We start from the raw sequence: 115,343 nt of genomic DNA on the forward strand, positions 1-115,343 counted from the left end.
GACGATCGACCACTCTAAATGTGTTGGCTGCGGACGTTGCTTGGGATCATGTAATTATGATGCGATTCACAATGACAACGACAGTGCCGTAGATGATTTAAGCAAAAAAATCGCTGAATATTCAAAAGCCGTATTGGATGGCAGACCTGCTTTCCACATCAATTTAGTTATTGATGTTTCACCTTACTGTGATTGTCATGGAGAAAACGACTTGCCGATCATTCCTGATGTCGGAATGTTCGCCAGCTTTGATCCGGTTGCATTAGATCAAGCCTGCGCCGATGCCTGCAACCATATGACACCGATCCAAGGAAGTCTGCTTGATGAAAATACACACGCAAATGGGTTCTGTGATCATCATGACCATTTCAAAAATACAACTCCAATCACCGATTGGAAAGTATGTTTGGAACACGCAGAAAAACTTGGTTTAGGTCATCGTGAATATGAAATTATTGAAGTAAAATAAACTAAAAAAAGTCAATGCGCTTATTTACTAAGCCCATTGACTTTTTTATTTGATAAGCGTTGGCTCTAAATACACCTGCAATGCAGTATATGCCATCGTCTTTATGGCAATCGCAAGAGTCTGATAAGCTAACGCTCCGCTGACACAGGTTAAGAAGTCTTCGTTATGAGCATAAACAGGCGGATTTGCTCCGGTATTTAACTCAATATAGCAAGTCGGACATACATGAGAAACATTGCCGATATCACTTGATCCCGATGCATTCTCATCGTTTTCCACAAAATCCCTAATCCCTAAATCTTCCAACGTTGTTTTGGCTAAAGCGATTAATCCTTGATGGTTAATCAAATCATCATAAGAATTTTCGAAATGACGATAGGTAAGTTTAGCCCCTGTCATTAATTCTGCTCCTTTTGCACAATTAATGACTTTTTGCGTTAATTCATCCAAATACGCTCTTTTTTTAGCACGGATGTAAAACTGACATTGCGCCTTATTCGGAACGGTATTGGCAGCCTGTCCGCCATTGGTAATGATTCCATGTACACGGGCATCCGGCTGCATATGCTGACGCAAAGCATTAATCCCGGCATAGGTTAACTGAACGGCATCCAAAGCATTGACCCCACGTTCCGGATAAGCTGCAGCATGAGCCGCCACTCCCTCAAAATTAAATTCAATCGAATCAATCGCCAAGGTCACTACATTCAAATTATTTTCTGCACCTAAATGCATTTGAAAGGCAGCATCGATATCATCAAAGGCCCCACGGTCAACGAGATCGCATTTTCCACCGGTTGTCTCTTCTGCTGGTGTTCCGATCAACACAATTGTTCCGTTGAAATGTTCCTTTAACTGACTCAAAACCACACATGCACCATAAGTAGACGCTGCAATCCAGTTATGTCCGCATGCATGAGCTGTCTGATCACCTGATTCGCCATATCCCGGCAATGCATCATATTCCGCTAAAAAAGCAATCTTCGGTCCTTCCCCACAATTCAGCTCCGCTCTAAAAGCAGTAGGTAAATCTAAATAAGGGTAAACTACTTCAAAGCCATGTTCTCGAATTTTATCAACTAAATATTGCGAAGATAGAAATTCTTCATTGCCTAACTCCGGATGCGCATAAATATAATCGTTAACTTCTTTAAATTCTTCTAATAACGCTTCTGTTTTTGTATATACATATTCTTTTAATTCCATCTATAAGTCTCCTAACTAAAACCAATAAAAATCGCTAAGCAAAGCAGAAGAATCTCTGCCACTAACAACAAACCAAACAGCGGTGTTACGAACTTATACCATTTGTTCACCGGCATTCCCATGATTCCGCACATCATAAAGACCGAGGTCGGCCAGAAAATATTTGAGAACCCGTCTCCGAATTGGAAAGCTAATACAGCGATTTGACGGTTTAATCCTACCATTTCCCCTACCGGCGCTAAGATCGGCATCGTAATCAATGCTTGTCCGCCACCTGAAGGAATAAAGAAATTTAAGATATTTTGTACTAACAACATTCCTAACCCACTTAAATAACCGGTGAACTGTTGTAATCCGCTTGACAGCCAATAAACGATCGTATCGATGATACACGCATTTTCCAAAATAATCGGCACTGCTCTGCTCAGTCCACAGATTAAAGCTCCGAACATCATTTCTTTAGCCGCTTCAATAAAATACTCTGCAATCTGACTAGGTGTAAAGCCGGAAATAAATCCTGCCACTAACATCATAATAAAGAATAACGCAGCAATCTCATCAATATACCAACCTAATTGAATTGTGCCATAAAGCAGCATCCCAATCGTCACTACAAATAATAAACAAGATAATTTATGACGAATCGTAAAGGTTGTATTCATCATCGTTTCTTTTGATCCGATTTCTTTAATTTCCATCTCTTCTCCATAAAGAATAGATTGAGTTGGATCCTTTTTTACTTTCTTTCCGTAACGCCATACATAGATAATGGCAATGCTCATAAATACTACAAAACATAAAATACGGAAAGCCAAACCGGAAAACAATTCAACTCCGGCAACTTCCTGAGCAATCCCAATCGTGAACGGATTGATGGTGGCAGCGGCAAAGCCAACCGCTACTGCGATATACACGATTGATCCCCCTAGGATCGCATCATAGCCTAATGCAATCGCAATTGAAATAAATATCGGCAATAATCCATAGGTTTCTTCAAATAATCCCATCGTACTTCCCAATACCCCAAAAGCAATCATACAGATCGGGATAATCAGCTCAATACGAGACCCTACTTTACGTAAGGTTGCCCCTAGTACAGCATCAAAGGTTCCGTTCTTCAACAACATATACACAAAGGCATAGGCAAAAATAATGAAGAAGATAATCTGACCTGCATCAATAAACCCTAATTGAATCGATACAAAGATATCGAACAAGCCAATACCGATCTTTGGTATGTATTGAAATGAATCTGCAACAACGACCGTGTTCCCAAAATCATCAGTCACACGAGTGAATTGCCCCGCCGGTACCACATTCGCCAAAATAGCGGCTAAGATCACCATTGCGAAAATGATAACGTAGGTATGGGGCATTTTAAATTTTTTCTTTTTTTCCATAAGTCTCTCCTCAAAATAAAAATGTCTCTATACCACTTTGCGGCATAAAGACATGTTAAAATCATCCTCAGGCGCCAAGTAGTGCTCCTTTACAGCGGCAGCTATAAAGACAGTGTCATACCTCTTAAATATGACCCCAGCAGTTATTTTGACATAACCACTTCGGCAGTAAATCCTTTCCATCTAATTCATCGGCTTTCGGCCTCCTTAGATGTACTTATAAGTACTGCACCCCTATCGACTATGTAAGTCGGAACTAACTATAGCATAAATTGTATACTTTTGTAAATAGTTTTACACCATAAACAAAAAAGCAGCTTGTTAAGCTGCTTTCGGATCGATTTCCACTAAATGCTTTTTATAGCAACGTTTATATAAGTATAAACAGATAAATAATGAGATGACTTCGGCAAAGGCAAACGATGCCCAAAGCATGGTCATTCCAAAAAGTTTATTTAAAATATAAGCTAATGGTAAAATAACTAACAGCTGACGACATACAGACATGATCAAACTGTACATCCCTTCTCCCAATGCTTGGTATAAAGAGGATAACACAATCCCTACCGCCGCTAATGGGAAAGATAAGGAAATAAAGCGCAGTGCCGGTACCCCGATTCTAAGCATTTCCGAAGAAGCATTGAACATCATCAATAATTTATCCGGAATCGCTAAGAAGATACCCATTCCGATCGTCAAGATAATCGCCGCATAAATCAAGGCATCTTTTACTGCCAGCAAGATACGATCTTTTTTCTTTGCCCCGAAGTTATAGGCACAAATTGGGATCAAGCCATTGGTCAAACCAAAGACCGGCATAAAGATGAAACTGTTTAATTTAAAATAAACACCCAATACCGAAATAGCTGCCTGACTAGAAGCCAAGATTACATTTAATCCCATCGTCATGATCGAACCGATCGACTGCATAACGATGCTAGGGGCACCCACACGATAAATTTCACCGATTAGGTATCCATTTAATTTAAAATCCTTAATCGCGATTCGTACTTCATGATTTTTCAAATGATTCAGCAATAATGATAACAACATCGCCACGATCTGACCGATTACGGTTGCCATCGCTGCTCCGGCAATACCGAATTTAGGCATTCCAAACAAACCAAAAATCATGATCGGATCTAGGATAATATTGGTAACCGCACCGACTAACTGTGTTACCATGTTGTAAATGGTAATTCCGGCAGACTGCATAATTCTTTCGGAAATCACCTGTAAAAAGATTCCGAATGAGAAGATTGTACAAATACTGATATATTGTACCCCCATATCGATCACGACAGGATTATTTGAGAAAGCCTCAAAATACATTCTTGAACCAAAAATTCCAAATAACGCAAAGACAAAGTAACTCAAGATTCCTAAAAGTAAACCATGACTTGCTGCTAGGTTTGCTTCGTCTTTTCTTTTTTGTCCTAATTTTCTTGAAATCAATGAATTTAATCCCACAGCAGTTCCGACCGCTACCGAAATCATAATCGATTGTACTGGGAAAGCAAGCGAGACTGCTGTTAAAGCATCTTCTCCTAATTGAGCAACGAAAATACTATCCACAATATTATATAATGCCTGAACAAGCATTGAGATCATAATCGGCAGAGACATTGAAATCAGTAACTTACTGACAGGCATATAGCCCATTTTATTTTCTTTTTCTTCCACTATATCACTCCTTTGTAACTATTCAATATTATCAATTCAAAAAGATATAGTCAATAGTTAATCGAAAAACATTTTTATGTGGAAAGTAATTTGAAAATAAATAGGAATAATTACTATTTATATGTTGACTTTTCGTATTTTTAGGACTATGATAAAAACAGAAAGAGATATTGGAGGTAATAAAATGAAAGATTTAAAAGGAACAAAAACAGAAGCAAACTTACAAACAGCATTTGCCGGAGAATCTCAGGCAAGAAATAAGTATACTTATTATTCAAGTAAAGCTAAAAAAGATGGTTATGTTCAAATCGCTAATATTTTTGAAGAAACAGCTAATAATGAAAAAGAACATGCGAAAATCTGGTTTAAATTACTTCATGGTGGTGCCGTTGCCGATACAATGACAAACTTGAAAGATGCTGCTGCTGGTGAAAACTATGAATGGACAGACATGTATGCTACTTTCGCTAAAGAAGCAAAAGAAGAAGGATTCGATAAAATCGCTTTCTTATTTGAAGAAGTAGGTAAAATCGAAAAAGAACATGAAGAAAGATACTTAAAATTACTTAAAAATATCGAAGAAGGTGCTGTTTTTGAAAAAGATGGTATCACAGTATGGAAATGCGGTAACTGCGGATATATCCACGTAGGAGAAAATGCTCCTGAAAAATGTCCTGTATGTGACCATCCAAAATCATATTTTGAAGTAAGATCACAAAACTATTAATCCCATGAAATCACACCTCGAGTGTGATTTTTATTTTCTAAAACAGAAAATTGGTTCTTGATGTAACCGCTTTAAAAGTGTATGATAATGGAGTAACAGTGATGACATGAGGACAATAATCATTTTTAAAAACTTAGCTTTAATCCTCTTTTTGCTCAGGAATAAGAAGAGATTATTTTTATGTTTTTTTATTATTTTTTCTTGATGTAATCGCTTTAAAAGAGTATTATGAAAACAGGATGGTGATGACATGGGAACATTTAAGTTTTCCCTCAAGATGTTGCGATTAGACTTTAAAAAGTGCTTTTTTTATGGGCTTTCGTTAGTTTTATCCACATCGATTATTTTTGTATTTTTCAACTATATTGATAATATTTATTTAGGCAACAGTCTTTCCGAAAAAAGTGGGGCGAATCAAATATTAGCACTGTTTATTATTATCATCGCATGTGCGAATGCGTGTTTTGCGAATTCATTTTTTATTTCGCGTAAAACCAATGAAATTGCGATTGCTTCTATGAGCGGGGCCAGTGTCTTTGCTGTGGCAGGCTATCTCTTGGTGCAAAATTTTGTCATTATGGGACTAAGTATTCCGATTGGGTTTGGGATTGGTTATATTTTCAATCATTTCTTTAATCTGTTTATCTACGCTTCGTTAGATGTCGTGGCAAATACGTACTATGTGTCTATGCAAGGCTTAATTATGAGTACGATCGTTATTTTGACACAGATTATCGCCTTGACATTAGTCAATTCCGGTTATGCTTATCGTACCGAGATTAAAACCTTGTTGAATGAACAAGAATCAATGACTAAAAAATCAACGAAACCGATTAAAACACCGGTGATCTTTTATTGGATTCTCTATTTGATCCCTATTGTATTATTCTTTATTGTTGATTTGGACCCGATGGTTTTTGTTGTGGTATCTTGTATCGGTGTCTTTGGTATTGTGGGATTATTGAAAATCGGTCTTTCCAAACTGATTATGTTTAGACAAAAGAGTCATCTGACAAAATCGAATTCTTTAATTGCTTATGGAAATCTGTCGTATTCATTGAAATCCACCGGTATGCTGATGACGATTATCATTCTTTCGATCATCTTATTTATTGGATTGATTATTATCAATATCAATAATCCAAAAGATTTGTTTATTGTCTTGCTTTCTTATGGCATTATTATCTTTTTAATGTCAACAAGTATTCTATATAAAATTATTTTAGAGACATCAACACGTTTAGGTTTATATCAGTCACTTTTTAAATTAGGCTATCTAAAAAAACAATTAAAAGCCATTATGAGAAAAGAGATTATGATGCTGTATGGGGTTATTCTTTTCTTCCCTACCAGCTATATTGTCATCATGTTGTCTCGCTTTGTTATTGCAGGTGAAGTCGCAATGAGTTTTGCAGCTGCCTTAGTCTTAGCCTATGTAATTCCAATCTGCATTACTGCATTAATTGCTTATTTCGTTTATAAACGCACGATTATTGCGAACATATAAGGAGGAAAAAATATGGATGAAGTATTGAAAGCAACCGGAGTCGAAAAGACTTATGGACTGCATACAAAACAGCCCTTCAAAGCTTTAAAAGGAATTGATCTGACGATCAATGAAAATGATTTTATTTGTATCATGGGACCATCAGGAAGTGGGAAATCCACCTTTATCAATGTTATCTCGACGATTGATAATCCGACCGGCGGACGTGTCGTCATCGGTGGTCAGGATGTGACTGAAATGACAGAAGAACAATTAGGTCGTTTTAAATATGAAAATCTTGGTTTTATCTTTCAGGATTTCAACTTGATTGGCAGTCTGACTATATCGGAAAACATTGCGGTACCGCTTTCCCTGTCTCATAAATCGAAACAAGAAATTATTCAAGATGTAGAGGCAGTCGCTAAAAAGTTAGGCATCGATCATCTGCTGCATAAATATCCGGAAGAATGTTCCGGTGGTCAAAGACAACGTGCCGCTATTGCCAGAGCTTTAGTCAATCAGCCAAAACTGATTGTTGCCGATGAACCAACCGGTAACTTAGACAGTGAAAACTCACATGAAATTCTCAGATTGTTTAAGCAGTTAAATGATGAAGATGGTGTTACGATTCTGATGGTAACGCATGATTCGATGATTGCCAGCTATTCAAAAAAACTCTTATTTATCAAAGATGGTGAACTGGAAACAACCATTGAAAAATTAAATAAAACCCAAAAAGAATATTATTATGAAATTGTTGATGCAAACTCAAAAGAATCACAGGAATTATTTCAATAATGGGGAAAGCTAAATTTGCTTTAAGGATGCTCAAACTGGAGTATCAAAAAACATTCTTTTATGGGTTGTCCCTCGTTTGTTCTTCCGCCGTTATTTTCTTATTCTTTAATTATATGGATAATCATATTATTGGAAATGAAATCGGTACCGGAATGGGCTTTAGTAATCTGCTTTCTCTTGCGATCATGTTGATTGCTTCAGCTACCGCCTGCTTTGCCAATGGATTTTTCCTTTCTAAAAAGAATGAAGAAATAGGAATCTATACGATGTCCGGAGCCGGAGTCGGCGGAGTCAGTATTTATCTGATTGTTCAGAACTTTGCGATTATCATCGCTGCTATTCCTTTAGGATTTTTGATTGGTTATCTGGCAAATCCGATTTTAAATCAGATTGTTTACAGCAGTCTTCATATTACCGGGAATCTTTGGCATATCTCTACTCAAGCCATTGTCATGTCTGTTATTACCTTGCTGACGCAAACCGCCGCACTGACTGTCGTGAACGCCGGATATGCTTATCGTCATGACATTCTGCAATTACTGCACTTTAATAATACGATGAAAGCAGAAGCACCGGCATCTTCCATTCGTATGCCCATTATTGTTTACTGGGTAACCGCACTTATTCCATTATATGTCTTTTTCCAAGTGCCGGTTGCAAGCAATGATACGATGGTGTTTCTTGTTGTTTCCTGTGTAGGACTTTATGGAATTTCCGGCTTATTCAAACGTGGACTGCCGCAGCTGTTTGAATTTTTGCAGCGCCATTTCAATATGAATCATAAAATCCGTTTGATTGGCTTTGGAAATCTCTCTTATTCCATTGCCAGAACGGCAACATTGATCAAAATCATTATTGTTGCAATCATCTGTATGATCTGTTTATGTATTACCTATCATGATGATCCAAGCAACAGCACATTGATTTACTTTTCTTATGGAGTGATCATTTTCTTAATGACATTTTGTATCGTGTATCGTGTAATTGTGGAAAATTCATCGAATGGACCCCTGTTTGAATCGTTATATAAACTTGGCTTTGTGCGTAAAGATTTAAAAAGAATTATGCGTTTTGAAACATTAGGACTTTATGGCATTATCCTATTTATTCCTACTCTATATATTGGAATCATTCTCTTTATCTATATCCAGCACGGATTGCTTTCGGTGGCAATTGCCGTCAATCTTGTCTTGGCTTATCTGATTCCGATTGTACTGGTGGGACTTATCACATATCAAAATTATAAAAAAGTTATTTTTAACTATATTGAAGGAGGACACTAAATGGAAACAAATTCTGTACTTACCGCTAAAGGTGTCAAAAAAATCTATGGTCAGTTTGATGATCAAAAAGTTGTAGCCTTAAAAGGAATTGATCTAAATATGGTGGAAGGAGAATTCGTTTGTATCATGGGGCCTTCCGGAAGTGGAAAATCTACTCTGTTAAATGTATTATCGACTATCGATCTTCCTTCTAAAGGATTTGTTCATATTAATGGCACTAATGTTGTCAGTATGACCGAATACGAATTAGGACAATTCCGTTATAAAAACTTAGGCTTTATTTTTCAAGAATTCCATTTGATAGAAAGTTTAACGATTCTAGATAATATTGCGGTACCGCTCTCACTTGCTAATGTCAATAAAGAGGAAATCAAAGCCCGCGTCGAAGATATCGCTAAAAAGTTAAATATTGAGATGACCTTAGAAAAACATCCGAGCGAATGTTCCGGCGGACAAAGACAGAGGGTGGCGATTGCCAGAGCCTTAGTAACGAACCCTCGTTTAATCGTCGCTGATGAGCCAACCGGAAACTTAGATAGTCAAAACTCTCATGAATTATTATCGATCTTCCGTCGTTTAAACAAAGAACAGGGTGTAACGATTTTGATGGTAACACATGATGCGACGATCGCAAGTTATTCAACAAAAATGCTTAGAATTAAAGATGGATTAATTGAAACTGAGTTAGAAGCAGATGGTATGAGTCAAAAAGAATACTTCTATAAAATTGTTGAAGCAAATTCACAGGAATCACAATTAGAATTTATGGATTAAGGTATAAATTATTCAATTTATATCTTTTTTCTTTATTCGCTTTGATGTATAATATTTTATGTATTCACTGCCGACATAGCTCCAACGGTAGAGCAATCCACTCGTAATGGATAGGCTGCTGGTTCGATTCCAGTTGTCGGCACCATAAGTTATTAAGGGATCACTTGGTGATTCTTTTTTTATAGAAAGGAGATTGAAGATGGTAGGTTTATATTTCAGTGGAACCGGAAATTCAAAGTATTGTTTAGAACGCTTCCTACAAGAATTTGAAGAAAGTGCAATGTTTTCAATCGAAGATGACAAAGCCATTGAACAAATCAAGTCCCATACCCAAATTATTATCGCTTATCCGGTTCAATATAGTAATATTCCTAAAATATTAAGAGATTTTATCATGGAACATTCAGATTTATGGAAAGGGAAAGACATTTTTATAATAGCGACAATGGGACTATTTAGTGGGGATGGTGCCGGTCTCCTTGCCCGCTTATTAAAAAAACAGGGTGCACATTGTATTGGCGGACTGCATGTGAAAATGCCCGACAGCATCGCTGATGAAAAAGCCTTGAAACGTTCATCCAAGAAAAATAAAAGTTTAATCCTTGCAGCAGAAAAGAAAGTCGTACAAGCTGCACATGACTTTCAAAATGGTCGGCCTACACAAGATGGAATTGGTTTTTTATCACATCTCGCCGGGTTATTTGGTCAGCGATTATACTTCTATACGTTGACACAACACTACTCCAGCAAACTAAAAATAAATTCGTCTCAGTGTATTGGCTGCGGGCGATGCGTCCAATTATGTCCAATGAAAAATATAGAACTGGACCATGCTAAAGCAATCGCTAAAGATCAATGTACGATGTGTTATCGCTGTATCAATCAATGCCCCATGCAAGCAATCACCCTGCTGGGAAAAAAAGTAGTCACACAATATGATATTCATCATTATTTATAAATTTCTCTTATATCCTATCCCTCTTCCTATTTATTTTAGTCAATAACTGTATACTGTCCATCACAATTACTTTACTAATCACCTTCGTTCCATTACCATTTATTACAGGTATAAAATGGAGGAATAAAGATGAAAGAGAGATTAGAGACCTATTTAAATGAATGCCGATTACAAAAGAATTTAAGCACGAAAACGATTAAAGCTTATTCAATCGATCTAAAGCAGTTCTTGACGTACAGTCAAGATCGTGAATGCTCAAGAGAATTATTAAATGATTATATTGGTTATTTATCCCGACTCTATTCAAAACCAAGAACGATCAAAAGAAAAATTGCCAGTCTAAAGGCTTTTTTTAATTATCTGGAATTAGATGATTATATAGAACATAACCCTTTTAATAAGATTCGTTTCAAATATAAAGAACCCCTGCTGCTTCCCCGTACAGTTGATCTTCAATATATGACCTTAATCTTAAAAAAGGCATACGAGGATATTCATCAAAGCCGTTCTTCATATGAAATAAAAACGACCACACGTAATGCCGCTGTGATCGAACTGCTTTTTTCTACCGGATTAAGAGTATCCGAATTATGCAATATAAAAAAAGAAGAGATTAATCTTGATCAGGGGCAGCTGTTGATCTATGGAAAAGGAGCAAAAGAAAGAAGTCTTTATATCGGAAACTATAAAGTATTACAGATATTAAAAGAATATGCCTGTTTGTTTCAAGATCAAATGGATAATTCGATCTTCTTTTTTATTAATCGGAATGGAAATCGTTTATCCGAACAATCCGTCCGATTTATTTTAAGGCATTATGAACGTGTATTAAAATTAAATTAGCATATTACCCCACACATGCTTCGTCATACTTTTGCCACCCAATTATTAGAAGAAGATGTGGATATTCGTTATATTCAGCGAATTTTAGGACACAGTTCCATTACAACCACTCAGATCTATACTCATGTAACCTCTTCTAAACAACGGGAAATCTTAATTCAGCGTAATCCTCGAAATCGCATCCCGTTATAAGAAAATATCTGGAAATACATTCGTTTCCGGATATTTTTTATTATTTAGAGATTACAAAATATGGGCACTGATACATCCCATCTACATTCCGACATAGATTTTTATACTCCTCGATAGTGGTCTTACGATTATATGGCAAATCTTCATCTTGACAATTTACCATGTAAGGCAGACTTTCGGCAAAGTAAAAATAATCTTCATCATAACCGATAATCGGTACATAGTGGGTATAGGGTTCTTCCATATTTACACGAATAAAAGAAATAACCGGCACTCCCAAGCTGATATCCTGTTTCAATTCTTCAATACTTGCATTCTTCTTAAATGTAATCGAATAGCCTTGCAGTCGAAAAAAAGTGACGATGCCTTCCGGCAATGCTCCCTGAGGTATTTTTGCCGGGAAATTCTCATACAAGCTTTTCCCATCCGCCTCTTCTCCAAAAAAACGGAGTATATAAGCCGAAGAATAAGCTGAGCACTCCAATCCGGATTGGTAGTCAAAATAATTATCCGATACATTCATAACCGCCGGTGGATATTCCCATATTTGTTTAGGTCTTAGGGTGGGTAAAAATATAATTCCCAATAGGAGAATGAACCCTATAAACATACATTTGCGGTATCGATAAAATAACTTTTTCATGGGTATCCCCCCTTCTATCTTCATCATAACATGTTTCAAAATCAGATGAAATACACGTTTAGTGGTTGACAAAAGATTTAAACGTCATATAATTTTAGTGTAAGTAATAAAATAATCTGGTAGGTGAGGCTCCTACAGGGATACGGACTGCTGCCGCGAAATGATGGAGACATCATGAGTTGGTTTGAACAGGTTATATCGTCAAGGTATAACATAATGCAGTTTCATCGCCCTGCAAAGCTAAAGCTTGAACGGTATGAAATAGAAAGATCATTTTCCATGGACCGTTTGGCTTCCATGGTTTTTTTATTGAAAGGAGATGAGCATGATGGACGAGTATCGACGTTATAAGAATTGGCAGATGTTTTCATCATGCTTATTTTAAGCATGCTTAGAACCCGTCTGCCATGTGTGCGGACGGGTTTTTATTATGCCAAAATTTAAAGGAGGTGAGGAAAATGGATTTAGATTCCAGTAGCAGCGGCACAAAATCAAAAGAGCGAGTCTCGAGAAAAATGGGGTTGAATCCACTTTTCTCACACAAAATTCAATAAATGTTCTTAATTTTGTGCCTATCTAAAAAATAGAGGAGGTACAAAAATGAAACTAACAAACACTCAATTATTTACTCAACAGGAGTTAGAAACAAATCAATTACTCCAACTGGCCAATATGCCCATCGACCAGTTATTTAATCAACTAGAAAGCTCAAAACAAGGATTAACCTTTCAACAGGTCGAAAAAAGACAAGAAAAAGAGGGTAAAAACATTATTGACCACAAAAAAAGAAATTCAATTTTTAAACAGTTATTTTTAGCGTTTGCTGATCCCTTTTCAGCCATTTTGCTTGTATTAGCGATTGTTTCTTTATTTACAGATGTTATTTTAGCGGACCCAAATGATAAAGATCCGACTACTGCGATGATTATTTCTGTTCTCGTACTGATTTCCGGGATATTACGTTTCGTTCAAGAAAACAAAAGCGGTAATGCTGCCGCTAAACTTTCGGAAATGATTCTTACCACAACCTGCATTGAACGTACGCCCATTGGAAAGAAAGAAATTTTATTAGAAGATGTCGTCGTTGGAGATATTGTTCATCTTTCTGCCGGGGATATGATTCCTGCCGATCTGCGTATCCTATCCGCAAAAGATCTTTTTATCAGTCAGTCTGCATTGACCGGGGAAAGCGAACCGGTGGAAAAGTATTGTACAAATCAAACGTATGGGGATTTATTTTCTCATCCGCATTTAGCCTTTATGGGCAGCAATGTGATCAGCGGAAGTGCTGTCGGTATGATTCTAGCGACTGGGAATCGTACCGTATTAGGTACAATCGCGAAAACACTGAATGAGAAACCGCCTAAAAGCAGCTTTGAAAAAGGGGTAAACTCCGTATCATGGGTATTCATTCGCTTCATGCTTGTGATGGTACCGATTGTTTTCTTTATCAATGGATGGACCAAAGGAGATTGGATGGATGCCGGTTTATTTGCTATTTCTGTAGCGGTTGGGTTAACTCCGGAAATGCTGCCGATGATTGTCACCACCGGATTAGCTAAAGGGGCTGTGGCCATGTCTCACAAAAAAGTAATCGTTAAAAATATGAATTCAATCCAGAATTTAGGGGCGATGGATATTTTATGTACAGATAAAACCGGTACCCTGACTCAAGATAACGTAGTATTGGAATATCATTTGGATATTATCGGTAATGAAAATGAAAGAGTATTGCGTCACGCTTTCTTAAACAGCTACTATCAAACAGGATTAAAAAATTTAATTGATTTAGCGATTATACAGTTTGCAAAAGCAAACATGGACGCTTCTTTTTGTAAAGAAGATTATCATAAAATCGATGAGATTCCTTTTGATTTTGAACGACGCCGCATGAGCGTCGTGATTGAAGATCAAAATAAAAAAACGCAGATGATCACTAAAGGAGCAGTCGAAGAGATGCTGAAGATCTGTACCTATGTCGAGTATCAAGGGGAAATCCAACCCTTAAATGATACACTTAAAACGATGATCGAGCATGTTGCGGAAGATCTCAATCAACAGGGATTGCGTGTCATTGCTTTAGCTCAAAAAACAAATCCAATGCCTGTAGGCGAATTTTCCGTCAAAGATGAAGCGGATATGGTATTGATGGGATATTTAGCGTTCTTAGATCCCCCAAAAGAAACAACAGCTGACGCCATTAGAGCTTTGCAAACTTATGGTGTTGCCACAAAGATACTGACAGGGGACAATGAAAAAGTGACGAAAAGTGTATGCAGTCAAGTCGGATTAAAAGCAGATTATCTCTTGTTAGGCAGTGACATTGATAAGATGAACGACAATCAGCTAGCAAAAGAAGCAGAAAAGACCACTGTTTTTGCGAAACTTTCACCTGCCCAAAAGGCAAGAATCGTCAGCATTTTAAAAAATAACGGTCACGTTGTAGGGTATATGGGGGATGGCATCAATGATGCTTCAGCAATGAAAGTTTCCGATGTTGGCATTTCTGTCGATACCGCAGTCGATATTGCCAAAGAAAGTGCCGATATCATTCTTTTAGAAAAAGATTTGATGGTTTTAGAAGAAGGGATCATTGAAGGAAGAAAAATTTATGCCAACATGATTAAATATATTAAAATGACCGCATCATCAAATTTTGGCAATGTCTTTTCTGTATTCATTGCCAGTGCTTTTCTTCCATTCCTGCCAATGGCCTCTGTTCAGCTTCTATTATTGAATCTGATCTACAATATCACCTGTACTGCGGTACCTTGGGATCATGTCGATGAAGATTACTTGCTTGTGCCTAGACCTTGGAATGCTTCTTCAATTGGCAGATTTATGGTATGGATCGGTCCCTCTAGCTCTATCTTTGATATCATCACGTTTATCTTGATGTATTTCTTAATTTGTCCAATGATTTGCGGTGGGATGTATCATCAGTTAAAAGACCCTGCAATACAAGTTCTGTTTGTATCGCTGTTTCAGGCAGGCTGGTTTGTTGAATCGATGTGGAGTCAAACCTTGATCATTCATATGATTCGTACCCCCAAACTTCCATTCATTCAAAGCCGTGCATCAAAACCATTAACTTTCTTTACGCTTACAGGTATTTTAGTGCTTACGATTATCCCTTATACCTTTATTGGGGATAAGATCGGACTTTCCCCTCTGCCTGCAATTTATTATATGGCACTGCTGTTGATTATTATCGGTTATGTATTACTGACCACGTTTATGAAAAAACACTATATCAGAAAGTATGGCGAACTGCTGTAATTAAAAATTCCCGCTGTCTTAATAGAATAACGGGAATTTTATTTTATTCACCTTCCTCCTGTCTTTTGAGTGCATATAATAGAAGGGGTGAAATTTATGTCGTATATATTAATCGGAATCATTCTCTTCCTGCTTTATTTCTATATTGAAACAAGAGTCCGCTATCAATTGGAATTCAAAATGATCCGCTTGATGAATCAATCTGTACAGATTTACAGCCGTGGACAATATTATGAAAAAAGAAGCTATGTCGTCATGACTATCCTTTCTGAACTTAATTGGCTGGGACATCTTTTTATCAATGAATACAAACTTAACAGGATTTATCGCAAATTATTATTGCTTTATCCTACGCAGCCTTATATTCTATAGAATTATCTATAGAATACATAACCGGCAAATAAGGCAGAAAAATAGATAAGCAATGTCACAAACAGACATTCTTTCTTATTTTTATGATAACGATACAACGTCAGCATACCTAATCCGGTACTGCAGCTTAATCCGGTAAATAAAGCACCAAAGCTAATCAACCCATTCAAATAGACTTGAGCTAAGATCATTGAGCCGGCACAATTTGGAATCAAGCCGATCAAACCGGCTATGATAGGCTGCAAAATAACATGTGTATTTAAAAACCCGGTAAGCTGATCTTCCCCGATAAACGCAATAATTAAAGAAATAATAACCTGACTGATAAAGACAAATACGGTAATTCTCAATGTATGTTCAAAAGCATGACGCCAATGGTGATGACAATGCTCCTCTTCAACTGCCTCTTCAAAGACAGGGGTTGGGAAATGGACTAGGAAATTCACAAAGATTCCCAGTATGATACCAAAGATTAACTTTAAACATAACAGCCATAAAACATCTGGGCTGAAATGAGACCCTGTCAATAAAATAATGACGGCCTCATCACTGGAAGAAACGAAGATTGCAATCAAGGTTCCTAAACTAATCAATCCGGTACTAAATAATTTGGAAGCCATGATACTGGTCCCACACTCCGGTAAAATACCAATCAAACCGCCAACGATCGGTCCTGCTTTTTTAAAGCGATGGTGCAGCCAATCTTTATCCTCAATATATTCTAAGATTAAATAGATAATAAAGATCACCGGCACAATCATGAGTGTATCTTTGATTATATCTAACATCAGTTCCATATTTACACCTCCTACTCCCATTATTTACAATAATAGTCCTATTCATTCAAAAATTCAATTATAGTGTTTTGCAAGCTGTTTTTCAAATTATAAAAAAATAGATTTTATTTTAGATTCGTCACTATACTATACCTTATAGATAGGAGGACATAAAATAATGACAAGACTTATTGTTAACGGGGATGACTTTGGTATGTGTGAAGGGGTCACCTTAGGAATTTTAAAAGCACATAAAGACGGGATTTTAAGATCAACAACGATGATGACAGGTATGCCTTTTGCCGCTCAGGCTGCACAAATGGCAAAGGATTATCCGAATTTAGGAGTCGGGCTTCATTTTAATCTCACTGCCGGCAGACCGGTTTGTGATCCTAAAGAGATTCCCAGTTTAGTAGAAGCAGATGGAAGCTTTCATTCTAACAGTTGGCATGAAGCAAATAAAAAAAGCAGTATAGATCAAGTCAACTATGAAGAAGTTTATAAGGAATACAGTGCACAATTACAGCGCTTTATAGAATTAACAGGACATATGCCGGATCACTTTGATTCACATCACGGATCAAGCGACTATCCACTCTTACATGCTCAGCTGCAAAAACTGATTGATCAGTATGATGTGCCTACTCGCTGTTCATTTGATTATATTGACTGCAATTATGAAAGACCCACCTATTTTAGTACCTTTTACGATAAATTGGCAGCTGTTGAATATTTTACTGAAGACCAAGATCATCTTTTAGAACAGGATTTGGTGGAAACCATGTGTCATCCGGCTTTTGTAGACAGCTTTCTTTTAGCGACGTCATCTTATAATGTACAGCGTACAAAAGAATTGGCAGTGTTGTGTGATCCCCGTGTTTTAGAATGGATCCAAAACAATCATATAGAGTTAATAAACTTTCAGGATTTAAAGAAAATAAAGTAAAGAACTTCTGACCTTGAAGTTCTTTTTCACTGGTTTTAAAAGATAATTTTCAGAATATTAAAAAGCATTTATTATTTAACTAATCCCACTATACTATAACTTATAGATAGGAGGACATAAAATAATGACAAGACTTATTGTTAACGGGGACGACTTTGGTATGTGTGAAGGCGTTACTTTGGGGATTTTAAAAGCACATAAGGAAGGAATATTACGTTCTACAACCATGATGGTCGGAATGCCTTTTGCCGCTCAGGCTGCACAAATGGCAAAAGATTATCCAAACTTAGGAATTGGGATTCATTTTACGCTGACAGCCGGTAAACCGGTGAGTGATCCAAAAGAGGTACCAAGTTTAGTAGAAGCTGACGGGACTTTCCATTCGCAAGCTTGGCATATTAAAAACAAACAAAAACCGATAGAGGAAGATGAATTAAATTACGAAGAAGTGTATAAAGAATATTGTGCTCAGCTAAAACGCTTTGAAGAATTAAACGGACGTTTGCCGGATCATTTCGATTCTCATCATGGTACCAGCTCTTATCCGCGTATTTATGAACAAACAAAAAAACTGATCGAAAAATATGATGTACCGGTTCGCTGTTCATTTGATTACGTAGGAGGAAACTATGAAAGACCGGAATTTTTAAACTATTTCTATGATGATCAGCTTTCTATAGAATATTTTATTGAAGATTACGATCATATCTTAGAAAAAGACCTTTGTGAAACCATGTGCCATCCGGCTTTTGTAGATGAATATCTCTATACCCATTCTTCTTATAATATCCAACGTACAAAAGAATTAGCCATCCTAACGGATAAGCGTGTATTGGATTGGGTGAAAGATAATCATATCGAATTAATTAACTTCCAAGATTTAAAAAAGATAAAATAAAGGGGACATAGAATGACTAGATTAATTATTAATGCCGATGACTTTGGAATGAGTGAAGGAGTCACTTTAGGTATTCTGAAAGCACATCGTGATGGTGTATTACGTTCAACAACTTTAATGGTAGGAATGCCTTTTGCCGCTCAGGCAGCACAAATGGCAAAAGATTATCCGGATTTACACATTGGAATCCATTTCACTTTAACTGCCGGTAAACCGGTATCTGATCCTAAAGAGATTCCTAGCTTAGTCGATCAAGACGGTTATTTCCATTCTCAAGACTGGCATTTAAAAAACAAAGAAAAACCAATGGATCAAGATGAGTTAAATTATGATGAGGTATATCATGAATTAGAAGCACAATTTAATCGTTTTATTGAATTAAATGGTCGTTTGCCGGATCATATCGATTCCCATCATTTCTCTTCCTCATATCCACGTGTTCACGAACAAGCTAAAAAATTTGCTTATCAGTATGACTTGCCTGTGCGTTATACGCATGACTATATTGAAAGCAATTATGAGAAAGTAGAGTTCTCTAATCGTTTCTATGCACAAAATGTGTCTATTGAGTATTTCACAAATGATTTTGATCAGATGCTTAAAAAAGATGCGTTTGAAATCATGTCACATCCGGCTTTTGTCGATCAGTATGTGATGACACACTCATCTTATAATGTTCAAAGATGCAAAGAATTAGATGTTTTATGTGATCCTCGCTTAAAAGAATGGATCAAAGAAAATAATGTGGAAATGATCACGTTTGGAGATTTAAAAAAATTATAAAATAAAGAGGATAAGGCTTCATTTCTTTTCCAACAAGGAGTGAGGCCTTTTATTTGCTGTATTGGGTTAATGTGTTGTATGATGAAAAAAACCTCAAGATTTATTTTGAGGTTTAAAATTATATTGAATTAAAATGGATATAACGGACTTGTAAGTTCCGTTTTTTTAATAAGTAAGAGAAGGAAAAGCAAATTCAATATTTGCTCTGATGTCATATTTTTACAATTCATACTAGTCAATTTTTATCGTAAACGCCGCTTTAGAATCCATGATAGACGGATAATACGCTAGTTTCAAACCTGTATCCCCCTCCGGTTCTTCAAACACTAAATCCCCTTCAATGGTACCGCCAGCTAACAAATCCCCGCTATTTAATGCGTTAATGTTATCCAAAGCCGTGATTTTATAGCCATCTTCTTGACCATTGGAATTCTGCATTTTCCAATATAGAGCATTGTAAGAAATTTTATCCTCTGTTTTGTTTTCAATTTTAATATGGACAATCACATATTCTTTTCCCTCTGCGGCTTCAAAATACTGTTGCCCTTTTGTTTTTTCAACCCCTGTCACTCTGTATTCGACTTTTTTATAAGTCGCTGTCTCCGACTGAGCAAATTCCGTCTTTTCTGGTGTTTTATCTTTCCCATCACCAGAACTTGAACATCCGCTCATCAACACCGCACATACTGCCAAAGCAGTCAATGCTTTCAATAATTTTTTCATATTTTCCCTCCACATTTAGAATAATTTCAATTATTCTGTCTAAGATTATTCTAGCAAATAAAATAATCATTTACAATGATATTTTATCATTTTTGATATATGGTCAAATTATAGAAATATGAGAAAATAAGGTCGAAAGGAGTGTGTAAGCTATGGAATTCGAGTTCCTTAATGAAGATAAACTTTATGATATGATTGGTAAAAATATAAAATATTATCGAAATTTATACAGCATATCAAAACAAAAAATGACACAAGAGACATTAGCCGAAAAAATTAATGTTTCCACAGCTTTGATCGGTAATCTAGAAAGCAGCCGAATTCACCAAGGTATTAGTATCTTAACTCTTTGGAAAATCAGCCAAGTCTTAGAAACTCCTATCGAAAAGTTTTTTCAAACACCTGTTATTGACCAAAATAAAGAATAATCTATAATTCTATTATATCGATTCATACCTATACTTGGTCTGCTTTCAGCAGACAAAAACCAGCGGATAAATTTATCTGCTGGTTTTTATGTAAGTGAAAAGGCTGCCATCATGATTACGAAAAGCCAAAAGACAGCAGTCAAAACCAGACCGATGACAATCATGATCTTATTTTTACACTGACTAAATAAAGCCGTTTTCCTTAACCCCATGAAATCAAAAACTAAAAGCGGAATAAAAAGGAACCAAATCGAAAAACTGACTTTTGATGCCAACTGTTCATTGCTCGTTCCATTCACGACAGTGATATGCATCGCTAAAAAAAGACTGGCAGTGTAATAGACAATCGCTGCGATCATATGAGAAATTTTTTTATGACGAAATCCGGGAATCCCATACTTTTTATGTTCATCAAGAAAGGCATCCGGATGATAATGGTGCAGTGCCTGTTTTAGCTGTTCGACCTTCTGATATCTTCTTTGCGGATCTAAAGCTGTCGCTTTTAATATAATCTTGCTTTCCTCTCCGCCATACAGTTCATCTTGCGGCAGCTGCTTTGTGAACAATACATTTAAAAGCACGCCTAAAGCATATATGTCACTGCGCGAGTCACTTTGAGAAAAACCAAACTGTTCCGGTGCAGCGTATCCAACACTTCCCATTACCTGCGTATCTTTATTCTTCATATAATCATAAACACGTGAAATATCGAAATCAAAAAGAATCGCATGCCCACGATAGTAAAAGATATTTTCCGGTTTGATATCCCGATGAATGATTGGTGGATAGAGCTGGTGAAGAAAACTTAAGGTATCACATAAATCATCCATGATACCTATAATCTGTTCCTTGTTCAACTCTTCGTTCATTAATACATTATCCAATGTCAGTCCATTGATGAACTCTTCAATCACGATCAGTTTTTCGTCTTGAACCCACAGATCCATTACCCGTACAAATCCGGGATTAGGATGTTCCTTTAAACGCTGATAGGTATCCAGATCATACTGACTTAGTTCCCTTTTAATATAACAACAATGATCAATCTCATGATAAACAAGCTCAATTTTCTTGCTTTCTGTTGCCTTAATCGTTTTAATTGTTCTATAAACGGTTAATTTATCCATCCTACTATTCTCCCTTGTTAACCTACTGTAATTATTATAAAATAAATTGGGTGAGAAAAAAATGAAATCAACAACAGATTTATTAAATATTATAAAAAACAGTAAAGATGAAGCATTAAAAGAGACAATTGAAACAATTAAAGAAATGTCCTTTAGTGAGTATTTCGATTATTTGTGCAGAATAAAAGAAGTAAGCCGAAGTGATATCATCAGGCAAACGAATTTATCCAGAACCTATGCCTATCAGATTTTCGATGGAAGTAAGAAAGCCGGACGTGATAAGATTATTCAGATTGCTTTAGCTTTAAAAGGCAGCTTGAAAGAAACAGAACGTCTGCTTAAATTATCGGGACATAGTCCTCTGTATTCTAAGATCCGCAGAGACGCTGTTTTAATTTTTGCCATCGAACACCAGTTAACCGCTATAGCGGCTAATGAATTATTAGATGATTTTCAGTTTGAATGTTTAGAATAATGGAAGGAGCTTTATGGAATATATTATAATTGGATTATTCATTTTGATCGTGGTGCTGCTGTTAGGGGTGATTTACCAGCAAACTCAGCAGAAAACAACTATGCAGCTAATAAAAAAAGAGATGATTGCCGAGTTATCAAATACGATTAAATGGTCTGTAGAACTGCAAAAGGAAATCGGTTTAACACAAAACAACAGTATAGCGCAGATGAATCAATCATTAATGATATCGTTAAGTCAGTTGGAAAAGCGTTTTCAGACCTTAGAAATGACGAATGAACAGAAGTTAGATGGGCTGCGTCTGACTATGGAAAAAAGATTAAGCTATATTCAAGAAGACAGCAATAAGAAATTAGAGGAGATTCGACATACTGTAGATGAAAAGCTCCAGACAACATTGGAAGAAAAAATGACGAAATCCTTCCAGTTAGTCAATGAACGATTGGAAGCAGTCTATAAAGGTTTGGGTGAAATGCAGACCTTGGCAAATGGGGTTGGCGACTTAAAGAAAGTATTATCCAACGTTAAAACACGAGGGATCTTAGGTGAAATTCAATTAGGCATGATCTTAGAAGAAATCCTGTCTGCAGAACAATATGAGACGAATGTCGCGACCGTCCCAAATAGTAAGAATGTTGTAGAGTATGCGATTAAACTGCCGGGTGATGAACGCAGTGTCTACTTGCCGATCGATTCAAAGTTCCCTGCTGATGCTTATCAGGCATTGCAGGAAGCCTATGAAACCGGAGATCCCAACCTTGTACAAAGTAATGCTGATATCTTAATACAACGCATCAAAAGCTTCGCTAAAGATATTAAAACGAAGTATATTGAACCTCCCTACACCACTGACTTTGCCATCATGTTCCTGCCTTTTGAAGGCTTATATGCGGAAGCTGTTAATCGTGGTTTAGTGGAAGTACTGCAAAGAGATTATCATGTGAATCTGGCGGGTCCAAGCACTATGGCGGCATTATTAAACAGCCTCCAAATGGGCTTTAGAACCATTGCCCTGCAAAAACGAAGCAGTGAAGTTTGGGAAGTGTTAGGTGCTGTTCGTACTGAATTTGATAAGTTTGCCGATATTCTCTCTTTAACCCAGCAAAGAATCGATCAGGCAAATCGTGAATTAGATAAACTAGTGGGGGTCCGTACTCGGGCGATCCAACGTAAACTGCGAAACGTTGAAAAACTTGATACCGCTTTAGCACAGGATATTATTGAAACAGAATAAAAAAAGGTGAGCTTTATCCATTGCTCATCTTTTTTATAACCATTTTTCTAATCCGTACTTCTCCCATAATCGAATAATCCATTCCAAAAGCTTCGTAGACCACTCAAAAAACAGTGGTGAAAAGGTAATCGCAGACACCAACAGCAAAAGAACGTTGAAATCGACAGCGACAAGTTCCAAAATTCCCTGTCCGATCAAGATACAAATCAAATACACCAAACGCATTGTATAAATCACAACTTTTCGATAAGTGGATAACGGGGAATATACTCTTTCTAACGCCAGCATATAGTTCCAACCGGTAATTAATACACTGGCGGTAGTCAGCATTGGACTGCTGGCTCCCATAGCACTGCCGATAGAAGTAATCAGCGTAATACAAATCACAATCGTTAAAGCGGTGGGAACCGCATTTTTAAAAACTTGTTTAAAGAAATGACCGTCTACACGATTAAAATTGGATTCTTGAGTCATCAGGAAAGTGGGAATCCCCACCGCACAGCTGCTGATGATGGATAACTGAATCGGTGCAAAGGGATAACCCTGTCCTAACAGAATCGTTTGTAAAGATAAAATAACCGAGAAAACCGTTTTAATCAAAAACATAGACGCCGCATAACTGATATTATTAATAACCCGACGCCCTTCATTTACGATAGTGGGCATAACCGCAAAATTACAATCCATCAAAACCAGATTCGCTGCATGTTTAGCCGCATCACTTCCTGATGCCATGGCGATTGAAACATCTGATTCCTTAAACGCCAGTACATCGTTGACACCATCTCCGGTCATCGCAACAGTATGTCCTAATTTCTTGATGGCCATAATCATCTGCTTTTTTTGTTTTGGCGTTACTCGTCCAAACACATTATAACGTGCGACTGCCTGTTCAATCGCATCTTCATCTTGCAAACTTGCTGCATCAATATATTTTTCGGCGTCCTTTAATCCTGCTCTTTTCGCAATCGCCGATACCGTCACCGGATCATCGCCGGAAATAATTTTAACTTTTACCCCTTGCTTTACAAAGTAATCAAGAGTATCTTTGGCTTCTTTACGAATGACATCGGACATTTGAATGATGGCAATCGGTTCCAATCCCTCGGGTATTTCCCTATCTTGATTAACATTGGGTGAATGCCCGACAACAATCAAACGATATCCTTCTTTTGCTAATTGATGGCATCTTTCCTGAAGATGTTCATAGCCATGAGGAAACAGGAACTTATTGGCTCCCATCAGATAGGTTCCTTCTCCTTTAAAAGCAGCCCCGCTGTATTTACGATCGGAAGAGAATGGAATGAGATGATCCAACTCAAGCTCGTCCACTTCTTTAAACTGTTCACGTAAAGCCATTGCCGTGACATTTTCATCCTGAATGACACGCATCAGATTTCCCATGATGAAATCGATATCTGCCTTTTTTAAGGTTTCCACTTTCTCAACCGCGATGCGCCCCTCTGTAATTGTTCCTGTTTTATCCAAACATAAAACATCTACACGCGCCAATGTTTCCATACAAGAAAGTTCCTGTACCAGTACTTTCTTTTTTGCCAGACGCATAACCCCAATCGTCATGGCGACACTTGTCAATAAGACCAACCCTTCGGGAATCATCCCCAATAAAGCGGCAACTGTCTGCAAGACAGAACTGCGGAATGTCAAATGAGTTAAAAAATATTGTTTTGCAAATAAGCCAACCCCGATCGGGATAATGATAATACTAATCAATTTTAAGATACGATCTAAGTTGCGATTTAACTCCGAACGATGTTTTTTAAATTTCTTTGCTTCGGCAGTGATCTTTTCCATATAGTTGTCTTTACCTACATGAACGACTTCACAATAAGCCTGACCGGAGGTGACAAAACTTCCCGAAAACAAAGAAGCCCCAACCCCTTTAAACTGCGGATCAGATTCTCCTGTCAATAAAGATTCATTGACCTCGATACGTCCCTCAACAATAACAGCATCCGTAGGAATCTGCAGTCCTTGTTTTAAAAACAGGATATCCCCAAGTACGATCTGATCAACGGGAATGCTGATCTTGCTGCCATTTCGGATGGCTTCGATCTGACTGACGGTAAGAATGGTCAGTTTATCCAGTGTCCGCTTTGAACGGATTTCCTGAATAATTCCCACCAATGTATTAGTCACAATGATCATAATAAACAACATGTTTTTGAAGGAACCGACAAGAATGACCAATCCCAATAAAATAATATTAATAATATTGAAAAAAGTCATCGTATTATCTAAAAAGATTTGTTGGTATGTTTTTGTAATCGTATTGCTTAAAAGATTGACTTGTCCGTTTTCAATTCTTTGCTGTACTTCTTCGTTGCTTAATCCTTGTTTTACTTTATTATGATCGGTCATTTTTTCACCTCAAATTCGTTCATATGACATTATATAACATTTCTTTCATTGACTTTATGATACAATAAATCACCATTTTAAGCAACTGATTACCCTTACCATTAGTTTTGCCTGATAAACAAAAAATAGACCATTGTAAGGTCTATTTTAACTGTAATATCTCTGTTACCTCTTCTTCTAACAGATAGCCGATATTTAACGTATCCCCGGCTTGAATGAATGGAATATTTTTCTCATCGACACTGATTTTAACTCGATATTTATTTCCATCGGTATCCTTAATATAATAGTAGCTGTCCCCATTAATCAAAGAATCTGTTATAGAGCCTATTGTAATTTCTTTAAATTTGACATTTTCTTGATCTATAACGGCATCTTTATCCCCAATATAATTTTGAGCAGCTGCTTCAATTCCTTCAGATGAATCTGTCACGACAACCTTTTGATAATCGGTCACATCTACAAAAGCATACATCTTTACCAGCCCGGCATTATCTTTTAATGAAATCAGATATGTCGGTTTGTTGTTTAGATTGATAAGCAATGGGAAACTTGCGGTATAGTTCATTTGCTGAACCTGACCTTTGGCACTTTCCATTGCCGATGTTTCCTGAGCTCCCGGTACCGGATAGAAGATTGTTTCTTTCGTTCTCATATTCGATAAGATAAACCCAATATTGGCAGCATCTTCGGTCGCTGAAGTAATTCCCGTATACAAATAGATATCATCATCTTTTGCGATATAATTGTAACCGTCTGTTGTTTTAACCACATTTTTCTGTCCGATAATCGAATTGATAAAACCATTACGATAACGTCCCCAGTCATCACTTTGTTCAATCAATAACGAAGCGGGATAAATATGATCAACCCATGTTGGTACATCCGCTACATTATAATATTGTGAGTCTCCTGTCACCGGATCTAAAATAACGGCTCCTTTGACATCTTCCAACAATTCTACCCCTTTGTATTTCAGCACAGGTACGATCCAGAAAGGTTTTCCTGTTTCATCGACTTCAAATGATTCCTCACCGAAGATAAATGTTGGATACTGAAAGCGCAATTGACGATAAAGATTTTCATTAAACATAGCAGAAGGAAGGATCTTCATCCCTTTTTCCAATTTCACTAAGTTTGATGAACCGTCTACGGAATCTACAGTAATGTATCCCATTACCCCATCACTGCGGTTCGAGAAATATTTAAAGAACCCGTTATATTCCAACGGAGTGACACGTACAACACGATTTTTATAATTAATCTGCGTATACAGATCCGACACATAAAACTGAGAAACTAACTCCGGCATTTGTCCCATGACACGATCCCCTAGTTTACTGGAAGAATCTTTATCTAACAAAGGTAAAGAGTTAAGGTCTACAACACTGACATCGGCAGTAAAGTCTCCGTCTTCACGTACTGTAATACGTTTTGAATACATAGATGCATTGATCAGCGGTGAATAAAAAATATTTAAAACGACAATCGCCAACACAATGACAACTAAAATCATTGGCTTTTTGCTGTTAAACTTCATTTTCTGCATTTGACGCGGATCAAAACTAGAAGCGAAATAGATGATCGTATAAAAGGCGATCAGCATCGCTGCATACACATAAAACAACATCGATTGTAAATTTAACGGCGGTAACATAAAGTAATATAAAACAGCCCCTGCTATAACCGTTAATACAATATTAATCAGAGTTTTCTTTTTCATAATGCCTCCTTGACAATACCATTAATATACACCAAATATGTGACAATTTCCACCGATATTACTTTAAATTTTTCAGATGAACCGCTTGGACATGGGGATCATCAAAATACATACTTTCGCCTTTTTCAATCCGCTCTAAATAGGTAATCATATATTGGATGTCCGCTCTTGTCAGATGCAGAGTATGTCCGCCATAGAACCGTTCGATTGGCAGCTGCAAATATTTCTGTAAAGTATCTTTATAAATGACTAGGTTTTGTCTTTCTAATTGTATGATCGGTTTTTCTAAATTATCTCCGGCAAACAACCATTGATGTACATGATCATAAACACTGATGCTGTCTTTACTATGTCCGGGGGTATATATTAATTCTATCTTCGCTTCTTTAAAAAAGTACCGCTCCTTAATTAAATGGCGAGGATAAATCCTCTCTGTCTTCCCTTTTAAATAGTGTTTATTTTTTAAATAGTCTTCTTTACCATGTCTCATAATGGCGTCTTTACATAAAAAATGTGCATAGATATCCTCTGCATTAAAAGCCGCATTCCCCCAAATATGGTCAAAATGATAATGGGTATTAATGACACAATACCGATAAGCAGGATACATCTTCTTAATTTCTTCCATATAATCACTGCCACAAAACGTATCGATAATAAAAAGTGTTTCCCCTCTGATAATCAGATAGACATAGGTGAGATAGGGAGTGAGTTCCTCATATTCTAAAGCATAGACATCGTTAGCGAGTTGAATTTTATTCATAGTATTCTCCTTTTCTCTATTCTATCAAATTAAGATAAAGATGTCATATTTTCTTTATGGGGCATATATTTAATATGAGGTGAAAAAATGAATAACGATTTGTCCTTTATAAAAGAAGCGATCATTGATGAATACAAAGCGATTCAAACTTATCATACTCTAATCAATGCTTCGAATATTCCTGAATTAAAACAATTATTTACACAATTGGAAAGTGATGAACAGCGTCATGTCAATTTATTGGAATCGATGTACTATGAAATAACCGGTGAAAGCTATCACCCCAATATTGCACCGATGGACCCTAACAAGCACGCTGAAGAATTGATCGATAACAGCATTCAGGCTGAGATCGATGATGTTGCCAGCTACAACAAAGCCGCCAACACGACTAAAAACAAACGTTTCAGAAAGATCTATCGGCAGATTGCCGGTGACGAAAACGTTCATGCCTTACGTTTACTTAACTTGCAGAAATAGGAACTTAAGCCTAAACAGGTTTAAGTTTTTTTGTTTTTTGCCTCAATTCTTTGGCAAAAATATAACATTTAAGAAGCTTCTTTCTATATTAAAATAAGAGTAGAAACGACCCTTTCAAATTCTGATATTTTACGGTAAATTAACCGGAAAAATGCTATAATTTGTAGCAAGGTCGTTCATCAAGGAGGAAAAAATATGGTAAGAATTATTTTAAACGCTGATGATATCGGCTACAGTGAAGCAGTAACGTTAGGTATTATTAAAAGCTATCAAGATGGCATCATACGCTCTACAACGATGATGAGCAATATGCCTGCCGCTCCCTTTGCAGCTCAATTATTAAAGGAAAATCCCGGTCTTTATTGCGGACAGCATTCCAATATTGTGATTGGAACTCCGGTCAGTGATCCTAAGGATATCCCTTCATTAGTCGATGAAGAAGGACATTTCAATGTGAAATCACGCTTAAAGCAAGGATTAAAACTGGATGTTGAGGATATTAAACGAGAAGTACGAGCACAAGCCGAACGCTTTAAGGAGCTGATGGGACATTATCCTACCCATATCGAAGGTCATGCTGTTTTTGATCCGGGATTATCTGTTGCAATCAGAGAAGTTGCTACCGAGCTCCAAGTACACTATACCGATAATATTCATTATATCGAAGATGGGAAAATGGTGCAGATTCGTGACACACACCATTCCGGTTGGGAAGTACCGGTCATGCCAAAAGTCGGTTATTATCAAGATACAGTATCTTTAGATTACTGGTTAAACGATCAAGCTGATCTATTAAGTGAAGATCTTGTCGAAATTCATTCTCATCCGGGCTACATCGACCAAGAATTATTAGATTGGTCCTTTTATAATATAACCCGTGCAAAAGAAGTGCAGATTGCCTGTAATCCTGCCTTAAAAAATTGGGCAGAAGAAAATGATGTTCATTTTATAAGTTTTAACGATATCAAGAAAAAATAAAGAAGTGGGGATGCAAAATGGATAGACGTTTTATTCAATTATTCAAAATATTAGCTAAAAAATCAGATTACATTAAATCTGAAGATTTGTGTGTACAGCTGGAAATACGACCTCGTACCTTACGTGAAGATATTCGTAAATATAAAGATACGATTGAGAAAAAAGCAGGAGCAAAGATCGAATCTAAACCCAATGCCGGTTACTATCTTCATGTCTTAAATGAAGATTTATACAATCAGTTTGTGAAATCGTTATTACAGGAAGAATCTTCGAATCAATATTTGATTCCCGTTCACCAAGAAGAAAGAATCAATTATATTATTCGTTACTTTTTAGCGCACACGAACTACGTTAAAATCGCGGATTTGGCAGATGAAATCTATGTCAGCCGCAGTACCTTAAATGCTGATATTAAAGAAGTGAAAGAACGTTTATCCTATTTTCATCTGGAACTGGCAGGGAAAGCGGGTTACGGTTTGAAGATAAAAGGAAAAGAAAAAGATATCCGTTCATGTATCTCTCAATATTTCTATCACTTTGATGATTACGATCAGCATTATATCCAAGGGATTGATGTAAGCAGTGAATATATTGATCAGGATGCCTTTGAATTTATAAAAAAAGTACTCTATGAAGCAATATTAAAACATGAGTTTAAACTCACAGATTTTGGTTTTCAGAATTTATCTATCCACATTTTAATTGCCATCAATCGTATCATGGGAAAAACTTATGTTGATGAATTTTTTCATCAAACACAGCAGTTTCAAGATCGTCCGGAAATGATCATCGCCAATGAGATTGCCGTAGAATTAAATAATTATTTTGGAATTACGATCCCTTCGAGTGAAATTCATTACATTGCGATTCACCTAATGGGAAAACAGGCATTAAAAATGAATAATGCCAATATTGTTATGGAACAAACAACAATGGATCTGATTGATGCCATTTTAGAAGAAACAAAACAGGTATTTCATATCGATTTGACTTCTGATCTGGAACTCTATTCAATGATTGCCGTTCATATTCAGCCAATGCTCAATCGTCTGCATTATGGGCTTAAGATCACCAACCCTTTAACAGAACAAATCAAAAAAGATAATCCGATAGCATTTGAAATCGCCATCTTAGCCGGAAAAGTGGTTTCTAAGCAAATCAATGCCACCGTCGATGAAAGTGAGTTAGGTTATTTAGCTTTACATTTTGCGTTAGCTTTGGAAAGACTGAACAAACCGGAACAAAAGAATATTATCATTGTCTGTGCAAGTGGTGCCGGCAGTTCTCAGATTTTACTCTATAAAGTCAAATCGAAGTTTAAAGACTATCTGAATAAAGTGCTGGTCACACAGGCTTACGAATTATCCCATATCGATCAAAGTCAATATGATTTTATTCTATCAACGATTCCGCTTCCATTTAAAACAGATATTCCTGTTATTCAAGTGCAATATTTCCTCGGCAATGAGGATATCGAAAATCTTGAAAAGATTTTAATTAAAAACAATGAAGATTATGATTTTATTCGCCGTTGTTTTAGACCGGAATATTTCTTTACTCATGTTGATGTGAAAGATAAACAGGAGGCGATTACCTTTTTATGTGAAAAGATCAAAGAACAACGTCCGCTTCCCTCAAACTTTTATCAGTTAGTCATGGAAAGAGAAGCCGTGTCCCCTACTGAATTCGGAAATAAGATTGCTTTGCCACATCCTATTAAAACGGTAATGGATGAAACATTTGTCGCTGTAGCGATCTTAGATAAGCCGATTCGTTGGGAAAAACAAATGGTCAAATTTGTATTTTTACTCTGTATTAAATCCAATTCAGATGAAGCGTTGACTGTTTTTAATGAAGTATTGTCAAGTTTAGTCTTAAATCGAGAACGTATGGCAGAACTGGAAAGACATCCTGATTATTCCACTTTACAAAACTATATTCATTCTTTAAGCAAAGAAAAGGAAGAACTGCTGACTGACAGCATCTTCCAATAACCTATGAAACTATTAGTTTGCTGTGCTTCAGGAATGTCAAGCAGTTTATTAGTTCAAAAAATGCGTGATGAAGTGAAAAAACAACAGTTAAACGGAATTAAAATCGGCTCATGTTCAAAGGATCAATTAAGAAAATATATTGATGAAGCAGATGTGGTGTTGATTGCCCCACAGCTTCACTTCTTTGAACAGCAGATTCATGATCTGGCAGTTGACCATGACACTCGTGTAATCAACATTTCAATGGATGATTATGGTGCGTTAAACGTCGAAAATATCATAAACAGTGCCCTGAATGATGGAAATCTTCATTCTGAACCCATCATTGAAGAAGAAATCGAACTCACCAAGATTGAGTCCTTGCAAGCAAAACTTTATCCCTTGGCAAAAAGGGTGGCGGCCAATCGTTCTTTAAATTCCATCAGCCGTGCTTTTATTACGACCATGCCGGTTACGGTTATCGGTTCCATGCTGACGTTGATTAAGAATCTGCCTGTTGCAGGTTATACGAATTGGCTGACCATGTCAGGATTAAGTTCCATATTAGATTTAGGCAGCAGTGCCTCTATAGATATTATCTCTTTATATACGGTCTTTTTTATCAGTTATCATTTAGTGGTATCGTATGACCTCTCCGGTCATGGCGCCGGGCTTATTTCTTTAGCTTGCTTCTTTTTGATCACAGGTCGCAGTGACAACGGGTACTCAACACGATTCTTAGGTGCTAACGGACTTTTTGCGGCAATCTTTATCGGTTTGCTGTGTGGGTATTTATATGTTTTTATCATAAAGAGAAACTGGAAAATAAAATTGCCTTCAAATATCCCTCATCAAGTTCTGAGTTCTTTTGAAGCCATCATTCCTTCCTTTATCATTATCTCTGTGTGTTTAAGCATAACCGCCTTAATGAAGCTGACTATTTATCATGATTTGCATTCTATGATTTACTCAACGATACAATCCAATTTGATGAAGTTCATGGGAAATAATCTGTTCTCCTTTATCTTCTTTCAGTTTGTGACCAATATTCTTTGGTTCTTTGGACTTCATGGCGGGAATATCGTTGGTGCTGTGACAAACCCAATTTATACCCCACTGTCCTTAGAAAATCTAGCTGCCTTTCAAGCCGGAGACCCCATGCCCAATATTATTAACGGGCAGTTCGGTAAATTATTTATTCATGGTGGAGTGGGATCGATGCTGAGTTTATCTATTCTTATGCTTTTATTTGCGAAGTCACAAAAATATAAAGCGTTTGGGAAGCTATCTTTTCCAACCTGTCTGTTTTTCATTAATGAACCTTTACTTTTCGGAGTCCCGATTGTTTTAAATCCAATCTTCCTGATTCCACTATTGATGGTTACACCGATTCTATCTGTGATGACTTATTTTGTCACCAAAATCGGTTTGATTCCCATCGCTACCGGAGCTCAAGTCCCCTGGACCACACCACCGATTTTATATGGTTTCCTGCAAGGCAGCTGGCGGTTAGCTTTATGGGAAGTCATTACCATTGTATTGGCCTCGTTTCTTTGGTATCCGTTTTTTGCCATGGCAGATAAGCAAGCTTTTGAGGAAGAAAACAATCCTTGCCACAATTAATTGGCAATAAGACAAATTTATTAATCCTTGACGCTATTCTATAATGTAAGTGTAGGAAGTGAAGCGCTTACAGGTTAAGCAAATGGGAGAAATTAAAAAAAGGAGGAATACATATGGATAAATTAATGGGTGTACTAGAAGAAAAATTAGTACCAATTGCAGCCACGCTTGGACAAAACAAATATTTAAGAGCTATCAGTGGCGGATTCATTGCAATCATGTCCGCTACCATCGTTGGATCATTATTCACATTGTTAAGTAACCTCCCTATCAAGGCTTATACAGACTGGCTTGCTTCATCAGGCTTCGGTAGTATCTTAGCACTACCTAGTCAAGCAACAATAGATTTAATCGCATTATATGCGGTATTCTTTATTGCTTATACATTAGCTAAAGAATTTGATGTAGATGGTGCCGGTGCCGGGTTATCAGCATTAGTATCATTCTTCTTAGTAACAGGACGTACAGAAGGGGCTTATGCTACTGCATATTTAGGAGCAAAGGGATTATTCTGTGCTATGTTCGTCGCTTTGGCAGCTTCAAGGCTTTACATCTTTGTGGTAAAACGTGGTTGGGTTATCAAACTTCCTGACAGCGTACCGCCAAATGTTGCCAATTCATTCTCAGCATTGATCCCTACAGGTATCGTTGTCTCTATCTTCTTAGCGATTGCGGGATTAATGACATTAACAAGTTACCATGATTTACATACTGCCGTATTTACAATCATTCAATCAAACTTAATGCGTTTTATGGGAGATAACTTATTCTCATTTATCTTCTTCCAATTTATGACCAATATTCTTTGGTTCTTCGGGCTTCATGGTGGTAATATCGTTGGATCTATCACAAACCCAATCTATACGCCTTTGGCTTTGGAAAACTTTGCAGCATATCAAGCAGGTCAAACCCCTACTCACATCATTTCAGGATCATTAGGTCGCTGCTTTATCTCTGGTGGTGTAGGATCTATGTTCTCACTTGCAATCATCATGTGTTTATGGTCAAAGAGTTCACAGTTCAAAACTTTAGGAAAATTAGCTTTACCGACAACATTCTTCTTCATCAATGAACCGTTGATCTTCGGTATCCCTGTTGTATTGAACCCACTGTTCTTTATTCCATTATTACTCATTACTCCAATCTTAGGTACATTAACTTACTTTGTAATGAAGATTGGTCTGGTACCAATTCCAAGTGGTGCTCAAATTCCTTGGACAACGCCACCTATCTTATATGGTATCTTACAAGGTAGCTGGAAAATCTCAGTTTGGGAAGCTTTCTCAATTTTGGCAGCTGGCTTAATGTGGTTCCCATTCTTCAAAGTAGCAGATAATAAAGCTTACAAAGAAGAACAAGGACTTACAACTGCTGAATAAATATAGACCTCCCCTTGACTATCTGGATAGTCATAAAAAGACACATCGTCCTGATGTGTCTTTTTGTTTCGTCTTCGCAAGTTTTAATAGTTAATGGTTTTGGTGTGTCCCCTTGGTATCACTAAAGCCGACAGCCTCATCTTAGTTCTGTTTTATTTTCATCAATTACAAGTGCAGCATTGACCTATCTATAAGCTTTGGTTAAAGCTAATAGATGCCTATCCTTTCATTGTATAGGATTGACTCCGGTTCTTTTTCATTACATCATTCAACAAAAAAGATTCCAAATGAATGGAATCTTACATATAAAGCATCATCACGAATGTTCCCATGAATACGCCTGCTCCTAGTGAGAAAATCGATAAACCTAATCCTAATTTAGATAACCTTGGGTTTAAATGTACTCGATAACGATTGAAATATTGAACGTTTAGGATTCTTGCCTTTCTGGCTGTAAAGTAGCCGGCAAAGCCAAATACCAAAACCAATACACTGTACCACCATTGGGTTTGAATTTCTAATCCGGCAGGCCACAAAACCAAGGCTGCTCCGATCAATCCAAAGATAAACGAATAGAGAACATAATTATTTTTCAACCCTTTTTCTTGAATGATTCTTTTTTCTTTCTCTAGTTGTTTCTGGCGAATTGCTTTTTGTTTTTCTTTCTGATGACTTTCTGCCTCCACCATTTGATTAAAATGATTAGGGGCTTTAGCTCCGCATTCAGGACAGAATTTAGCTTCTTTCATTTCTGTTCCGCACTTTTTACACTTCATTGGAATCTCCCCTTCCTCTACTTCTATTTTACTTGAATCTCCTTGTCTTGCCTATATATGGATATGCCAACAAATTGTGGCATAATTTAATCTTATTCTGAAATATAAATAATACAAGAAATATAAACATTTTGTCACAAATTTAGTATATAATTAAACTATATAAAAGATATGAGGTGAAGAAAATGAAACAAGATGCAATGCAATCCCCTATTTCCTTTGATCGTTCAGCTAAAATTAATAATCACAATGAAGAACTAACAGGTTTCATAGCGCATATGCTGGATATCGAATGTTTAGGAATCTGTTATTATTATAATTTCAAGCGAATGGCTGACCCTTATATTTGGGGAAAAGATCCTGTGAATCAGAAAGTTTTGCTTTCTTCTTTAGAAGATTTTCTTCATCATCTCATTTTAGATCCCTCATCTACGCCAGAACAGATTATTGATTCCATTCATGAGTATGACCCACACATTAAAGAACAGCTCTATGTGCATCTCATCACCTTTAAAAATGTACCTATTGGCGTGGTGGCCATGGGACGATCAGCAAAGGCTGCTCCCCTGTGTGATGAAGATGTTGCCATTTGCCGCAGACTATTGGATCTAAATGCCAAAGAAATCATTCACAACATAGAAAAAACAGCCTATGAGAAGTTATTCTATACAGTGATTAACGGTATATCTGATTATATCTATGTGACCGATCCTCAAACAGATGAAATTCTGTTTATGAACGAACCTATGAAAAAGATATATCATATCGATGACCCTGTTGGCAAAACCTGCTGGAAACTATTACAGAGAGGAAAAGATAAGCGCTGTGAATTCTGTCCGATCGAACATTTAAAACAGTATCCGAATCAAACCATTACTTGGGAAGAAAAGAGTACGATTAATCAGCAATATTATGAAAACAAAGATAGTTTGATTCATTGGTTGGATGGCAGGCTTGCTCATTTACAGCAGTCCACAGACATCACGGATTTTAAAAAAATTTCACAGGCAGCAAATATTGATGAATTAACGAAACTGACCAATCGTCGTGCCGGTAAAATAGAACTCCAGATTTTATTAAATCGAGCAAAAGTAAATCAAACATCACTTTGTCTGGTTTTAATGGATATCAATGGTTTAAAACAGACCAATGATTATTACGGGCATAAAGAGGGGGACAATAAGATTCGCTATATTACGGAAGCGATTCAGTCCTTTATCGATAAAGATACGTTATTCTTTCGCTTGAGTGGTGACGAATTTGTTTTGGCTTTCTATGATCAAGAGCCACTTCAAGTACGTACAGCTTTGCAAGGAGCCATTGATAAATTACGTCACTTAAAAAAGATTTTAGGCATTCCTTATGAACTTGGCTTCTGTTATGGAACAATCACTGTAAAACCGGATAATCTCTTAAATTTAGAGACCCTGTTAACGCTTGCGGATGAAAAGATGTATGAACAAAAACGTTTGGTTCATCTCCAGCAAAATGAAGCGAAATTACAAACAGATCATGTCCACACTGTCAAGATTGAGGATTTTGATTATGATAAAGATCGTCTCTACGATGCTTTAGTGGAAAGCACTGATGATTATGTCTATATCTGCAATATGAAAACCGGTTTATTCCGTTATTCTCCGAAAATGGTGAAAGAATTTGATCTGCCCGGAGAGGTTTTAAAAAATGCTGCAGCGATTTGGGGAAGTAAAGTTCATCCTTTAGATAAAGAATTATTTTTAAAAAGCAATCAGGAAATCATTGACGGAAGAGTGAGTGAGCATTGTGTTGAATATCGAGCTATTAATCGGCATCATGAGTGGGTGTGGCTGCGATGCCGAGGAAAAGTGATCTTTGATGCCCTCGGTGACCCTGACTTATTTGCTGGTATTATTTCAAATATTGGGCGAAAAGAAAAGATTGATCCTTTAACCGGACTCTATAATAAATTTGCTTTAGAGGAAGATATAAAACAATATATCCAATCCAGCTCCGATCCTCTGGCTCTGCTTCTTTTAAATTTGGATAACTTTAAGTCGGTGAATCAATTACGTGATCATGCTTTTGGTGATGATGTATTAAAGAAAGCCGCTCAGACTATTTGTGATCTTGTTCCAAAAGAAGCAACTGTCTATAAATTGGATGCGGATGAATTTGCAGTTTTATTGAAAAGCTACTCAACTTTACAGATTGAAGCTCTATATAAACAAATCAAAGCTCCTTTTTCGCGTCAGCAGCTTCATATGAATGAACGTTATTTTTGCAGTATATCGGCTGGATGTGCTATTTATCCCGAACATGCCAACGTTTATATCAATCTCTTTAAATATGCCAGTTATGCATTGGAAACAAGTAAAAAGAATGGAAAAGATCAATTAAGCTTCTTTTCCGATCAAATTGTTTTCGATCATCTTCGTAAATTGACACTGACACAAGAGCTGCGTGAAAGTGTTGAAAATAACTTTGAAGGCTTTTCTTTACAGTTCCAGCCTATCGTCTATACCGATTCTAAAAAAATACGTGGGGCGGAAGCCTTGCTTCGTTGGTCCAGTCCGGCTTATGGAATCATTTCACCATCAGAATTTGTTCCTTTACTAGAGGATACCCGGATGATCATTCAAGCAGGGCGTTGGGTCTTTGAAGAAGCCGTTGCCAAAGCCAAGGCGTTTATTAAAGCCGATCCTGATTTTATGATCAGTATCAACTTATCGTATGTTCAAGTCAGTCCGGATCCCATCATTCCTTTTATCAAGGAAACCTTAGAAAAAGAACAGCTTGATCCTCGAAATATTATCGTAGAATTCACAGAGAGTTATTTAGCTTCTGACAATATATCGAATATCTATCAGGCTTTACGTGATTTAGGGATTACGATTGCAATGGATGATTTTGGAACCGGCTATGCCTCATTAAATGTATTGAAGCAATGTCCGGCAGATATCATTAAAATTGATCAGGCTTTTGTGGAAAAGATTACATACAGCCGTTTTGATGTTACGTTGGTTCGTATGATTATTGAATTATGTCATGAAGTAAATATTGCGGTCTGTGTAGAAGGGGTAGAATCCATCCAAGAATATGAAATCATCAAAGCGTTTTCCGCAGATTATATACAGGGATTCTTATTTGGCAGACCTTGTGATGATATAGAATTGATACAATTGATAAAGCAAAACCGAGCATCTTAGGATACTCGGTTTTTATGAGGTAGAAAGATTGTTATTTTACGATGTTACCAGTGATCTTGATCACGGTTCTGCCAGGCGAAGTAAGAGTAGCGGCAGGCACGTTAAGAGATGCTGTAGTGGCATTAGGCAGAAGAATCCTTCCATTAAAGTAATCATACTGATATTGATCTTGTTGATAAATGACTTGGCTTTCATTCGTTTCTACGGTGACTTGATGAATGTTAAAGGAGATGGGAAGCCAATCCATTAACGTGATGTGCATTGCTTCTTGATTGCCGTAATTTAAGAGTTGAATTGTATAAGTGAGTGTTCTATAATCTTGTGTCCACTGTCTGTATAAAACAAGCTGACTGGCTGTTTCTTTAAGCAATGTAACACTTGGCGGCGGTTCTGTTGTATAGGTGCTGCCATCTTCGCTGTAGGCTGTTATAGAGAGAGAAGAGGTTATAGCGAAAATGCAAGGATCAATATCTGAATCTACTTTCATACAGTAAAGGATGATTCCCTTATCTTGAGATGACATATTCTTAGAGAGTGTGATATAAAGGATATTCGCTTCAGTAGTTAATGTGAGTGGTATTTCCATGCTGTTTATAAATGCTTTTAAAGTCCCCTCTAAAAAGTGAACACCGATTGGAAGAGTAACTTTCATTGTAATTGAAAGCGGATCATTTCCAATATTTTCTATTTGAATCAAATAGGTAATGTTTTCTTGAGGATGAAAAGCAGACTGCAATGATGTCATGTGAGCTTTGATGGGCTGACTGTCTTCAATAATAGTTTCAACAATGTTAGAGCGAATACTGCCAACTGATTGTTCATGATGATAAGTGACTTCTGCTTGATTATGAATGATGTTTGGCATTATTTCCCACCTCACTATAAAGTATGCATAAAAGATTTTTGGATATAATGAAAAGAACTAAGCCGCTCAGAAACTTTTAAAGTTTTCTGATACGCTTAGTTATAAGACAGGTCAATATTATTTTTAATGTATCACCGATTAAGAAAGGAAAGACACATAAGGTTAAAGCCGGCAGTAATGCCATCTGCATAGAAAACATAAACCAGATTGTCCCAAATGTATAACAAACGACAGTCCCGACGATAAGAGCAAGGACCTTTCTTTTCAGCATTTTTCCAATCACCAATGCCATGATCGGTAAAGCGGCTAAGTACCCGCCGGTAGGGGCAGCTAATGCGAAAATTCCTCCGGAAAAACCGGCAAATACAGGCAGTCCTACAGCCCCTAATAATAAATAGATTAAACATGCCAATACCGCCTGCTTTCTTTCCAGCAAACAAGCTATAATATATACAGACAGTGTCTGCATGGTAATAGGAACAACACTAATCGGTAAAACGATGGTCAGCTGTGCCCCAATTGCGATCATACAGGCTCCCAGTGAACAGTAGATCAATGATTTTACTTTTGTATTCATTTACTTCCTCCCTGTAGCCATTATACATAAATTCATCTGATCTGCAACTATTTCCTTCTCCAATATTAACAACAAACCAAGAATATGCTATCATACCAAAGTAAGGAAAGTGTGGGATAATATGGGATATTTATTTCAATTTATGATAATCAGCGGCATTACTTTTATCGGAGAACTGCTGCATTATTTTTTACCGCTTCCGATTCCTGCAAGCGTATATGGGATGGTCATTCTCTTTATATGTTTACTGATCGGAATTATTAAAGAAGAGGAAATCAAAGAAACTGCGGATTTTCTTTTATTGATCATGCCAATCATGTTTGTCGGACCAAGTGTCGGTGTTATGGAGAACTTCGGTCTCTTATCCGGAGCACTGATTCCGTTTCTTGCGATCGTTTTAGTTTCAACCTTTTTCATTATGGTCGTGACCGGAATAACGGCACAAAAAATGATGAAGGACAAGGAGAAACAGCATGAATAAGATTATGATCGACTCTGCCTATTTTGGTCTGGTGTTAAGCTTACTGGCTTACTATTTAGGCATCAAACTAAAAAATAAAACAAAATTAGCTTTCTGCAATCCGCTTTTAGTTGCTTCTGTTTTGATTATAGGATTACTTCTGCTTTTCGATATAGATTACTCCGTATTTAATCAAGGGGCTCAATATTTAACTTATTTACTGACGCCGGCAACGGTATGTCTTGCGTTACCGCTTTATCGAGAATTTAAAATCTTAAAAGATCATCTGATAATTATCTTGACAGCATTAGTCGCCGGCTGTATCACCTGTTTTGTGATGATTGGCGGCATGGCAATGCTATGGCATTTAGATCGTACTTTATGTGTCTCTCTATTGCCAAAATCCATTACTACTGCCATTGCGATTGGTTTAACCGGAGAAATCGGTGGAATCAGCGGTATTACGGTAGCTGCTGTTGTCATTACGGGAATCTTTGCCGCAGTGATTGCCCCTTTAGTGTTTAAATGGCTGCATATCGAAAATCCTATTGCACAAGGATTGGCATTAGGAGCTTCCGGACATGCGATTGGCACCAGCAAAGCCTTGGAACTAGGAGAGATTCAAACAGCGATGAGTTCTTTAGCGATTGTTGTCACCGGTATATTGACTGTGATGATCGTACCGTTGATTGCCCCCTTATTCAAATAAAAAAACTTACTGCAACAGTAAGTTCGATTTTAAGCTAAGCATTGACCTTAGCATTTTTTATTTTTTCCAGCAAATCTGCGACACCCTTTAAATCTTTGGAATAATGTTCATAATGCAAAGTATTTTCACTTCTGACTAAGATTGCCGTTATCCCGGCATGTTTGGCACCGCGTATATCTGCATTGTAATTATCTCCGATCATCACGATATCTTCAGGATCATCCAGATCATTTAAGATTTCTTGATAGAATTTAACATTTGGTTTATCATATTCCATTAATGCAGAACTGTAAATCTTTTCAAAATACTGATCCAAATTTAATTGTTCACAAAGCTGCTTTAATTCCGGTACATGATTTGAGGCTATGATATGCGTATATCCTTCCTCTGAAAGTTTCTCCAATGTTTCAACAGTATCTTCATAGACATGCCATTGACTTAAATCGAGATAACGATCTTTAAACTCTTTTGCATACGCTTTAGCATGGACTTCTCTTACACCTAAGATCACAAACACACTTTCTAAATAACTTTCAACATGTTCCCACCATGTTTTATTTCCCAGTAATTCAGTATGCGGTCTTTCAAACTCATGCCAAGGCAGACCTCGACCCATGAATGCCCTCAATGAATCATAGGCAATATTGATACGATGGCTCACTAATATATCATTCATCGTTTTCGACCATTTTCCATCACGATAAGCAAGGGTGCAGTCAAAATCCCATAGTATATACTTCTTCATCTATTTCACCTCGTTTAACACTAGTAAATTATATCATAGATGAATTGCTTTCATGCATTTTTCGCACCTGTTTTTTCGACAAAGTTAACCGACAAAGATTAACAGCAAAGCGGTCATTGTAGCAATGCTGACTAAAATACTGATCGAATTGGCTAAAGCCGGTGCCGGGTCATCATTGTCGATCATCTTAGAATAAACAGCAGAGACGGTTGAAATCGGACAGAAAAGAATCAGTGTAACCATCTGCTTTGCTAAAAGCGGAAGCGGCAAAATAAAGAACACGACAATACTTAACAGGATATTCCCAACATAACGTACTCCTAATATTTTAACAACGGCTTTGGCTTGAGAACGGCTAATCTTTATTTCAAGAATGATACCGATCATCAGCATCGCTAAAAAGCTGTTTGCGCCCCCAATCATCGAAGCGATTGTCGTTACCGGAGCAGGGATCGTTAAATTAAATAAAGATAAAATAAATAAAAGCAAGTAAACATCGAAAGGAATAGACTTAACTAATACTAAGCAAAGATTTTTTATATCCAAACGTCCGCGTCCATCCACTTCATTGCGTGCCAATGCATAAGTTCCCCCTAATCCCATAAAAGCATTACCGATATCAAACATGCACATATAAATCATTCCGGTGGCATCAAAAAAACTGGCAGCAAAAGGAATCGCAAAATTACCGATATTGTATCCTGAACAATTAATCATGCTTAATGCACGTGTTGTCGGCGATTGTCGGCGATTGACATATTTCGCCAAAAAGATATTGAAAAAGCCACAGCATAGTCCGATCAGGATTATACTGATCGTAATCATATTGATCTCCATCCCGCTAGAATTGGCAATCAAGGCTGCCGGCAGTGTAATATTCATGACAACTTTAGAAAAGAATAAGCCATCTTCCTTTTTAAAGAACCCCACTTTTTTTAAGATAAACCCTAAAATGATGATAAAAACAAATCCTGATGATTTAATTAATACATCTAACATAGTCATCCCCCTTATTAACTCATACATTATAGCAAGTTCCTTATAAAATAAAGATGAATTTTTAATATTAGGAAACTGTTCCCCAAAATGAAATTTATCAATAAAAAAAGATATGGCGAACCATATCCCTTTATTATTTATTTAATATTTTTCTTACTGAATCGACAACAGCGTTTCCATTGATTGTAGCAAAATCAATATTGTTGATGACAATAACCGGAATTTTATTTTTAACGATTCTCTCTACTTCTTCTTTTGTATAGCGAATCTGTGGTGCTAATAAAATAATGTCTGCATCGATATCTTTTGTAATCATCGTTTCAGGTAAAGCGAGCACCTGAGCATTGAAATTTTGCTCATCACATGCTTTGATCACCTTTGAAACTAAGACGTTTGTTGTAATGGAACTTGCACAACATATTACCATTTTTACCATATATAAATACTTCCTTTCCCATGTTAAATTTTTATCTAAGTCTATTATACCTTTAATAAAGCGCTTACACAACTGTTTATTTATTATTTCTGATCTTTTCCATCAGTTCAATAATTTCGATCGTATCATCGATCGTATGACGTGGACTCTCTATTAAATGATGAGTCAGACAATACTGCAGTTCAGCAATTTCTTTTGTCATATCATCGCCGTTTAAAGGGTAATGTCGTTCTAATTTGGTTCCATCATTAAGTTCAATCGTATAATCGATAATACGATTAAACATCGGTACCGTAATCTTTCCTTTTTCCCCGATAATCAAGGCGTAACGTTCTTTTGCTTCATCGATAGCTCCCTCAATATAGGCTTTTGTTCCCTTCTTTAATGTCAGTTCAGCGTGAAAATGTTCATCAATCCCATCCACTATTTTCAGCTTGGAAGTTAGGTCAACGACCTCATCTTTTAATAAATCTAAGACAAAACCGATAAGATAAGGCCCTACATCGTTTAATGCTCCGCCTTGTTCTTTATCAAACAGGAAACTGTTGGTACCTTTTAACCCTAATCCATTTGAACAGAAGTTTGCTTCAATACTTTCGACTTTTCCAATCATCGGCAAGTCTTCAATCAAATGATCCATGCCATCGTTAATCTTCGTTTTCAAAGCTTCTAAAAAACAAGTTTTTTCTTTTAAGACCGTTGCTTTGATTTCTTTCATGTCCTCACTATTTAAGACTGCCGGTTTTTCACATAAGATCGCTTTCTTTTTTTCTAAGGTTTTAATTGCCCATTCTTTATGGAATTTGTGCGGCAATGCCAAATAAACCGCATCTACCTTAGGATCATTCAGCAGGCTTTCGTAATCTTTGTACACCACAACATCAGGATGGGCTTTTAAATAAGGGTCATCCTTCCCTCCGCTGCGTGATGCTACCGCATATACATAACCATCCGCTAAATTTTCAATGCTGATAGCAAATTTATGAGCAATGCGCCCAAAGCCGATAATTCCCCAACGTATCATTTGTTCTCCTCTCCGCAATCCGCTGCAAACACAAGGTTGGCGGATGCTTTTGCCTGATCGACAACATCCATCACCATCTGGCTGTGCACTAACATTTTATTACTTGTTTGTATATCGTTTTCTTTAATTATTTTCGCAAAAGCCACAAATTCATCATACATACGATGTTTTCCTTTGGTATAACTAAATTCCTGTTTACTGCGATCATTTTTATAAAGGGTATAAGCTGAACATACATTTAGCGGAACATCCAAATGAATGCATCCTTCATCCCCTTGTATATTCGTCGTTACAGGAGAAGAACAGTCTTTTGCGCCGATACAGACACATTTGAAATCTCCGTAATCCATTGTCAATATCCCTGACGTATCAATCTTATTTTCAATGTTGGCAAGATAAGCTACATGCTTAGGTTTACCAAATAGCCCTACAACAAAATGAATATTATAGATATTCAAGTCCATCAATGCTCCGCCTGATTTTTGATAATCAAAAGCCGGCAAAATCGTGCCTTGCTTAAATGCATTGTAACGAGAAGAATATTGAGAGTAATTGCATTGAACAATCTTGATTTTCCCTAATTCGTTCATATGTTCCTTTATGGAAAGAAAATTACGGTTATATTGATTCGATATAGCTTCAAGCATAATTAATTGTTTATCTTTGGCAATTTCTGCTAATTCTTTTAATTCTTTTCCGTTGGAAGTAAACGGTTTTTCGCAGATAATATTTTTTCCCATCAATAATGCATCTTTACACATTTGATAATGCAAATGGTTAGGAGTTGCGATATAAACTGTATTCACTTCTTCATTTTTAAGCAATTCTTTATAATCTGTATAAACATAGCGAATATGATGCTGATTGCTCAATTCGTTCAACTGATCCATACTGCGTGGCGTTCCGGCGATTGCATAAAATTCATATTCCTTAATTTCCTCAATAAATCGAAAAAGGTCATGAACGATCATTCCTGATCCGATAATTCCAACTTTAATTTTATTCACACATTTTCGCCCCTTTCTCTAAGATTTCCATCTGCAGTAATGTTTCTTCATCTTTTACGATCTTTTCCTTCCCATGGATAAGCACTTCATAAAGTCCGTCATAGACTCTGCCATAATCCCCGATCTCACTGACTACTTTTTCTTCATGGTAAATCCCCTTTTCATCATAGTATGTCAAGGTTCCGTAATGTTCAGGTAGATCGATGCCAAAACCATCTTGATCGGGCATATAAAACATTTTTAAATGTTCTTCCATACGATCTTTGGTTTCTTTTACGAACATTCCTTTTTTTCCATATACCACAAAACTTGGTCTGCTTTTAATTCTAAAGTAGCTGGATTTCACGGAAACTTTCAATTGACCATAATACAGGTCTAAATCAAAATAATCATTCATTCTGCCTTTTCCTAAAAGTTGTCTGACATCATAATGAATAGTATCCGGCTTTCCAAAATAAGAAATTACTTGGTCTAATGTGTGACAGCCATGTCCATACAGATAGCTGTTGTAAAAGGTGAAATCATGTACTGCTTCGGGAATTTCCGGACGATAATAGTCAAAATGCATTTCCAATTCTAATAAATCGCCGAGTTTTCCACTCTCAATCACTTTTTGAACGGTTAGAAAGTCGGAATCATAGCGTCTGTTTTGATAGCATTGTACAACTAATCCTTTTTCTTTTGCATAAGCAAAGATATCCTGAGCTTCTTTCAAGGTCATCATGAAAGGTTTTTCTACTAAAACATTCTTGCCATGATCCAGTGCCATCTTTGCATATTGATAATGATACAGCTGTGTCGTGCATACGACAATTAATTGAATCTCAGGATCATCCATTAGTTCTTCGATTCGATTGGTATAATGGATACCATCGATTTTTTTCCATTTCACATGCTCAACATCTAAGTCATAGATCGTTTTTACTTTGATTGTATCTCTTTGTCTTACAAATGGAAGATGATAACGATTTGTACTCTTTCCATTTCCCACATACCCAATAGTTAACATTATATCGCCTCCTGATACTATCATACCCAATTCAAGGATAAGACGTAGCTTTTTTCAAATTATCATAATTTTTTTAAAGATTGACAACAGCGTTCTTTTCCGCTAGAATTTTAAGTACATGAATGAAACGTCATCAGAAGGTGACAAACAATACCATGAAGGTATTCCGCTTTTTAAAATGTGGGATATTTTTATGGTATTTTTTCATGAGAATGGGAGGTATTATTTTGAAAACATTCACTACACGAAACATTGTCTTAGCTGCTTTCTTTTTAGCTTTAGGCTTTGTATTACCCTTTTTTACTGCACAGATTCCCAGTATCGGAAGTATGCTTTTACCTATGCATTTACCTGTCTTAATCTGCGGATTTGTTTGCGGATGGCCATTAGGACTGATTGTCGGAGCAATCCTGCCGCTTTTAAGAAGTGCAATCTTTGGAATGCCGCCGATGTTTCCTACCGCTATTGCAATGGCATTTGAATTAGCTGCTTACGGAGCATTAACCGGACTGCTTTATCAGCTTCTTTCTAAAAAACCATTGAACACTTACATTTCATTAATCTTAGCGATGCTGGGCGGGCGTGTTGTTTGGGGATTAGTATCGGCTGTCCTTTATGGAGCATCCGGAAAAGCTTTTGGCTTAGCTGTTTTTATGGCTGGTGCTTTTACCAACGCGATTCCCGGTATAATTCTGCAAATTATCATCGTTCCGGTTCTTATTCTGACTTTAGAAAAATCACATTTAATTAAATGATGATTCCAACCTTAAAAGAACATTTGCAGCGCTATCCCCAAATGCAGGGACAAGATATCATCAAACTCACTTATCAAAACGAATTTGGCTGTGAACATATGGTTTCGGACTCACAAAAAAGCCTGCAGCGAATCATCGATGAAAGCGGTGAACTGTCAAAGCAACAAATAAGAGTGGAACCTATCGGAAATAATCTTGCCCGTCTTTATTTTGGGCAGTTAACCCGTATTGAAGCCTATACCATACATCAATTATTCGTATGGACTGCTCATACCTATCAGGGCAATACAGATGCATTCATTCAAAAATTGCAGGAATGCAAGAATTGGCTCAATAATCCAAAGATCAGTCAGGAAATAGATCAGTATTTAAGTAATGGCATTCAAGCTGTTCGTCATTCTTCACATTATCACGAAGAATATGATCCTCATTACCGTGTTATACGAGCAGACTTAGCGTTTTGTTATCCGCTCTTTTTGAAGATTAACCAATTGCAGTCCAAAAAGAAAACGCTGCTAATCGCGATCGATGGAAAATGCGGTTCCGGAAAAACAACTTTAGCCAGTTTGCTGAACGAAGTTTATCAGGGAAATATTTTTCATATGGATGATTTTTTCTTGCAGCCTCATCAGCGATCTGCCCAGCGTTTAAGTAAGCCGGGAGAAAATGTAGATCATGAGCGCTTCCTCAAAGAAGTGCTGGAACCATTAAGTCAAAAAAAAGAGATTATCTATCAGCCATTTAACTGCAGCATCATGCAGTTATCAAATCAGACGACGACTATTCCTTTTCACGCAATCAGTTTTATCGAAGGCACCTATAGCTTACATCCCGATCTTATCGATTATTATGACCTTAAGATCGTCACAACGATTGATGATGAAACACAAATGGAACGTATACTAAAAAGAAACGGTCCAGATCTCGCAAAGAAATTTGAAGATATCTGGATTCCATTGGAAAATAACTATTTTAACCAGTTGGATATCTTTTCTAAAGCCGATATTCTCTGCAGCACAAAAAATAATCATGTGGATATACTCCCATGATTATTTTTATTTATGTCATCTCTTGTAAGAAGATTTTTTGTTGTTCGCTGACAAAATCAATAAATGGTTCATCGCTCATTGCGCTTATAAAGTTAAAATAAACCAGCGATCGCAAGCATAATGTTCACTTTCAAACAGCGGTTTCGTTAAAGCGGTGAATCCGTATTTTTGGTAAAAACGGATAGCCGGCACCATATTCGCAAAGGTCTCTAAATAACATTTCTGATAGTGTGCTTTCGCAAAGTCAAGGGCTTTGTCCATTAATTGCTGACTGATTCCTTTGCCTCGATACTGCGGATAAGCATACATCTTCTGTAATTCACAGATCCCCTCTATTGGCAAAGGACCGATTCCACAGCCGGCAATCACTTTCCCATTCTCTATTGCTACCCAATATTTTTTATTATCTCCCTGATAGATTTTAGAAAAACGTCCAAGATCCGGATCACTCCAAGCACATCCCGGTTTGTCTGCGTTATATTCTTTTAAACAGCTTCTGATCAGAGCTTCTATCTGCAGATCATCTTGTCTTTGTACTTCTCTTATTTCCATTGTTATTTCACCTCTATTTTTAAATCCAGTCCTACTTCAAACATGCGATTCCAAGGCGAATACGCTTTTAATTCGGTGATCGTTACATTTTTAAAACTATGTTTGATGAAATGTTGATAATAACGATGCATCTGTCTTTCTATTTCCTTAGAAATAAGGGGCCCTTGTGTCTTTAAGTCAAAATAGCTGAGACCCTTATCTTTTAAAGTAGCTGTAATCTGTGGGCGAATGATTGCCTGATAAAATAAATCATCCAGCAAATGGTAAATCAGATGATGCATAATGGAAGGCACATCAGCCTGATGATAAGCGAATATTCCTTGAGCAATGGAAGTTCCTAACGTATTGCAGTAAGTATTCCAGCCTTTATAAGAAATTAAGCGATCTAGGATCTCTAAATCATCTAACAATGTCACCAGTTCCACTTCTCCTCCGTTAATAAACGCACAGTCTGCCAAGGCAACTGGTTTTTTCATATCCAGCCATTGCTTAATATGATAAACAAAACTTAATAGATGACGATGACTGGTATAGCTGATATCTTTTTCCCCTTGCATCATTGCTTCTTCCATTATTTTTCCCGGACAGTTGATCGCTAAAATAAAATCTGCTTCTTCAACCGTCTTTGCTTCCTGACATCCTGCGGCATATATATGTGACTGCAGGCTTTCATACATCGGACGGTCCTCATACTTAGGAATAATCAGCGGACCCTGTATGCTAGAAAAATAAGGATATATTTTCGGGCATTGTCCCAAAAGTTCATTAAAACAACGACCTAATAAAGTAGCTCCTGACTCATCGGCACCGGGATACATCATGACGCTTGTCTGCAAGCGCAGATCTCGAATCTTTTGGCTGATAGAATGCTGATCAATTGCCGTATAACCATATTCAGAAGAATCATCTTGAGGAATGACCATAAAATCAATAACGTGACTTTCAACCAACTCTAATATTTCTAAAAGTGTCTCTCGATTATACTGTCGCCTTTCTTCATAATCTCTCTGATACACTTTCGGAATTTCTATAGCCTTCCATTCCTGTTCCTCGCTTTCGCTTAGTCCGACACGATTCTTTTTATCGAGTAAATAGGCATTTCTAAATAGACGATACCCATATTCTTCATAGTAATCCGGTTCCTCATCGGCACTATTATATTGTGGTGTACGCATGATCAAAGCGGACATATAGATTTTTAAATGTGGTGCTGTGATCTTCAATCGCTTCATGCGCTCAATCAAAATTTTACGCTGTTGGATATCTCGATGATGTAAGCGTGACGGCAATAAGCCACCATAACCCATCATTTCTAAAGGCATAATTAAGGCATCACCGGTTTCGATCTGACGGAACACAAAATCCCACAGCCCTTCAATATCGGCAGTCCTCTTTTTTTGTGATAGTAATTTAACAGGGGGACTGACGATTTCGATTGTATGCTGGCTTTCTGCCATCATCATTGGAAAAAGACGATTGCATGGTCTTTCATCTAAAGGAATATATATAATTTTTTTCATAATCTGCTCCTTTGTTTATCACCCTTATCCTATCGGCTTTTCCTTATAAAAGCAAAACATTCTCATACAATGAAAATGGACAGTCTTGTTTGAAGGAGGAACCATTAAGTTATTGCGGAAGAATACGCCCTTAGCATGAATAAACGCTGATAAAAATCGGACAAGAAGTTTTTATCCGATAACTTACTATTGGAGATTGCTGACAAAAAAAGTTAGAAATTTATTTTCTAACTTTTTTACTAATGTAAGAAAAACCAAATTACCGCAAAGATGGTTCCTAATGCCATTGAAATATAGACACATAAGTTAAGGGGAATGAAGAGAAAACGGTCTGTTGTTCCTTCTTTAGCGGGGAAAACTATCGTAAATACTTTCGTAATGACCGCCGCCGTGAGCATCGTTAAAGCAAAATGCAATCCAGTTTCAAAGCGGAAGTTTGGGGCTTGCCAAAGGGCACTGATCGGTTCCGTAATCTTCCAGCTCAAAAAGACAAATAAAATATATAAATATCCTTTCAATTTTGCCATTTACTCTACCTCCCTTATACTATATTCACTGGGAATCAGCTTGATTGTAAGTCCTTCATCAACATTGAGTTTATTATATTTAATAAGCTGTACATTTTTAAACGTCTGCACCGTATAATCATCTTCATTAAACGATAGTTCCTCATGTATCCCATATTCATAGTTTTCAGAAGATACTCGTCCTTCTCCTTCAATCGCGATAATATCATAGGTTCCTTCCGGAATCGTTTCTCCAATCATGACCGGTGAAGAAATTGTAAATTCCTGAGTCAATGTATTTTTTGGACGTTTCTGCATCAAATCATTTCTAGCGTTTTTACTTTCAAATTTCATTTCGTCTGTACTGATGGTGACCTGTGCACCCTGATATAAGCGAACATCCTCTAAGTAAGACGAAAAATAATCACTCGTTTCTTTGTCACTGATCATGCTTGTAAAGATAGTAATGAAATTGACAGTATCATTGACTTTTAGCGGGCCAAATCCGGATAGATTGGTTACTTTATAAACACCCTCGGGAATGTCCTGACCCACTGTATAATTACCCGCAGGCAGAACCAGTTCAACCGAATCCCCCGTTTTTTGTAATGAATATGTGACTTCCTTATAAGTGCGGCGATCGACTTTAGTCAAGACTTTCTGCTTTGAATTAAAGTTTGACCATACGAAAATCTGAATATCCTCATGAAATGGTGAACTCTCACTGCATAGGATCGATGTTCCTAAAATAAGAGCTAAAACAATAAACCATACGATATCGCGTTTTTTAAAACTGAAACGACGATCCTCTAAACTTGTATAAAGATCTTCATCACAAACAGGACATTTTCCTTTTTTTAGTCGGCTTCCGCAGCGTTCACAATATTTTGCCATACTATCACCTCTATTTTTATTTATTCTATCATAATTCTAAAAGAAAAAGGAGTATGTCTTTACATTCTTTTGAATCTCTGAGATTCCCTGTAAAAATTTGTTATGATGATGCATATGATAAAAAGAGGAGGCAGATGAATGTATTATATAAGATCAAACGATGGAACAAAAATATGTGTTGAAGATATCAATCCCACCTATTCAAAAGTTATCGTCATGGTTCATGGATGGCCGATGAGCAAAGAGATGTTTGAATATCAAAAGAATATGTTTACGCAATGGGGATATCGTATTATAACGTTTGATATCCGTGGTTTCGGAGATTCAGATATATCCGGAAGCGGCTATCATTACGATCAATTGGCAACAGATTTATACATGGTGATTGAAAGTACCGGCATCAACAACATTATTTTACTAGGCTTCTCTATGGGCGGGGCAGTTTGCGCTCATTATATGGGCATGTATGATAACCATAAAGTATCAAAACTTATTTTAGCCGGTGCCGCGGCACCGTCATATTGTGTGACTGCTGATAACCCTTATGGTCATAGTAAAGATGAAGTAAATAAACTGATTATCGGTTTATATAATGATCGTCCGAATACTATTCTGGAATTTGCCAGCAATGTCTTTGCTTCAAATCCAAGTCCGGCTTTTAAAGCATGGTTCCAAGGGTTATGCAATAAAGCCAGTGGTTTAGGAACGATCAATTCCGCAGAATCTTTACGTGATGAAGATGTCTTCAGTGATTTGGGCAGAATTAAGGTCCCTACAGCCATCATGCATGGAAAACTGGATAAAATCTGTCCTTATGGATTTGCGGCCATTATGAATCAGCAGATTCCCGGTTCCGTGCTTTATCCATTTGAAAAGAGCGGTCACGGTATTTTCTATGATGAATTAAGTGCCTTTAATCATGCTTTAATGAAATTTATCGAAGGGATTTAAACTATGGTGCTTGGCATCATAGTTTTTTATTTTCATTTAGTCCTCTGCATATTTTTAAACAGTAAAACCATATAGTAATCGTGAATAAGATATTGCGGATTATTCCTTTTTTCTTTCGCAGAAAATAATATGAAAGCGCTTTTGCAAGTGATATAGTTAATATAAAGGGGTTGGATTTATGAAAAAATTAGAAGGGTTATTATTTTATGTCTTTTACTTTCTATTCTTTGCCGCATTGAGCGGTTTTACTACCTATATCAATGTCTATTTGGAAAGTAAAGGATTAGTCGGTTCACAGTTTGGACAAATTACCGCTGCCGGATTAATGATCAGTGTGTTCTTTGTGCCGCTTTGGGGAATCATTGCCGACAAAACCAAGAAATATAAAATGCTGCTGCTGATTTCTTTGAGTGCTACATTGGTTGCTTTATATTTCTATGCACAGCAAACAGTCTATATCGGATTGATTATCTGTGCCATTATCTTAGACTTATGTCGTTCAGGCGCAATGCCGATGGCAGACGTACTGAGTATGAATTATTGTAATAAAAATCATAAGAACTATGGATCAATTCGTTCTATGGGGTCTCTTGGTTGGGTAATCGGAAGTGTCGTCATCGGCTTCTTAGCTGACCGCTTTGGATTAGACGGTGCCTTATTTGGAACCTATGGGGGATTATTGATTATCAGTTTTACGATTGCTTTTGGTTTTCCGACAGCGAAAGAAGATCCAAAAAAACAAACTGCAAACATACCTGATGAACCAAAAGAAAAAGTGGGTTTCTTTGATGTATTAAAGAATTCAAATTTCTTATTTATATTAGGACTTTCTTTAATGACCACGATCTTAATTGACAGCTGTGCCGCATACAATGGAAATCACATTGTGACAACATTGCATGGAAGCAATCAGCTGTTAAGTATGTATACTGTTGCGACGGCCTTGCCGGAAGTTATCTTTTTAGCGGTAGCCATCAAATATTATGAAAAGTTTGGATTTAAGATGATGTATTTGATTTCAGCGTCATGTATCTTTATTCGTTTCTTAGTGTATGCGTTTGTACCAAATGTATATGCATTCTTATTTGTATCTATCTTACATTGTGTTTCTACGGCTTGTGCAACGGTGGGTAACTTACAATTTATCCGCAGTTCGCTTTCACCGGCTGTATTTGCCACTGCGGTTACTTTACTAAATGCCTGTGTATCTTTAGGAAGAGCGGTTTACAGCTATGGATTTGGGATTGTCTATGAAGAATTCGGTAGTTTTACAATCTATCGTATCGGTGCGATCATTGCTTGTTTAGCTATTCTTTGGGTCATAAAAACAAAGCATTTCGATCATATGAAAGGCTTTAAGATTACAACTGCTGATAAATAAAAAGAACTTGAATATAGAAGTACATGCATAAGCTGAGATCTATATTCCGAGTTCTTTTTTATTCCTTTTTCTTACGACCATAATTCTTATAATATAATACAATCGGATTATGCCTTTCATTAAAAAAACTGCTTACCGCTAAAAACAAAAGAATCAGTATTCCCCAAAAAATACCAAATAATCGATATACCAGATAGAGAGTTCCTAAAATCAAAATAATGCCGATGATGTCTAAAATGATTTTCTTCATATACCTCACCTCACTTATACCTTACTCTATTTAGTTTGGTTTGTCAAAAACACAAGACGTACGATTTTAATCGTACGCCATTTAAGTGTTTATAGCTTTGAAAACAATGGTTGGATTAATCATCAAGCCACTGCGGTTTACGATGAAACCCGATATGATAAGAGGTCATCTCCATCGTGAATTGATGATCTCCAAGTTTATAAACCCCTATTGTGACATCTTTTCCTATGATCTTTCCATGAGGGAAATCATTGAGGCAGCGATTCAACAATTCAACTTGCTTTTGCTTAGAAGTCTCTGATAATAAATGATTAGGATTAACACTGCCGATATTGACAATTTTAATATAACCAATAGGTTCATCAATATGTGACCGATCTAACATCCCTGCCATGTCATGCCTCTTTTAATAAATGTGCCTGATCTAAAGCCAATAACTGTTCAAGCAGCTGATTTTCCTGTTGAGTGCAGGCATGTCTTGTATGCGTTTCCTGTTTGATTTTTTCATCTAATGCCAACAATTTATTCAATAAAGCATCAGATTGGTCTTGTTGACGAATAGTGTCTTTTGCTTTCAACGTTTTAAACTCTTCATAATCTTTTATATTCAGTTGTGTTTCTTCTAAAAGCAAAGCATTGAAATATAAAATTTGATGATGAATCAGTTCATCTATTTTTCTGCCTAAGATAATGGTCTTATCATAAAGCTTCTTTAATCTTCTTTTTTCAAGCAAATCAACACGTTCCTCACCGGTAACTTCTTGTCCGTCATCACTTATCGGCTTGGTCCCAATACTGCGGGTAATCTGCTGAAGATCCATAATATCCTGTACTCTCGCTAAACCTTCAGTAATAGGTTCGTTTTCCAAACGAATCTTAAAATGAACTTTTGAGATATTGTCACTTTCTCTTACTTCCGGTGCACAGATGCGGGCTTCAAATCCGATTGTCTGATCTTCCTTTTTAAACGAACGTACTTCAGCATTGAAATCAATGACAGCATCTTTCACTTTCATGCTGGTTAATGGAACAATGGATAATAAAGGCACTTGCAGCAGCATGTCTTCAATGGCTTCCTCATCTCCATTACTTTTCACATGTTTATACTGCAATCCCATATAATCAAGGATGGTAATCTTCTCTCCGATGATGGGCTTTTTTGTTCCGGTTGCTTCCACTGCTTCAATAATCTTGCGATTAATGTTTAAATTGGATTGTGCTATGGCATCAATCGGTGCCCATACCAAAGAACTTAGATCCGTAAATTCACTTTCAACTTGAATCTGGCGTTCTGTGTTATTTTTCTTAAACATGGATTATTCTCCAGATGATGAAGTACCACCATAAAGCAGTTGATTGTATTCTTCTTTATTGGCATCTCTCTTTTCAATCGCTGCATATTGAGCATTTTGCTTTACGACTCCATCTTTAAATGCCACTAAGATCGTATCTGTTTCACCGCCTTCGGTCTTTTTACTTCCGGTTAAATTAATTATTTCACCTGTATCACTGCATCCTTTAAGATTAGCTACACTATCAAATGTCACATCAACCGTTTGCCCCTGTCCTTCTGCAGTAGCGGCGAGAATGATATGATCTGCAATGGCTGCCGTGAAATCATCGAATGACCCTTGTATCGTTGATGCATTTGTTATTAGTTTTTGTTTCTCTTCAGATTCCGCTTCCGCCTGATCAATTAAATTCGTCATCGTCACAATATATTTATTTTTTAACGAAACTGTTGCTTTGCGAATACGGTCAATACTGCTGCTTAAATTTTCACCTGAAGCTCTCACCGCAGACTCTAGTCGGCTGCCTTCTGCGGATAAAGCTTTTATTTTTTCTGATCTCTCTTTAGCGGCACCTTGTAATGCTTTTCCGTTTTCGTCAACCACGGTGCTTGAAGCTGTCATTGGTGCTAAGTTTGCTGCAATAATATCCAATACCCTTGATAATCCTTCAGGCGTGCCATGATTCGTTGCTCGTACATCTACATGATATTTTGCTGAATTGTCACTGGAACGTGTGTTGGAACTATGACTGGATACACTACCGCTTACTGTCGCTTTAAAGATTCCAAAATTCACACTGCCGGTAAAGCTTCCCCCTCCGTCTAATGATGATTCAGACTTCTCCGTTTCCTTTACTTCCATATCAAATAATACATTTACTTCATCTACTTGTAAGTTTGGTGCTTCTGTAATGGCAAGTAAGGGAATATCAATATTCATTTCCTTATCCGTTACAGTCCCATCAGGATTATTTTCTTTTTGAGTATAACCGAAACTTGCCGTTCTGATTTTACCATGTTCATCAAAACCGACCTTTTGAATAAACTGAGCGGTTGTTTCCGCCATTTGTAAATTGGCATCTGCGGCTGCATTAAGCGGCGCACCAATTAAGTTTTTCATATCTAAACCTGTAAATTGTCCACTGATTGACATCATTTTTCACCTCTCTATTTTTTTATTTGCCATTCTATAAGACGTTATGATTGATGTATCTTCATGCCCATCACGCTCCTTTGTTCCTACTTAAAGTATAAAAAGGGAAACAAAAGAAAAACATAAAAATACTTTATAATACAAATATAGCACATATAATACAAATAGAAACAAATAATTGTATATTAGTTTCGTTTTTTCGCATTTTGCTTATAATAAGTATAATTATGTTTGCTCTCCTTAAATAATGAAATTAATCAATAAAGGAGAGTGAGACTATGAAAAACAATTCACACAATAAAAAAGAGAAAAGGTATAATAAAAATGCCGATAGGACAACTTGGAAAGGAAAACCGGTGAAAATAAAGCTTAAAAAATCCGTCAATGTAGAACCCGGATGTATCATTCTAACCTGTAATCAAGCCGATCATGCATACGTTTTAAATCTTGTTCAGCAGCTTAATCAGCGTGTCCTTAAAATAAAGGTCTTTGATCAGCGCCAAAGCATTCTTCATATTGCAGTAAATGACATTTATTATGTCGAGGTTGTCGATACCAAAGTATTTGTGTATGATCGTGTAAACAGCTATGAATACAAAGGTAAGTTCCAATCTATTTATCAACTTTTAAAAAACTTCTCTTTTATACAGGTCAGTCGAAATACGATTATTAATACGGAACATATTTATGCAATAAAAACATTGCCGCAATGTCATCGTGAACTGACTTTAGAAAACGGTGAAAATATTATAGTAAACAGAAAATATAAGGATGACATTATCATTTAGCCTATCCTTTCATCTTCACAAGAAATAGTGCATCTATTTCTTTTTTAGTATTCAAAGCTTTCTTTTCGTATTATTTAATGGTTTTCTATTCAAGTAATAAAAACTCATTTATAGTGAAACCAGGAATTCCGAGAAATGTGCACAAGAATGAAAGAGAGGAAATAATATGAAAGAGGAAATCTGTAAAGGAAAATTAATTAAAAACAAAAGATATGTTTTAAATGGTGAAATCTATAAAGGAGATTTTGTTGATCATGATGGTGTCGCTATTGTACAGGGAGATATTAAGTTAGGAAAAACAGAGGAAGTCCTTAAATTTTCCAAGTTTTTAAAAACTTATAAAGGATTAGGGGAACAGCAGAAAAATGCTTGTCTAATCAAAAAGAATCTATGGGATACCAAAGAAATTCCCTACTGTATCGATGACGGACATCCTAAAACAGCTGAAATTAATAATGCAATTACGATATTTAATGCAGCTAACTTGAATATTAAATATCGACCTAAGACATCAAGTGACAAAGATTATGTGAGATTTGACTTAGATTCAGGGTGTGCCGCAGATATTGGTAAAGTTGGCGGAGAACAAACTGTTGAAATCGCCGATTGGGCAGTAACAGGAAATGTTTTACATGAAATGCTTCATGTCTGCGGTATCGGTCATGAACATTCTCGAAAAGACAGAGATACCTATATTACTATTGAAAGTTCTAATATTGAACCGGAAAATTATTATAATTTTAAATCAATTTCCACCTCTGTTCCTTATGGAGATTATGATTATGAATCAATTATGCATTATTCAGCAAAAGCCTTTTCTAAAAATGGAAAAGATACGATTACCATTAAACCGGGACATGGAACACATCCTAAGATGGGACAAAGAAATGCCATGACTGATAAGGATATGGCTGGTGTTAAAGAACTTTATAAATAAACAAAAAAGCAATGAATTCGTTTCATTGCTTTATTTGCCTTCATCCATCATGACATTTTGATAAAGATGATCAATGAATGCACACTCTTCCTTATCTTCATCACTTAAGATCATATATTGTTTCACCTTATGATAATATTTTTCAAACAGTTTATTATCCGACAGATCCAGTGTCCCTAATAAGACACGGGTATAAATCGGAAAGATTGACAGACCATATGTTTTCTTAATCTGTTGAATCTCCGTATCGATTTCCTGTTCATTACCAAGCGAGGCAATTTGTTCTATTTTTAGTAGAGCGAGATTCATCTTTAACGTTTTATTTAGATCAAAGCTTTCCATAAAACGATCTATCAGTATCAAAAATTCTCTTGTTTCCTCTTTTGTTAAAGGGGATACTTGATAATCTTCAAACAAACGATAAAGGATAGGTTCGCACTCCTCTTCAAAAATACCAAAGTAGGCTTCTGCACGATTGAGGTGATAAAGATTATTCATTCTCAGCAAACGATCAATGATCTGTTTGATTTTTTCTTTTGTCTTTTGTTCTGTTTTTAAATCCTGATACAGATAATAAGGATCAATAGAATCTTCAACATCATAGTTTTCTCTTACAATTTTATCCAAAATATATTCAAGATAATCGGAATTGACAGATTTATTTTGTCTATCCAGTGCTTGGAGTTCTTTACCGTAAAGGATTTTTAAGCTGTCCAATAATTGATACAGATGGAAGCTATTGGCATACTGCTTAATTAATATTGATTTATTCAATGAAATATTATACCTGCTTAGTTTTTCTATCAGTTGATCTGATGATGCTTGATGAATAAATCGATCATTCATATGCTTTCCTCCCATTAAGAAACTTCAACGGTTTCACGAATAATTTTCTTTTTTAATTTACTGGGATCTCTGCGTACATCCACCTTATAAGTATCCACTAAATCGTGAACTAGATATTTAATATTGTCACTTTCATCATGTGCCGCTTCATACAAATCATCTAAATGACTGAATAAGACATTTTCATCAATATCGATCGGCTTTCCAATTTTAATCAACGCATTTTCTGTTGTCTGCAGACCTTCTTCATCCATCAGTAATTCTTCATAAAGTTTTTCTCCGGGACGAAGACCGGTATATTCAATTTTAATATCGACATTAGGTTCATAGCCTGAAAACTTAATTAAGTTATAGGCAAGATCGGCAATCTTAACCGGTTCTCCCATATCGAGAACGAAGATTTCTCCCCCTTTTGCTCTGGCTCCGGCTTCCAATACTAAAGAAACCGCTTCGGGAATTGTCATAAAATAACGAGTAATATCCGGGTGAGTCACCGTTACCGGTCCCCCTGCTTGAATCTGCTTTTTAAAAAGCGGAATAACAGAACCGTTAGATCCTAACACGTTTCCAAAACGAACAGCTACAAAATCAGTATTAGAATGTTTATTATAAGTCTGAACGATCATCTCACAAATTCTCTTCGTTGCTCCCATGATATTTGTAGGATTGACTGCTTTATCCGTTGAAATTAAGATAAAACGGCTGGCTCCATAGCGATCGGCTGCTTTTACCACATTCAATGTTCCAAACACATTATTCTTCACTGCTTCATTCGGAGAATCTTCCATCAAAGGCACATGCTTGTGAGCGGCCGCATGATAGATGATATCCGGTTGAAATTCTTCAAACAAAGTATTTACTTTTTTCACATCTCTGACAGAAGCAATCATGACTTCCAAGTTCAAAGATGGATATTTTCTTCTTAACTCTAATTGTATATCATAAGCATTGTTTTCATAAATATCCACAATAATCAACTGTTTAGGCCCGTTCGCGGCAATCTGACGGCACAACTCACTTCCGATCGACCCTCCGCCTCCAGTTACCATGACGACTTTATTGTTCACATAATTCATGATTTCTTTAAGATCCACTTTTATCGGTTCACGTCCTAATAAGTCTTCGATCTCAACATTTCTTAAACTGCTGACTGTCACTTGACCATTTACAAGTTGATAGATACCCGGCAGAATCTTCAATTTACATTCTGTGTCTTTGCATAAATCGATCAATTCTTTCTTGTTTTCCGCATCAATCATAGGTAAAGCAATAATAATTTCATCAATTGAAAACTTTTCAGCGGCTTCTTTGATCTTTGTTCGATCTCCATATATAGGTTTTCCTTGCAGACGCATCCCTTTTTTAGTCGGCATATCATCAATAAAACAGATTACCTGTTTATTTAGTTTCCCAACCTGAGCGATTTCTCTGGCAATTTTATCCCCGGATTCACCGGCACCAATAATCATGACACGGGATTCATTTTCTCTGGTACGTCCAAATAAATGACGATCTTGAACCACGATTCGTGTAATACGATAGAAGAATCGGCTGGCACCGGTCATCGTCATCAAAACTAACCAGTTAATCAAATACCATGATTTGGCAATAGGGACATCTAACAGCGTAAAAATCACTAAATCAACGATTGTAGCCGAAAAAGTAGCAATCACGACATTCTTTAACTCGATGACACTGGCAAAATGCCATACGCTCTTATAAAGGTTCATTATTAAAAATACAAATAAGGATGTTCCTAATACTAATAAAAACACATAATTGGGGATTACCCGAACGTAATTCATGAAATGTCCATCATATAACACCCATAAACTTAACATCGCGGCAAAGCCAATCGAAAAGATATCCCAGACTATTAAAAATAGCCGTCTTAAACTTAATTTCATTTTCTTCCCCCTGCACTCAAAACACTGCATTGTTAATACATCACACTGATTATACAAGATTCGACGTTATTATTCAAGTTGAGTTGATATAACCAAATAAAAACACCTCACTGTTTAGTGAGGCGTTCTTATTATTTTCCTTCTACCGCATCAATTTTTTGTTTTGCTGCAGTAACTGTACTTTGATCCGGTTCCATGACATAAAGTTCATATCCCGGCATAGAGTAACAATTTGTACTTGTTGCTCCGCTGCCGTCAAGTGAAATCTGTTCAATATCCCAGCTTGACATATCATCGATCTGCATTTGGATTAATTTTTGCAAATCACCGGACTCCATATTTGTCTCAAATGCTCCTGAAACAGAGTTCAAGATAGAATTATAATTCGTAATCATTGAGGCTGACATCAGTTTATTCAATAATCCGGTTAAAACAGCCTGCTGATTTCTTACTCTATGACGATCGCCATCTGCATAAGAATAACGTTCTCTCGAAAATGCCAAAGCCGTTTCTCCATCCATATAATTGCTTCCGACGCTCAATGAATGACCGCCAACATTAACCGCCTGATCTACATTAACATTAATGCCACCGACTGCATCCACCATTGTAATCAATGAGGTAAAGTTAACACGCATATAATAGTTCAAGTCAATATCCAATAAATTCTCCACTGTAGACATTGTTTCTTCAATTCCGTAAATTCCTGAATGAGTCAGCTTATCACGAGCATTGAATGAAGCCAATGTAACATGATAATCACGAGGAATACTTGTCAATAAGATTTGTTTTGTCTTTGGATTTACAGTCATAATCATATTTACATCTGATCTTGATACCGTTGAAACAGGCCCATATGTATCAATTCCGGAAATATATACATTAAAAGCATCTTTTGTAACGTTAACACTTGATGTGTTCTTATTCAATGTTTCTTTAATCTCATATTGGTAAATGACTCTTGTTTGACTAGAGAATCCACTATTAAATTCTTCAATAATTCCACGATATGCCTCATTGAAAATGATTGCCTCACAGTCTTGATCCGTTAACGCTTTTTGAAGCTGACTAAGATCTGAATAATTGGTTATTGTCAGCGTGGTTTTATCTTTTGTTCCAATATTGTCGATAGCTTTATTAATATTATCGGTATCAATGGCAGATACGTAACCTAAGCTTTTATTTTCCAAATCCTTGATTTTTTGATAACTGCTGTCTTTTAACACCACAACGGAAATAACTTGTGTCTGATATTTTCCTCCGGTAATGTTGTTTAATACTGAAACGCCTTTATAAGCAAAGACGCTTCCTACACCGATAAGGATCGATAATACCAAACTGACTATACGCAGCCACATTTGTTTAATTGAATTTTTCTTATTCTTTAAGACAAAGAATACGAGTAACCATAAAACTAAAAAGATCACTGCGATAATCAGCCAATATTTCATTGGCAATACTTTTTTAGCTAAATAAGCTAAGAATATAGATAATACGAACTGTACACTAATTAAAGCGATATCAAAAATATGTAATGTTTTTTTCTTATTGGTCTGGTTTTGTTTTCTTCTGCTCACGCCACCAACCTCCTATCATTTAAGTTTTTAAACATGTATATCTTAGCACAGTTACTTATTGATTTCCACCAAAACTATACCAACGGACAGAAACAATTCACCCATATTTAACATAATTTAAACAAGAATTTAGTCTTGATTATGTATAATACTTCTATACATTGGAGGTTAATATGAAATTAAATATATTTAGTGATTTTCATTATTGTGAATTTGCAGATGCAAACGTATTAAAGCAGGCTCAGGATTATTATTTTACTTTTTTAAACAGCGTTGCCAATGATTCCGCAGATTATATCTTTTCTTTAGGCGATCTGGCTACAGAAGGAAATATTCGTCATTACCAAACGATTGAACCGATCGTAAACCAACATAAAAACTATATGAATGTTTTAGGCAATCATGATACGACCTATGTTTCAAAAAAAGAGATCCAGCACTTTTTTACGTCAGACAGATATTTTGTAAAGGAATTGGAAGATACTGCGATTATTGCCCTAGATTCCACAAAAGAATTTGTCTTGGATAACTGGGGCGGCATTATCGATGAAGAACAGTTAATCTGGCTAAAAAAAGAAGTGACGCGACTTTCAAATAAGAATTTGATTGTATTGTCACATCACCCACTTACAAACACGACGTTTAATAGCGAAAAGCCAATGGCAAGCATTGAAAATTCTCAGGCAGTCAACGCTATTCTCTCTCGTCATCAAAAAAATAATCTCTTTATCTGCGGACACGTTCATTACAACAGCGTCGTCACAAAAGAGAATTGGACTTATATTCAGTTAGGGGCAACGATTGATACCGGCAGTTACTTAGAAGTCTTCATTGAACCGGATTGTTTCAAAACACATCTTAAACTTGCACAAAGTATTGAATCTAAAGATAAAAGCTTCTTAGAAAAAGTTTTACATTTTACCGCTAATCCCAACAATGAAAAAATGCCCGATCTTCAGCTTAAAAGATGATGCTCATATCATCTTTTCTTTTTCCTAAAACAAAGTAAATTTCTTAAAAAGAACGCCTTCCTCTCATTTATTCAATATCTTTTATTGAATTAGTTGCATTCAGGCTTAAACCCTTGGGTTTTCATTGATTTTATTGCTTAAAAGGCTATAATTTTAATGTTAGGATTGTGGCTTGCAAATATATTTTGGAGGAAAATAAATGTTTGAAAATCAAATAGGGGCTATTATTCGACTCAACCGGATTCAGCAGAACATGTCTATTCGGGCTTTAGCCGAAACCGTCGGAATCGAGTATAGTCAGCTCAGCAAAATCGAGAGAGGGTTGGAGTTTTCTAATAAACTAACTATTGAATCCATATTTGATGCTTTAGATCTCAATTACCAAGTTACAATCGATTACATTCCTATATGCGCTCATAAAGTCAAGCGGCTTTATCATGACATGCTTTATCGAAAACAAAAAAAGATAATTACAGATCAACTAAATGAAATCAATTCAGAAGCACACACAAACGGAATTTCAACACCGGTGCTGCTGATTAATCTGATGCACGCTGTTTTATATACAGAAACAGAGTTTCCCTATGAAAGTTTGTTATCCATATTAAAAAAAGTGGAAGATTCCATGTCCTCATTTCAAAAACAGCTGTTTTATCAGTACAGTGGTTTCTATCATTATCTTAAACGAGACATTGAACAGGCATTAAACTATCTTGAAATCGCCGAAACGCTTTATACCAACGATAGCAGTTCGGCTATGATCGCCTATCAAAAAGGGATTATCTATAGTTACCGTGGAGAAACCTTTGAAGCTTATGAACATCTCAATAAAGCCAAATACATATTTGAACAGCATCATAATTATATCCGTTCAATTATTTGCAGTGTATCTTTGGCTAATGTTTTTTTATTAGTTGAAAGATTCGATAAAGCTATGGAGATGTACCAAGAGCTATTGAACATTTATGACGGATTACTAATGGACATCGAAGATGTGTCGATGATTTGTTCCAGCATGCTGTTAGGCGCATTGATGGTGAACGATTTCAATCAGTTCTTTAAAATCGAAAAAAAATTTGATAAAGAAGTGATCGACCATCTAAATCATAATATTAATTACATATTCTATCGTATCATTGCCCTATATCAAACGAAGCAATATAAAGAATGTCTGCTTTATATTGAACGTTTTGAAGCGTTTAATCTGAATCTGCCACGTAATCATTTAATTGAATACTATAAATTAAAGATCAACGCCGCTTCACAGAAACGACTTTACGGAACTTTAAAACTTAATCTTAAAACTCTGGATAAACGCCATGATTATAATTTTGTGAAACTGGTATTAAAACTGATTATTAAAGAGTATGAAGCATCAAAGGATTACGAAACACTCTATCAATATGCAATGAAACTCTCTCAATTAAAATGGTAAAGAGCCGTCAAGTGAAATGAACTTCCTTTATTTGATTATCCAAATATTGGGGTTCACTCCACAAGCGGCTCTTTTATAATGAAAATAAACTGTTTTTATAATCTTGTACATAATAACGGATATGGGTTCTGCCTTTTTGAATAATCGTATGTCCCTCCTCCTCTAATTTCTTCTTCTGAGCTTCCACACCGCCGGGATATTTGGGATTAAGTTCACCATTCACCTTTAGTGTACGCCAATAGGGTGTAAGATCCTCATCTCTTTGCTCACTTGCCCATGCAGCGATCGAAACGAAAATCCCCGCAGTGATCGGATCGGTAAAATCAGCATTGTTCTTTTTCGCAAAATATTCACGAATTGCTTTGACGGTAATCAATTTACCGGCGGGAATCTTTTTCATAATATGATCATAATCTATCGGTGGTGCAAAATACATTTTTTCTCCACCATATTTTTTTATTGTGGCTTCATCACTTACGATCTGTATCTTAGGCATTCCGTTATTTCTTTGAAGCATGGCATTAAAATCTTTTTTATCTTCATTTGCCATCATGCTCACCTCCTAACCTCAACATACCCCTTTTTTTGTTAGGATGCAATGAGACGGTTTTTATTTTTTCCAATAAGTGATCTTATTTTCGTCAAAACGATCTATCCATTGTTTAGTTTCGTTTGGATAACCAACAGCAATAACCGCTACCGGTAAATGAGTATTAGGAAATTTAAAATAATTTTTGAAAGCTTCAATGCGTTCTTCATTTGGTCCGATTGCACACCAACAGGTTCCTAATCCAAGATGTACCCCTTCTAATAAAATATTCTGTATCGCCGCTGCACAGTCTACATAAATATAAGCATCTGTCGGCGTTACCTCACGATCTCCTAAAACAATAATCGCTGCCTGAGCTTGTTTCATCATCCCTGTATAGGGAGAAAAGGTGGCGATATTATCTAAGGATTCCCGATCCTGCACCACTAAGAAACGCCATTCCTGACGATTTTGTGCAGTAGGTGCACGCATTGCCGCCTTCAACAAAGCGATGATCTTTTCTTCCTCAATAGGCTGGTCGGTATATTTGCGAATACTTTGTCTTACTCTGATTTCTTCTAACATAAACATTCCTCCTTTCTTTCTATTTTATCACGTTTAAAATAAGAGTGGGAGAGGATTTCAGTCTTTAGGAATAGGCATTCAACAATTTATGAAAGCTGACAAAAATCAATATATAAAAATAGAAGATACACAGTAATCCCATTGAATTGTAATGGAACTATCGGGATAAAGGAATAGAATACTATTTTTATGAATGCGATGATAAAAGTATAGAATGAAGATAGAATATGTTAGAATAGAAAATATTGGAGGTTAAACATGGAAAAAGCTATTTTCACAAATCTTTGTATGATCTATGACGATCAAGGACGAGTTTTAGTTCAAAATCGAACAAGTCAGCATTGGCCCGGTGTCACCTTTCCCGGTGGTCATGTTGAAGATCAGGAATCTTTTATTGAATCCACAATTCGCGAAGTTAAAGAAGAGACCGGTTTAGATATTTCAAATTTAGAATTATGCGGATTAAAACAATGGCCTACAGATCAAGGGGAACGTTATGTTGTTATTCTTTATAAAACAAATTGTTTTAAGGGGGAACTGACATCTTCCATTGAAGGGGAAGTCTTTTGGATTAAAAAAGAAGAACTTAAAAATTATTCCCTTGCTGAAGACTTTGAAATGATGTTAGGAATGTTTGAACATGAGTTCAGCGAATTTTACTATTATAAAGAAAAAGATGATTTTAAAATCAAGTTGCTCTAATCATGATACAACTCAGATACAAAACAAAGCTATAATAATGCAGGTGATACTATGAAATTATTAATTGTTGAAGATGAGAAAGCCATTGCCGATCTGATGATAATGAATCTGCAAAGAGTGGGTTATCAGTGTGATTATGCCAATGACGGGGACCAAGCAGCGACGATGTTGGAGAAAACATCTTATGATTTGGTTCTGCTTGATATCATGCTGCCTAAAGTCAATGGCTATGAATTAATGGAATATATTGAGCCTATGCATATTCCGGTTATTTTTATTACAGCTAAAGGCAGTATAAAAGATCGTGTGAAAGGTCTGCATATGGGAGCAGATGATTATCTGGTTAAACCCTTTGCAATCGATGAACTGCTGGCAAGAGTAGAAAGTGTACTTCGCCGTTACCATAAAGGAATGGAAGATATCTCTATATTGGATATTGTCATTCACACCCGTTTACGTACTGTCTCACAACATGATCAGACAATACCGCTGACCAGAAAAGAGTACGACCTGCTTTTATATCTTGTGCAAAATAAAAATATTGCTTTATATCGGGATACTTTATATGAAAAGGTATGGCATGACGAACTGGAAGGAAATACGCGTACTTTGGATTTGCATATTCAGCGGCTAAGAAAAAAATTAAACTGGGCACCCCACATTAAAACCATTTTTCGCATCGGATATATGCTGGAGGTGTCAGAGTGAAGTTTACATATAAAATAATAGCGACCTGTATCATTACCATTGCGGTCATCTTTTCTTTAGGTTCCGCTCTTGTGATCTATCAAAATCATGCACACTTACTTACATCAGTTATTGAACAAGCGGCAGGGTCTCAGTCCATTGAAAGCTTTTCTTTGGAATCTAAGCTGCTTCAAGATACGTTGGAAGAAAATACACAGTATGGCAGTGATGTTTCCGCTATGGATATGCGTGCTCAGTATTATATGAAACAATATGCTTCCATCTATACAGATAAAGAACGTTATTATTTATTAAAGCGGGATGATCAGGCTGTCTACATGAATACCCTGCCTTCTTTAGAAGCAAGCAGTACAATTGAAAACGATGCCAGCGTCCGTTTAATGAAAGATAAGTATCATTACTATACTTACCTTACAACAGAATTGAAAGCAGGAAGTCTGACGTATTACTTAACGACCTATACCGATGTTACTTCAGTTTATCAGGAAAGAACCCGTCAATTTCAGCAGTTTCTTTTCGTAAATGCCGGGATGATCGGCATTGCTTTCTTATTACTGAATATTTCTATTCGTTATCTTACCCGTTCGATTGGTTTGCTTAACGAAGCAAGTAAACGAATTGCCAATGGGCATTATGAAGAGCGAACACAAATTAACAGTGATGACGAGATCGGTGAACTAAGCAAAAGCTTTGACGAAATGGCGGCGGCTACTCAGCAAACCTTTCAGAAACTAAAAACAGAAGCCGAAGAAAAAGAAGAATTCATGAGCAGTTTTTCCCATGAAATCAAAACACCAATGACATCTATTATTGGTTATGCGGATATGCTCCGTACTTATGACTGTGATGAAACGACCAGACAGGTTGCTGCCTCCTATATATTTAGAGAAGGCAATCGCTTAAATACACTTTCTCATACTATGATGGATCTTTTTGCCTTGAATCAGCAGCCCCCAAAACTAACCGCCATCCCTGTTGAAAAAGTGATGAGAGCACTTAAACAATATTATGAAAACAGTACCGGTCACGCTAATCTGGTATTTCAATATGATCAAGGTATTGTCCTTTCAAACGAAGAACTGCTCTTTACATTACTGCGTAATCTCATCGATAATGCTGTTGACGTTTCAAAAGGAACCGAAGTATTCATAAAAGGGATTCATCTTGGTTATACCTATCAGCTCAATGTAATGGATCATGGCATTGGCATGTCTCAGGAAAATGTAGAAAAGGCTACTCTGCCCTTTTATATGGCAGATAAATCGCGTTCACGAAGCAAAGGTGGTGCCGGTCTTGGGTTAAGTATCGTTAAAAAGATCTGTGATCTGCATCATACACCATTAACGATTCAATCTAAAGAAAATGAAGGCACGACTGTTTCCTTTATACTGGAGGTGAGACAAGATGAAGCGTAAAACTTATCTCTTGTTGCCTGTCTTGCTACTGTTGTCATGCTTTCTGCCAATGCTGATCTTCCGCTTACAGGATTGGCATGATACTCAAAAAGTTTATCCTTTTGAACAGATTTATATTACCTCGGAAATCACAAAAAAATATCCTATCATTTCTGAAATCTATGCATCCTTTTATACACAAGGAGAGAATACAGATACCGATAATCAATATTTACTTGATTTTTCCCCTGCATTCCCCAAAGAGCAAGAACCTTATGCAGATATTAAATCATTATATGAACAGGAAGTTTGTACATTAATCAAGAAAAATATTCTGACTGACCGGCTTGTTAATAATGAAGACAATCTTTATACGATTGATTTTGGAACATTACTGTTAAGAAATCGCCATCTGTATAATCTGTCACAAATCTTTTCGATAGAAGGCACTAAGGTTGTCAGTACAAGCTTTGATCTGCTGAAAGAAAGCAAAAAGATTATAGCTCTGGAGATCAGCAATGAAGCTGTTGATTTCCTAACCAAAGAAGACTGCAAAGAAATCATGTATGCGATGATTCAGTATCTGGGATTAGAAGAAATCGAGGACTGGTCTTACAGTGAGAATGGTTATGAATCCTATACCGCAAAACTTCAACTATATTGTGAGATACGAAACTATGGAGAGGGCTATTCTAATTTTCAAACAGGCGTAATCCCATTAGGACAACACAGCTTAAACAACATTAAAATAAAATCAGCAAGATAATCCCTTTTACTTAGGGATTTTTTTATTAGGATACAAGTTCGATACAACCATCGTTTATCCTTTCATTGAGGTGATTAATATGTTTAAGAAATGGATAATTGTAGTATGCTGTCTTTTCATCAGCGGATGCTCATCACAAACAAAAAAGCCGGCAGATGAACCGCCTGCGCAAGAGATCAAAGAATCGTTGATCCATAAAAAGTTATATGATGGGGATGGAAATGAAAAAGGCTTCTATCATATCGTTCTCAATGAAACAGGAAATGGGGATGGAAGCAACATTCTTTATTATGATTATGCCGCAAAAAAGGAAATCTATTTATGTGATAAACCACAGTGTCAGCATCATGATGAAACATGCACGTCTTATATAGGGAATTGGGGATTTGCCTCTACTTTATTTGTTCATGGCGATTATTTATATCTGCTGAATTCGGAAGCCTTGAAAACGATGGAGGGAGGACAAAATACAGCGTCTTCTTCAGGCATCTATCGCATGAATTTGGATGGCAAAAATCGAGAAAAGATCTGCTCTCTCCCTGCCGGGTATACCTACTCAGATAATCGTTTAACTCTTGATGATTGCTATCTCTATATTCCCTTGGAGAAAACAGAAAATATCCAGTTTGAAGAAAACAGCTATATGCAGCATGTGACGGAATCTGCACTCTTTACTATCGATTTGCAAAGCGGAAAGACTACGCACTTATTAGATAATAAAGATCGTCATGTCATTGCGGCAGAAAACCGACAATTAATCTTTAGTCAATATCACTATAGTCAAGATCCGGAAAAGTTGTTAAATGAAAAACGGTTCGATGACTATGATGCAGTTATGAAAAATGTGACTATAAGTTATTATGCCTATGACTTGGATAAACAAGAAATCCTTTGGGAAAGTACGCTTCCTGTCTCTGAAGTATCGTTTTACTATCAACATAAGCTTTATTATATCGAAAATCATGCCCTGCACGCAGTTTCAGTGGATACTAAACAGAACGATATCATTGCTGTATTGCCTGATGATCTCGATTGCAACATCAGCGATATAATAGATAATCATCTGATTATTTCGGGATGGGACAAAGAACAAGCGGATCATATCGCTTCCTATGTCTGGAATTTCAATGATAAACAAATGAAAGAGCTAACGCTGACAACATCCGCACCTGTGCAAGATATTAGAATTTACAGTGAGTATGATCAGTATTTCTTTGTTTATTATGATCATGAACAGCACTTAGAAAAAACATGGGCAGGAACCGATCAATTCACCATCGATAAAATTTATGTCGGACTGATTCTTAAAGAAGATTACTGGAACAGTATCGCTGCCTATCAGCCATTTGATACTATCTCTCAAGGCAACACTGTTAGGAGGTAAGAAAATGCTGGAAATACAACATATTACAAAAGCATATAAGGATCAAGTGGTTCTTCATGATGTTAGCCTGACCCTTAAAGAAGGGATTTATGCTTTACTTGGTCCCAATGGTGCCGGGAAATCAACTTTGATGAGTATCTTATGCAAACAACAAAACGTGGATAGCGGACAAGTGCTTTGGAATGGAAAAGATATCCAAGCATGGAATGAGGACTATTACGATTTCTTAGGCTATGCTCCCCAGCAGCAGGGATTGTATGATGAGTTTACCGGGCGAAGATTTCTGACATATATGGCACTGCTTAAAAATGTGGATAAAAAAGAGATTCATCAGGAAGTCGAACGAGTAGCCTCATTAGTCAATATGCAAAATCAGCTGGAAAAGAAATGCCGGATGTATTCAGGGGGGATGAAACAACGAATACTTGTCGCGCAAGCTTTGCTGAAACATCCTAAATTACTTTTATTTGATGAACCTACTGCCGGCTTAGACCCCAAAGAACGCGTTTCACTAAGGGAAATCTTCAGTCAATTAGCAAAAGACCATATTCTTTTAATCGCAACCCATGTAGTCAGTGACGTAGAAAACATTGCAGCTAAAATCATCTTTCTTAAGCAAGGAAAGATCATCGTTCAAGGGAGTGTAGACACAATCTGTCAAGACTCAACGCTTTCCCTTGAAGATGTATATCTGAATATATTTCAAAAGGATGATCGCTTATGAAATCTCTTTTAAGTATTGAATTGTATAAAATATGGTCTAAAAAGGGGTTCCTTATTTTAATCAGTCTGATATTTATCCTTAATTTCTCTTTATTTGCTTATACCCAACAACAAAGTGAAATTCCCCTTACAGCATATCAGGCACTCCAAGCTAAACTGCAAACCTTACCTAATGAAGAACGTTATCTTTATATCTGTGAGTATGATGATCGGATTCAAGATCATTTTATCTTACAACAGCTGCTCTATTTAGAAGGACGACAGGACAGCAATAGTCAAAACAGACTGGAAGCTTTGCGCTCACAGCATCCGGATATTGAGAAAAAAACTTCTCGTGATTTCTTAGAAACGGCGATTTACTACACTAAAAATCTTGAGCAGGAAGCACAGTTTATGCAGGACATTCGTAATGAGATCGATGATCTGCATCATTATCATGATCAGCTAGCACAAATACAAGATGCGGCAGATCACATATCTTCGATTTCGATCTTTTCAGACCCTTCTTCATTTTCTTCCAAAAATATTAAGAAAACCACCCAAGATTTTAAAGATATGCAGGATGTGGTGATTACCTATCAGCTTGATAAAGGAATAAAAGAAGCCCTGCACTTTCCGTTCACTGATGTTTTGGTGATGTTGATGATCGGTGTCATTGCCACAGCTCTCATTCTCGAAGAAAAAGATAAGCGCTTATTTTGCTTTATCCGACCTTGTGTAAACGGTGGCGGTAAAACGATAACGGCAAAATGCCTAGCCATGGGCATATCCACAGCAAGTATCGTTTTGCTCCTCTATGCCAGTAATCTTACTTATATGCAGATAAACTGTGGATTAGGGAGTCTGCAAGCTAGTCTTCAATCCCTTGTGCAATATGCCCAAAGCACCCTACATCTAAGTATCGGCGGCTATTTAATCCTGTTTATCATGACCAAATGGATTGCTGCCTGCATGATTGGAGCGATCATGCTCTTCATCACCTTATTTAGTAAACAGCGTATTTTTAGCTTTGGGGTTATGTTCTTTATCATTGGTGTTGAATTTTTACTTTATCAATACCTGCCACAGCATCAGGCAGTTTCTATTTTACGTTATATAAATATTATCAGCTTTCTACGAACCGATGTTTTTTATGAGATGTATTTTAATTTGAATCTTTTCCAACATGCCTATTCACTGCAAACATTAGCCCAAGTCATCATGATAACTTTATTTCTTTTACTGCTTATTGCGATCTATATGACCTATACTAGAAAGCGAAATTTATATAGTCAGCCTGCCGACTTTCCAGCAAGAAAGAAAAAACAGAAATGTCTTCCGTATCTGTGGATACAGGAATTCTATAAAGTGTTCTGGGTGCAAAAGGGATTAATCATTATCCTCATTTTTATAGGATTACAAGGATATTTGCTCCAGCATAATTCCATTTATATTTCAATGGAAGAAAACCGTTATATCCACTATATTGATATAATGAAAGGAAAACCTAGCGATGCTACAGAGCAATTTATTTCTTCACAAGCACAGCATTATGCTGATCTGCATCTTCAATATGATAAAAACGAGCAGGCCTTTAATGAAGGGAATATAAATAAGAGCCAGTATGATGCCATGCAAAATACTTTAGAAGCACAGTTATTTGGAGAAGCTTTGTTTCAAAAAGCTTTACAGCAATATCATTATGTGAAAGAAGATCCACAAAGAGAAATGGTCGTTCCATTTGGCTATGAACATTTATTTTTTGACACCAATATAAATATTCTTCCTGCGATTTTAGTCATTATCTGTGTGACGCTGTTGTTTTCAAACTTCATATGTGCTGAATATACACACCAAACAGATCGCCTTTTGTTTTCCTGTTTAAAAGGAAATAGAGTGTTGCTGCACTGCAAGATGCGGCTCGCCCTAGTAAGCGGACTTATTCTTACACTACTTGCTTATCTGCCCGATCTCGTGCATATCGTTAGTAAATATGGAAGTTTTGGACTTCACGCCTCAATTACTTCATTACCTGTGTTTGCTTCAATGCCATCATCTATAAGTATTCTGATTTACATTCTGCTTGGCTTTCTTTTAAAACTGCTCGCTATTGAAAGTACAATTTTTCTTCTGTTTGCTTTATCCACATATATGCGTCATCCATCACAGGTCATTTTTCTGCTTTTAACTTTTACTGCGGTTCCTTTATTTCTGCATATGATGGGTATTCCTTTTTTAGATGCCCTTAGTCTCTATCCGTTACTTTGCGGCAGTCTCTTAATAAAAAGCGGACAAGGACAGCTCATTTTCTTTTCGATTATCGGTTACAGTCTATTGGCTTTCTTCTGCTATCTATTTACTCTTTCCCATTTTAAATTCATCAAGCAAAATCACAGGTTTACCGGTCTTTGTTTAAAATCTGTGAAAAAATAAGGAAATATCGGATGGTACCTTTATACATTAAATAAATCAACATAGTTTTAGTTGCATTTTAGACACTAATTCGCTAAACTAATAGGAGTAGAAAGAGGTGTTATCATGCCATTAACAGCAGGAATCGTGGGATTGCCAAACGTTGGAAAGTCCACTTTATTTAATGCAATTACCAATGCGCAAGTGGAAGCTGCCAATTATCCATTTGCGACGATCGACCCGAATGTCGGAGTTGTCGAAGTACCGGATCATCGTTTAGATGAACTGACAAAATTAGTTCAGCCTAAAAAAACTGTTCCTACTACATTTGAATTTACAGATATTGCCGGTCTAGTAAGAGGGGCATCAAAAGGAGAAGGTTTAGGGAATAAATTCTTAGCCAATATTCGTGAAACAGATGCAATCTGTGAAGTTGTTCGCTGCTTCAGAGATCCCAATGTTACTCATGTTGACGGAGATGTCGATCCTATTCGTGACATTGAAACCATTAACCTAGAGTTGATTTTTGCAGATTTGGCTACTGTTGAAAACCGAATCGCCAGAATCGGAAAGAAAGCTCAGTCCGGGGATAAAGAAGCTAAAGAAGAAGTCCTTATTTTAGATAAGTTAAAAGCCGCATTAGAAGCTGAAAAACCGGCACGTTCGATTGACTTTACAAAAGAAGAAATTCTGTTTGTAAAACAATGGTCATTACTGACAATGAAGCCGCTCATCTATGTTGCAAACTTAGGTGAAGAAGACTTAGAAGAGCCGACTGCTAATCCTTACTACAATACGCTTGTGGAATACGCGGATAAAGAAGGCAGCAAAGTTGTACCAATCTGTGCAAAGATTGAAGCTGAATTAGCAGGATTAGAACCAGAAGAAAAGAAACTGTTTTTAGAAGAACTGGGAATTAAAGAAAGCGGATTGGACCGTTTAATCAAAGAAGCTTATGCACTTTTGGGGTTATGCACATTCTTTACCGTAGGAGTGCAGGAAGTGCGTGCATGGACCTTTAAAAAAGGAATGCTGGCTCCGGAAATGGCAGGTGTGATCCATACGGATTTCCAAAGAGGATTCATTAAAGCAGAAACCTACAGTTATGATGACTTTATCCAATACGGAAGTGAACAAGCTTTAAAAGACGCCGGTAAGGTACGTCAGGAAGGGAAACAATATGTGGGGCAGGATGGCGATATCATGTTGTTTAAATTCAATGTCTAGTGAAAAAATATATTAGACGCATTCTTCTTGTTATTTGTGTCATCGTCTTCTGTTTTTCTGCTTATCAGTTATTTTCTATCTTTATGCAATATAAAACCGTCGATGATAATAACGCTCAGATTCGCAATACTGTAATCCCGGAAAAAAAAGATGTTCCCTTTACAGTGGATTTCGCTAAACTAAAGGAAATGAACAGTGATGCCGTCGCTTGGCTGAATATTGAGGATACGGATATTTCCTATGCTGTGGTACAAGCTGCCGATAATGATTATTATCTTCATCGTAATCTGCAAAAAGAAGATTCGTTTGCTGGAACCTTGTTTGTTGATTATCAAAACAGTTCCGATTTTAGTGATTTTAATACGATCATATATGGTCACAACATGAAAAATGGCAGTATGTTTGGTAAGCTGAAAAAGTATAAAGATGTCAACTATTATGATGAACATCCTTACATTGATTTGTATATTGAAGGACAAAAGCTGCGCTATCAGGTTTTCTCTGCCCGAGATGTCGATGTCGCTTCTACCAAAACCTACTATAATGTTTATGGTCAAAGCGGATTAAAACAAGAGATGATCGATGAGTGGTTTTCAACCGCTTTGTATTCAACGGGAGTTGAAGTGACACCGGATGATCAAGTGATTACTTTATCGACATGTGTTGATTCATTAGATGATCAGTATCGCTTTGTCGTGAACGCAAAATTAATTGAATCGAGTGAATATTAAAACGGAGCCTGTCTCCGTTTTTTATTACATAATTAGACAAACGAATAACCCCATTATATAATAAAACTATACTACGGGAGGAAAATAGAATGATCAGAAATATTGTTTTTGACATGGGAAATGTGGTTCTATCCTATGATCCTAACTACATTATCCAACATTTTACCAAAGAAAAAGATCAGCAAACGTTATTGATTGAAGCCATTTTCAAAAGTCCGGAATGGCTTGCTTTAGATGAAGGGACATTGTCTAAAGAAGATGCCTGCACCATTATGAAGAGGCGTGTAAGCCCACTATTAGAGCCATTGGTTGAAAAAATCATGGATGAGTGGTATTTGTATCTGACACCATTCAAAGATATTACAGACTTGGCAAGAACACTGAAAAAAGAAGGGTATGTGCTTTATTTACTATCGAACACATCCCTAAGTTTTTTTGAATATTATGAAAATGTGGAAGCTTTTGCTTACTTTAAAGATTTCTACATATCCGCTAAGCATTTGTTGTTGAAACCGGACCCTGCTATCTTCAAAGATTTTTGTGAGACACTGCATTTAGACGCTGCGGAATGTTTCTTTATTGATGATTCTCAAGATAACGTAAACAGTGCTAAGGGAATCGGAATGCAAGGAATTTGTTTTAACGGTAATCAAGATGATGTCCAAATAATTTATGAGGCAATTAAAAAGTGCAGCTGAATATAGCTGCATTTTACATTTTTATTTCACACAATTTTAAAGCATATTTATATAAAGTTTCATAATCATTTGAATGCTGATGCTCTTTCAGCATTAGTTTCAATACAACACGATTTGAGGCTGGAAACGAAGTTTTCTCTATTGCTTTCAAGTTATGATCCAATACCTTGATCAGTTCTTCACTCTCTGCTCCATCTATTTTCAAGCGATAATATTTTGCCATATATTTATGGACCGGATCTTGATTCAAGGCTTCAAACTGATCTATCGCTTTTTTGCATAACGCCATATCATCTTTATGATAAGCTACCATCATTTGATAATAGAAATACTGTGAACATTTTTCCATTAGTTGTCTGACATCTTCATCAAAGCTTTCAAAGGTGGGTAAAAAATTATCATATTCTTCCATCAGTATGCACAAATACAACAGGTTATTGCAGATGATCAGCTTATCCTCCGGACCTAAACCAAAATTATGATAAACTTCTAACATCTCTTCATATAAAATACGGGATTTATGATATTTTCCGGTCATCAGATGGATATTGGCGATGCAGACACTGCAAAAAGCACTGCGAATATAATTATGATGCTGTTCAAAAAGGCGTTTTGCTTCCCCCAGACTTTCAAAGGCTTCCAGAAAATCACCATGTTTAGCGTAAATAACCCCCTTTTGGTATGAGATCATCGCTAAATTACTGGCATCCATATAAAATGTCTCTGCTTCTTCAAGCTTTTGAATCGCATCATCAAAATCTCCCTTTAAAAATTGATAAAATCCCTGATACTGCTTAAAAACCTGTCTTTGCATTAAACTCATTGTATCATCGACTTTACTTAAAATCGTAATCAAGATGTCATATTCACAAGGCTGCTGCCAAAGAAGATTAAAAACCAGATTAATCAGCAAAAGGGGTGTCGTTAATCCCATTTTATGACTTTCTTCATTTAACGCCTCTAATTGCGAGATCAGATCTTCCTTTGGTTTACGATATAAAATATCATGATATAGCTTATGTACCTTATTGATACAACTTGGCAAATAGTCCATTGTTTGATGATAGTTTAAATCCAATGCTTCAAAAATGGATTCCATCGTTACCGGATTGGAAGATTCCATTCCTCTTTCAATCTTACTGAGTTGACTATATTCAATTCCCACAATCTCAGCTAATCCACGTACAGAAATATTTTGGTGAATCCGATTGAGCCTAATGATCGCTCCAACTTGCGTTTCCAACATTTTTAATTAAAGCCCCACTTTCCCATAAATCGGTCAAACAGGCAGACTCATCCTATCGTAAGAACATAAACACAACAAAAGCTGAAAACATCATTATATATGATTTGCAATCTTATTAGGACTATATGTTCGACCTCTTTAATTTAAGATAAAATTTTAAAAAACATCGACAAAATCCCCTATTTTTATACCTGACCTTATAATAATATCAAATTTAATTATAAAATACTATCTATTTAAGCGGTTAATCTTTAATTTAAGATAAAAATGATGCATTCCTCCCAAATAAAAAAACTGCCTAAATATTCAGGCAGTAAAACATTAATCTAAATCTTCACCATTCGATTCAAAAGCTTTTTTCACCCAATAGAAGCTTTTCTTTTTATGACGTGATAAATCTTTTAAATCTTTCTCATCTCGATTGACAAAAACAAAGCCGTATCTTTTCGCGATTTCACATTGACTGCTTGGAATATCGATAGGTCCCCATGTGACATAACCTAAACATTCTACGCCATCCACTTCAACCGCTGCTTTTAATTGTTTGATATGTTCACGATGATAATCAATGCGATAGTCATCTTCGACTGTTAAGTTTTCGTTTAATGATTCACGATGGGCAATTCCGTTTTCTAATACAAATACCGGTTTATTGCTGCGATAATAAATATCTCTGGCAATACGACGAATTCCGATCGGATCAATCTGCCAACCCCACTCTGTCCCATCTAAAAATTCATTTTTACGATGAGCCTCTGCAATGACATCTCCTAAGAAACGTCCTTCATATTCTGCTGTTGTGACTACGGCACTGGTATAATAGCTAAATGCCATATAATCTACAGTATAGCTTAATAATGTATCATCTTCTTTATCAAATTTCGGCATCCAGTCATGTGCAGTTAAATAATTGATCATATACTGCGGATATTTTCCTTTAGTAAAAACATCTACATAGAAATTATTAAAATAATCATTTGTTAACTGTGCGATCATGTTCGCCTTTGGTTCTGCACTGTCCGGATAAGTTAGTCCATAAGCAACCATCCCGCAAAATTGTGCATCCGGTACTAATTCACGCAATGCCTTTACTGCTTTGCAGTGTGCAATAAAGACATGATGATTTACCTGATACAAGAATTTAATCGGATCTTCTCCTTCCGGAATATCTTCAGCATTTGAATATCTTAAAGACTGTGAGAACAGATTCTGCTCGTTAAAACTCATCCAATGTTTAACACGGTCACCGAAACGTTCCATACATACACGGGCATAACGTTCGAATAAATCCACTACTTTTCTTGAAGCAAAACCATTATATTCTTTGACTAAGTGATAAGGCATATCAAAATGTACTAATGTAATCATAGGTTCAATTCCGGCTTCTAAAAGCTGATCGATCAAACGATTGTAGAAAGCAACGCCTTCTTCATTAATATCATCATCGCCATTAGGAATGATTCTTGACCAACAGATTGAAAAACGATAAAAATTAAATCCCATCTCTTTCATTAATGCAATATCTTCAGGATAACGATGATAGGCATCAATAGCTACTTTCCAATCCGAGAAATTTGGATTTGTGGGTCTGACATCATAGATCGATAATCCTTTTCCGCCTTCATCCCAAGCCCCCTCTGTTTGAAAAGAGGACACTGATCCGCCCCAATAAAAATCTTTGTTAAATCCCATTTTAGATCCTCCTTATAGTTATGTGTCTATTATATACAGTCACTTTTAAAATCGATAGTCTTTTTCAGGTTATTGAAATAAGATTTCAGCTTTTCATTGATTTTAATAAACAGCATGGAATTAGATTTCAAACCTAAAGCGTTATGTTATAATGGATAAAAAGGTGGGATCTATATGCGTATACTTGACCAATTTGAATACATTGATACTTTCTCTAAAGCAGAACAGGCAATTATTCAATGGATTCTTCTTCACAAAGAAGACGTATTATCCCTGTCAACCAATGATTTAGCACTAAAAACATTTACTTCACCGGCAACGATCGTGCGTTTATGTCAGAAACTGGGATTAAAAGGATACAATGATTTTAAGATCAAATTATCGGGAGAATTGGAATATTTAGCTATGCATAACGGAAAAGTTGATGTTAACTATCCTTTTAATAAGGAAGATGATTTAAAGACCATTACTGAGCGTTTGGCGCAGCTCAGCAAAGACAGTATAGATGAAACTTTAGCCTTGCTGGATTACAACGAACTCGAAAAGATTGTGAATACATTATACAACGCTAAGCAGATCGATATTTATGCCACCTCTTTCCCGCTTTCCTATGCTGTTGACTTTCAGTTAAGAATGATGCATATCGGGGTTCATGTTAATTTATGTCAGCTTCATGGAGAACCGGTGTTTCAGGCGCTAAATGCAAATGCCGATCATTGTGCTATTGTGATTTCTTATTCCGGACAAACCAGTTCTCTAATCGATATTATGAAAATATTAGAAAAGAATAACGCTAAAATCATTTCTATTACCTGTATTGGGAATAATCCCATCGTTAGTTTCAGCCATTATCATTTAAGAGTCAGTTCACGAGAAAAGATTCGTTCTAAAATAGCGAATTATTCTTCACATGCTTCAATTACCTTACTGCTGGATATTTTATATTCTGCCTATTTTTCAAAACAATATGAAAAGAATGTCATCTATAAAGTGTATCGAGAAAAAAAGATCGACTTACGCCGATCTAAATTAATCGCTATTGATGACTAAAAAAACGTTAAAGTGTAGTGACCATTAAAGTAAGCGGACCATCAAAATCGATCTTTTGAACATCATGACAGACAATAAAGTGCTGTCCTTTTTTTATTGAAACCTCATTGACTGTTCCCTCTCCTTCGATGACACTAAACAGGCTAAAGGGCTGATGATGCATTAGGCTGGTCTTTTTTAAAATATCAAGCTTCGATACAGAAAAATAAGGAGCCTTAATTAAACAAGTGCTGACAAATGTATCCGTTGCCTCTTGGTGCATTTCATTTTGCAAAGTACCACAATAAGGAACTGTTGTAACATCTATGGACTGCTGAACATGAAGCTGACGTTCATTCCCCTCTTTATCTTTACGATGATAGTCATAGACACGATATGTGATATCTGAAGACTGCTGAGCTTCATAGATCAATGAACCCTTGCAGATTGCATGAATCGTTCCAGAGGGAATATAGTAGAAATCTCCCGGTTGTATTTCAAACTTGTTAAGTAAGCGGTCATATTCATCATTCTTGATATATCTTATTAATTCTTCTTTTGTTTGAGCGTGATGTCCCATCACCATTTGGGTGTGTGGCTTGGCATCAAGTACATACCAGCATTCCGTTTTTCCTAAAGAATGTTCATGTTCAGCTGCGTAATCATCGTCCGGATGTACCTGTACACTAAGATCAGATGAAGCATCTATAATTTTAATCAGCAAAGGAAATGCAGGATCTTTTATATCGCCAAACAGTTCTCGATGCTGCTGATAGAGGGCTGAAAGTTTCATACCTTTGTATTCACCGTTTAAAATGGTGCAGTCACCGTTTTTATGTGCAGAAATCGCCCAGCATTCACCGGTAGAGTCACTGGGAATCGGATAGTTATACACATCTTTTAAGCGATGTCCGCCCCAGATCATTTCTTTAAAAACCGGTTCCATAAATAAAATATGTCCCATGTATTTATCTCCTTTTCTTTTTCTCTATTATAGCATAGTTCCCCTTTATTTTAAATTAGAATCATTTAGGCGATTTATACTTCCAACTTGATTGTATACATTGTTTGCATCTAAAATATGATACGGCTGTGTTTGGTGATCGCCCTTTGCTTTAGCACTTACAAAGATATACTCTTTTCCATCGATTTGTGCAAGACTGGCTAAACATAACCCACCTTCATCGGTAAACCCTGTCTTTCCACCAAGAATCTTCCCACCGACAACATTTGTATCATTTAAAGAACTAAACATGGTGCTGTAGAGTGTCAGTCCATCAGGATGCAAATTTGTCGCAGACATGCTGTACTGTTTACTTGTAAAAATCGTTCTAAACTCTTTATTTTTTAAAGCATACTGTAATAGTTTTGCGATATCTTCAACTGTTGAATAATGATTCACATTATGCAAACCCGTAGAATTGCAAAATAAGGTGTTATTCATTCCTAATTCCTTAGCTTTGCTGTTCATCAGATTGACGAACTTACTTTCCGATCCGGATACACGATCAGATAGTGCTAAACAACACTCTGCTCCCGATGGCAGTAAAGTTCCATAAAGCAAATCTCTCATCGTTACTTTTTCTCCTATCCAAAACCCCGCCATAGAGGCATCTCTTTCATATAAAGATTCAAAGTGCTTTTGGGTAAGAAGCAGCGTCTCATTCAAATTATCGATATTTTCAATAGCGATGATAGCGGTCATGATTTTAGTAAGTGACGCCGGATAAATCTTGCTTTGACTATTATTTTGTGCCAATGTTTGGTTGTCACTCAAATCTATCAAGATAGAATAAGGACTATATAAATGTGTCAGGTCAACAAAATCAGTTGCTTGCATAGGAACAGATGGATGCTTTTGAGGTGAATCAAATAGTGAAAAAATAGAGTCCTTTTGATAATTGATGACGTTGCGTAATTCTTTTGTAATTAATATTAAAGCGGTGAGTGTTGTGAAAATAAAGAGATATAATAAAGCCTTTCTTTTTTTATTTTCCCATTTATTTCGTGATATTTTTTTATTCATAAAACAGATCTTCCCTTCTTAATCAAAAAATAGCTTTTGTTCAGTCACTATTCTACCCAACAAAAGCCAGTCATATTTTAATATTTCATTGTTTAATTCCTAAGAAAAAATTAAGAAAGTGATGTATAGTGAGTTAAGGGAAGCGTGATGCAAAAAGTGGTCCATTCATTCTGACTATCCGCTGTGATTGTTCCGTTATGTAAGGTAATAATTTCTTTTGCAATAGCCAGTCCTAACCCTGCTCCGCCGGTATTTGTCGTTCTTGCTTCATCTAAGCGAAAGAACTTTTCAAAGATAGCGTTCAATTTACGTGGTGGAATTGTTCTTCCTTTATTACGAAAATAAAGAAGAAGATCTGTATCCGTTGTTTCAGTCCATATTTTAATCTTAGTATCCGGATAACTGTAGGCAATCGCATTCTTTAAAATATTATTAAAAACTCTGGCAAGCTTTATCGGATCTCCATATAGGATCGTGTCTTCTTTTACTTCAAGATGAATCGTGTTGCCATGAGTTTGCAGTAAGGGATAAAACTCATCCGTCATCTGAAGGAGCATATAGTAAAGATCAATCGATTCTTTTTCCAGTTCTATTTGCTGGAGATTATAGCGGGTAATCTCAAAAAGTTCGTTAATCAGCTTTTCTAAACGATGGGATTTATCCAAAGCAATGCCTATATATTTGTTTTTTTGTTCTACTGGCATATCCTTAGCTTCATCTAATAAGCTTAAATAACCGATTACCGAGGTTAACGGCGTTTTTAAATCATGGGTCAGATAGACAATTAAATCATTTTTACGATTAGCTTCATCTTTTAAAATTTGCTCATGATGCTGCATCGTGGACTTAATTTCCAACATTTGAGAAGAAATCTCTGCATATTCCTTGGGAAATATTTTTGATGCTTCTTTATCTCCTGCCATATATTCCTGTATCATCAATGAAGCATTGGTGATGGTTTGCCTAATCTTTTTACGTGCATAAAAATGAGAAGTGACAAAAAGAATCATCAATACTAAAAAAGTGCCTGCGACCGATAAACTTAATAAAACTAATTTGAGCCTATACCAATTAAACTCACTATTTACGGCCGTTCTCGTTACCCCCTCAGCGGTTTCATAGTTCTCATAATAAGTATGAATAAAATTAGCTGTAAACCAATCGGCAAAGGTGCCATTCAAAACTTGATCAACCAAATAATAAATCCCATAACAAATGACAAGGACAAATAGAGCGATGCACATCATTTCTATCAGCTTGGAAAGCTTATTTTTCAATTTTATACCCACACCCCCAGACAGTTTTAATATACTTAGGGTTCTCAAAAGAATCCCCCATTTTTTCTCTTAAATGCCGAATATGCACCGTAATCGTATTGTTGCTTTTACTGAAATATTCATCACCCCAGATTTGATGAAACAGTTCTTCTGAACTCACCACATTTCCTTTTTGCTGACACAGTATGCTTAAAATAGAAAATTCGGTCGGTGTTAAAGAAAGCGGTTTTTCATTCAAAAGACATTCATGTGTTTTAATATTTAAAACCAATCCCGAATGTACAATCACATTTTCATCTGTCTCACTGCTGCCATTGTATCTTTTATATCTTCGTAATTGTGCTTTTACACGTGCTACCAGTTCTAATGGTAAAAATGGCTTGGTAATATAATCATCTGCTCCTAAGGTCAGTCCTGTAATTTTATCAATTTCTTCGCCTTTTGCCGTCAGCATAATCACCGGATAATGATGCTGTTCACGAATCTTTTTACATAATTGAAATCCATTGAGTTGTGGCATCATGATATCAATGATCGCCAGATCCAAAGATTCATTTTCTATGCAATGCAAAGCATCTAAGGCATTATAAAACTTGAAGATTTCAAATCCTTCATTTTCCAGATAAAGTGTCACAAGATCGGCAATCTCCTGTTCATCATCTACAATCAGTATTCTATCTAGCATATCTTCCTCCCCTTTTCAATGAAGTACCTTATTTTATCATAATGTTCTTGAGTATTTATAAATATTCTTATAAGAGATAATTAAGATTTTCTTATTTTTACAGATAAATTTTTGAATAAAAAAGACATGATCGTAAGATCATCTCTTCTTAATCGAAAATCCCTATGAAAAAATGCTCGCATTATTCTGCTTATAATAGGAATATATCAGTCCCACAAAGCGCTGATAGCTGACAACTCCATCTTCTATGGAATTCATTTTCAAATAGGTATCATTTACTGTATTGGCAATAGTACTTATGGTATCGCCATATTGATTCCAAAACGCATGATCTTCTTTGAGATCGTTTATGATAGGAGCTGAGAGCTGCGCATAATAAGGCTCAATATCCACGCCTAAGTCATAAAGTTCATTCGTCATATAAATAAAGGCGGTGAGATAAGCGCTATAGCGAAAATATGCTTGATCCGACTGCGTACAAGCAAGATAAGCCAAAAAGTTTGCTTCATCTTCTGACATATAGCCTTGCAGGTGAGATAGTTCATGACACATTGTAAAAGGAATATTAAAGGCAGTCATGTCCTTATTATAATTTGCTTCAATAGTAAACGGTGAAAAAATTCCACTTAATCCACAAGCCGTCATCAGCTTTGAAAACAGCATTGGCTTCGGTATTGGATAATAGCCAGGAATCACCTGATTCATGGCAATACGGCTTTGTTTTGCCATTGCTTTTTGATCCATCGCCTCAGTATCTAAGATATATAGCTGATTGGTAACATACTGACAGAGTTGTTTGAGTTCTTCTGTTGTATAATTCACTTTGGTAAATTTAAGATCTTTTTCTATCGGCTGACGATGATAATTCATTCCGGTGGTCAGTGTGAAAATTAAACAAATCACCAGAAGATAACGGAAAAACAATGTCCATGAACGATATTTGATGATAATAAAGATGACTCCTATTCCCATAAATACAACCACCCATTCAAATAATGAAATAGGAAATAATCCTGTTAATCTGCCTATTGTTTGAACAAAAAGCGGTGATATACAGCGGGCATAAAAAACAGCAAAAACGTCTAATGTAGCTAAGGCATTCAATAGAATAATCGCTATAAGTAAAATCAGATTCTTTTTCATAACCCACCTCCTAACATCTCTATTCTATCATAAATAATAAAAAGGGTGTTCCTATTACACCCTTTACTCACTGATTGTTTCATACAAAGTGATATTAAATTGACGGCATAGCTTCGCTATTGAATATAAGTGATCGGCTATTCGTTCGATATCAGTTAAAATTTCACTGTAAACGACGCAGGCTTCTGCTGAAATCTCCCCTTTTTTAAGACGCTTGATCTGATTTTCACGATAGCTGGCAATCAATTCATCTACCAATTCTTCATTTTCGATAATCTTATCCATATTTAATGGCGTCAACTGTGCTTTTGACTCCTCAAAACAGCTGATGCTGCTGTCCAATGTCTGTTGTAAAATGGTTAATTCTGTTTCTGCCTGAGCGCTGTATTTAAGTCCATTTGCTTTTGTTTCATCAATATATTGCGCTAAATTAATGGCATGATCGCCAATACGCTCAATATTTCCGGTAATCTTAAATAATGCATTTGTCAGCAAGGAATCATTTTCATTCGTATCGACCAAGGTTACCTGAGCACTAAAACGAGTAATCTCTGTGTTTAAGTAATCGATATATTTTTCATTGTTCCCTATTTTTTCGTTGTATTTATCGGTAACTTTTGTTAGACCTTTCATGGTTAAGACGATATTTTCTTTCGCAAAATCAAACATACGCGCAATTTCTTTACTTAATTGTGTTGTTGCCATGAAAGAAGCTGCCGGTTCGGTTGCGGATATATAAAGGGTCTGTAAATCCTGTTCCTCATCATCTTTTAATGGCAGGATCTTTTCAACTAATTGTACGAGCTGATTACCAAAAGGAAGCAGCATAACGGTAGTGGCGATATTAAAAACAGTATGAACATTGGCAATCTGATTTTGCACAGAGCCCGGTGTTAAAGCAACAATATAATCGGTAAATGGTACGAAGAGACACAGTGTCACAAAGACTAAGGTTCCGATCACATTGAACAAGAGATGAATCATCGTCGTTCGTTTTGCATTTCGGTTTGTTCCGATTGATGCAATAATAGAAGTGATACATGTTCCGATGTTTTGTCCAAATAAAACAAAGATAGCACTATGTAATTGAATGGCTCCACTCATTGCCAAAGCCTGCAAGATCCCAATAGAGGCACTTGAACTTTGAATAACCGCTGTAAACACAGCTCCGGCAGCAATTCCCAAGAAAGGATTTTCAAAGGTTGTCATCAGATCAACAAACGGCTTGTAATCACGTAACGGTACCATGGCATCTGACATGAACTGCATCCCCACAAACAAGATTCCCAGTCCGGCAACAATTTCACCGACATAGCCAACCTTTTTATTGCGGATAAACTGGATCAGAAAAACACCGGCGAAGATTAAGATCGGGGCGAAATCTTTCACATTTAAGGCAATTAACTGCCCGGTAATGGTTGTTCCGACATTGGCACCCATAATAATCCAAACCGCTTGGGATAATTTCATTAATCCACTGTTAACGAACCCGACAACCATGACGGTTGTCGCTGAGGAACTCTGAATCACCGCGGTGATTCCTGCTCCGATCAACACACCCACAATACGGTTCGATGTAATTTTCTCCAAGATCTTTTTCAAGCTGTTTCCAGCTACATTTTCCAGTCCATTGGACATCATATGCATCCCATATAGGAATAAGCCCAATCCTCCCAGCATAGTAAATAAATTTGTTATTGTCACCTTACAACACGTCCTTTTTCATATTTTTTAAATAGATGGTTGTTTTAGTCCCAATTCCTAAGACACTCTCTATTTTTAAATCTCCTTCATAAAGCTGTACAATATGTTTCACAATCGCTAAACCTAATCCGGTTCCTTCGATTGCTTTTGTACGCCCTTTATCAACACGATAGAATCGTTCTGTTAAATGGGGAATATCTTCCTTAGGAATACCAATCCCATTATCCTCTACAATAATTTTCAGACTATCTGTTTCCAGATTGAATTTTACGGATACCCATCCGCCATCACGACCATATTTGATCGAATTGGATAACAGGTTGGTAAATAGTTGATTGATTTGTTCCAGATCACCATAGAAATCAACATTTTCACTATGACAGATCAAATGAATGCCTCGATCATTCGCCATTGGTGATAAGGTATGAAATATATCTTCAATAATTAAGTTTAAATGCAATAATTGAATATCCGGCATTGTCTGATGATTTTCAAGTTTGGAAATGACAAGAATATCATTAATCAAACGAGTCATATTCTTTGTTTCTTTAAGAATACGGTGTACAAATTCATCTTTCTGCACTTCATCATTGATTAAATGCTGATTCAATAATTCCGCATACCCCTGAATCGAGGTCAGCGGTGTCTTCAATTCATGAGAAGCATTCGAAAAGAACATCTGTTTCATTTTCATTGCCAATTCTTCCGGAGTCACATCTAAAAACAATACGATCGTACTATTCTTAAATACACCGCTGTCAATCTTAGCTTTATGAATTGAAAAGTATTTGTCACCTAAATGGAATGTTTCATAAACATTCTGACTTTTTATACGTTTTAATATTTTACGTTCCTGAATATAGCTTTCAATAGGCAGTCCTTTATCGACACCTTCACAATTAAACATGAGATTTGCGGCATGGTTGATCAAGATGACAGAGTTATCCTCATCAATAACGATCATTCCTTCCTGCATGTTATCCAGAATATAATGAACTTTGTTCTTTTCCCTTTTTAATGAGGCTATCGTTTGGTTGATCTTATTTGCCAAACGATCGGTTACACTGGCGATATTGTTTAATTCGGTATATTCATAGGTATGTTTCTTAAATACCGGGTCATTTTCCTCGATTGACAGCAGCTGCTGAGAAATCTCTTCTAAAGGCTCTGATACTTTCTTTGCGATATAACGAGCAAAAAGAATAGATAATCCCAGTGAAATAATGATACTGATACCAATCCCCGGAACAGCCATTTTAAGATAATCTGTCAGTCCTGAATAGGGCACAGATAATCGAATAATCACGTTATGTTCACTTAGATAAGCAACATACAACATATTTTTATGAATGGTACTTGAATAACGAACTTCTTTTCCCACTCCTTCATTGACAGCATCACGTACTTCTTTACGATCCAAGTGATTTTCCTGCAAATCATCAACGGAAGAATCCGCAATCACCTGACCATCCAATGAAATAACAGTCATACGACTGTCAGATTCCAAGGTTTTTTCGTTGACTAAATCAATTTGAGCACGTAAATCCTGCTCATAGTCAATGGAGTAATCGACTAACTGCAAGCTGTAAAGCATATTGTTGACATTGTTGTTGAAAGTGAGACGTGAAAAAATATATGTCGATATTACACTGCAGATCAATAAAGCCGTCACGATCAATACATTGATATTTCTAAATATCGTCTTTTTCATTGTTTGACGTATCCATAAAACGATAGCCTACTCCGCGAATCGTTTTTATGCATTCTCCTTGATCTCCTAGTTTTTCACGCAAGTGACGAATATGTACATCGATCGTACGTGTGTCCGCACTTCCGCCATAGCCCCAAATCTTATTTAACAATTCTTCTCTTTCTAAAACCTGGTTATGGTTTTGCATCAGCAATAAAAGCAGTTCATATTCTTTATACGTTAATTCGATCAGCTGTTTATTGCGGTAAACATCGCGTGTTTCCTGATTGATCATGATATCACTCATTTCAATCACTTTCGACTGATCGGTTTTCATTTTACTACGTCTGATTAACGCACGTACGCGGGCACATAATTCCAATACGGAAAATGGTTTTGTCATATAATCATCTGCTCCGCCTTCTAATCCTTGAATCTTATCGACTTCACTGTCTTTCGCCGTCAAAACAAGAACCGGCAGGTCTTTGACCTTTGACATCGTACGTACCTTTTTTAATGCGGTAATACCATCCATTCCCGGCAGCATGACATCAAACACCGCTACCGTAGGAAGATCATCCTGAATGGATTTTAAAGCATCTTCAGCATTGTCAAAATCTTTAACAATAAAATCATAACTATTTAAAGCAATTTTAATTAGGTCACGAATATTGTTGTCATCTTCAATAATATAAATTAATTTTTCCATAGTCCATCCCTCTTTGCCCTCATTAAACCAAAAAAGACTACGACATTAAAGTTATTTAAAGTTAATATTATGTTAAGTTTTTGTTAAGAACCACCATAATACTCTTCCATTATAACAAACTTAAAAGCCTGTAAAAAGCATTATTTCTAATAAACATTAAAGATTTCCCTGATTTTTTCTGTCTCTTTCGTGACACTCAGCGCAAGCATCAATAAAACCCTTGCTTTTTGCGGCGATAAGGTATTGCTTGGCACTGTCTGCTTTTCCTCATCAAAGACCGGACTTTCAAAAACAATCCCATGTCCGACACGACTGGAACGAACAATAATGATTCCCTTTTTACTTAAAGCACCGACCTTTTCGATCCATTCTTTTGAATAGTTTCCACTGCCGCTGCCTGCAATTACAATACCTTTGCAATCCTTTGCCAAAGTTTCCAATACCTCACTACCTGCTCCGGCATAATAATAGGCAATCCCTACCTTAGGCAAAGACGTTAGAGGCTGTTGGCTAAATTCGGATTGCAGTGTATGTTTTTTAAAGGCTCTGGCAAAGAAATAGGCTTGATCATCCCGCATATACCCCAAACAGCCAAAATCCTTTTTATCAAATGCATCGGTTTTAAAATTATTCACTTTTTGAATATCACGGCCTGAATAAATCGTGTCACTGAATACTGCCATGACCCCGTGTCCCAATGCTTCTTCATGACACGCCAAAGCAACAGCCTGATAAAGATTCATCGGGCCATCGGCACTTGCCGCCGTCGCCGGACGCATTGCCCCGGTAATAATGACCGGTTTATATGTACGCAATGTTAAGTTCAGAAAATAGGCAGTCTCATCTAATGTATCTGTACCATGTGTAACGACAATGCCATCGATATCTTCTCTTACAAGTAATTCATTTAAATAATTGGCTAATTGTACCCAGCGGGCCGGTGACATTTCATTGCTGTCAACATTCATATACTGGACTGCCGATAAATGGGCAATATGATTAATGGCAGGAATCGATTGAATGATCTCATCAATATTGATCTCTCCTGCCTGATAGCTGGCACTCTTACCAATTTCGCCTACACCGGCAATGGTTCCACCGGTAGCAACGATCATAATATTCTTCATATAGTTATCTCCTCAGCCAAGGATATCTGCAAGTTTGCCAAGATCCGAAACAAACATTTCTGATTGTTCCAACAGACCTTGATCGTGCATTAATAAATCCGGCACACATATGACAGGTATTTTAGCACGGTTAGAAGCGATAATGCCATTTTTTGAATCTTCTAAAACCAATGCCTCACATGGTTTTACCATAAATAGTTCACATGCTTTAAGAAAAACATCGGGTTCCGGTTTGCTGGCTTTCACCATATTCCCCCCTACGATTCCTTTAAAATATTGACGTGTATCTGATATTTCCAAATAATGCTCAATCGTCTTCGTACTTGATGAAGAAGCAATCACACACGCCACATTCAATGCTTTTAAACGTTCCAGCAGTTTGATCAATCCTTTTTTCATTGGCAAACCGTTAGTATCAATTTCATCACGCAGTAATTGAAAAGCATGACGATCAACAGTTTCATAAGGATAATCCATGCCAAATTCATCAACCAGTATTTCTTTGGCAATCTTCCCTGATGTCCCAATCAGCTTATAGCAGATTTCTTTTGTCATCGGATAACCATAATCATGATGTGCTTTAATCAATGGTTCAATACATAGCCACTCGGTATTAAACATCAGCCCATCCATATCAAAAATCGCTACCTTTGGTACAATGCCTTGGAGCATTTCTTTCACCTTAAATAGATTCGATACTGTTGCGGTAGTCATCTCAAAGATTTCACGTTCATGAAAAATAAGATCCGGCACACAAATCACCGGGATATTTCCGGCATGAGCGGCAAGAATTCCGTTTTTAGAATCTTCTAATACCAAAGCATCTTCCACTTTCACTTGAAAATGTTCACAGACATGCAGAAAAATCTCCGGGTGCGGCTTACTGTTATGAATCATATCACCACTGATAATATAGTCAAATCTGCCTTCTAACTCGCTCATCTCCAAATAACGATCAATGACCGCTCTGGCAGAAGATGAAGCGATTGCCATTTTTATCCCTTCACTTTGCAAATAATCTATCAGCTCAATTAATCCCGGTTTTATTCCTAAACCATGTTCTTTAAAATGTATTTCACGATATTCTTTGGAACGTTCACGTATTTTATCTAATGGGCAGTCCTCACCCAATGCTTCTTTTAATATTTTAGTATTACGGATCATGTTTCCGCCAATTAAACTCATGCTTAACTCTTCTGAAATAGTATAGCCAAATTCTTTGGCTGCTTGAATATGACAGCGACTTCCCATTTTCTCTGTATCAAACATCAAGCCGTCCATGTCAAAGATTACTAATTTTGGTTTATGCATATTACGTCCTCCATTTTAGCATTATAACATCATTATCAACACAAAAAAAGATTTTACATACAAAGAAAAAAGAGCGTCCCAGCGCTCTTAATTACATTATACTAATTTAAAATTATCAATCATTCCGGTCTCGTTAAATTCGATCCATTCACAAACATTTTTAATATGATCTCCGATTTTTTCTAAATATTTAGAGATCATGAGGAAGTCTAAATAATAATCAATGTTTCCTTCATCTTCTTTAATTAACATGACCACATCTTTTTTACACTTATCAAATAAAATATTAATCTTCTGATCTTTCTGGCGAGTTTCTTTTGCCAGTTCCACATCTTCGTTTTTTACCGCTAAAGTCAGCTGCTCCATCATCTCTACGATATGATCCAACATCGAAGCAATATGCGGCAGTTTAGTATAAAGGTCATCCATTTTTGTCAGTATTGTGATCTCCGCAATATCGGCACATTGATCACCAATACGTTCTAAATCGGTCACCACTTTTAGTCCTGTAGAGACAAGACGTAAATCCCTTGCCACCGGCTGCTGCTTCAACAATAAGGAAAGACAACGCGTTTCAATGTTTTTTTGCAGTTCATTGATATATTTATCATGTTCCACTAATTCCTTAGATTGAACGACATCCGGATGTTTAATCAAAGCTTCCATAGTATGCACGGTTTCACTGACCGCTTCTGCCATTTCTCCAATATCCTTTTTTAAGTGATTGATTTCATAATCAAATTTTTTTCTTGTTACCATAATTGTCTCCTAACCGAATCTACCCGTAATATAGTCTTCTGTACGTTTATCCTGTGGTGTTGCGAATAAATCACGTGTTTTCCCGTATTCAACCATTTCCCCCACTAAAAAGAAGGCTGTATAATCTGCGATACGTGTTGCCTGCTGCATATTGTGCGTTACAATAATCACTGTATACTTCTTCTTTAAATCTTCCATTAAATCTTCAATCTTTAGTGTAGAAATCGGATCTAATGCACTGGTAGGTTCATCCATCAAGATGACTTCCGGCTCAACTGCTAACGCTCTGGCAATACAAAGACGCTGCTGCTGACCTCCTGAAAGGCTTAAAGCGGATTTTTTCAGATCATCTTTTACTTCATCATACAAAGCCGCACCTTTTAAGCTGTTTGTAACAATTTCATCTAAACGTTTTTTATCCTTAATACCATGCAGTCTGGGACCATAAGCCACATTATCATAAATGCTCATCGGAAAAGGATTCGGCTGCTGAAAGACCATTCCCACTTTTTTTCTTAATAAAGTGGTATCTACTTTTTTATCATAAATATTTTCATCATCTAATTCGACCAAACCATCAATCTTCACATTTTCGATCAAATCGTTCATACGGTTAAGTGTTTTTAAGAAAGTAGATTTACCGCATCCGCTCGGTCCGATGAAGGCCGTTACTTTATTTTCATAAATATCCATTGTCACGTCTTTTAATGCGTGATTTTGTCCGTAGTACAAGTTTAAATGTTCAACTTTTATTTTTGTATTTTCCATGCTGATCTACCCTTTTTCTTTATTCATTCTATTAGCAATAATATGTGTAATACGATTTAAAACGAAAACCAATATAATTAAAACCAGCGCAACCGCAAATGCTTGATCATATCTGGCTTTTGTCATACTTAAATATAACTGAATAGTCAATGTTCCGCCAGGTTTGAAGATATGGCCAAAGAAATCATTCACCAAATAGTAACTGCTTCCGGCTGTAAACAACAAAGCAGCGGATTCACCGATGATTCTTCCAATTCCTAAAATGATACCGGTGATGATTCCGGGCATTGCACTAGGTAAAATAATTGTACGAATCATGTACCATTTTGTAGCCCCCATTCCGGTTGCTCCGGCACGATAGGATTCCGGTACACTTTTCAATGCTACTTGTGTTGAACTGGTGATGATTGGCAAGACCATCAGAGCTAAAGTGAGAGCCCCGGTCAAAATAGAAAAGCCCAATTTTAATACAGTCCCAAAGAAAACCATTCCAAAAAGACCGAAGATAATAGACGGGATGCCGGACAATGTTTCAATCGTAAACTCAATAGCTCTGACAAGCTTTCCACCTTTTGCGTATTCATTTAGATAGACTGCTCCACCTACCCCTAATGGTGTTACAATCAATAATGTAATGACAATGATATACAAGGTATTCACGATATTCCCCAAGATCCCAAAGGTATTTTTAGCACTGCTGCTGACTGTTGAAATCAACTGCCAAGATAAATGCGGTGCTCCTTTTATGACTACTAAACCAATGATTCCTACTAAAATTGCCACAGATACAAATGCACTTAAATAAATAAGGACACGAATGACATTGTCGCTGATTCTCACACGTTTATCATAAATACTGTTATGCATGCTGGTCATCTCCTGACTTAATGATTTTAGTAAGAATAATGTTGATGATCATAATAAAGATAAATAACACCAAACCGATAGTAAACAATACCTGTCGATGGGTTCCGGTCGCATAGGACATTTCCGAAACGATTGCCGTAGTTAAAAAACGAACTGAATTAAATGGCAGCGGTAAATTAACGGAGTTTCCAGATACTAAAACGATAGCCATGGCTTCCCCAATCGCACGTCCCACACCTAATACGATGGCACTCAATATCCCAGTTTTAGCTGCCGGTAAAATAACTTTGAAAATTGTTTGAATCTGGCTTCCCCCTAACGCCAAAGAACCAGACTTTAAATGTTTAGGGACTGACCGAATAGCAGATTCACTGATATTGATGACTGTCGGCAGGATCATGATCGCTAATATAATAATCGCAGATAATAAATTACATCCCCCTGTAAACTGATGGGTAGGATCATTCTTGAAAAAGAATAATTCAAGTTTATACATGACCGGATTGATTAATAAAATCCCAATTAAGCCATAAACAACAGACGGAATTCCCGCCAATAGTTCTACTGCCGGCTTGACAATCTTTGCCATTTGCGAACTTGCCACTTCCGAAAGATACACCGCTGTCAGTACCCCGATAGGAACACCGATCAAAATTGCACCGGCACTCCCAACAATCGACGTAAAGATAATATTTAATATCCCATACTGAGGATTGGCTGCACTTGGATTCCAAACATTTGAAAAGAGGATCTCCTTGATCCCCACTTTCAAAAGAGCTGGTGTTCCAGAATAAATCATGTAGCCAGTCATCATTACGACAGCAATAAGAGCAAACAACGCACAGATTTTAAAGATCCATTCCGCTGTTTTTTCTACACGAGATTTAGTCTTACTATTGATCATGATTGATAATACCTTATTCATGATTTATTCCTCCTAATGATTAGTCAACTGTGATAAGTCCAACTGATTTAATAATTTCCTGTCCTTTATCTGACTGTACAAATTTAAAGTAATCTTGAACAGATTGGTCTTGTTCACTGATTTCCCCTTTGGTTACCATAACGAATGGTCTTTGTAATGCATAAGTTCCGGCTTTGATATTTTCTTCATTTCCGACAACACCTTCAATTTTCAAGGCTTTTACAGTGTCATCTACAACATCTAATGAAACGTATCCGATTGCCCCCGGAATAGAAGCTACTTTTGCCATAACGGCACCTGTAGAATCAATTTCCTGAGCATATTTACAGTTATTTTCTACTTTTAAGATTTCTTCAAAAGCACCTCTTGTACCTGATCCGGCTTCACGTCCGATCACCACGATATTTTGATTCTCTCCGCCTAATTCTGACCAGTTCGTCACTTCTCCGGTATAAATTTTAGCTAATTGTTCTTTTGTTAAGTTTTCCACACCATTTGCTTTGTCTACAACAATAGCAATTCCGTCAATTGCAACGATATTTTCAACCGCACCTTTAGCTTTTTCTTCATCTTTTAAAGCTCTTGAAGCATTTCCGATATTTACTGATCCGGCTAAAACGGCTTCGATTCCCGCTCCTGATCCAGTATACTCTGCTGTTGCTTCATTATTTGTTTCATTGTAATAAGCTTCGTTCATTGCCGTCATCATTTTTTCCATTGATGTTGACCCTGACATCGTTACCGGCTTATTTGCTTTACTCTCTCCTGAACCGCCACATCCAGTAATGGCGAAAGCAACTGCCGCTACCATTAAAGATTTAAGTAATTTTTTCATTTTCTTTCTCCTTGTTTTTTACACACATATTTCATATTCAATTTTTTAGGTGACTTCCTCTCACCACGCCACCATTATAACAAGTCATTATTTAATACAAGTTTGAATTAAGTTAAATTTATGTTAATTTCATATGTTTATTTCTCTTCCCTTTTTTAACAATTCTCCACCTCTCTATTAACCTAGCTGATTTTACACACCTTATTAATATTTTCTTTAAATTATCGGGGATTTATTGCGTTTTTGTTAATTTTAGGTAAAAAGAAAAAGAGCCTAGGAAGCTCTTGTCTTATATTTTGCTTTTTCAAATTGATCGATCGGAATAAACATATTCTTGGTTTCCTGATAAAACTGATCATAATACACATACTCTTCTATATATCCATCTAATAATACATCAATGCGTACAATTTCTTTTCCTCCGGTAATTTCAATACGGGTATGCGTAGAAAGAATAAGCTCCGGATATGCATTAATAATCATCATATTTACTTCTCTCATGACTAAATTGGCATTTTCCAATCCTACAACACGGCCATCTTTTTCCATCCCGACATAGATTGTACCCCCATCATTCATCAATAACTCCAATATATCCGCTACCAAAAGAAGTGAGGGATTGGTCGTATATTTAATTTTCTTATCCATTTCCAACACTCCTTTCTAAAAGTATTCTCCTTATTATATTATTCAGTCTGTACTCATGGTTATTCATTTTGCCTAAAGTGTTTTTTATATTCGACAAAATCATACTTCTTTAGTATGAATTTTATATTAACTTCTTCTACACGGTTATTATAGTCCGTTTTCATTGATATATACATTGAATAATCTATTGCGATTATACATCTAAAACTATTATTTGACAAATATTTTCAAAATTTGAATAGTTATTGGTATTTTCAATATATACGATAAATCCGCTATAAATTTATAATACCTTATTTTTTTCATAATATTTATGCTACTTATGACAAGTAAAAAAATATGTTTAGATATTTACACTTTTTTATTAAATAATAGAAAAAGAAATGCTATAATGTAAACGATAACAATAAGGAGGAAAAAATTATGGGATTTCCACAAGGATTTTTATGGGGGGGCGCTACTGCCGCTAACCAATATGAAGGGGGCTATAATGAGGGCGGAAGAGGTTTAGCGACTTCTGACGTGATTACTGATGGTAATATGAATACCCCAAGAAGAATTACAATCAAATTAAAAGACGGTACTTTAACATCAATCAATCGTTTTGAAGAATTACCTGACGGAGCGGTAGGATATTTAGATCCGGATACGTATTATCCAAGCCATGTGGCAACTGATTTTTATCATCATTATGAAGAAGATATTAAATTATTTGCTGAAATGGGATTCAATTCATTTAGAATGTCAATCTCTTGGACTAGAATCTTCCCAAGAGGTGATGAAGAACAACCAAATGAAGAAGGATTAGCCTTCTATGATAAAGTATTTGATACTTGCCTAAGCTACAACATTGAACCGATCGTAACAATCTGTCATTTCGATGTGCCTAAATTTTTAGCCGATGAAATGGACGGATGGTCTGATCGTCGTGTAGTCGATTACTATGTTAATTATTGTGATGCCATTTTCAAACGCTACAAAAATAAAGTTAAATATTGGATGACCTTCAATGAAATTAACTTATTAAATGGTTATACCACTTTAGGATGTCGTAAAACAGATGATCAAACACGTTACCAAGCATTACATCACATGTTTGTTGCCAGCGCACAAGCCGTACAATTAGGACACGTTATTAATCCTGATTTTGAAATCGGAATGATGGTTGCTTATATTTTATCTTACCCTGAAACTTGTAACCCTGCCGATCAGCAAGAAGATATCGATGCGGCAAGAAACTTAAAACATTTCTTCTGCGATGTACAATGTCGTGGATACTATCCATCATATAAATTAGCTGAATTCGAAAGAAAAGGAATCGTTATCAAAAAAGAACCTTATGATGATGAAATCTTATTCAATGGTACAGTAGACTATATTGGATTCTCTTACTATAACTCAGGGGTTTCGACATCAAGAAAAGATGCTGAAACAACAGACGGAAACGTAGCAAGAGTCGTTAAATCTAAATATTTAAAAGAATCTGAATGGGGATGGCCTATCGATCCAATGGGATTAAGAATTGCCATGAACCAATTATGGGATCGTTATCAATTACCTTTAATGGTTGTTGAAAATGGATTAGGAGCGAAAGATACTGTAGAAGCAGATGGTTCAATCAATGATGATTACCGTATTGATTACTTAGCTGACCATATCGCAGAAATGAAAAAATCAATCGAATTAGATGGAGTTGAACTTTGGGGATATACGCCTTGGGGATGTATCGACTTAGTTTCTGCCGGTACAGGTGAAATGACTAAACGTTATGGTATGATCTATGTAGATATGGATGATAAAGGAAACGGTAACTTAAAACGTTCTAAGAAAAAATCATTTGATTGGTACAAAAAGGTTATCTTATCAAATGGTGAAGATTTAAGTAAATAATCATCAAAAGTGCATTCCTTAGGGAATGCCTTTTTTATACATAAATAGGCATATTCATTGAATTTATAATCGGAAAGATAAATAATAGAGCTGCAGGAAAATGACAGAAATAATTTTATGATGTTGAACGTATTCATAAGAAGGCAATATTTACGAAAGAAGGGAATCCTATGCTTAAAGAAGGGCATCTTGTATATTATTTAATGAATGGTTATGTTATGAATGGAAAGGTTGTGGATCTAGTAGGAAATGAAAAAGAATATACTTTCAGCATTGAAGGTTATGCAGGATGTGCGGGACCGCATATCCTTTCTTCAAAGCAACTTCACTTGACAGTCTTTTTGTCCCAAGAAGAAGCTGAAAAGTATAAAGATATTCCTCAAATGTATTTACCCGCTTATTGTTAGATAAGAGACTTCGGTCTCTTTTTTCATAAAAAAAACCTACAGATAACGCTGTAGGCAATACGTCCATAAATAGATATTAATGCGTAGAATACACTATTCTACGAAATACTAGGCTGTTTCATTTTATTGATCTGGTCTTGTTTAAATCTCAGAGAGGAATGAACATAGCGGTTTAAAGTAATGGATATATCAGAATGTCCAAGTATTTCACTTAAAGACTTTATTTCAATTCCACTCTCTACACATTTTGTGGCATAGGTATGACGAAGGGAATGAAAGTTAATAGAAAATCCATTTTCTGAGCAGATTTTTTTAAAACGGTACTGTATTGTTCTGGGATCGATGATTCTTGAGTTATTAGAAAGGATAAACGCATTTTCATTTGAATCCTTGCTTAATTGATAATATTGATAAATATGCTTCAACATAAAATTAGGTAATGGTACTTGTCTTTTTGAAGTCTCACTTTTGGGTTCAAATATCATTAATGAAGTTTTGCAAAGGGTTTGATCTGCATTTTCTAACCTTTGAACCGTTTTTGATATATTGATGACGCCTTGAGATAAATCGATATCTTTCCATTGCAATGCACAGATTTCACCAATACGCAGTCCGGCATATAAGCCTAATGTGATAGCGATAGATGTTGAGTCAATATGATGAAAACAATAGTGATCTAAACATTGAATTTGAAATGAAGTCAACACTTTGGTTTTTTCTTTCCTAGTAGTTAATTTAATAAATTGAAAATCAATATGGGGAATACCATATTTATATTCTCCGTAATTTAAGATAGATTTTAATGTAAATCGTATTGAAGCCATCGTACTAAATGAATAATGACCATCCATTTTCTTCTTTAAAAATTTAACGATAGCTTGTTCATTGATATCTTGGGTATGATATTCCTGAAAGAATGGAGTGAGCTGTAATTCGATTAATCGTTTATACTTGATATAAGTAGAGTATTTGATATAAACTCGTCTTAATTCGAGCCATTCTTTAGAAATTGCCAACATATCTTTATCCATATTCGCTTGCATCTTGTTATTCCTCCTTATAAAATACCATTGTCAATCTATCATCTTTTCAATGGAGAAACACCCGTCATACAAAAAATAAGAAAATACGATAAGTTTCATCAAAATCTCTTTAAATACGTATTTTTTATTTTATTTCAAGCGACTTTATGCTATAATTCGTTTCGTAGAATAGTGTATTCTACGAAATTTTTATTATTCACAGAAAGGAGACCTTATGTATTGGTGCGTCATTCATACTAAAAGTGATAGAATACAGGAATTAGTGGATTATTTTAATCGTCAAGATCATATACATGCCTTTATACCTAAGATAGAAAAATGGTTCTCTAACTCTAAATTGAGAGAATATCAAATTTCTTGTATGTTTCCTGATTATATTTTTTTAAAAACTACTTTATCTAAAAAACAGTTTAATGATCAGTATGCAGAAGTATTAAAATCAATCAATCGATTTGCAGCCTTACTCGAATATGCAGATATCATCGCTTTAGATCCGAATGAAACCCACTTCTTAGAAAAGATGCTCGATAATAAAGATACGATTAAACATTCCATTGGTCATATCACTGACTCTATTCTTAAAGTAGACAGTGGTCCGCTAGTTGGAATGGAATGTCAAATAAAGAAAATTGATCGGCATAAAAGGATTGCAGTTCTTGACTGTGGTATGCTGGGCAAATATATGAAAGTTCCTTTAGAAGTAATAAGCAAAACATGAACTGGTATATTTTATATGTTTTATCCAATAAACTTCAAAAATTATTGAAGAGCTTAAACGATCAAAAAGAACTTCATGCCTTTATTCCACTTATTGAATATTATCGGCGAGATACGAAAGGTTATGCATTAAAGCCTTTATTTCCCAACTATATATTCATTAAAACAGGATTAAATCAAATCCAATTTGATATCTTGCTGACAAGTATGAAGGAAGATAAAAACGGATTGATTAAACAATTAAAATATAAAGATGCACCTGCTTTAAGCCAAGAAGAAATTTGCATGTTTGAACGCTTATTAGATTCTTCTAATGTATTGAAAATGTCCCAAGCATATTTAATACAGGATAAAGCAATAATTACCGGTGGACCGTTAAAAAACTTTGAAAATGATATTATCAAAATCGACAAACACAATCAACTGGCTTTCTTAAAGCTAAAATTTATGAACCGATATATCCAAGCTGGTTTAAATATTACAAGCAAAATTTAATATATAGAGCTGGTTTACCGCCTATATAAAGAATCGGAATATAGTTTCACTTACTTGGGGTAGGGGAAATTATATTCTTTTTTTCATTTTAAGGGGGTATTTATGTATAAATATTATATCAAAAGAGCATTGGATTTTATCTTGTCTCTTTTAGGATTGATTCTTCTTAGTCCGATCTTTTTAGTACTGTGTATTTGGATTAAATTAGACAGCAAGGGACCTATTTTATTTAAGCAAAAGAGGTTCGGAAAAAATAAACATTATTTCTATATATTGAAATTTCGAACCATGTATATTGATACGCCAAAAGATACACCTACACATCTTTTAGCTAATCCTAATCAGTATATTACTAAAGCGGGACATTTTTTAAGAAAAACTTCATTGGATGAACTGCCACAAATTATAAACATATTAAAAGGGGAAATGTCAGTGATTGGACCAAGACCGGCTTTGTGGAATCAGGAAGATCTAATTAATTTAAGAGAACAATATCACGCTAATGATGTTAAACCGGGACTCACCGGTTGGGCACAAATCAATGGACGAGATGAATTAGAGATAGAAGTTAAAGCAAGTTTGGATGGAGACTATGTAAAACATATGTCTTTTTTATTTGACTGCAAATGTTTCTTCGGGACAATCCTGTCTGTACTGAGGCATGAGGGGGTCATTGAAGGTGGCACGGGAGAAATGCATAAAGGAGAGGATACTTTATGAAACGTATTTTGATTACCGGAAAAGATAGTTACATTGGTTCAAACTTCAAAAAATACTTAGAAAGATATCCAGATGAATATAACGTGATGGAGTTAGATGTGAGAGATGAAAACTGGAAAAATTATGACTTTACTCAATTTGATGTTGTTTTTCATGTAGCCGGATTAGCTCATTCTACCCCTGATGAAAGTCAAAGAAAGCTTTATTATAGGGTCAATACAGATTTAACTTATGAGGTAGCAAAAAAAGCAAAAGAGAGCAATATTAAACATTTTATTTTTATGAGTTCAATCATAGTTTATGGAAGCGGAAGAATTGGTGAAGATCGGATTATAACCAAAGATACACCATTAACACCGGACAACTTTTATGGTGACAGTAAAAAGCAAGCAGAATTAAAAATAAGACCATTAGAAGATCGTCATTTTAAAATTGTTATTATACGTCCTCCTATGATATATGGTCCTAAATCAAAAGGAAATTATCTATTACTAGCTAAATTTGCTAAGAAAACACCGATCTTTCCAACTTTAGATAATAAGAGAAGCATGCTGTTTTTAGGAAATCTAATGGAATTCGTAAAGCTAATGATAGACAACGAGGAAAGTGGAATCTTCTTGCCTCAGAATGACGAGTATGTATCAAGTAAAAAACTCATTAAAGAAGTGGCTAAGATACACCAACATCGAATTATATTTATAGGAATATTTAATCCCCTACTAAAGTTACTTAATAAACAGGTTTATATAAATAAAGTATTTAGCAATCTGACAATTAGTAAAGAATTATCTACTTATAAAGAAAATTATTGCAGATATTCATTTAAAGAATCAATTATGCTAACAGAGGTGGATTCATGAAAAAAGCATTAATGTATGCCTCTGTAGCGTCCATGATTTCACAGTTTAACATGGAGAATATCAAATTGTTGAAAGAATTAGGTTATCAAGTCGATGTAGCATGTAATTTTGAATTTGGAAGTACAATTTCTAAAGAAAAAATTGAAATGCTAAAAGAAGAACTTAGTAACATGGGGATTAATTTTTCTCATATTCCAATTCCTAGAAAAATATCCGACACTTCAAATCTAAGAAAAGCATATAAACAGACAAAGTTGCTATTAAATAAAAGAGAATACGATTTAATTCATTGTCATTCTCCTATTGGAGGAATTATTTGTAGGATAGCAAATAAAAATTCAGATCATTATAAAAAAGTAAAAATGATCTATACGGCACATGGTTTTCATTTCTTTAAAGGAAATAATCCTCTAAAGAACTTTTTATTTAGAAATATTGAGCGATATGGAGCTAAATATACAGATGTTTTGATTACCATTAATCAAGAAGATTTTGAAGCTGCTAAAAAGTTTAAATTAAGAAAAAATGGGTCTGTAGAATATGTTCCAGGTGTTGGAATTGATTTGGATAAAATTAATTCTATTCAAGGAAATAGAGAAAAGCTTATTAATGAACTTGATATTTCTAAAGACTCTATACTTTTGCTTTCGGTTGGAGAACTAAACGAAAATAAGAATCATAGAATTGTCATTGAAGCTTTGCCAAGACTACCTCATAATATTCACTATTTAATATGTGGGATTGGTCCGTTAAAAGAAACATATCTAAATTTAGCAAAAGAGTTAGATATTGGAGATCGTTTACATTTATTAGGCTACAGAAATAATATAATTGAAATTATGAAATCATGTGATATTTTTATTTTCCCATCAAAACGAGAGGGATTATCAGTGGCACTGATGGAAGCAATGGCCGCAGGTCTTCCATGTGTTGTTTCAGAAATTAGAGGTAACTGTGATCTAATCAATAACAAGGATTTTCTATTTAATTTAGATGAAAAAGAAAAATTCCAGCAAAGCATAGAACAACTTTTTAGAGACTTTAAAAAATGTACATATTTAAATTTAGTAAATTTTTCCATCTCTAATATTAAAAATAAAATGGTGGCCATATACAAGAAATAGGAGGATATATATTTTGAGTGAAAGTAGGACAGAAAAAGCAATCATAAACAGTTTATTAAGTTTATTATCAATGATCTCTATTCTGTTAATAACATTCATAAGTAGAAAGCTCTTTTTAGAATGTTTAGGAAATGAAATTTTAGGATTAAACAGTTTATTTCAAAACATAATTGCCATGCTATCGGTAACAGATGCAGGCTTAAGTACTGCTACTATTTTCTTTTTATATAAACCAATTGAAGAAAAAAATTATAAAGAAATAGTAATATTAATTAATTTCTGCAAGAAAATGTATAGTTTTTTAGGGTTAATCGTAGCGATTATTGGTGGAATTTTAATGTTAAATATTAATTACTTAACGAATACAAGTATAAATAATTCAAAAGTTCAATTATATCTTTTTTTATATATTAGCAGCACTATAGCTACTTATTTTTTTTCATATAAAAAAAGTATCTTATATGCAAACCAAAAGAACGGTGTTATTTCCATTGTTCATATGATATGTAAAATTTCATTTGAAGTTATACAAATGATAGTCATTTTCTTTACAAAGAACTATGTTTATTACTTACTTCTCCTTATACTATTTAATTTCTCAGAAAATTTCATATGTAATATTTATGTAAATAAACATTACCCATATTTGAAAGAAAAAAGTAATATTACCCTAAATAAAAAAACAGAAAAAAAATTAATGCTGAAATTGAGGGACATTGCAATACAAAACATTTCTACTTTTGCTATCAGCTCTTCTGATAATCTAATTATTTCGAGTTTTATAAGTACGTCTATCGTAGGGGTATATTCAAATTACAATTTGATAATTCAAACATTAAAATCTTTTTTCTCTTCCTTTTTTTCTGCATTTACAACTAGTTTTGGTAACTTATCTGTCAGTGCATCTATTGAAAAATGTCATGATGTATATAAAAAAAGTTTATTTTTTGCGTATGCCTTCTCCAGTGTTACCGCGATTTTATATTTTTGTTTAATTCAAAATTTTATATCATTATGGATTGGTAAATTTTATTTGCTAAATTCCAAAATACCGTTACTTATGATAATTTTATATTTTTTACAGAATATGAACATTCCAGCAATATCAGTTCAAAATGCTTTAGGATATCACAATTACGATAAATATCTAATGATTTTACAAGGAATATTAAATATTATAGTTTCTATATTATTCGTCAATTTATTTGGAATAACAGGTGTAATCTTAGGAACAATAATTTCTAATATAATTCCAACAATTGCTAAAAATTTTTTGTTATATAAATATTATTTTATAGATTTTAATTGGAAAAAATTTTGGATAGACTACTTTAAATATTTAATACTTTTTTTTATTAACTTTACTTTGACTTATACGTTTATTAATTATATGAATTTTAGCAATCATTTATTCTCATTTATTATAAAAATGGTCTGTTGCTCACTTTTATCGTTAATTATATTTATAACACTGAGCTTTAATGATTCTAATTTTAAATTCTACAGAAATATCTTGTTTAAACGATTTAAAAAGGAGGTTCAAGATGAGTAGCAAAAATGATTGTTCTATACTAATGTTAGCCAGTGATAAAACCTTGGATTTAGTCCACTTAAATTTGCTTATGATTAAAAAATTTTGGGAAGATTGTCCATTTAAGATTTATATTGGACTTGAAAATAGCAGTATCAATAATTTTAATTATAATTTAAATATTGAAGTGTTAAACTACAGTAAAAACAATAGTTGGTCAACCCGAGTTAAAAGTTATATAGATTATATTGACACAGAGTATATTATGATAATTTTAGACGATTTTATTGTTGAAGAACCTGTACAATCTGTAACTTTAAAAAAATACTTAGAATTTATGAAACAAAATAAAAATGTTGTAAATATATGTTTAACAGATATGCCGGGAAAAAAAATAAAGAAATATAATACTTTAGAACTTAGAAAAAAAGAAACATTATGGTTATTTAATTACCAAATGGGGTTTTGGAAAACAAATTATTTAAGGAACGTTATAGTTAATAATGAAACTCCTTGGGAGTCTGAGATGTATGGATCAATGCGCGCGCAAAAACTAAATGGAGATTTTTTATCTATTATTAACGAGAGTAAAAAACCAATCTGTTATAATCGTGGATTTCTAGTTTTTAAATCACATTGGAATCTTGAAGAGGTCAGACGGCTAGAAAATAAACTGTCTTTAAAAATTGATTTACATAATCGTCCAGTTTCTTCTAAAGCCGTTGATCAGATATCAATAATAGGAAAATTTAAAAGAAAATTTAAAATATATTATAAACAAATTTATTATAAATATTTTTGGAAAATAAAAGAGGAGGAAAAGTAGAAAAGTCTACGTGAAAATATGACAAAGATAGCAATTTTATATATAGGTATTGGTAAATATAGCGTTATGTGGGATGATTTTTTTGAATCAGCTGAAAAATATTTTTTATCTGATAATAAATATGAAAAAAATTACTTTGTATTTACAGATGACCCAATTTTATTAAATAGTAATTTATCTAGAGTTAAATTTATTGAAGTAAATAATTTTGGGTGGCCAGGCAATACTTTATATAGATTTCACATGTTTGATTTAATTAATGAAGATTTAAAATATTATGATTTTTGTTATTTCTTTAATGCTAATGCTTTATTTATTAAGCCGCTTTCCGAAGAACTTATACCAAGGGAAGGGAGTGATATGATTTTTGCTAAACATTTCAGATTTGAAAAGTCTAATCCGCTACAATTTCCATTAGATCGAAACAAAAAGTCCACTGCATATGTAGAATGGGGAGATGAGGGCAAAGATTACATACAAGCTTGTTTTTTTGGTGCAAAAACCTCAAGATTTCTTGATATCACAAAGACTCCTAAAAAAAATATAGAAATAGATGATTCTAATGGAATATGTGCGTTATGGCATGACGAATCTCATTTAAATAAATATATAATAAATAAAACTTATACAATTATTGATTACACCTTCGTTTATCCAGAAAGTCTAACTCTAAGTTATCCACCAAATTTATTGATGAGATCAAAAGAAAGATATGCTTCCTTATCATCGTTACGAGGAATTCAAAATAAAGGGAAATTTAATTTGGTTTCAAATAAAATCAAAAATAAGAAATACAAGCTTTGGTGCGAGTTTAATATAATAAAATATAAAATAAGGATGCAATTCAAATGATAGGTTGGCTTATATATTTTATTACGCTTTTGCTTTGCATTTTAAAAAAAGAAAAGAAATATATTATCCCATTATTTATAACTGTAATAATAATATTTTCTTTAAATTACAACAATGCAGATTATAAAAATTATTTAAACTTATATAAGTTATCATCTACAGAATTCTTTAATAATACAGGCTTTCCTGGCTATATGGTAATTATGAGATTATGCAATCTATTAGGAATCTCATATCAGTCTTTTTTATTAATAGTAAGCATTTCAGGGTTGGGATTAATTTTAATTATCTTCTTAAAGCTAAGCAACTTTCCAAATCTTTGCTTCTCTCTTTATTGCATAGCCCCCTTTTTTAGTGACGTAATTCAGATTAGAAACTTTATTGTAATGGTAATTCTCACTTTGGCAATAGTTATATTATTGTCACAAATGAAATATAAAAAAATAATTTTTATTATACTAATAATACTAGCCTCTACCGTTCAAATAATGGCCTTATACTATTTAATATTAATTTTTTATGACTCTAAAAAATTTCAATGTATATCTAAAAATTGGAAAAAGAGTATATTTTTCAGTCTTTTTATATCGATAGTCATCATTTTAATAATCCCATATTTTCCATCCTTTTTCCCGATTAATAAGATTCAATATTTTTTTTCAGACATTCATTTTCATTCAAGAAACCTTTTAATGTTTCTTGCAGCAATAGTTCAACTATTATTAGTAAATTATATTTTAGATTTTAATCTAATAAATAACAAATTTTTACTATATAAAAATTATCTATCAACATTAAGTTTAATAGTCTATTTATCGACACCTCTTATTTTATTTAGTTTTCAATTTTATAGAATAGTGAGAAATTTTTTACCAATTTATTATTTTATATTTATAGAAGGATTAATGAGCTGTAATTTCAAAAAGCAAAAGAAATTACTTTTTATAGGTATACAGATATTAATTGCATTCTTATACATGGTTTTAAATCAATTTTCTGTTGTAAAGGATATAATGGAATTTAATTACATATTTCAGATTTTTAGTTAATAGAATTATATCAAAAAAATTCAACTAATAAATAAGAATACTTTTTAAAAAAGTTTTTTTATTATTATTAAAATTTCAAAAATAAAACTTATATGTAGTATCTAAAAATGCAAAAATGGAGGAAATTATGACAACATTTAAAGATAAAATTCTACTTATAACTGGTGGTACTGGTTCTTTTGGTAACGCCGTACTTAAAAGATTTCTAAATAGTGATTTTAAAGAAATACGAATATTTTCAAGAGATGAATTAAAACAAGATGATATGCGTCATAAATATCAAGCTAAATATCCAGAATTGAGTAATAAAATCAAATTTTATATTGGCAATGTTAGGGATATTGATTCAGTAAGAAATGCTATGCATGGTGTCGACTATATCTTTCATGCTGCTGCCCTTAAGCAAGTACCCTCTTGTGAATTCTTTCCGATTGAGGCAGTTAAAACAAATGTACTTGGAACAGAAAATGTTTTAACAGCTGCTATAGAATGTGGTGTAAAAAAAGTTGTTTGTCTCAGTACAGATAAAGCTGCTTATCCTGTAAATGCAATGGGAATAAGTAAAGCAATGATGGAGAAAGTAATAGTAGCTAAATCTCGTTCAGTTAATCCTAGCAAAACAAGTATTATGTGTACACGTTACGGAAATGTAATGTGCTCAAGAGGAAGTGTAATTCCTCTTTTTATTTCACAAATAAAGGAAGGAAAACCTTTAACACTAACTGATCCAAATATGACTAGATTCATAATGTCCTTGGAGGAAGCTGTAGATTTAGTTCTTTTTGCATTTGAACATGGTGAAAGTGGAGATATATTAGTGCAAAAAGCCTCAGCAACAACAGTTGAGGTATTAGCAGAAGCTATAAAAAAACTTTTTCACTATAATAAAGAAAATAAAATTATCGGTATTCGCCATGGAGAAAAAACATTTGAAACATTATTGACTAATGAGGAATGTTCAAAAGCAATTGATATGGGAGATTTTTATAGAGTTCCATGTGACAAAAGAAATTTAAATTATGATAATTATTTATCAAAAGGTACTGGTCGCAATGGCTTGACTGAATTTGATTCAAATAATACAGAATTACTCACAGTTGAAGAAACTATAAAAAAATTATTAACACTTCAAGAAATTAGAGATGAAATATTTACTTGGGAGACAAAGTAAATGAAAATATTAATTACTGGTAAAAATGGCTTTATTGCTAGAAATCTCATAGAATACCTTGATAAATCCATAAATAAATATGATTTACTTTTATATTCTCATAAAGATGATGATTCTTTATTGGAAGAATATTGTAAAGAATGTGACTTTGTTTTTCATCTTGCAGCTGTTCAGAGATCTAATAATCAATACGAGTTTAAAACTGGCAATGTTAATTTAACTAAAAAGATAATTTTACTACTTAAAAATAATAAGAATTATGTACCAATTTTATTTAGTTCATCTACTCAAATAGAAAATGATTCTATTTTTGCTAAAACAAAAATAGAAGCTGAAAGAATTTTTATAGATTACTCAAAAACACACAATGTTAAAGTGTTTATTTATAGATTAAATCATATATATGGAAAATATGGTAAACCAAACTTTAACAATGTAATAAGTACATTCTTATACAATATTGCTAATGATCTTCCAATTAGCATTAATAATATAAATCACATATTAGAGATAACATATATAAATGATTTAATTTTAGATTTTGAAAAATGTTTAAACAATATAGATAACGCAACCAATAAATACTATTATTTTCCATCAAAAAAGACAACACTTACCATGGCTGATTTAGTATATCAAATTTCTAAGTCATTAAGTAATAAAACAAATAAAACAGAATTACAACATAATTTATTTAATACATATATGTACTATTATAAAAGCAGAATTTTTGATTTTTAAAATAAATCTAAAATATAATTAGAAATACAGGAGGAAAAAATGCCAGTAATATCAATAATTATGGGAGTATATAATGAAGCTGAAAAATTACCAAAATCTGTAAATTCCATTTTAAAACAGTCATTTACAGATTTTGAATTAATAATTTGTGATGACGGTTCTACGGACCATACTTATAAAGTTCTAGAGACCTTCGCTAAACAAGACAATAGAATAATTATTTTAAAAAATAAAGAAAATAAAAAACTTGCATATACACTAAATAGGTGTATTCAACATTCAAAGGGAGATTATATCGCAAGAATGGATGCTGATGATTATGCAGCTAAAAATCGACTAGAAATACAATTTGAATTTTTAGAAAAACATAAAGAATATGCTTTTGTTGGTACAAGTAGGTATATGTATGATGAAAAGGGGGTATGGGGAGAAGATATTCTAAACGGAGAAGTTAAACTCGATCAGTTATTCACTCTAAAAGCTTCTTTTGTACATCCGACGATATTAATAAGAAAAAGTGCTTTATTGGAAGTTAATGGATATACAGATTTAAAAAGAACTGAACGCACTGAGGATCTAGATTTATGGTATAAATTATATTCAAAAGGATACAAAGGGTTTAATTTAGAAAATAAACTATTATATTATTTTGAAGATATTTCGTCTTCTTATAAACGAAAATACATATACAGGATTAATGCTTCTAAAGTCACTTTTTATTGGTTGAAAAAAAATAAGTTAATAATAAAATATTTTTATTTTTTTATTAGACCATTAATAGTAGGACTTCTTCCAAAAAAAATATTATTAAATCATCATAAAAACAAATACATTATAAAAGAAAATTTAAATAGCAATACGGAGGGGAAAATACATGAGTGAAAATCTACCACTATTATTAACCGCCACAATTAATTCTAATGTTTATAATAACGTTGGAAACATCATTACAGATATCCAATTAAGAAAAGAACAATATTATACATGTTTAAATAAATATATAACTGAAACAGATTTTAATCCCATTATTTTTATTGAAAATTCAGATTATAACATAGATAAAAAACTATTTTATGATTGTGCTAAATTACATTCAAAACAGATTGAATTCATAAGTGGATCTATTATGAAAAAAGAAATAATTAACTATGGTAAATCTTTTGGTGACGCATTTTTAATTATGGAGGCATTATCCAAAAGTGTTTTATTAAACAACGAAGAATTTTTTTATAAAGTTTCTGGAAGAATCTTTTTAAAAAACCATAGAGCAATATGCCAAACTGCGTTAAAACAAAGAAATGAATTTATTATTTATGACAGTTTAAAATATTGCTTTACTAATTTTTTTAAAGTTAATAAAAATGATTACCTCACATATTTTAATAAATCTTATACATTATGTAATGAAACTAACCAAAAGCTTATTGAAAACGTTTTTTATGATATAATTAAAACATCAAATATTACTGTTTCTTGTTTTAAAGTTTACCCTAATTTTGATGGTGTAATGGGTGCTACCGGAGGAAATTACTCTGGAAAAAAGTTTGAACGTTATCTAAGAAATATTGCTATAAAATTAGGAGTTTTTAACTATAAATCCAAATGGAGATTTATAATCAGTATCCTCTATAAAGTTAAAACAAATATAATAAATCATTAATATTAATCATATTAATGAAGGCTATCTTTCTTTCATTAACCTTTGTTCATTTATACAATTTCATTACTTACTCATTTTCATTTATTAATTATACTTTTTTGAAATATCTAGAAGATTCCGTAATAATATATATTAAAATGACTTTTTTATTTACTATCAAAGATTTTTATATCCATTATGATTGTAACCTCTTTTTCAATAAGAAATATTTGTACCGCTCGTTTTTATTTACGAACGGTTTTTTTTACCCTAAAAAATAAATAGCGAGAGCAATTAACTCTGTGATCATCCCCATAATTCTGCCTATCATCTTTGTTTTCTTAACCCCAAACATTTCATAAGTCTGAGGTGTACAATAAGGAAATAACACGATGATAGTTCCCAATTCAAACATACCGGCCCCAACCAAACGTGACTGCCACAATGATTCAGGATAGAATGCCCCAATAAGCATCACAATAACCCCAACTGCTATTCCTAAATAAAACCATTTTAAATTTTTTTGAATTAAACGCATTTCTGCTTCATAATTATTTTGACAAACCGAACTGCAAAATGGTTGGTAATCATAATAAAATGTGGCTTTCTTATGACAATAACGGCATTTTTCTTTCTTTATAGAAGCGATGGGCTGTTTTTTTGTAATTAATTCATCTAGTGTAATATGATACAAGTTGGCTAACTGAATCAGATTATCCGTATCCGGGCGACTTTGATCATTCTCCCATTTGGACACAGCCTGACGACTGACCGTTAAATATTCAGCCACAGCCTCCTGTGATAATTGGGTTCGTTTTCGATAATAATAAAGTTTTTCTCCTAATGTCATCATAAACACCTCACTTACTATTCATGATTATACTCATATTCTCTGATTTGTATATCAACTATTGGTTGCAGTGACTCAAATTTAAAAAAACGTATGACTTTTCAGCCATACGTTCACTTTATTTTTCTTCTTTCTTTTTTCTTAAAGCAAGATACCCCGCTGCCATTGATAAAACAGCTAATCCTCCTATTGCGACTAGATTACTCTTATCCCCTGTATCAGGAACATTCGTTCCATCTTTTATGATAGGTTTAGATTGACTTGCCAACCATTCAAAGATTGTCACTCCATTTTCCACACATTCATTATTCAATGTGTAGATCCAAGACCAATGTCCATTATACTGATATGGAGTCACCCCATCCGGCATAAAATACAAACCACTCGTATCATGTACATCATCGAAATAAGAACGATGAAGATTGCTTGCATTCATCGCAACTAAGCGATCATAAGTTGGCAACATTGTTTTGAGTGGATCAACCACCGGATCATTGGCAGCTTGAGTAAACCAAATTGGAAGATCTTTAATTCCTGCCAGCATCTCATCTGTGATCCATGAATCATCATAAGCCTCACAAATTGGGAACGCCGCTGCAAAGTAAGTCGGATATTTCATAATCATATTCATCGTCATGAATCCCCCGTTAGAGCATCCACCGATATAGACACGATTAGGATCAATATCCGGATGTGAATTAACAAAGTTTTCAATCAGTGCCATTAATACTTCTGTATATTGGCTCGTTCCATCTTTTGTATACTGTCCACTGCCATCATCCATCCAGAAAGTTGGAGACTGCGGTGCCAATACATAAGCCCCTTTCATAATTCCTTGAATTTCATCTCCGACTAAAGTCGTTACTCTATTTCCTAAAGTATCAATAGTAGTATCTGTACCCCCTTCACCGGCACCATGAAGCCAGATAATCAACGGATTTTGAGTGTTATCTGCACTTGGTGCAAACGAAGCATATTTAAGTGTTTGGTTTCCAGAAGTAAAGGTACTTTCAGTAAATAATTCTGCGGCTGTAAGATTTTTAGAGGTTGGTGTAGGTGTAACCTTTAATTCATCTATGAATTTATCACCGCTTATTAAACGCATCCCATCTTTTAATGTTATATTCAAATCATAGGGTTGTGTCCAACTATTTAATCCTGAAGCTAAATCATAATAGAAAGGACTTCCGTCATCAGGACTTACTGCCATTTCAATTGTGATATAAGCAGAAGCCGTGTCTACCGGATTTCCGTTAATATCGCTTAGATAAGCATTGGTAACAGTACGATCAAAACTGTACACACCATCTTTCATGGTAGACCAATCCATCGCATGTTTGCTTTCTATCACTTTTAATTGAGAAGCATTGATACTGTTAATTGGTGTATCTAATGAAACAATCGTTTTTGTAACCGCCGGTCCCCAATCAAATCCTTCCACTACAATAGATTGTGTTCCCGAAGCCGTAACTGTTTGAGCAGTATTCTTTTGCTGTCCTAACCAGTTAAACAAATTTATAGATCCGTCTACACTTTCATTATTAAACACATAAATCCAAGACCAATGCCCATTATATTGATAAGGTTTAGCAGGATCATTTGAATCTGTATATTTTCCGCTTGTATCATGAACATCTGCAGGACTAAAAACATGTAAATTTGTAGCTCCGATTCCTTTTAAACGTTCAATCATTGGTTTAGAGAAAATATCTGGATTTAATACGGTATCATTTTGTGCATAAGTAAACCATAATGGGAAATCTTTTAATAAAGCAAGTTTTTCATCACTC

The 115,343-nt window shown here is 35.3% G+C and carries 110 protein-coding genes, 1 tRNA gene, 1 pseudogene and 2 riboswitches (2 of these 114 only partly in view); of the genes and pseudogenes, 59 read left to right on the plus strand and 53 right to left on the minus strand.

Annotation, left to right across the window (positions count from 1 at the left end):
• Nucleotides 1-469: the end of a DUF362 domain-containing protein gene (locus BN1225_RS12240; protein ID WP_041140087.1), read on the plus strand. It extends 659 nt beyond the left edge of the window; 469 of the gene's 1,128 nt are visible here — the last part of the coding sequence; the start codon falls outside the window, past its left edge; it ends in the stop codon at nucleotides 467-469.
• 45 nt (nucleotides 470-514) lie between these two features.
• Here the strand turns inward: BN1225_RS12240 and BN1225_RS12245 are convergent, their stop codons facing one another.
• The 3 genes from BN1225_RS12245 to BN1225_RS12255 form a co-directional block, all read right to left on the minus strand.
• Nucleotides 515-1,675, minus strand: coding sequence for a M20 family metallopeptidase (locus BN1225_RS12245; RefSeq protein WP_041140088.1), 1,161 nt, complete (start codon nucleotides 1,673-1,675; stop codon nucleotides 515-517).
• A gap of 11 nt (nucleotides 1,676-1,686) precedes the next feature.
• A complete protein-coding gene (locus tag BN1225_RS12250) occupies nucleotides 1,687-3,075 on the minus strand; it encodes a YfcC family protein (protein WP_041140089.1) in 1,389 nt (462 codons plus the stop codon).
• Nucleotides 3,076-3,146: 71 nt separating this feature from the next.
• Nucleotides 3,147-3,320, minus strand: a riboswitch (Lysine riboswitch).
• Nucleotides 3,321-3,396: 76 nt separating this feature from the next.
• Nucleotides 3,397-4,758, minus strand: coding sequence for an MATE family efflux transporter (locus tag BN1225_RS12255; protein ID WP_317621643.1), 1,362 nt, complete (start codon nucleotides 4,756-4,758; stop codon nucleotides 3,397-3,399).
• A gap of 184 nt (nucleotides 4,759-4,942) precedes the next feature.
• On the opposite strand from BN1225_RS12255, the gene rbr reads away from it, so the two are divergent.
• The 8 genes and pseudogenes from rbr (at nucleotide 4,943) to BN1225_RS12295 (ending at nucleotide 11,819) form a co-directional block, all read left to right on the plus strand.
• Nucleotides 4,943-5,485, plus strand: coding sequence for a rubrerythrin (rbr, locus tag BN1225_RS12260; protein ID WP_041140090.1), 543 nt, complete (start codon nucleotides 4,943-4,945; stop codon nucleotides 5,483-5,485).
• Nucleotides 5,486-5,735: 250 nt separating this feature from the next.
• The gene (locus BN1225_RS12265; RefSeq protein ID WP_041140091.1) at nucleotides 5,736-6,992 is read left to right on the plus strand and encodes a hypothetical protein; all 1,257 of its coding nucleotides are present in this window, start codon (nucleotides 5,736-5,738) and stop codon (nucleotides 6,990-6,992) included.
• Between the two features lie 12 nt (nucleotides 6,993-7,004).
• Nucleotides 7,005-7,769, plus strand: a complete 765-nt coding sequence (locus tag BN1225_RS12270) for an ABC transporter ATP-binding protein (protein WP_041140092.1) — start codon at nucleotides 7,005-7,007, stop codon at nucleotides 7,767-7,769.
• Between the two features lie 113 nt (nucleotides 7,770-7,882).
• Nucleotides 7,883-9,052, plus strand: a complete 1,170-nt coding sequence (locus BN1225_RS12275; RefSeq protein ID WP_147585216.1) for an FtsX-like permease family protein — start codon at nucleotides 7,883-7,885, stop codon at nucleotides 9,050-9,052.
• Nucleotides 9,053-9,826 carry an ABC transporter ATP-binding protein gene (locus BN1225_RS12280; RefSeq protein ID WP_041140094.1) on the plus strand — a complete coding sequence of 258 codons (774 nt, stop codon included), beginning with the start codon at nucleotides 9,053-9,055 and terminating at the stop codon, nucleotides 9,824-9,826.
• Nucleotides 9,827-9,895: 69 nt separating this feature from the next.
• Nucleotides 9,896-9,971: transfer RNA gene (locus BN1225_RS12285), tRNA-Thr, on the plus strand.
• 54 nt (nucleotides 9,972-10,025) lie between these two features.
• Nucleotides 10,026-10,784, plus strand: a complete 759-nt coding sequence (locus BN1225_RS12290; protein WP_041140095.1) for an EFR1 family ferrodoxin — start codon at nucleotides 10,026-10,028, stop codon at nucleotides 10,782-10,784.
• Nucleotides 10,785-10,913: 129 nt separating this feature from the next.
• Nucleotides 10,914-11,819: pseudogene (locus BN1225_RS12295) on the plus strand (tyrosine-type recombinase/integrase).
• A 40-nt stretch (nucleotides 11,820-11,859) separates the two neighbouring features.
• Here BN1225_RS12295 and BN1225_RS12300 read toward each other — a convergent pair.
• A complete protein-coding gene (locus BN1225_RS12300; protein WP_052466641.1) occupies nucleotides 11,860-12,462 on the minus strand; it encodes a C39 family peptidase in 603 nt (200 codons plus the stop codon).
• Nucleotides 12,463-12,570: 108 nt separating this feature from the next.
• Nucleotides 12,571-12,729: riboswitch (M-box (ykoK) riboswitch) on the plus strand.
• A gap of 333 nt (nucleotides 12,730-13,062) precedes the next feature.
• Here BN1225_RS12300 and mgtA point away from each other — a divergent pair.
• Nucleotides 13,063-15,741 carry a magnesium-translocating P-type ATPase gene (gene mgtA, locus BN1225_RS12305; RefSeq protein ID WP_041140096.1) on the plus strand — a complete coding sequence of 893 codons (2,679 nt, stop codon included), beginning with the start codon at nucleotides 13,063-13,065 and terminating at the stop codon, nucleotides 15,739-15,741.
• 96 nt (nucleotides 15,742-15,837) lie between these two features.
• Nucleotides 15,838-16,113, plus strand: a complete 276-nt coding sequence (locus BN1225_RS12310; RefSeq protein ID WP_041140097.1) for a hypothetical protein — start codon at nucleotides 15,838-15,840, stop codon at nucleotides 16,111-16,113.
• 2 nt (nucleotides 16,114-16,115) lie between these two features.
• Here the strand turns inward: BN1225_RS12310 and BN1225_RS12315 are convergent, their stop codons facing one another.
• The gene (locus BN1225_RS12315; protein WP_041140098.1) at nucleotides 16,116-16,910 is read right to left on the minus strand and encodes a putative manganese transporter; all 795 of its coding nucleotides are present in this window, start codon (nucleotides 16,908-16,910) and stop codon (nucleotides 16,116-16,118) included.
• Nucleotides 16,911-17,067: 157 nt separating this feature from the next.
• Between BN1225_RS12315 and BN1225_RS12320 the strand changes: the two genes are divergently transcribed.
• The 3 genes from BN1225_RS12320 to chbG (BN1225_RS12330) all read left to right on the plus strand — a co-directional run bounded on the left by BN1225_RS12320 (nucleotide 17,068) and on the right by chbG (BN1225_RS12330) (nucleotide 19,516).
• Nucleotides 17,068-17,835, plus strand: coding sequence for a carbohydrate deacetylase (locus tag BN1225_RS12320; RefSeq protein WP_052466642.1), 768 nt, complete (start codon nucleotides 17,068-17,070; stop codon nucleotides 17,833-17,835).
• A 124-nt stretch (nucleotides 17,836-17,959) separates the two neighbouring features.
• Entirely contained in the window at nucleotides 17,960-18,733 is a 774-nt protein-coding gene (chbG, locus tag BN1225_RS12325) for a chitin disaccharide deacetylase (protein ID WP_041140100.1), read from the plus strand.
• A gap of 12 nt (nucleotides 18,734-18,745) precedes the next feature.
• Nucleotides 18,746-19,516: a chitin disaccharide deacetylase gene (gene chbG / locus BN1225_RS12330; RefSeq protein WP_041140101.1), complete on the plus strand. Its 771-nt coding sequence runs from the start codon at nucleotides 18,746-18,748 to the stop codon at nucleotides 19,514-19,516.
• A 231-nt stretch (nucleotides 19,517-19,747) separates the two neighbouring features.
• Here the strand turns inward: chbG (BN1225_RS12330) and BN1225_RS12335 are convergent, their stop codons facing one another.
• Nucleotides 19,748-20,239, minus strand: a complete 492-nt coding sequence (locus BN1225_RS12335; RefSeq protein ID WP_041140102.1) for a DUF4352 domain-containing protein — start codon at nucleotides 20,237-20,239, stop codon at nucleotides 19,748-19,750.
• 152 nt (nucleotides 20,240-20,391) lie between these two features.
• On the opposite strand from BN1225_RS12335, the gene BN1225_RS12340 reads away from it, so the two are divergent.
• The gene (locus BN1225_RS12340; RefSeq protein WP_041140103.1) at nucleotides 20,392-20,667 is read left to right on the plus strand and encodes a helix-turn-helix domain-containing protein; all 276 of its coding nucleotides are present in this window, start codon (nucleotides 20,392-20,394) and stop codon (nucleotides 20,665-20,667) included.
• A gap of 86 nt (nucleotides 20,668-20,753) precedes the next feature.
• On the opposite strand, the gene BN1225_RS14185 is transcribed toward BN1225_RS12340, so the two are convergent.
• The gene (locus BN1225_RS14185) at nucleotides 20,754-21,794 is read right to left on the minus strand and encodes a serine/threonine protein kinase (RefSeq protein ID WP_052466644.1); all 1,041 of its coding nucleotides are present in this window, start codon (nucleotides 21,792-21,794) and stop codon (nucleotides 20,754-20,756) included.
• Between the two features lie 61 nt (nucleotides 21,795-21,855).
• Between BN1225_RS14185 and BN1225_RS12350 the strand changes: the two genes are divergently transcribed.
• Nucleotides 21,856-22,269 carry a hypothetical protein gene (locus BN1225_RS12350; protein ID WP_041140104.1) on the plus strand — a complete coding sequence of 138 codons (414 nt, stop codon included), beginning with the start codon at nucleotides 21,856-21,858 and terminating at the stop codon, nucleotides 22,267-22,269.
• A 13-nt stretch (nucleotides 22,270-22,282) separates the two neighbouring features.
• Nucleotides 22,283-23,503 carry a DNA recombination protein RmuC gene (locus tag BN1225_RS12355; RefSeq protein ID WP_041140105.1) on the plus strand — a complete coding sequence of 407 codons (1,221 nt, stop codon included), beginning with the start codon at nucleotides 22,283-22,285 and terminating at the stop codon, nucleotides 23,501-23,503.
• A 33-nt stretch (nucleotides 23,504-23,536) separates the two neighbouring features.
• On the opposite strand, the gene BN1225_RS12360 is transcribed toward BN1225_RS12355, so the two are convergent.
• The 3 genes from BN1225_RS12360 to BN1225_RS12370 form a co-directional block, all read right to left on the minus strand.
• Nucleotides 23,537-25,885 carry an HAD-IC family P-type ATPase gene (locus tag BN1225_RS12360; RefSeq protein WP_041140106.1) on the minus strand — a complete coding sequence of 783 codons (2,349 nt, stop codon included), beginning with the start codon at nucleotides 25,883-25,885 and terminating at the stop codon, nucleotides 23,537-23,539.
• 142 nt (nucleotides 25,886-26,027) lie between these two features.
• On the minus strand, nucleotides 26,028-27,608 hold the full coding sequence (locus BN1225_RS12365; protein ID WP_041140107.1) for a hypothetical protein: 1,581 nt from the start codon (nucleotides 27,606-27,608) through the stop codon (nucleotides 26,028-26,030).
• A 58-nt stretch (nucleotides 27,609-27,666) separates the two neighbouring features.
• Nucleotides 27,667-28,371, minus strand: coding sequence for an MBL fold metallo-hydrolase (locus tag BN1225_RS12370; protein WP_041140108.1), 705 nt, complete (start codon nucleotides 28,369-28,371; stop codon nucleotides 27,667-27,669).
• 87 nt (nucleotides 28,372-28,458) lie between these two features.
• On the opposite strand from BN1225_RS12370, the gene BN1225_RS12375 reads away from it, so the two are divergent.
• The 5 genes from BN1225_RS12375 (at nucleotide 28,459) to BN1225_RS12395 (ending at nucleotide 34,804) form a co-directional block, all read left to right on the plus strand.
• Nucleotides 28,459-28,851, plus strand: a complete 393-nt coding sequence (locus BN1225_RS12375) for a ferritin family protein (protein ID WP_041140109.1) — start codon at nucleotides 28,459-28,461, stop codon at nucleotides 28,849-28,851.
• 195 nt (nucleotides 28,852-29,046) lie between these two features.
• Nucleotides 29,047-29,829, plus strand: coding sequence for a ChbG/HpnK family deacetylase (locus BN1225_RS12380; protein WP_041140110.1), 783 nt, complete (start codon nucleotides 29,047-29,049; stop codon nucleotides 29,827-29,829).
• A 17-nt stretch (nucleotides 29,830-29,846) separates the two neighbouring features.
• Nucleotides 29,847-31,823, plus strand: coding sequence for a BglG family transcription antiterminator (locus BN1225_RS12385; protein ID WP_041140111.1), 1,977 nt, complete (start codon nucleotides 29,847-29,849; stop codon nucleotides 31,821-31,823).
• Between the two features lie 3 nt (nucleotides 31,824-31,826).
• Nucleotides 31,827-33,425, plus strand: coding sequence for a PTS transporter subunit EIIC (locus BN1225_RS12390; protein WP_052466646.1), 1,599 nt, complete (start codon nucleotides 31,827-31,829; stop codon nucleotides 33,423-33,425).
• A gap of 113 nt (nucleotides 33,426-33,538) precedes the next feature.
• Nucleotides 33,539-34,804, plus strand: a complete 1,266-nt coding sequence (locus BN1225_RS12395; RefSeq protein WP_041140112.1) for a PTS sugar transporter subunit IIC — start codon at nucleotides 33,539-33,541, stop codon at nucleotides 34,802-34,804.
• A 299-nt stretch (nucleotides 34,805-35,103) separates the two neighbouring features.
• Here BN1225_RS12395 and BN1225_RS12400 read toward each other — a convergent pair whose 3' ends face one another.
• Nucleotides 35,104-35,580 carry a hypothetical protein gene (locus tag BN1225_RS12400; protein ID WP_041140113.1) on the minus strand — a complete coding sequence of 159 codons (477 nt, stop codon included), beginning with the start codon at nucleotides 35,578-35,580 and terminating at the stop codon, nucleotides 35,104-35,106.
• A gap of 185 nt (nucleotides 35,581-35,765) precedes the next feature.
• Between BN1225_RS12400 and BN1225_RS12405 the strand changes: the two genes are divergently transcribed.
• On the plus strand, nucleotides 35,766-38,765 hold the full coding sequence (locus BN1225_RS12405) for a bifunctional diguanylate cyclase/phosphodiesterase (RefSeq protein WP_052466650.1): 3,000 nt from the start codon (nucleotides 35,766-35,768) through the stop codon (nucleotides 38,763-38,765).
• Between the two features lie 31 nt (nucleotides 38,766-38,796).
• Here BN1225_RS12405 and BN1225_RS12410 read toward each other — a convergent pair whose 3' ends face one another.
• Nucleotides 38,797-39,630 (minus strand): hypothetical protein, encoded by an 834-nt coding sequence (locus BN1225_RS12410; protein ID WP_041140114.1) that lies wholly within the window; start codon nucleotides 39,628-39,630, stop codon nucleotides 38,797-38,799.
• A 76-nt stretch (nucleotides 39,631-39,706) separates the two neighbouring features.
• Nucleotides 39,707-40,207 (minus strand): biotin transporter BioY, encoded by a 501-nt coding sequence (locus BN1225_RS12415; protein ID WP_041140115.1) that lies wholly within the window; start codon nucleotides 40,205-40,207, stop codon nucleotides 39,707-39,709.
• A 121-nt stretch (nucleotides 40,208-40,328) separates the two neighbouring features.
• Here BN1225_RS12415 and BN1225_RS12420 point away from each other — a divergent pair, with 121 nt between their 5' ends.
• Together BN1225_RS12420 and BN1225_RS12425 are read left to right on the plus strand one after the other, a co-directional pair.
• Entirely contained in the window at nucleotides 40,329-40,688 is a 360-nt protein-coding gene (locus tag BN1225_RS12420) for a CidA/LrgA family protein (protein WP_041140116.1), read from the plus strand.
• Nucleotides 40,681-41,376 (plus strand): LrgB family protein, encoded by a 696-nt coding sequence (locus BN1225_RS12425; RefSeq protein WP_041140117.1) that lies wholly within the window; start codon nucleotides 40,681-40,683, stop codon nucleotides 41,374-41,376. The genes BN1225_RS12420 and BN1225_RS12425 overlap by 8 nt, the downstream gene beginning before the upstream one ends.
• 34 nt (nucleotides 41,377-41,410) lie before the next feature.
• Here BN1225_RS12425 and BN1225_RS12430 read toward each other — a convergent pair whose 3' ends face one another.
• The 6 genes from BN1225_RS12430 to BN1225_RS12455 all read right to left on the minus strand — a co-directional run bounded on the left by BN1225_RS12430 (nucleotide 41,411) and on the right by BN1225_RS12455 (nucleotide 46,596).
• Nucleotides 41,411-42,121 carry an HAD family hydrolase gene (locus BN1225_RS12430; RefSeq protein WP_041140118.1) on the minus strand — a complete coding sequence of 237 codons (711 nt, stop codon included), beginning with the start codon at nucleotides 42,119-42,121 and terminating at the stop codon, nucleotides 41,411-41,413.
• Nucleotides 42,122-42,205: 84 nt separating this feature from the next.
• Nucleotides 42,206-43,120: an AEC family transporter gene (locus BN1225_RS12435; RefSeq protein WP_041140119.1), complete on the minus strand. Its 915-nt coding sequence runs from the start codon at nucleotides 43,118-43,120 to the stop codon at nucleotides 42,206-42,208.
• A gap of 133 nt (nucleotides 43,121-43,253) precedes the next feature.
• Nucleotides 43,254-43,556: a PTS sugar transporter subunit IIB gene (locus BN1225_RS12440; RefSeq protein ID WP_041140120.1), complete on the minus strand. Its 303-nt coding sequence runs from the start codon at nucleotides 43,554-43,556 to the stop codon at nucleotides 43,254-43,256.
• A 76-nt stretch (nucleotides 43,557-43,632) separates the two neighbouring features.
• A complete protein-coding gene (locus BN1225_RS12445) occupies nucleotides 43,633-44,580 on the minus strand; it encodes a Gfo/Idh/MocA family protein (RefSeq protein ID WP_041140121.1) in 948 nt (315 codons plus the stop codon).
• Nucleotides 44,577-45,578: a Gfo/Idh/MocA family protein gene (locus BN1225_RS12450; protein WP_041140431.1), complete on the minus strand. Its 1,002-nt coding sequence runs from the start codon at nucleotides 45,576-45,578 to the stop codon at nucleotides 44,577-44,579. Before BN1225_RS12450 ends, BN1225_RS12445 begins: the two co-directional genes overlap by 4 nt.
• A 1-nt stretch (nucleotide 45,579) precedes the next feature.
• A complete protein-coding gene (locus BN1225_RS12455; RefSeq protein ID WP_041140122.1) occupies nucleotides 45,580-46,596 on the minus strand; it encodes a Gfo/Idh/MocA family oxidoreductase in 1,017 nt (338 codons plus the stop codon).
• Between the two features lie 227 nt (nucleotides 46,597-46,823).
• On the opposite strand from BN1225_RS12455, the gene BN1225_RS12460 reads away from it, so the two are divergent.
• Both BN1225_RS12460 and BN1225_RS14190 read left to right on the plus strand, forming a co-directional pair.
• Entirely contained in the window at nucleotides 46,824-47,351 is a 528-nt protein-coding gene (locus BN1225_RS12460) for an ECF transporter S component (RefSeq protein ID WP_041140432.1), read from the plus strand.
• Nucleotides 47,348-48,400, plus strand: coding sequence for a uridine kinase family protein (locus tag BN1225_RS14190; protein ID WP_052466652.1), 1,053 nt, complete (start codon nucleotides 47,348-47,350; stop codon nucleotides 48,398-48,400). Before BN1225_RS12460 ends, BN1225_RS14190 begins: the two co-directional genes overlap by 4 nt.
• An 84-nt stretch (nucleotides 48,401-48,484) precedes the next feature.
• Here BN1225_RS14190 and BN1225_RS12470 read toward each other — a convergent pair whose 3' ends face one another.
• The 4 genes from BN1225_RS12470 to BN1225_RS12485 all read right to left on the minus strand — a co-directional run bounded on the left by BN1225_RS12470 (nucleotide 48,485) and on the right by BN1225_RS12485 (nucleotide 51,872).
• Entirely contained in the window at nucleotides 48,485-48,952 is a 468-nt protein-coding gene (locus BN1225_RS12470) for a GNAT family N-acetyltransferase (protein ID WP_041140123.1), read from the minus strand.
• A 2-nt stretch (nucleotides 48,953-48,954) separates the two neighbouring features.
• Nucleotides 48,955-50,472 (minus strand): DUF4127 family protein, encoded by a 1,518-nt coding sequence (locus tag BN1225_RS12475; RefSeq protein WP_041140124.1) that lies wholly within the window; start codon nucleotides 50,470-50,472, stop codon nucleotides 48,955-48,957.
• Between the two features lie 239 nt (nucleotides 50,473-50,711).
• Nucleotides 50,712-50,999 (minus strand): hypothetical protein, encoded by a 288-nt coding sequence (locus BN1225_RS12480; RefSeq protein ID WP_041140125.1) that lies wholly within the window; start codon nucleotides 50,997-50,999, stop codon nucleotides 50,712-50,714.
• Nucleotides 51,000-51,872, minus strand: a complete 873-nt coding sequence (locus tag BN1225_RS12485) for a zinc ribbon domain-containing protein (protein ID WP_041140126.1) — start codon at nucleotides 51,870-51,872, stop codon at nucleotides 51,000-51,002.
• Between the two features lie 138 nt (nucleotides 51,873-52,010).
• On the opposite strand from BN1225_RS12485, the gene BN1225_RS12490 reads away from it, so the two are divergent.
• Together BN1225_RS12490 and BN1225_RS12495 are read left to right on the plus strand one after the other, a co-directional pair.
• Nucleotides 52,011-52,823 (plus strand): alpha/beta fold hydrolase, encoded by an 813-nt coding sequence (locus BN1225_RS12490; protein ID WP_041140127.1) that lies wholly within the window; start codon nucleotides 52,011-52,013, stop codon nucleotides 52,821-52,823.
• 178 nt (nucleotides 52,824-53,001) lie between these two features.
• Nucleotides 53,002-54,204 carry an MFS transporter gene (locus BN1225_RS12495; protein WP_041140128.1) on the plus strand — a complete coding sequence of 401 codons (1,203 nt, stop codon included), beginning with the start codon at nucleotides 53,002-53,004 and terminating at the stop codon, nucleotides 54,202-54,204.
• 58 nt (nucleotides 54,205-54,262) lie between these two features.
• On the opposite strand, the gene BN1225_RS12500 is transcribed toward BN1225_RS12495, so the two are convergent.
• The 4 genes from BN1225_RS12500 to BN1225_RS14195 form a co-directional block, all read right to left on the minus strand.
• Nucleotides 54,263-54,454 (minus strand): hypothetical protein, encoded by a 192-nt coding sequence (locus BN1225_RS12500; protein WP_041140129.1) that lies wholly within the window; start codon nucleotides 54,452-54,454, stop codon nucleotides 54,263-54,265.
• A gap of 115 nt (nucleotides 54,455-54,569) precedes the next feature.
• Nucleotides 54,570-54,848, minus strand: coding sequence for a hypothetical protein (locus tag BN1225_RS12505; RefSeq protein ID WP_052466653.1), 279 nt, complete (start codon nucleotides 54,846-54,848; stop codon nucleotides 54,570-54,572).
• A gap of 1 nt (nucleotide 54,849) precedes the next feature.
• Nucleotides 54,850-55,767, minus strand: a complete 918-nt coding sequence (locus tag BN1225_RS12510) for a DUF2589 domain-containing protein (RefSeq protein WP_041140130.1) — start codon at nucleotides 55,765-55,767, stop codon at nucleotides 54,850-54,852.
• A 3-nt stretch (nucleotides 55,768-55,770) separates the two neighbouring features.
• Nucleotides 55,771-56,901, minus strand: coding sequence for a DUF2589 domain-containing protein (locus tag BN1225_RS14195; protein WP_197066566.1), 1,131 nt, complete (start codon nucleotides 56,899-56,901; stop codon nucleotides 55,771-55,773).
• 275 nt (nucleotides 56,902-57,176) lie between these two features.
• Between BN1225_RS14195 and BN1225_RS12520 the strand changes: the two genes are divergently transcribed.
• Complete coding sequence (locus tag BN1225_RS12520) at nucleotides 57,177-57,686, plus strand: LytTR family DNA-binding domain-containing protein (RefSeq protein ID WP_041140131.1); 510 nt, start codon at nucleotides 57,177-57,179, stop codon at nucleotides 57,684-57,686.
• Between the two features lie 166 nt (nucleotides 57,687-57,852).
• Nucleotides 57,853-58,623: a M12 family metallopeptidase gene (locus tag BN1225_RS12525; protein WP_041140132.1), complete on the plus strand. Its 771-nt coding sequence runs from the start codon at nucleotides 57,853-57,855 to the stop codon at nucleotides 58,621-58,623.
• Between the two features lie 30 nt (nucleotides 58,624-58,653).
• On the opposite strand, the gene BN1225_RS12530 is transcribed toward BN1225_RS12525, so the two are convergent.
• The 3 genes from BN1225_RS12530 to BN1225_RS12540 all read right to left on the minus strand — a co-directional run bounded on the left by BN1225_RS12530 (nucleotide 58,654) and on the right by BN1225_RS12540 (nucleotide 62,953).
• On the minus strand, nucleotides 58,654-59,469 hold the full coding sequence (locus BN1225_RS12530; RefSeq protein ID WP_041140133.1) for a hypothetical protein: 816 nt from the start codon (nucleotides 59,467-59,469) through the stop codon (nucleotides 58,654-58,656).
• 14 nt (nucleotides 59,470-59,483) lie between these two features.
• Entirely contained in the window at nucleotides 59,484-61,376 is a 1,893-nt protein-coding gene (locus BN1225_RS12535) for a polysaccharide biosynthesis protein (RefSeq protein WP_041140134.1), read from the minus strand.
• A 131-nt stretch (nucleotides 61,377-61,507) separates the two neighbouring features.
• Nucleotides 61,508-62,953 (minus strand): LCP family protein, encoded by a 1,446-nt coding sequence (locus tag BN1225_RS12540; protein WP_052466658.1) that lies wholly within the window; start codon nucleotides 62,951-62,953, stop codon nucleotides 61,508-61,510.
• A 173-nt stretch (nucleotides 62,954-63,126) separates the two neighbouring features.
• Between BN1225_RS12540 and BN1225_RS12545 the strand changes: the two genes are divergently transcribed.
• Together BN1225_RS12545 and BN1225_RS12550 are read left to right on the plus strand one after the other, a co-directional pair.
• A complete protein-coding gene (locus BN1225_RS12545) occupies nucleotides 63,127-63,924 on the plus strand; it encodes a metallophosphoesterase family protein (protein ID WP_041140135.1) in 798 nt (265 codons plus the stop codon).
• Between the two features lie 199 nt (nucleotides 63,925-64,123).
• Nucleotides 64,124-65,359 carry a helix-turn-helix transcriptional regulator gene (locus BN1225_RS12550; protein WP_041140136.1) on the plus strand — a complete coding sequence of 412 codons (1,236 nt, stop codon included), beginning with the start codon at nucleotides 64,124-64,126 and terminating at the stop codon, nucleotides 65,357-65,359.
• A gap of 73 nt (nucleotides 65,360-65,432) precedes the next feature.
• Here BN1225_RS12550 and BN1225_RS12555 read toward each other — a convergent pair whose 3' ends face one another.
• Together BN1225_RS12555 and BN1225_RS12560 are read right to left on the minus strand one after the other, a co-directional pair.
• A complete protein-coding gene (locus tag BN1225_RS12555) occupies nucleotides 65,433-65,912 on the minus strand; it encodes an MGMT family protein (protein WP_443984278.1) in 480 nt (159 codons plus the stop codon).
• A gap of 57 nt (nucleotides 65,913-65,969) precedes the next feature.
• Nucleotides 65,970-66,473: a nitroreductase family protein gene (locus tag BN1225_RS12560; protein ID WP_041140137.1), complete on the minus strand. Its 504-nt coding sequence runs from the start codon at nucleotides 66,471-66,473 to the stop codon at nucleotides 65,970-65,972.
• A 258-nt stretch (nucleotides 66,474-66,731) separates the two neighbouring features.
• Here BN1225_RS12560 and BN1225_RS12565 point away from each other — a divergent pair, with 258 nt between their 5' ends.
• The 10 genes from BN1225_RS12565 to BN1225_RS12610 all read left to right on the plus strand — a co-directional run bounded on the left by BN1225_RS12565 (nucleotide 66,732) and on the right by BN1225_RS12610 (nucleotide 77,197).
• Nucleotides 66,732-67,175, plus strand: a complete 444-nt coding sequence (locus BN1225_RS12565; RefSeq protein ID WP_041140138.1) for an 8-oxo-dGTP diphosphatase — start codon at nucleotides 66,732-66,734, stop codon at nucleotides 67,173-67,175.
• 51 nt (nucleotides 67,176-67,226) lie between these two features.
• Complete coding sequence (locus BN1225_RS12570; RefSeq protein WP_041140139.1) at nucleotides 67,227-67,883, plus strand: response regulator transcription factor; 657 nt, start codon at nucleotides 67,227-67,229, stop codon at nucleotides 67,881-67,883.
• The gene (locus tag BN1225_RS12575; protein WP_041140140.1) at nucleotides 67,880-69,298 is read left to right on the plus strand and encodes a sensor histidine kinase; all 1,419 of its coding nucleotides are present in this window, start codon (nucleotides 67,880-67,882) and stop codon (nucleotides 69,296-69,298) included. Before BN1225_RS12570 ends, BN1225_RS12575 begins: the two co-directional genes overlap by 4 nt.
• The gene (locus BN1225_RS12580) at nucleotides 69,288-70,043 is read left to right on the plus strand and encodes a hypothetical protein (protein ID WP_041140141.1); all 756 of its coding nucleotides are present in this window, start codon (nucleotides 69,288-69,290) and stop codon (nucleotides 70,041-70,043) included. The genes BN1225_RS12575 and BN1225_RS12580 overlap by 11 nt, the downstream gene beginning before the upstream one ends.
• Before the next feature lie 79 nt (nucleotides 70,044-70,122).
• Nucleotides 70,123-71,427 (plus strand): hypothetical protein, encoded by a 1,305-nt coding sequence (locus tag BN1225_RS12585; RefSeq protein ID WP_041140142.1) that lies wholly within the window; start codon nucleotides 70,123-70,125, stop codon nucleotides 71,425-71,427.
• A gap of 4 nt (nucleotides 71,428-71,431) precedes the next feature.
• The gene (locus tag BN1225_RS12590) at nucleotides 71,432-72,151 is read left to right on the plus strand and encodes an ABC transporter ATP-binding protein (protein WP_041140143.1); all 720 of its coding nucleotides are present in this window, start codon (nucleotides 71,432-71,434) and stop codon (nucleotides 72,149-72,151) included.
• A complete protein-coding gene (locus tag BN1225_RS12595) occupies nucleotides 72,148-74,562 on the plus strand; it encodes an ABC transporter permease (protein ID WP_041140144.1) in 2,415 nt (804 codons plus the stop codon). The genes BN1225_RS12590 and BN1225_RS12595 overlap by 4 nt, the downstream gene beginning before the upstream one ends.
• Nucleotides 74,563-74,667: 105 nt before the next feature.
• Entirely contained in the window at nucleotides 74,668-75,768 is a 1,101-nt protein-coding gene (gene ychF / locus BN1225_RS12600; protein ID WP_041140145.1) for a redox-regulated ATPase YchF, read from the plus strand.
• The gene (gene srtB, locus BN1225_RS12605) at nucleotides 75,768-76,499 is read left to right on the plus strand and encodes a class B sortase (protein WP_052466660.1); all 732 of its coding nucleotides are present in this window, start codon (nucleotides 75,768-75,770) and stop codon (nucleotides 76,497-76,499) included. Before ychF ends, srtB begins: the two co-directional genes overlap by 1 nt.
• 89 nt (nucleotides 76,500-76,588) lie before the next feature.
• Nucleotides 76,589-77,197 carry an HAD family hydrolase gene (locus BN1225_RS12610; protein ID WP_052466662.1) on the plus strand — a complete coding sequence of 203 codons (609 nt, stop codon included), beginning with the start codon at nucleotides 76,589-76,591 and terminating at the stop codon, nucleotides 77,195-77,197.
• A 13-nt stretch (nucleotides 77,198-77,210) separates the two neighbouring features.
• Here BN1225_RS12610 and BN1225_RS12615 read toward each other — a convergent pair whose 3' ends face one another.
• Both BN1225_RS12615 and BN1225_RS12620 read right to left on the minus strand, forming a co-directional pair.
• Nucleotides 77,211-78,443: a helix-turn-helix domain-containing protein gene (locus BN1225_RS12615; protein ID WP_041140147.1), complete on the minus strand. Its 1,233-nt coding sequence runs from the start codon at nucleotides 78,441-78,443 to the stop codon at nucleotides 77,211-77,213.
• A 321-nt stretch (nucleotides 78,444-78,764) separates the two neighbouring features.
• Nucleotides 78,765-80,135: a glycoside hydrolase family 1 protein gene (locus BN1225_RS12620; RefSeq protein WP_041140148.1), complete on the minus strand. Its 1,371-nt coding sequence runs from the start codon at nucleotides 80,133-80,135 to the stop codon at nucleotides 78,765-78,767.
• 174 nt (nucleotides 80,136-80,309) lie between these two features.
• Between BN1225_RS12620 and BN1225_RS12625 the strand changes: the two genes are divergently transcribed.
• The gene (locus BN1225_RS12625; RefSeq protein ID WP_041140149.1) at nucleotides 80,310-81,185 is read left to right on the plus strand and encodes a MurR/RpiR family transcriptional regulator; all 876 of its coding nucleotides are present in this window, start codon (nucleotides 80,310-80,312) and stop codon (nucleotides 81,183-81,185) included.
• A 7-nt stretch (nucleotides 81,186-81,192) separates the two neighbouring features.
• Here BN1225_RS12625 and manA read toward each other — a convergent pair whose 3' ends face one another.
• The 16 genes from manA to BN1225_RS12705 all read right to left on the minus strand — a co-directional run bounded on the left by manA (nucleotide 81,193) and on the right by BN1225_RS12705 (nucleotide 97,638).
• A complete protein-coding gene (manA, locus tag BN1225_RS12630) occupies nucleotides 81,193-82,128 on the minus strand; it encodes a mannose-6-phosphate isomerase, class I (RefSeq protein WP_041140150.1) in 936 nt (311 codons plus the stop codon).
• Nucleotides 82,129-82,173: 45 nt separating this feature from the next.
• Nucleotides 82,174-83,190, minus strand: coding sequence for a D-alanyl-D-alanine carboxypeptidase family protein (locus BN1225_RS12635; protein WP_052466665.1), 1,017 nt, complete (start codon nucleotides 83,188-83,190; stop codon nucleotides 82,174-82,176).
• 110 nt (nucleotides 83,191-83,300) lie between these two features.
• Nucleotides 83,301-84,467 (minus strand): sensor histidine kinase, encoded by a 1,167-nt coding sequence (locus BN1225_RS12640; protein WP_041140151.1) that lies wholly within the window; start codon nucleotides 84,465-84,467, stop codon nucleotides 83,301-83,303.
• A complete protein-coding gene (gene vanR, locus BN1225_RS12645) occupies nucleotides 84,457-85,152 on the minus strand; it encodes a VanR-ABDEGLN family response regulator transcription factor (RefSeq protein ID WP_041140152.1) in 696 nt (231 codons plus the stop codon). Before vanR ends, BN1225_RS12640 begins: the two co-directional genes overlap by 11 nt.
• A gap of 162 nt (nucleotides 85,153-85,314) precedes the next feature.
• Nucleotides 85,315-86,295 (minus strand): DUF3810 domain-containing protein, encoded by a 981-nt coding sequence (locus BN1225_RS12650; RefSeq protein WP_052466667.1) that lies wholly within the window; start codon nucleotides 86,293-86,295, stop codon nucleotides 85,315-85,317.
• 63 nt (nucleotides 86,296-86,358) lie between these two features.
• Entirely contained in the window at nucleotides 86,359-87,999 is a 1,641-nt protein-coding gene (locus tag BN1225_RS12655) for a Na/Pi cotransporter family protein (RefSeq protein ID WP_041140153.1), read from the minus strand.
• Nucleotide 88,000: 1 nt separating this feature from the next.
• Nucleotides 88,001-89,710: a sensor histidine kinase gene (locus tag BN1225_RS12660; RefSeq protein ID WP_041140154.1), complete on the minus strand. Its 1,710-nt coding sequence runs from the start codon at nucleotides 89,708-89,710 to the stop codon at nucleotides 88,001-88,003.
• Nucleotides 89,691-90,398: a response regulator transcription factor gene (locus tag BN1225_RS12665; protein ID WP_041140155.1), complete on the minus strand. Its 708-nt coding sequence runs from the start codon at nucleotides 90,396-90,398 to the stop codon at nucleotides 89,691-89,693. Before BN1225_RS12665 ends, BN1225_RS12660 begins: the two co-directional genes overlap by 20 nt.
• A 146-nt stretch (nucleotides 90,399-90,544) precedes the next feature.
• Complete coding sequence (locus BN1225_RS12670) at nucleotides 90,545-91,525, minus strand: asparaginase (RefSeq protein WP_041140156.1); 981 nt, start codon at nucleotides 91,523-91,525, stop codon at nucleotides 90,545-90,547.
• Between the two features lie 12 nt (nucleotides 91,526-91,537).
• Complete coding sequence (locus BN1225_RS14445; protein ID WP_074434827.1) at nucleotides 91,538-92,836, minus strand: HAD family hydrolase; 1,299 nt, start codon at nucleotides 92,834-92,836, stop codon at nucleotides 91,538-91,540.
• Between the two features lie 96 nt (nucleotides 92,837-92,932).
• A complete protein-coding gene (gene phoU, locus BN1225_RS12680; protein ID WP_041140157.1) occupies nucleotides 92,933-93,595 on the minus strand; it encodes a phosphate signaling complex protein PhoU in 663 nt (220 codons plus the stop codon).
• 9 nt (nucleotides 93,596-93,604) lie between these two features.
• A complete protein-coding gene (gene pstB / locus BN1225_RS12685) occupies nucleotides 93,605-94,363 on the minus strand; it encodes a phosphate ABC transporter ATP-binding protein PstB (RefSeq protein ID WP_041140158.1) in 759 nt (252 codons plus the stop codon).
• 6 nt (nucleotides 94,364-94,369) lie between these two features.
• Entirely contained in the window at nucleotides 94,370-95,230 is an 861-nt protein-coding gene (gene pstA, locus BN1225_RS12690) for a phosphate ABC transporter permease PstA (protein ID WP_317621644.1), read from the minus strand.
• Nucleotides 95,223-96,155, minus strand: a complete 933-nt coding sequence (gene pstC / locus BN1225_RS12695) for a phosphate ABC transporter permease subunit PstC (protein WP_041140160.1) — start codon at nucleotides 96,153-96,155, stop codon at nucleotides 95,223-95,225. Before pstC ends, pstA begins: the two co-directional genes overlap by 8 nt.
• A gap of 19 nt (nucleotides 96,156-96,174) precedes the next feature.
• On the minus strand, nucleotides 96,175-96,990 hold the full coding sequence (locus tag BN1225_RS12700; RefSeq protein ID WP_041140161.1) for a phosphate ABC transporter substrate-binding protein: 816 nt from the start codon (nucleotides 96,988-96,990) through the stop codon (nucleotides 96,175-96,177).
• A 273-nt stretch (nucleotides 96,991-97,263) separates the two neighbouring features.
• On the minus strand, nucleotides 97,264-97,638 hold the full coding sequence (locus tag BN1225_RS12705) for an AlbA family DNA-binding domain-containing protein (protein WP_041140162.1): 375 nt from the start codon (nucleotides 97,636-97,638) through the stop codon (nucleotides 97,264-97,266).
• A 423-nt stretch (nucleotides 97,639-98,061) separates the two neighbouring features.
• Between BN1225_RS12705 and BN1225_RS12710 the strand changes: the two genes are divergently transcribed.
• A complete protein-coding gene (locus BN1225_RS12710; protein WP_041140163.1) occupies nucleotides 98,062-99,528 on the plus strand; it encodes a family 1 glycosylhydrolase in 1,467 nt (488 codons plus the stop codon).
• Nucleotides 99,529-99,698: 170 nt separating this feature from the next.
• Nucleotides 99,699-99,935, plus strand: coding sequence for a hypothetical protein (locus tag BN1225_RS12715; protein ID WP_041140164.1), 237 nt, complete (start codon nucleotides 99,699-99,701; stop codon nucleotides 99,933-99,935).
• 98 nt (nucleotides 99,936-100,033) lie between these two features.
• Here the strand turns inward: BN1225_RS12715 and BN1225_RS12720 are convergent, their stop codons facing one another.
• The gene (locus BN1225_RS12720; RefSeq protein ID WP_052466672.1) at nucleotides 100,034-100,978 is read right to left on the minus strand and encodes a tyrosine-type recombinase/integrase; all 945 of its coding nucleotides are present in this window, start codon (nucleotides 100,976-100,978) and stop codon (nucleotides 100,034-100,036) included.
• A 214-nt stretch (nucleotides 100,979-101,192) separates the two neighbouring features.
• Here BN1225_RS12720 and BN1225_RS12725 point away from each other — a divergent pair, with 214 nt between their 5' ends.
• From BN1225_RS12725 to BN1225_RS12785, 13 genes are all read left to right on the plus strand, one after another.
• Nucleotides 101,193-101,696, plus strand: coding sequence for a transcription termination/antitermination NusG family protein (locus BN1225_RS12725; RefSeq protein WP_041140165.1), 504 nt, complete (start codon nucleotides 101,193-101,195; stop codon nucleotides 101,694-101,696).
• Nucleotides 101,693-102,190 carry a transcription termination/antitermination NusG family protein gene (locus BN1225_RS12730; protein ID WP_041140166.1) on the plus strand — a complete coding sequence of 166 codons (498 nt, stop codon included), beginning with the start codon at nucleotides 101,693-101,695 and terminating at the stop codon, nucleotides 102,188-102,190. The genes BN1225_RS12725 and BN1225_RS12730 overlap by 4 nt, the downstream gene beginning before the upstream one ends.
• Before the next feature lie 102 nt (nucleotides 102,191-102,292).
• Nucleotides 102,293-102,910: a sugar transferase gene (locus tag BN1225_RS12735; RefSeq protein ID WP_041140167.1), complete on the plus strand. Its 618-nt coding sequence runs from the start codon at nucleotides 102,293-102,295 to the stop codon at nucleotides 102,908-102,910.
• Nucleotides 102,907-103,770, plus strand: a complete 864-nt coding sequence (locus BN1225_RS12740; protein ID WP_041140168.1) for an NAD-dependent epimerase/dehydratase family protein — start codon at nucleotides 102,907-102,909, stop codon at nucleotides 103,768-103,770. The genes BN1225_RS12735 and BN1225_RS12740 overlap by 4 nt, the downstream gene beginning before the upstream one ends.
• On the plus strand, nucleotides 103,767-104,894 hold the full coding sequence (locus BN1225_RS12745; RefSeq protein WP_041140169.1) for a glycosyltransferase: 1,128 nt from the start codon (nucleotides 103,767-103,769) through the stop codon (nucleotides 104,892-104,894). The genes BN1225_RS12740 and BN1225_RS12745 overlap by 4 nt, the downstream gene beginning before the upstream one ends.
• 13 nt (nucleotides 104,895-104,907) lie before the next feature.
• Nucleotides 104,908-106,446 (plus strand): polysaccharide biosynthesis C-terminal domain-containing protein, encoded by a 1,539-nt coding sequence (locus BN1225_RS12750; RefSeq protein WP_041140170.1) that lies wholly within the window; start codon nucleotides 104,908-104,910, stop codon nucleotides 106,444-106,446.
• On the plus strand, nucleotides 106,439-107,251 hold the full coding sequence (locus BN1225_RS12755; protein WP_041140171.1) for a hypothetical protein: 813 nt from the start codon (nucleotides 106,439-106,441) through the stop codon (nucleotides 107,249-107,251). The genes BN1225_RS12750 and BN1225_RS12755 overlap by 8 nt, the downstream gene beginning before the upstream one ends.
• An 18-nt stretch (nucleotides 107,252-107,269) precedes the next feature.
• Nucleotides 107,270-108,103, plus strand: a complete 834-nt coding sequence (locus BN1225_RS12760) for a glycosyltransferase family protein (RefSeq protein ID WP_052466674.1) — start codon at nucleotides 107,270-107,272, stop codon at nucleotides 108,101-108,103.
• Complete coding sequence (locus tag BN1225_RS15175; protein ID WP_041140172.1) at nucleotides 108,100-109,152, plus strand: EpsG family protein; 1,053 nt, start codon at nucleotides 108,100-108,102, stop codon at nucleotides 109,150-109,152. The genes BN1225_RS12760 and BN1225_RS15175 overlap by 4 nt, the downstream gene beginning before the upstream one ends.
• Before the next feature lie 127 nt (nucleotides 109,153-109,279).
• Nucleotides 109,280-110,323, plus strand: a complete 1,044-nt coding sequence (locus BN1225_RS12770) for a polysaccharide biosynthesis protein (RefSeq protein WP_187117563.1) — start codon at nucleotides 109,280-109,282, stop codon at nucleotides 110,321-110,323.
• Nucleotides 110,324-111,064 carry an NAD-dependent epimerase/dehydratase family protein gene (locus BN1225_RS12775; protein ID WP_052466676.1) on the plus strand — a complete coding sequence of 247 codons (741 nt, stop codon included), beginning with the start codon at nucleotides 110,324-110,326 and terminating at the stop codon, nucleotides 111,062-111,064.
• 39 nt (nucleotides 111,065-111,103) lie between these two features.
• On the plus strand, nucleotides 111,104-111,946 hold the full coding sequence (locus BN1225_RS12780) for a glycosyltransferase family 2 protein (RefSeq protein ID WP_052466682.1): 843 nt from the start codon (nucleotides 111,104-111,106) through the stop codon (nucleotides 111,944-111,946).
• Nucleotides 111,939-112,724 carry a hypothetical protein gene (locus BN1225_RS12785; protein ID WP_041140174.1) on the plus strand — a complete coding sequence of 262 codons (786 nt, stop codon included), beginning with the start codon at nucleotides 111,939-111,941 and terminating at the stop codon, nucleotides 112,722-112,724. The genes BN1225_RS12780 and BN1225_RS12785 overlap by 8 nt, the downstream gene beginning before the upstream one ends.
• 244 nt (nucleotides 112,725-112,968) lie before the next feature.
• On the opposite strand, the gene BN1225_RS14200 is transcribed toward BN1225_RS12785, so the two are convergent.
• Together BN1225_RS14200 and BN1225_RS12795 are read right to left on the minus strand one after the other, a co-directional pair.
• Entirely contained in the window at nucleotides 112,969-113,556 is a 588-nt protein-coding gene (locus tag BN1225_RS14200) for a helix-turn-helix domain-containing protein (protein ID WP_242857713.1), read from the minus strand.
• Between the two features lie 115 nt (nucleotides 113,557-113,671).
• Nucleotides 113,672-115,343: the 3' portion of a prolyl oligopeptidase family serine peptidase gene (locus BN1225_RS12795; protein ID WP_041140175.1), read on the minus strand. It continues 989 nt past the right edge of the window; the window shows 1,672 of its 2,661 coding nt (coding positions 990-2,661); the start codon falls outside the window, past its right edge; it ends in the stop codon at nucleotides 113,672-113,674.

Source organism: Beduini massiliensis, from assembly GCF_000829905.1.
In the GTDB taxonomy this organism is placed as follows: Bacteria; Bacillota_I; Bacilli_A; order Erysipelotrichales; family Coprobacillaceae; genus Beduini; species Beduini massiliensis.

Bases quoted from the DNA above. Each gene is read 5' to 3' on its own strand.
- BN1225_RS12580 (WP_041140141.1), top strand. From the start codon at position 69,288: ATGAAGCGTAAAACTTATCTCTTGTTGCCTGTCTTGCTACTGTTGTCA.
- manA (WP_041140150.1), bottom strand. From the start codon at position 82,128: ATGGGACATATTTTATTTATGGAACCGGTTTTTAAAGAAATGATCTGG.
- BN1225_RS12365 (WP_041140107.1), bottom strand. From the start codon at position 27,608: ATGAAAAAGAAAACTCTGATTAATATTGTATTAACGGTTATAGCAGGG.
- BN1225_RS14190 (WP_052466652.1), top strand. From the start codon at position 47,348: ATGATGATTCCAACCTTAAAAGAACATTTGCAGCGCTATCCCCAAATG.
- BN1225_RS12755 (WP_041140171.1), top strand. From the start codon at position 106,439: ATGAGTAGCAAAAATGATTGTTCTATACTAATGTTAGCCAGTGATAAA.
- BN1225_RS12520 (WP_041140131.1), top strand. From the start codon at position 57,177: ATGAAAAACAATTCACACAATAAAAAAGAGAAAAGGTATAATAAAAAT.
- BN1225_RS12620 (WP_041140148.1), bottom strand. From the start codon at position 80,135: ATGGGATTTAACAAAGATTTTTATTGGGGCGGATCAGTGTCCTCTTTT.
- BN1225_RS12745 (WP_041140169.1), top strand. From the start codon at position 103,767: ATGAAAAAAGCATTAATGTATGCCTCTGTAGCGTCCATGATTTCACAG.
- pstA (WP_317621644.1), bottom strand. From the start codon at position 95,230: ATGCATAACAGTATTTATGATAAACGTGTGAGAATCAGCGACAATGTC.
- BN1225_RS12415 (WP_041140115.1), bottom strand. From the start codon at position 40,207: ATGAATACAAAAGTAAAATCATTGATCTACTGTTCACTGGGAGCCTGT.
- BN1225_RS12480 (WP_041140125.1), bottom strand. From the start codon at position 50,999: ATGGCAAAATTGAAAGGATATTTATATATTTTATTTGTCTTTTTGAGC.
- BN1225_RS12535 (WP_041140134.1), bottom strand. From the start codon at position 61,376: ATGAAATTAAGTTTAAGACGGCTATTTTTAATAGTCTGGGATATCTTT.
- phoU (WP_041140157.1), bottom strand. From the start codon at position 93,595: ATGGTAACAAGAAAAAAATTTGATTATGAAATCAATCACTTAAAAAAG.
- BN1225_RS12375 (WP_041140109.1), top strand. From the start codon at position 28,459: ATGAATAACGATTTGTCCTTTATAAAAGAAGCGATCATTGATGAATAC.
- BN1225_RS12715 (WP_041140164.1), top strand. From the start codon at position 99,699: ATGCTTAAAGAAGGGCATCTTGTATATTATTTAATGAATGGTTATGTT.
- BN1225_RS12340 (WP_041140103.1), top strand. From the start codon at position 20,392: ATGGAATTCGAGTTCCTTAATGAAGATAAACTTTATGATATGATTGGT.
- BN1225_RS12405 (WP_052466650.1), top strand. From the start codon at position 35,766: ATGAAACAAGATGCAATGCAATCCCCTATTTCCTTTGATCGTTCAGCT.
- BN1225_RS14445 (WP_074434827.1), bottom strand. From the start codon at position 92,836: ATGCATAAACCAAAATTAGTAATCTTTGACATGGACGGCTTGATGTTT.
- BN1225_RS12710 (WP_041140163.1), top strand. From the start codon at position 98,062: ATGGGATTTCCACAAGGATTTTTATGGGGGGGCGCTACTGCCGCTAAC.
- BN1225_RS12740 (WP_041140168.1), top strand. From the start codon at position 102,907: ATGAAACGTATTTTGATTACCGGAAAAGATAGTTACATTGGTTCAAAC.
- BN1225_RS12725 (WP_041140165.1), top strand. From the start codon at position 101,193: ATGTATTGGTGCGTCATTCATACTAAAAGTGATAGAATACAGGAATTA.
- BN1225_RS12570 (WP_041140139.1), top strand. From the start codon at position 67,227: ATGAAATTATTAATTGTTGAAGATGAGAAAGCCATTGCCGATCTGATG.
- BN1225_RS12780 (WP_052466682.1), top strand. From the start codon at position 111,104: ATGCCAGTAATATCAATAATTATGGGAGTATATAATGAAGCTGAAAAA.
- BN1225_RS12565 (WP_041140138.1), top strand. From the start codon at position 66,732: ATGGAAAAAGCTATTTTCACAAATCTTTGTATGATCTATGACGATCAA.
- BN1225_RS12660 (WP_041140154.1), bottom strand. From the start codon at position 89,710: ATGAAAAAGACGATATTTAGAAATATCAATGTATTGATCGTGACGGCT.
- BN1225_RS12315 (WP_041140098.1), bottom strand. From the start codon at position 16,910: ATGGAACTGATGTTAGATATAATCAAAGATACACTCATGATTGTGCCG.
- BN1225_RS12280 (WP_041140094.1), top strand. From the start codon at position 9,053: ATGGAAACAAATTCTGTACTTACCGCTAAAGGTGTCAAAAAAATCTAT.
- BN1225_RS12445 (WP_041140121.1), bottom strand. From the start codon at position 44,580: ATGATACGTTGGGGAATTATCGGCTTTGGGCGCATTGCTCATAAATTT.
- BN1225_RS12705 (WP_041140162.1), bottom strand. From the start codon at position 97,638: ATGGATAAGAAAATTAAATATACGACCAATCCCTCACTTCTTTTGGTA.
- BN1225_RS12670 (WP_041140156.1), bottom strand. From the start codon at position 91,525: ATGAAGAATATTATGATCGTTGCTACCGGTGGAACCATTGCCGGTGTA.
- BN1225_RS12635 (WP_052466665.1), bottom strand. From the start codon at position 83,190: ATGAATAAAAAAATATCACGAAATAAATGGGAAAATAAAAAAAGAAAG.
- BN1225_RS12245 (WP_041140088.1), bottom strand. From the start codon at position 1,675: ATGGAATTAAAAGAATATGTATATACAAAAACAGAAGCGTTATTAGAA.
- BN1225_RS12510 (WP_041140130.1), bottom strand. From the start codon at position 55,767: ATGTTTAAGAAAAATAACACAGAACGCCAGATTCAAGTTGAAAGTGAA.
- BN1225_RS12435 (WP_041140119.1), bottom strand. From the start codon at position 43,120: ATGTTAGATGTATTAATTAAATCATCAGGATTTGTTTTTATCATCATT.
- mgtA (WP_041140096.1), top strand. From the start codon at position 13,063: ATGAAACTAACAAACACTCAATTATTTACTCAACAGGAGTTAGAAACA.
- BN1225_RS12730 (WP_041140166.1), top strand. From the start codon at position 101,693: ATGAACTGGTATATTTTATATGTTTTATCCAATAAACTTCAAAAATTA.
- BN1225_RS12410 (WP_041140114.1), bottom strand. From the start codon at position 39,630: ATGCCAAACATCATTCATAATCAAGCAGAAGTCACTTATCATCATGAA.
- BN1225_RS12615 (WP_041140147.1), bottom strand. From the start codon at position 78,443: ATGTTGGAAACGCAAGTTGGAGCGATCATTAGGCTCAATCGGATTCAC.
- BN1225_RS12320 (WP_052466642.1), top strand. From the start codon at position 17,068: ATGACAAGACTTATTGTTAACGGGGATGACTTTGGTATGTGTGAAGGG.
- BN1225_RS12310 (WP_041140097.1), top strand. From the start codon at position 15,838: ATGTCGTATATATTAATCGGAATCATTCTCTTCCTGCTTTATTTCTAT.
- pstB (WP_041140158.1), bottom strand. From the start codon at position 94,363: ATGGAAAATACAAAAATAAAAGTTGAACATTTAAACTTGTACTACGGA.
- BN1225_RS12355 (WP_041140105.1), top strand. From the start codon at position 22,283: ATGGAATATATTATAATTGGATTATTCATTTTGATCGTGGTGCTGCTG.
- BN1225_RS12700 (WP_041140161.1), bottom strand. From the start codon at position 96,990: ATGAAAAAATTACTTAAATCTTTAATGGTAGCGGCAGTTGCTTTCGCC.
- BN1225_RS12665 (WP_041140155.1), bottom strand. From the start codon at position 90,398: ATGGAAAAATTAATTTATATTATTGAAGATGACAACAATATTCGTGAC.
- BN1225_RS12625 (WP_041140149.1), top strand. From the start codon at position 80,310: ATGCGTATACTTGACCAATTTGAATACATTGATACTTTCTCTAAAGCA.
- BN1225_RS12475 (WP_041140124.1), bottom strand. From the start codon at position 50,472: ATGAAAAAAATTATATATATTCCTTTAGATGAAAGACCATGCAATCGT.
- BN1225_RS12735 (WP_041140167.1), top strand. From the start codon at position 102,293: ATGTATAAATATTATATCAAAAGAGCATTGGATTTTATCTTGTCTCTT.
- BN1225_RS12265 (WP_041140091.1), top strand. From the start codon at position 5,736: ATGGGAACATTTAAGTTTTCCCTCAAGATGTTGCGATTAGACTTTAAA.
- BN1225_RS12490 (WP_041140127.1), top strand. From the start codon at position 52,011: ATGTATTATATAAGATCAAACGATGGAACAAAAATATGTGTTGAAGAT.
- BN1225_RS12760 (WP_052466674.1), top strand. From the start codon at position 107,270: ATGACAAAGATAGCAATTTTATATATAGGTATTGGTAAATATAGCGTT.
- BN1225_RS12250 (WP_041140089.1), bottom strand. From the start codon at position 3,075: ATGGAAAAAAAGAAAAAATTTAAAATGCCCCATACCTACGTTATCATT.
- BN1225_RS12770 (WP_187117563.1), top strand. From the start codon at position 109,280: ATGACAACATTTAAAGATAAAATTCTACTTATAACTGGTGGTACTGGT.
- BN1225_RS12485 (WP_041140126.1), bottom strand. From the start codon at position 51,872: ATGGCAAAATATTGTGAACGCTGCGGAAGCCGACTAAAAAAAGGAAAA.
- BN1225_RS12350 (WP_041140104.1), top strand. From the start codon at position 21,856: ATGAAATCAACAACAGATTTATTAAATATTATAAAAAACAGTAAAGAT.
- BN1225_RS12550 (WP_041140136.1), top strand. From the start codon at position 64,124: ATGTTTGAAAATCAAATAGGGGCTATTATTCGACTCAACCGGATTCAG.
- BN1225_RS12390 (WP_052466646.1), top strand. From the start codon at position 31,827: ATGAAACTATTAGTTTGCTGTGCTTCAGGAATGTCAAGCAGTTTATTA.
- BN1225_RS12290 (WP_041140095.1), top strand. From the start codon at position 10,026: ATGGTAGGTTTATATTTCAGTGGAACCGGAAATTCAAAGTATTGTTTA.
- BN1225_RS12430 (WP_041140118.1), bottom strand. From the start codon at position 42,121: ATGAAGAAGTATATACTATGGGATTTTGACTGCACCCTTGCTTATCGT.
- BN1225_RS12785 (WP_041140174.1), top strand. From the start codon at position 111,939: ATGAGTGAAAATCTACCACTATTATTAACCGCCACAATTAATTCTAAT.
- BN1225_RS12530 (WP_041140133.1), bottom strand. From the start codon at position 59,469: ATGAATGATCGATTTATTCATCAAGCATCATCAGATCAACTGATAGAA.
- BN1225_RS12595 (WP_041140144.1), top strand. From the start codon at position 72,148: ATGAAATCTCTTTTAAGTATTGAATTGTATAAAATATGGTCTAAAAAG.
- BN1225_RS15175 (WP_041140172.1), top strand. From the start codon at position 108,100: ATGATAGGTTGGCTTATATATTTTATTACGCTTTTGCTTTGCATTTTA.
- BN1225_RS12275 (WP_147585216.1), top strand. From the start codon at position 7,883: ATGGATAATCATATTATTGGAAATGAAATCGGTACCGGAATGGGCTTT.
- BN1225_RS12560 (WP_041140137.1), bottom strand. From the start codon at position 66,473: ATGTTAGAAGAAATCAGAGTAAGACAAAGTATTCGCAAATATACCGAC.
- BN1225_RS12370 (WP_041140108.1), bottom strand. From the start codon at position 28,371: ATGAATAAAATTCAACTCGCTAACGATGTCTATGCTTTAGAATATGAG.
- BN1225_RS12425 (WP_041140117.1), top strand. From the start codon at position 40,681: ATGAATAAGATTATGATCGACTCTGCCTATTTTGGTCTGGTGTTAAGC.
- BN1225_RS12650 (WP_052466667.1), bottom strand. From the start codon at position 86,295: ATGAAAAAGAATCTGATTTTACTTATAGCGATTATTCTATTGAATGCC.
- BN1225_RS14200 (WP_242857713.1), bottom strand. From the start codon at position 113,556: ATGATGACATTAGGAGAAAAACTTTATTATTATCGAAAACGAACCCAA.
- BN1225_RS12360 (WP_041140106.1), bottom strand. From the start codon at position 25,885: ATGACCGATCATAATAAAGTAAAACAAGGATTAAGCAACGAAGAAGTA.
- ychF (WP_041140145.1), top strand. From the start codon at position 74,668: ATGCCATTAACAGCAGGAATCGTGGGATTGCCAAACGTTGGAAAGTCC.
- BN1225_RS12555 (WP_443984278.1), bottom strand. From the start codon at position 65,912: ATGATGGCAAATGAAGATAAAAAAGATTTTAATGCCATGCTTCAAAGA.
- BN1225_RS12585 (WP_041140142.1), top strand. From the start codon at position 70,123: ATGTTTAAGAAATGGATAATTGTAGTATGCTGTCTTTTCATCAGCGGA.
- BN1225_RS12300 (WP_052466641.1), bottom strand. From the start codon at position 12,462: ATGAAAAAGTTATTTTATCGATACCGCAAATGTATGTTTATAGGGTTC.
- BN1225_RS12455 (WP_041140122.1), bottom strand. From the start codon at position 46,596: ATGTTAACTATTGGGTATGTGGGAAATGGAAAGAGTACAAATCGTTAT.
- BN1225_RS14185 (WP_052466644.1), bottom strand. From the start codon at position 21,794: ATGGATAAATTAACCGTTTATAGAACAATTAAAACGATTAAGGCAACA.
- BN1225_RS12395 (WP_041140112.1), top strand. From the start codon at position 33,539: ATGGATAAATTAATGGGTGTACTAGAAGAAAAATTAGTACCAATTGCA.
- BN1225_RS12525 (WP_041140132.1), top strand. From the start codon at position 57,853: ATGAAAGAGGAAATCTGTAAAGGAAAATTAATTAAAAACAAAAGATAT.
- BN1225_RS12385 (WP_041140111.1), top strand. From the start codon at position 29,847: ATGGATAGACGTTTTATTCAATTATTCAAAATATTAGCTAAAAAATCA.
- BN1225_RS12470 (WP_041140123.1), bottom strand. From the start codon at position 48,952: ATGGAAATAAGAGAAGTACAAAGACAAGATGATCTGCAGATAGAAGCT.
- BN1225_RS12545 (WP_041140135.1), top strand. From the start codon at position 63,127: ATGAAATTAAATATATTTAGTGATTTTCATTATTGTGAATTTGCAGAT.
- BN1225_RS12590 (WP_041140143.1), top strand. From the start codon at position 71,432: ATGCTGGAAATACAACATATTACAAAAGCATATAAGGATCAAGTGGTT.
- rbr (WP_041140090.1), top strand. From the start codon at position 4,943: ATGAAAGATTTAAAAGGAACAAAAACAGAAGCAAACTTACAAACAGCA.
- BN1225_RS12380 (WP_041140110.1), top strand. From the start codon at position 29,047: ATGGTAAGAATTATTTTAAACGCTGATGATATCGGCTACAGTGAAGCA.
- BN1225_RS14195 (WP_197066566.1), bottom strand. From the start codon at position 56,901: ATGATGTCAATCAGTGGACAATTTACAGGTTTAGATATGAAAAACTTA.
- BN1225_RS12720 (WP_052466672.1), bottom strand. From the start codon at position 100,978: ATGCAAGCGAATATGGATAAAGATATGTTGGCAATTTCTAAAGAATGG.
- BN1225_RS12270 (WP_041140092.1), top strand. From the start codon at position 7,005: ATGGATGAAGTATTGAAAGCAACCGGAGTCGAAAAGACTTATGGACTG.
- BN1225_RS12775 (WP_052466676.1), top strand. From the start codon at position 110,324: ATGAAAATATTAATTACTGGTAAAAATGGCTTTATTGCTAGAAATCTC.
- BN1225_RS12505 (WP_052466653.1), bottom strand. From the start codon at position 54,848: ATGGCAGGGATGTTAGATCGGTCACATATTGATGAACCTATTGGTTAT.
- BN1225_RS12610 (WP_052466662.1), top strand. From the start codon at position 76,589: ATGATCAGAAATATTGTTTTTGACATGGGAAATGTGGTTCTATCCTAT.
- BN1225_RS12420 (WP_041140116.1), top strand. From the start codon at position 40,329: ATGGGATATTTATTTCAATTTATGATAATCAGCGGCATTACTTTTATC.
- pstC (WP_041140160.1), bottom strand. From the start codon at position 96,155: ATGAATAAGGTATTATCAATCATGATCAATAGTAAGACTAAATCTCGT.
- BN1225_RS12400 (WP_041140113.1), bottom strand. From the start codon at position 35,580: ATGAAGTGTAAAAAGTGCGGAACAGAAATGAAAGAAGCTAAATTCTGT.
- BN1225_RS12500 (WP_041140129.1), bottom strand. From the start codon at position 54,454: ATGAAGAAAATCATTTTAGACATCATCGGCATTATTTTGATTTTAGGA.
- BN1225_RS12440 (WP_041140120.1), bottom strand. From the start codon at position 43,556: ATGGTAAAAATGGTAATATGTTGTGCAAGTTCCATTACAACAAACGTC.
- chbG (WP_041140101.1), top strand. From the start codon at position 18,746: ATGACTAGATTAATTATTAATGCCGATGACTTTGGAATGAGTGAAGGA.
- BN1225_RS12495 (WP_041140128.1), top strand. From the start codon at position 53,002: ATGAAAAAATTAGAAGGGTTATTATTTTATGTCTTTTACTTTCTATTC.
- vanR (WP_041140152.1), bottom strand. From the start codon at position 85,152: ATGCTAGATAGAATACTGATTGTAGATGATGAACAGGAGATTGCCGAT.
- BN1225_RS12335 (WP_041140102.1), bottom strand. From the start codon at position 20,239: ATGAAAAAATTATTGAAAGCATTGACTGCTTTGGCAGTATGTGCGGTG.
- chbG (WP_041140100.1), top strand. From the start codon at position 17,960: ATGACAAGACTTATTGTTAACGGGGACGACTTTGGTATGTGTGAAGGC.